Source organism: Roseomonas mucosa ATCC BAA-692 (assembly GCF_000622225.1).
Lineage (GTDB): Bacteria > Pseudomonadota > Alphaproteobacteria > Acetobacterales > Acetobacteraceae > Roseomonas > Roseomonas mucosa.
The window spans coordinates 1-110,799 of the sequence record NZ_JHWD01000010.1 but is presented as its reverse complement, the minus strand read 5'-3'; the positions used below and the strand labels follow the sequence as shown (position 1 = coordinate 110,799).

Genomic DNA, 110,799 nt, shown 5'->3' with positions numbered 1-110,799 from the left:
GCGCCGATCGTGACGGACTCGAAGCCCTTCTCGATGACGCAGTTGCCTTCGCAGAGCCGGTCCTGCGGGCAGACGCGGCCGCAGACCTCGGGGAAGGTGTTGGTGGCGGCGGAAACCTCGTAGGCCTCCTCCAGCCGGTTCTCCGCCGTCAGCTTCAGCCAGTCGGGGATGTTGTTGTTCAGCGGGCAGTGCACGGAACAGAAGGGCACGCCGCACTGGGAGCAGCGGCTGGATTGCTGCGAAGCGCGCTCCGGATCGAAATCCGCGTAGATCTCGCCGAAATCCCGACGCCGCTCGGCGGCATCGCGCTTTTCGGGCTGCCTTTGCTGCAGGCGCACGAACTGAAGCATGCGTTCGGCCATCGTTGATCCCTCTGCAAGCGGCCGGGCGTCGGACCGGATCATTAAAGGAGGTTTGGCAAGCCTATGGCACGCTCGTCGCGTCTGTGCGAGTGCAAAAAAGGCCAATAGGTCAGTCTATCTGACCCAATAATCTGGAATCTTTGTTGAAAGTAATTATTAATCTCTTTGAATGCTGGAAACTATGTCCGCTTCGGTCATTTCGCGGAAATCAGCCCTTCTGCCGGTGGCGCGAGAGGTAGGATGGCAGGATCGCTTCCAGCGGATGCGGTGCCACCCCGAGTTCCACCAGCCCCGGACAGTGTCCCGACACGATATTGTCGTGCCGCAGAAGCAACAACTGGTCCTCCGTCAATGGCGGGTTGGGCAGGTGGCCCAGGATCTTCGCCTGCAGCTTCGCGATCCCGGCCGGGATCTCCACCACGGGGCGGCGGCGGCCCAGCATCTCCAGCATCTGCTCCATCAGTGACTGGAAGCTGGCCACGCGCGGGCCGCCGAGCTCGTAGGTCTGTCCCGGCGCATCGGGCCGCGTCACCGCCGCTTCGACGGCCGCGGCCACGTCCCCGACATAGACGGGCTGGAACCGCGTCCGCGCGCCTACCAGCGGCAGGATGGGCAGCAGCCGGCTCATCGCGGCGAAGCGGTTGAAGAACGCGTCCTCCGCCCCGAAGACGATCGAGGGCCGCAGGATCGTCGCCCGCGGAAAGGCCGCCCGTACTGCCGCCTCCCCTTCCGCCTTGGAGCGGGCATAGGCGCTGGCGCTGTTGGGGTCCGCCCCGATGGCCGAGACCTGTACCAGCCGGGACACGCCCGCCGCCGCGCTCAGCCGCGCGATCCGCCCGGCCGCCTCCGCATGCACGCGCCGGAAATCCCCGGCCCGGCGTTCCGCCAGGATGCCGATCAGGTTCACCACCACCTCGGCACCCGTGACGGCGCGCGCCACGGCGGCATCGTCGGACAGCGGGACGGACAGGGGCACGACCTGCCCCACCCGGCCCTGCACCATCTGCCGCCGGGCACGGTCGGGATGCCGGCTGGGAATCCGCACCACATAGTCGAGTTGCGCCAGGCGCTGGACGACATGCCGCCCGATGAAACCCGCCCCGCCGAACACCGTGGCCACCCGTCGCGTCGTCATGCCGGCTCCTTCTTGTTTGCGTTCCTTAAGAGAGATGGAACGCCCCGGGCGGAGGCAAGGACGGGCTCCGCGCGGCAGGCTCCCGGGAGGGTGCCGAAAGCGTCCTTCCCCCGCTTGACGCCATGGTCACGGGACCGTAAGAGCGGCGCCACACCGCACCGAATTGCCCAGGTGGCGGAATTGGTAGACGCGCTGGCTTCAGGTGCCAGTGACCGCAAGGTTGTGAAGGTTCGAGTCCTTTCCTGGGCACCATGGTTGCTGACCCGCCGGATCGAAGATCCGGTTCCGGCGGGAGACTGAGAGGATCGAGGTCACCTGCCCAGGTGGCGGAATTGGTAGACGCGCTGGCTTCAGGTGCCAGTGACCGCAAGGTTGTGAAGGTTCGAGTCCTTTCCTGGGCACCACGTCTCCCGCCCGATCCAGCCCCCTCCCCCATGCCGCGGTGACGCCGCCCCAGCCCGTACGGTTCCGCTCGCCAGGGGCCGGCTCTTCCTCCAGGCTGCCGGACGAACGCGCCGGCCGGAATCCGACTGCCGCCGAGGCCCGCACCCATGGGAAACACCATCTTCATGTCCGACCGCCGGATCCACCTGCACCGGCACGACCTGCCGCCCGACCTCGACCTCGGGCCCGTGGTGGCGGTGGATACGGAGACGATGGGCCTCGACCCCCGGCGCGACCGCCTCTGCCTGGTGCAGCTCTCCGCCGGGGACGGCTCGGCCCATTGCGTGCAGATCGTTCCTGAAGCCCTGGGCGGCCGGGGCGGTGACTGCCCCAACCTGCGTGCCCTGCTGGCCGACCCGGCGCGAATCAAGCTGTTCCACTTCGCCCGCTTCGATGTCGCCATCCTCCAGGCCGCGCTGGGGGTGGAGGTCGCGCCGGTGCGCTGCACCAAGATCGCCTCCCGCCTCGTGCGCACCTTCACCGACCGCCACGGGCTCAAGGAACTGTGCCGGGAGCTGCTGGGGGTGGAGATCTCGAAGCAGCAGCAGTCCAGCGACTGGGGGGCGGCGGAACTCAGCACGGAGCAGTTGCAGTACGCTGCCTCGGATGTGCTGTACCTGCACGCCTTGTGGGCGCGGCTGGAGGCCCTGCTGATCCGTGAGGGGCGCCTGGACCTGGCGGAGGCCTGCTTCCGCTTTCTGCCCACCCGGGGGCGGCTGGACCTGATGGGCTATGCGGAGCCCGATATCTTCGCGCACTGAGGAGCGGGGTCCAGTCCGGCGGCGGCGACTGGCACGATTCTTGATGCGGAAAGTGACTCCGCGTTGACCGCTTGGCGCCGGGGCACCATAACGGGCCGGTGAACGCCTCTTTCCAAGATCCGGACCTCGCCGCGGGACGCCGCGTGCTGGAGATCGAGGCGGCGGGCCTTTCCGCCCTCGCCTCGTCGCTCGACCAACGTTTCCGCGATGCCGTCGCCCTGCTCGCCCGCACCACGGGCCGCGTGGTGGTGACGGGCATGGGCAAGTCCGGCCATGTCGGGCGCAAGATCGCCGCGACCTTCGCCTCCACCGGCACGCCCAGCCAGTTCGTGCATCCGGCCGAGGCCTCGCACGGGGATCTGGGCATGGTCGTGGCCGGGGATTCGGTGCTCGCCATCTCCAATGGCGGGGAAACCGCCGAGCTGTCCGACGTGCTGGCCCATAGCCGCCGCTTCGGCCTGCCGCTGATCGCCATCACAGGCCGGGCCGAAAGCACCCTGGCCCGGACCGCCGATGTCGCGCTGGTCCTCCCGCCGGTGCCGGAGGCCTGCCCGCTCGGCCTCGCCCCCACCACCTCCACCACGCTGCAGCTCGCCCTGGGCGACGCGCTCGCGGTGGCGCTGCTGGAACGGCGGGGCTTCACCGCCGCCGACTTCCGCGTCTTCCACCCCGGCGGCAAGCTGGGCGCCCAGCTTCGCCGGGTGCGGGAGGTGATGCACCCGGACATGCCCCTGGCCCCGCCCGGCCTGCCGATGCGCCAGGCGCTGGTGGACATGACCGCCAAGCGCTTCGGCTGCCTGGGCATTGTCGAGGATGGCCGCCTGGTCGGGATCATCACCGATGGCGACCTGCGCCGCGCCCTGGATGCCAAGGCGGAGGACGCCCATCCCGGCAGCCTGCTGGACCGCACCGCCGCCGAGGTGATGACCCGCGGCCCGCGCACCATCGGGCCGGATGCCCTGGCGGCCGAGGCGCTGCGGATCATGAACGAGCGCAGCATCACCAGCCTCTTCGTGGTGGAGCCGGACGGCCGCCCCGGCGGCATCCTGCACATCCACGACCTGCTGCGGCTGGGGGTCGCTTGAGCGGCGCCGCCGGCAAGCCCAAGCCCCCGCCGCCCGTCCCGGGGGGCGGGGAGCGGGAGGCTCACGACATGCTGCTGCCCTCCCGGGCCCGTCGCCACTACTCGCGCGGCGCCATGCTGCGCCGGCGCTGGTCGGTGCGGGCGGCGAAGTTCCTGCTGCCCCTCGGCGCGCTGTCGTTGCTGGCGGCCATCGCCCTGTGGCCGGAGATCGACCGCACCACCGACCAGGCGCGCCTGTCCTTCCGCCGCATCGCGCAGAACGCCGCCGACACGATCCGCGTGGTGCAGCCGCGCTACCAGGGCGTCGATTCGCAGAACCGGCCCTTCAACGTCACCGCCGCCGACGCCACCCAGACCGCGCAGGACGCGCCGATCATGCTGGAGAAGCCGCGCGCCGACCTGATGCTGAGCGGCGGCGGATGGGTGCTGCTCGAATCCGACAGCGGCCGCTACGACAAGGCCAAGGACCTTCTGGACCTCTGGGGGAACGTGACTCTCTGGAACGACAACGGCACGACCCTGAAGACCGAGGTCGCGCATATCCAGCTCAAGCTCGGCGAAGCCGCAGGAGACCGCCCCGTGGCGGCGCAGGGCTCCTTCGGCACGCTGACCGGCGACGGGTTCATCCTCAAGGACAAGGGGGCGGACATCACCTTCACCGGCAACACCCACGCCATGCTGGAGGGCAACCAGTGACCCCCCTGCCTCCCATCGCCGCACGGCGCCCGCGCCGGGTCGGCCTGCCGTCATCCCTCGCCCTCGCGGTCCTGCTCGGGGGCCTGGCTTCGCCTGGCGCCCGGGCGCAGCCGGTGGACATGACCAAGGGCGGCCCGGTCGAGGTCACCTCCACCAACGGCATCGAATGGCGGCAGGCGGAGCAGGTCGTCATCGCCACCGGCAATGCCAAGGCGGTGCGCGACGGCGTGACGCTCACGGCGGACCGGCTGGTCGCGCGCTACCGCAACCGCGCGGGACAGGCGAATGGCGACGGCGCCGCGCCCGCCCCGGCGGCGGAGCCCGGCGGCGACAGCCCGGCCTCCAACGGCGAGATCTGGCGGCTGGAAGCCGAGGGCAACGTCCATATCGAGACGGAGACCGACCACGCCCAGGGCGACCGCGGCGTCTATGACATGGACCAGGCGGTCATGGTCCTCACCGGCCGCAACCTGCGCCTGACCACGCCGGACGACACCATCACCGCCCGCGACAGCCTGGAATACTGGCCGCAGAAGCGCATGGCGGTGGCGCGCGGCGCGGCGAGCGTGGTGACCAGCGACAACCGCCGCATCGCCGCCGACACGCTGGTCGGCTATTTCCTGGAGCAGGCGCCCGCCGCCACTCCCGCCGCCGCCCCGGCCCGCGCCGCGCCGCAAGGGGGCAACCGGGGCGCCGCCCAGCCGCGCCGGGCACCGGGCGAGGGCTCGAAGCTCGACCGCGTGGAGGTCTTCGGCAATGTCGAGATCCGCACGGAACAGGAGGTCGTGCGCGGCGACCGTGGCGTGTACAGCCCCGTCACCGGCATCGCCCGCCTGCTCGGCAACGTCCGCATCACGCGCGGACAGAACCAGCTGAACGGGTCGGAAGCGATCGTGGACATGCGCAGCGGCCTCGCCCGCCTCGTTTCCGCGCCCGGTGCCCGGGTCCAGGGCCTTGTGGTGCCCCAGTCCGGCGACCAGCCGGGGGGGCAGGGGAACACCCAGGGCGGTGCCCAGCCCGGACAGCCGCAGGGACGTGGACGATGAGCGCGGCGCGGATGGACAACAGCGAGGGGTTGCGACTGGTGCCGGATCAGGGTGGGCTGGTCGCGAAGGGCCTGGGCAAGCGCTACAAGAAGCGCCCTGTGGTGCGCGGCGTCTCGATCAACCTCAAGCGTGGCGAGGCGGTGGGGCTGCTGGGGCCGAACGGCGCCGGCAAGACCACGACCTTCTACATGATGACCGGGCTGGTGCGGCCGGACGAGGGGCAGGTCTTCCTCGACGGCCATGACGTGACGCTGCTGCCGATGTACCGGCGGGCGCGGCTCGGCCTGGGCTACCTGCCGCAGGAGGCCTCGATCTTCCGCGGCCTGTCGGTGGAGGACAACATCCGCGCGGCGCTGGAGGTGGTGGAGCCCAAGCGCGACCGGCGCGAGGAGATGCTCGATGCGCTGCTGGCGGAATTCGGCATCTCCCACCTGCGCCGCGCCCCCGCGCTGGCGCTGTCGGGCGGCGAGCGGCGGCGTTGCGAGATCGCCCGCGCGCTGGCCACGCATCCCGACTACATCCTGTTGGACGAGCCGCTGGCCGGCATCGACCCGATCGCGGTGGGCGAGATCCGCGACCTCGTGAAGCACCTGAAGGATCGCGGGATCGGCGTGCTGATCACCGACCACAACGTGCGCGAGACGCTGGAGATCATCGACCGCGCCTACATCCTGCATGACGGGCAGGTGCTGATGGAAGGCAGCCCGCGCGACATCGTGGAGCATGAGGGCGTGCGCCGCGTCTATCTCGGAGAGCGCTTCAGCCTCTGATGAGCTTCTCCCTCGGCCCACGTCTGGACCTGCGGCACTCCCAGTCCCTGGTGATGACGCCGCAGCTTCGCCAGGCGATCAAGCTGCTGCAGTCCTCCAATCTCGAGGTCGTGGCCTTTGTCGAGGAGGAGCTGGAGCGTAACCCGCTGCTGGAGCGGGACGAGACGGAATCCGCGCCGGCGCCGGAACCCGAGGCGGCTGTGCCGCCGGTGGATTTCCCGTCCGCCACGGCGGATGTGCATATCGACCTGCACGACACGCAGAATCTCTACGAGGCCACGGAGTTGCCGGGGCCGGTGCGCGGCCAGGCGTCCGGCTTCGAGGATGACGAGCGCAGCATCGACGAGTTGGCGCGCGAACACCCGCGTTCGCTGCGGGAGGAGCTGGCGGAGCAGGCGCGGCTGACCTTCGGCGATGCGGCGGAGCGGTTGATCGCCGGGCAGCTCATCGCGCTGCTCGACCCTGCCGGGCGGATGCTGGCCGCCGACGCCGCCATCGCCGCGGCGATGGGCTGCGCCGAGGAGACGGTGGCCATGGTGCGCCGCCGCATGCAGCGCTTCGAGCCGGTCGGACTCTTCTGCCACAGCCTCGCGGAATGCCTCGCGGCGCAGCTCGCGGAGAAGAACCGGCTCGATCCCGCGATGCAGGCGCTGCTGGACAACCTGGAACTGCTGGCACGGCGCGACCTGGGCGCGCTGATCCGGGTCTGCGGCGTCGATGCCGCCGATCTCGCCGAGATGGTCGCGGAGATCCGCCGCCTCGATCCCAAGCCCGGTGCCGCCTATGACGACACCCCGGCCCCCACCCTGGTGCCGGATGTGCTGATGCGCCGCGCACCGGACGAAGGCTGGGTGCTGGAGCTGAATCCCGAGACCCTGCCACGCATCCTCGTCAACCGCGGCTTCCACGCCCAGGCCCATACCGCCGCCCGCAACAGGGAGGAACGCGCCTATCTGGCGGAGCGGCTGCAGAGCGCCAACTGGCTGGTGAAGTCGCTGGAGCAGCGGGCCAACACCATCCTGAAGGTCGCGGCCGAGATCGTGCGGCGGCAGGACGCCTTCTTCCGCCACGGCATCACGCATCTCCGCCCCCTGATCCTGCGCGACGTTGCGGAGGCGGTGGAGATGCACGAGAGCACAGTCTCCCGCGTCACCGCCAACAAGTACATCGCGACGCCGCGCGGCAGCTTCGAGCTGAAGTTCTTCTTCACCACCGCGATTGCCGGCACCGCCGGGGAAACCTTTTCGGCCGAGGCGATCCGCCACCGCATCCGCGGCATGATCGATGCGGAGCATCCGGAGGAGATCCTTTCCGATGACGCGATCGTGGACCGGCTGCGCGCGGAAGGGGTGGACATCGCCCGCAGAACCGTGGCCAAATACCGGGACGCGTTGCGCATACCCAGTTCGGTGCAACGCAAGCGGGAAAAGGCCGTCCCGGCCTTCTGAACGCGCCGGGACGGGTCCTCCTGCGACAAGCAGAGGAGGTTTGCTCCGAAATGCACATCATGGTTTCTGGGAAGCAGGTCGAAACCGGGGATGCCCTGAAGGTCCATGTGGCCGAGGGGCTGGAAGTCATCGCCCGCAAGTATTCGGACCGTGCCCTTGAGGCAAACGTCACCTTCAGCAAGGATCGCAGCTTCTTCGTCTGCGACATCAACCTCCATGCCGGCCGTGGCCTTTCCGTGCAGGCCGAGGGCGAGGGCACGGATGCCCATCGCGCCTTCCAGGACGCCGCCACCAAGATGGCCAAGCGTCTGCGCCGCCACCGCCGCCGCGTGAACGAACACGCGCGTTGCCAGGCGGCGGAGCGCAAGCCGGAACCCGGCGCCACGGATGCCGTCGCGCTCGTCTGAGCGCCAGACCACATCCGATAAAAACAATCACACAGAAAAGCGTTCAGGCGGGGCTTCTTCGGAAGCCCCTATTTTTGTGCGGCGCATCGCGTGATGCGAGTACAGCGGCCCACCATGAAGGCAAAGAAAAGGCGGAACGCCGGGGGCGCTCCGCCTTGGTGAGCCTTCGCCGGCCAGCGGCCGCCATCAAGAAGGGCGGCCCCATCGCCGCGCCACCTCATGGCAGCGGGAGCGTCTGGCGTTTCAGGTTCAGTGGACCAGGACCGGTTCCATCTCGTTCTGGATAATGGCGGCGATCGCGAGATCAGCGTTCGGGGCGGCGCCGATCGGCGTGCCGTCGGCGGAATGAATGGCCACCGCCTTCACCCCATCCACCACGACCGGGCGGATATAGGCGATCTGTTCGCGGCCGAAGCTGGCCCAGTCGGCGGGGGACAGGCCCTTCAGGACCGTGGTTTCGCGGGCTTCGCGAGATTCGTTCATGGCAACACTCCTGGGCGCTTCCCTGACTTTTCTGGCGAAGCGGCCCTCTGCTGGTGGCCTGATCTCCCAACGCGGGGGAACCGCGAGGGTTCAGCACATCGCTGCAGGCCTGTGTCGGACGCGTCCCGGTTCGGCGGGATCAGTCCTGGTCGGACGCCACAGGCCGCCCGGCGCCGTTGATGCGGATCGTCCTCACCCGGGTTTCCGGCTGGGGGCGGCGCAGATCGACGTGGAGCAACCCGTTGTCGAGCCAGGCGCCCTCGACCTCGATCCCTTCGGCCAGCACGAAGGCGCGCTGGAACTGCCGGGATGCGATGCCGCGATGGAGGAAGATGCGCCCCTCTCCCTCCTCCTTCTGGCGCCCCCGGATGACGAGCTGGTTGTCCTCCTGGGTGATCTGGAGATCCTCCATGGAGAAGCCGGCCACGGCCAGGGTGATCCGCAGCCTTTCGGCGGCGGTCTGCTCGATGTTGTAGGGGGGATAGCCCTCGGCGTTCTTCTGCACCCGGTCGAGCATCTGCTCGAGATGGTCGAAGCCGAGAAACAGCGGCGATCCGAAGACGGACGAACGGGACACGGTCTGGTGCCTCCTCGTGGATGAGCGAGACGCGCGGAGCCGGCCCGAAGCACCGGCCCGCGATGCACAATGTCGTGCGTCCGCTCCCCGCTTGCAAGGCGGGCCGCCCAGATCCTTGTCCCGCCTTGCCCGGCCCCGCCGGGGCGGACGCCGGGGAGACCTGCGGCCGGCGGACGTTGCGCCGCCGGCGCCGCATGGCTAGATGCCGGGCATCATGGCGAACGACGCCCCTCCCCTGCCCATCCTCCTGATCCCCGATCCCCGCCTGCGTGCCCGGACCCGCCCGGTCGGGCCGGTCGACGCCGGCAAGGTCCGTGACCTGTCCGACCGCATGCTCGATGCCATGTACAAGGCGCCGGGCATCGGCCTGGCGGCGCCGCAGGTTGGCGAGAGCCTGCGCCTGATCGTCGTGGACCTGCAGCCCGACGACACGCGCCAGCCCTATGTGATGGTGAATCCCGAGATCGTGGAGGCCAGCCGCGAGGTGGCACTGCGGGAGGAAGGCTGCCTGTCCATCCCGAACCAGTATGCCGAGGTGGAGCGCCCGGCAGTGGTGAAGGTCCGCTGGCAGGACCTGGAAGGGGCGCGGCGGGAGATCACCGCCGAGGGGCTGATGGCCGCCTGCCTGCAGCACGAGATCGACCACCTGAACGGCGTGCTCTTCATCGACCACCTCTCCCCCTTGAAGCGCAACATGCTGCTGCGGCGCTTCAACAAGGATCAGAAGAACAGGCAGCGCGAGGACTGAGCCCCATGGCCCCGCCGATGCGCCTCGCCTTCATGGGCAGCCCGGATTTCGCCGTGCCGGCCCTGCGCGCCCTGGTCGCGGCGGGCCATGAGGTGGCGGCGGTCTATGCCCAGCCGCCCCGCCCCGCCGGGCGCGGGCAGCGGGAGACCCCCTGCCCCGTCCACCGCGCGGCGCTGGAACTCGGCCTGCCGGTGCGGAACCCCGCCCGCCTGCGGCGCGACACGGCGGAGCACGAGACCTTCCGCGCGCTGGACCTCGATGCCGCCGTGGTCGCGGCCTATGGGCTGATCCTGCCGAAGCCGATCCTGGAGGCCCCGCGGCGCGGCTGCCTGAACATCCATGCCTCGCTGCTGCCGCGCTGGCGGGGCGCGGCGCCGATCCATGCCGCCGTGCTGGCGGGTGATGCGGAGACCGGCATCACCATCATGCAGATGGACGAAGGGCTGGACACCGGCGCCATGCTGCTGCGCGAGGCCACACCGATCGGCCCGCGCGATACCACCGCCGTGCTGCACGACCGGCTGGCGGAGATCGGGGCCCGGCTGGTGCTGCGGGCGCTGGCGGAGAACCCCGTCCCGGTGCCGCAGCCGGCAGAGGGCATGACCTATGCCCCGAAACTGGCCAAGGCCGATTCGCGGCTCGACTGGCGCGAGGATGCGGCGGCGCTGGACCGGCGGGTGCGGGCCATGACGCCCTGGCCCGGCACGCAGTTCGAGGCCGGGGGCGATGCGATCCGCGTGCTGGCGGCGGAACCCGCCGGCACCGCCGATGCAGCGCCCGGAACGGTGCTCGACACCCTGCCCCGCATTGCCTGCGGCGGCAGCACCGCGCTGCGCCTGCTGCGGCTCCAGCGCCCGGGCCGCGCGCCGATGGAGGCCGATGCCTTCCTGCGCGGCTATGCCCTGACGCCCGGCACGGTGCTGCCCCTTCCGCCGGACGCCTGAACCGTGCCGAACTACGCGCTTCGGGTGGAGTATGACGGCACCCCCTTCGCCGGCTGGCAGCGGCAGGACGGGCTGCCCAGCGTGCAGCAGGTGATCGAGGAGGCCGCCTTCTCCCTGAACGGCGGTGCGGCGGTCACGGCCCAGTGCGCCGGGCGCACCGATTCCGGCGTGCATGCCGAGGGGCAGGTCGTCAGCCTGCACCTCGCCGCCGATCTGGCGCCGGAGCGGCTGCGGGAGGCGATCAACTTCCATTCCCGCCCGCAGCCGGTGGCAGTGATCGCCGCGGCCCGGGTGGCGGAGGACTGGAACGCCCGCTTCTCCGCCCGGCACCGCGGCTACCGCTACCGCATCCTGAACCGCCCGGCGCGCCCGGCCCTGGACGAGAACCGCGTCTGGCATGTCCCCCGCCGCCTGGATGCGGAGGCAATGCACGCGGCGGCGCAGGCCCTGCTGGGGCGGCACGATTTCTCCGCCTTCCGGGCCAGCTCCTGCCAGGCGAAGGACGCGATCCGCACGCTGGACCGGCTGGACGTGATGCGGCAGGGGGACGAGATCCTCGTCGTGGCGGAAGCGCGATCCTTCCTGCACCACCAGATCCGCAACCTCGTCGGCACGCTCTACGAGGTCGGGATGGGCCGCCGCCCGGCGAACTGGCCCCGTGCCCTGCTGGAAGGCCGGGACCGCCGCAAGGCCGGGCAGACCGCCCCGCCCACCGGCCTCTGCTTCACCTTCGTCCGCTACGACCCCGAGCCGGACTGGCGCTGACGCCCTTTCCGGTCCGGGGGTCAGGCCGCCTGGGGCACCAGCGGCCCCAGTGCGTCGCGCAGCCAGGCATCCTCCGGCGCCTCGGCCAGACAGCGGGACACGAAGCGCCGCATCTCCTCGGTCTCCCCCATCCGGGCCAGGAGATGGGCATAGCCGGCCCGCACATGGTGGTCGGCGTTGCGGGCCAACGCCTCCTCCATGTGGCGCCGCGCCTGGGGGAGCTGCCCGAGTTGCTCGTGCAGCTTGCCGACGCGGGCCAGCAGCCCCCAGTTCTCCGGCTCCATGGCCAGGGCGGCGGTGGCGCAGTCCAGCGCCGCCCGGATCTCGCCCCGGCGCGAATGCACATGGCCGAGATGATCGACGCCGCGCCAGTCGCCCGGCGCCGCCTGCCGCATCCGCGCCGCCAGCGCCGCCGCCTCGTCGATTCGGTTGCCGTTCAACAGCTTCCAGAAGCGGCGGCTCATCACCGCGATGTCCTGGCCGAAGAACTCCGCCACCCGCGCCGCCTCGGCCGAGAGCCGGTCCCAGGGAAGCAGGCGCAGCAGCGCCGTCCAGACCTCCCGCACCACCGGCGCCATGGGGGCCTCGTCCAGCAGCGCCTCGATCGCGGCGCAGCTCGCCTGCTGGCCGGTGAGCGGCCCGCCCGCCTCGCTCAGCCGGGTCAGGTTGCGATGGAACTCCCCATCCTCCAGCCAGCCCGGCTCCGGCACCAGCGCGGCCAGGACGCGCATCAGCAGCAGCGCATAGGCATCCCGCTTCCGCCCCTGGGCCAGCAGCGCATCGGCGGCCACGGAGGCGGCGCCTTCCAGCACCGCCAGCGGCGGCTCGCGGTCCAGCAGGGCGCGGAGCCGTTCCAGCGCCGCTTCGGGCCGCGCCTCCAGGACCTCCTCCACCGCGCGCAGCAGCTCCGCCAGGGCCTGGCCCAGTTGCGGCCTGGGTTCGCTCCAGCCCCGTGCGTCCCAGTTGCCGCTTTCCAGCAGTTCGCGCAGCAGGGTGCGGTTGCGCGGCTGGTGCTGCTCCGCCCGTTCGCGCAGGCCCAGCGGCACGGGCACGGTTCGGATCTCCTTGCCCAGGGAGGCGAGGTGGTCGTGCAGCTGGGGATGGATGCCGTCCCAGCCGGAAACCCGCTCCAGCACCGCCCGGCCGAACAGGGCGGCGATGGCATCCGCCGTTTCGGAGGAGCAGACGATCAGCACGTCATGCGCGTGGTGCGGCGCCCAGCCCCCTGGCGGCAGGAAGATGGCGCCAGGCAGGGAGTCCGGCGGCGGCATCTGGCCGGGCTCCGGCGGCAGGACGTCCGGGCGGAACAGCACCACCGCGGAGAAGCGCCGTCCGCGCCGCTTCTCCTCCGCCCGCTTCAGCGCCACCGCCCGCCACAGCTTGTAGAGCATGCGCAGGCTGTTGTTGTCGCTGCGGCTGCCGGCGAAGTCGAGGTCGAGCGTCTCCTCCTCGGCATCCAGCACCAGATCCGGAAACCAGCTGCGCAGGCGCTCCGGATCGGCCTCGCCGGCCCCGGCCATGGCGCGCGGGGCGAAGTCGGGGAAGCTCTCGCTGAAGCGGTAGCCCAGGCGGCGCGGCAGCGCGAAGCCGGCCTCGCGCCCGAACATGCGGAAGAACTGCGAAAGATTGGTCGCCCCGCCCGTCTTGGTGCCGCGCCGCCGCCAGGTGCTGAGAAAGACCCGCGCCCCGCTCTCCGAGGCGATCCGGGCCGTTTCCGGCAGGGTCAGGTCCTCGTCCCGCAACTGGCCATAGATGCAGAAGGCGGTCCCTTCGGGCAGGCTGTCCGTCATACCGGCCGGAACCCGGATGCGGAATGGCAGGCATCCGTCAGCACCGTGGCATCGAGGACCATCCCACACGTCTCCCTGGAGATACGGGAGCAAATTAACAACCAGGGATAGTTAACGAAAGGTCCATCCCTTCTACCCAGGAGCGAAAACCCCGTGAGTGGAAGCGGGTCGTCAGTCCACCATGGCGACGGCCTGCACCGCCCCGGCCAGGAAGATGCTGATCGCCAGGTCCAGCGCCACGAAGGTCGCCGCCTGGAAGCCGTTCACGCCCAGCGCCTCCCGCGCCACGAACCATTCCAGCCACATCGCATAGCCGAAGGTGGCGATGCCCAGCCAGGTCGCCACCATGCCCGGCGGCACCGGCAGCAGCACCAGGAGCACGGCGTACTGGACGGTGTTCGCCCAGTTCCAGGCGGCGATGAAGCGCGGCCAGCGCGCCAGCAGCCCCGCCCGGGCCGCCAGCCAGTAGGAGGCCAGGGCATAGCCGGTCCAGGAGCAGACGAAGCCCGAGAGCTCGGCCACCAGGAAGCGCAGCGGGTCGGTGCCGACCTCGCCTTCCGCCCCGTTGACAAGGCGCAGCAGCACGAAGACCGGCAGGCAGAGGGCCGCCGCCCAGAAGGAGCGCGCCGCTCCTTCCGGCGACAGGCAGGCGAAGGCGATCCCTGCCGCCTTTCCCCGCGCCAGCAGGAAGGCGCCGCGCAGGCCCGCCACGATCTGCACCGCCAGGGCGGGCGGCGCGGCGGAGGGATGGTGGGGCGCGCTCAGCCGAGGCACTCCGCGATCACGGCGCCATAGAGCGCGGCCAGGGCGCGCAGTTCCCCGACCGGCGTGCATTCGTCCACCTTGTGCATGGTGGTCCCCACCGCGCCCAGCTCGGCCACCGGGCAGTAGCGGGTGATGAAGCGCGCATCCGAGGTGCCGCCGCCGGTGTCCAGCGCCGCCGCCTCGCCCGTCGCCCGCTCCACCGCGCGGCGCAGCGCCTCCACGAAAGGCCCCGGCCCGGTCAGGAAGGCCTCGCCGGAACAGGAGAAGCGCGCCTCGTGTTGCGGCGCCTCGGCCTCCAGCGCCTCCCGGATCCAGCGCTCCAGGCTGGCGGCGCCGTGCAGGTTGTTGAAGCGGATGTTCAGGGTGGCCTTCGCCTCGCCCGGCACGAGGTTGGTCGTCGGATTGCCCACGTCAAAGCTCGTAACCTGGATCGAGGAAGCCTCGAACCATTCCGTTCCCTCGTCCAGCGGCTGCGCCACCAGCCGGTTCAGCGCCCGCACCAGCCGGTGCACCGGATTGTCGCAGCGCGCCGGATAGGCGACATGGCCCTGCGTGCCCCGCACCGTCAGATAGGCGGTCAGGCTGCCCCGCCGCCCGATCTTGATCGTGTCGCCCAGCCGGACCCTGGAGGTCGGCTCGCCCACGAGGCACATGTCCGGCACCTGCCCGTTCGCCGCCATCCATTCCAGCACGCGCACCGTGCCGTCATGGGCATCGCCCTCCTCATCCCCGGTGATCAGGAAGGAGAGGCTGCCGCGCGGCTGCGGCGCATGGGCGGCGGCGAGCATGGCGGCCACCCCGCCCTTCATGTCCGTGGCCCCGCGGCCGTAGAGCACGCCCTCCACGATCTCCGCCGCGAAGGGATCGTGGCGCCAGCCCTCGCCGGGCGGCACCACGTCCACATGCCCGGCGAAGCAGAGATGCGGCCCCTCCCCGCCCCGCCGGGCGAAGAGGTTCTCCGTCTCGCCGAAGCGCAGGCGGGTGCAGCGGAAGCCCAGGGGCTCCAGGATGCCCTCCAGCACCGCCATCGCCCCGTCATCCGCCGGGGTGACGGAACGGCAGCGGATCAGCGCCTGCGCGATCGGCAGGGGGTCGGCGATGGCGGTCACGGCCCGGGCTCCGGTCAAGGGCGGCTCAATCGCGCAGCAGCTCGTTGATCGAGGTCTTCTCGCGCGTGCGGGCGTCCACCCGCTTCACGATTACGGCGCAGTAGAGCGATGGCCCCTGCGACCCGTCCGGCAGCGGCCTGCCGGGCAGGTTGCCGGGCACCACCACGGAATAGGCGGGCACACGGCCAACGAAGACCTCGCCCGTAGCGCGGTCGATGATCTTGGTGGAGGCGGAGAGGAACACGCCCATCGACAGCACCGAGCCGCGGCCGACGATCACGCCCTCGGCCACCTCGGAGCGGGCGCCGATGAAGCAGTCGTCCTCGACGATCACCGGATTGGCCTGCAGCGGCTCCAGCACGCCGCCGATGCCGACGCCGCCGGACAGGTGGCAGTTCTTCCCGATCTGGGCGCAGGAGCCGACCGTGGTCCAGGTATCGACCATGGTACCGGAATCGACATAGGCGCCGACATTCACGAAGGAGGGCATCAGCACCACGTTCGGCGCGATATAGGCCGGGCGGCGGGCCACGGCGCCCGGCACGGCGCGGAACCCGGCCTCGCGGAACTGGGTCTCGCTCCAGCCCTCCCACTTCAGCGGCACCTTGTCCCAGGCCCCGGCGCCTTCCTGCCGGCGGAAGGTGTTGTCCTCCAGCCGGAAGCTCAGCAGCACCGCCTGCTTCAGCCACTGGTGCACCGTCCACTCGCCATTGCCGGAGATGGAGGCGACGCGCTGCTTGCCGCTGTCCAGCAGGTCCAGCGCATCCGCCACCGCCTGGCGGTCGGCACCCTGGGTGGCGGGCGTCACTTCCGCGCGGCGCTCCCAGAGCGCCTCGATGGTCTTCTGCAGGCTGGACAGGTCCATGGTCGCGATGATCCCGATCGGTTTGGCGAATGCGTTCGGCGTGACCCTCTCGCGCGCACCGGCAGGCGTGTCAACGCGCCGCTTGCGATGGAGTCCGGCCCGCCGGGAAGCGAAGCGCCACAGGCCTTGTGTGAACGGCACCCCTGCCCGGCCGTCGCAGCCCCCGCTCCACATCCGGCCAGCGGACCGGAGCCGGTCGCCACGGCGTGAGGATCCGGGGCGAGCGGCGGAGCCTCTCGCCCCCGGGCCAGCCACGAGGCGGCCTCAGGCCCTCAGGGCCGGATCAGCGTCCCCGGCCCGGCATCGGTGAAGAGCTCGGCCAGCACCGCATGCGGTACCCGCCCGTCCAGGATCACGGCGCCCTCGACACCCAGCTCCACCGCCTGGATGCAGGTCTCGACCTTCGGGATCATCCCGCCCGAGATCATGCCGCTCGCGATCCCGGCCCGGACCTCGGCCACCGTCATTTCCGGGATCAGGCGCTTGTTCTCGTCCAGCACGCCCGGCACGTCGGTCAGCATCAGCAGCCGCGCCGCCTTCAGCGCCCCGGCCACCGCTCCGGCCACGGTGTCGGCGTTGATGTTCAAGGTCTGGCCCTTCGCATCCACTCCGACCGGTGCCACCACGGGCACGATATCGGCGCCGATCAGCAGCTCCAGGACGCGGGTATCGACCTTCTCCGGCTCGCCCACGAAGCCCAGGTCGAGCACCTTCGGCTCGCCGGTCTGCGGGTCCGTGACCGTCTTCAGCGTCTTGCGCGCAGTGATCAGGTTGCCGTCCTTGCCGCTGATGCCGACGGCGATGGCACCGGCCCGGGTGATCGCCTCGGCCACCTGCTTGTTCACCGATCCGGCCAGGACCATCTCGACGATGTCCACCGTCTTCTCGTCGGTGATGCGCAGGCCCTGGACGAACTCGGACTGTACGTTCAGCTGCTTCAGCATGGCGTTGATCTGCGGCCCGCCGCCATGCACCACCACCGGGTTGATGCCGACCTGCTCCAGCAGCGCGATGTCCTGGCCGAAGCGGAAGGCCGTCTCCTCCTCCCCCATAGCATGGCCACCGTACTTCACGACCACGACGGCGTCGTCGTAACGCTTCAGGAAAGGTAGCGCATCGGAAAGGAGCGCGATGTTGTCGCGCATGGTTTCGGTCATGGCATCGGCTCCGATGGATCGCGGCGGAAGGCGCCGTTCGCCTCTTGCGGGCACCGCAGCACAGGGTCAAGAGCGCCGCGGCCGGCCGGCTCCGGCTCCGGCTCCGGCTGGGAGCCATGGGCGGGGCTGGGCCGGATCGGAGGGCCTCTCGGGCGGCAAGGAGCGGGCGGGGTATGCACCCGGGCCGGTGGGGTAGGCCCGTGTACTCCCGCTCCTCGCCGCGCCGATCAGCCGGTGCGCGGGCGGGAAATCCGGCGCACCGGGGGGAAGCCACAGGAAGTGTCCGGCCGAAACAGGCCGATGCGGGGGGTGCTCTGCGTCACACCGGAAAGCGGTCGGAGATGAGCCGGCCCTCCGATGATGCGGCGCAAATCCGGCCTCGTGTCGACCGGGCAGCGGTCGGGCGTCGCGGCCTGGACGGCCGGGGCCAGCAAGGCAACACAGAGCGCAAGGACCACGCGTCTCACCAAACCCTCCCTGGGCATATCTGTCTTATGACGACGCCAGGATTCGGGAGAAGCACGCGCAGGTTGAACTGCGTCCATTATGCCGCACTGTGGCCGGCACGCCTCAGTTCGTGCCAGGGATCAGGGTGCCAGGGCCATGGAAGCGAGTTCCGCCCGCAGTTCGGGGATGCCCAGGCCCTTCTCACTGCTGGTGGTGATCACCAGCGGATGGGCCGCCGCCTGCTTGGCCACCAGGCGCTCCGCCTCCTGCTGACGCTTCGCCAACCGCGCCTGCGGCGTATCGTCGGCCTTGGTCAGCACGATCTGGAAGGGCACCGCCGCCTTTCCGAGCAGGTCCATCGCCGCCCGGTCCGAGTCCTTGGTCTCCACCCGCGCATCGAGGAGCAGGATGACCCGGCGCAGGGTCGTCCGGCCGCGCAGGTAGTCGAACATCAACCCCTGCCAGTCCTCCTTCACCGCCTTGGCCGCCTGGGCATAGCCATAGCCCGGCATGTCCACGAGGGTGAGCCGCGCCTGACCCGCCCCGCCCAGCTCGAAGAAGTTCAGCTGCTTGGTGCGCCCGGGGGTGTTGGACACGCGGGCCAGGGTCTTCTGGCCCGTCAGGGCGTTCACCAGCGAGGACTTGCCTACGTTGGAGCGGCCGCAGAAGGCCACCTCCGGCAGCCGCGCCTCCGGCAGCTGGTCCAGCCGCTGGGAGGCGAAGACGAAGCGGCAGGGCCGGGCGAAGAGCAGCCGCCCGGCCTCCAGCGCCGCGAGGCGCTCGGCCTCGCGCTCATCCGCCGGAGCGGCCGGGGCAGCGGCCTCCGGCTTGTGCTCCGGTGCCTCGCTCATGTCCGCACCAGCTTCTTCTGCTCGCGGCGCTCGGCACGCTCCTGCCGGGTGATCCAGGCCTGCTGGAGCACGGAGAGCGTGTTGTTCCAGCTCCAGTAGATCACCAGCCCGGCCGGGAAGCTCGCCAGCATGAAGGTGAAGATCACCGGCATCCAGGCGAAGAGCTTGGCCTGGATCGGATCGGGCGGCTGCGGGTTCAGCCGCTGCTGCGCCCACATGGTGAAGCCCATGATGATCGCCCAGACCGGCATGTGTAGCATGTGCGGCGGATCCCAGGGGATCAGCCCGAACAGCGTGAACAGGTTGGTCGGGTCGGGCGCCGAAAGGTCGCGGATCCAGCCGAAGAAGGGCGCATGCCGCATCTCGATGGTGACGAACAGGACCTTGTAGAGCGCGAAGAAGACCGGGATCTGGATCAGGATGGGCAGGCAGCCGGAGGCGGGGTTCACCTTCTCCGTCTTGTACAGGCCCATCATCTCCTGCTGCATCTTCGCCGGGTCGTCCTTGAACTTCTCCCGGATCTCGTTCATCCGCGGCGTCAGGGCGCGCATCCGCGCCATGGACTTGTAGGACTTGTTGGCCAGCGGGAAGAACAGCGCCTTCAGCGCCACCGTGAAGATCAGGATGGCGATGCCGAAATTGCCGACGATGTGATACAGCCAGTCCAGCGCGTAGAAGAACGGCTTGGTCAGGAAATAGAACCAGCCGAAATCCACAGCCTTGTCGAAATCGGTGATCCCGAGGTTGTCGCGATAGGCGTCGAGGGTGCGGACCTCCTTGGCGCCGGCGAAGACGCGCGTGCCGAAATCCGCCGTCGCGCCCGGCGCCACGCTCAGCGGCTGCGGCGCGGAGAAATCCACCTGCCAGCGGTCGCCCTCGGGGCCCGGCTGCTCCTGCGTGTGGCGGAAGGCGGCGCGGATGGTCTCCTGCGGCGTCATCGCGGTGACCGCGGCCAGCCAATACTTGTCGGTGAAGCCTGCCCAGCCGCCGGTGCTGTCCTCCTGGAAGGCAAGCCCCTGCGCCTTGTTCGCGGCATCCTTGGCGGCCGAGTACTTCAGCTCCTGCAGGTGCCCGCCGAGCACGCCGACGAAGCCCTCGTGCAGGATGTAGTAGTTCGCGAGCTGCGGCGTGTGCTCGCGCCGCACGCGGGTCCAGGGCAGGACCTGCACCGGCTCGGACCCGTTGTTGATCACCCGCTGCTGCGCGGTGAACATGAAGTTGTCGTCCACCGACAGCACGATCTCGAAGACCTGACCGGCGCCGTTGTCCCAGCGCAGGGTCACCGGATGCTGCGGCGTCAGCGGCGCCTTGTCCGCCACCGTCCAGTCGGTGTCGGGCCCCGGCACCGGCGTGCGGCCATCGGCGGCGCTCCAGCCCCACTGGGTGAAATAGGGCGCGACCTCTCCGCGCGGCGCGAACATGCGCACCAGCGGCGAATTCGGCGCGACCGTCTCGCGGTAGTTCTTCAGCACCAAGTCGTCGAGCCTGGCGCCACGCAGGTTGAGGCTGCCGCCCAGGCGCGGCGTCTCGATCGGCAGGTGCTCGGCCGCGACGCGCTCCGGCGGCTGGGCGCCCTGGGTCGGGGCCGGGGAGCCGATGCCGGGCGGCAGGGGCTCGGTCGGCGCCTGGCGTGCCTGCTGCTGGCTCTGCACCTGCTGCTGCACCGTGGGGCGGTTCCACAGCTCGAAGCCCAGCAGGATGGCGATCGAGATCGCGATCGCGACGAGCAGTCGCTTGTTGTCCATCGATTCAACCGTTCTCGCGGGCGGTGGATGCCCCAATGCGGGGCGATGCGGGCGGGACAGGGTCCCAGCCGCCCGGGTTCCAGGGGTGGCAGCGCAGGATTCGCCGGGCCGTCAGCCAGGTGCCGCGCGTGGCACCATGGCTGGCCAGGGCCTCGAGCGCATAGTCGCTGCAATGCGGGTGGAAGCGGCAGTGGCTGCCGATGATCGGGCGAAGCCCATAGCGATAGGCATGCACCGCGACGGTCAGGACGCCGGCGGCGGGGCTCATGCCCCCTGCCCCGGCGCGGTGCCGCCTTCCGCCGCGGCGGGACCCGGCGGGACGATGACGCCCGCCTGGCGAAGCGCGCCGCGCAGGTCGCCCAGCAGCGTGGACCAGTCGCGCGTCATCACCCCGTCGCGGGCGACGAGCACGAGGTCCCAGCCACGGGGCGCGCAGCCGGGCGGCGGGGCCGCGTGCAGCAGTTCGTGCGCCGCGGCGCGCAGCCGCCGCTTGGCGCGGTTGCGCACCACGGCGTTGCCGAGCTTCTTCGTTGCCGTGAAACCGACGCGAAGAGGCCCTTCCGTTTCCGGAAGAGCCTGCAGCAGCACACTGGGCCGTGCCGCGCGCTTACCCTTGCCGGCGACGCGAAGGAACTCGCGTCGCTGCTTCAGGCGCGGCAGGGCCATGGGATACGCGGAACCGCGCGCCGTCCGCTCAGGCGGACAGGCGCTTGCGGCCCTTGGAGCGGCGGTTGGCGACGACCCTGCGGCCGCCCACCGTCTCCATGCGGGCGCGGAAGCCGTGCCGGCGCTTCCGGACGAGCTTGGAGGGCTGATAGGTACGCTTCACGGGACGTGGCTCCGTTCGGAAAAAGTGGCTGGATCTGCCGGGACCGACCCCGTTTCGGGTTTCCCGGCCGTGCCCGTCTCCGTCCCCTCCCCCGAGGGCAGGGAGACAGGCACGACAGGCAACGCCGGCCCCGGTGCACAAGGCGCGGGTCCGGCGCGGTTGGCGCTGTATAGGGAGAGGGTAACGGACCCGTCAACCACTCAACACGCGGGATCGGCCCCGCATTCCCGCATCCCTGCCCCCGCTTCGCCGTTTCCGGCCCCTCCGGCCGCCGCCAATCCCGTCCCATCGTGCGATCCCCTCCTGACGCCGGGCCCGGCTGCGGCCATAAGGGGCGGCGCATGCCTGAGACCGACATCGCCGTGATCGGCGCCGGCTCCGCCGGTCTTTCCACCGCCACCCTCGCGACCCTGCTGGGCCGGCGCGTCACCCTCTTCGAGCGCGAGGAGCCCGGCGGGCGGCGGCTGCGGCAGCGCCTGCCGCTGGACGCGCTGCTGGCCGCCGCCCGCACTGCCCAGGCCCTGCGGCAAGGGGAGCGACTCGGGCTCCGCGCCGCGGACCTGGCCATCGACTGGGAAGGTGTCCGGGCACATCTCCGCCGCGCCACGGAAGCCCTGGAGCCCGAATCCTCGGAGGCCCGACTGCGCGGCATGGGGGTCGATCTCGTCACCGGCTCCTCGGCGCATTTCCTGGCCCCCGACTGCCTGGAGGCCGCCGGCCGCAGCTGGCGTTTCCGCCAGGCCGTGGTGGCGGCGGGCAGCGCGCCGCTGCTGCCCGCCATAGAGGGGCTGGCCGACACCCCCTATCTCGATGGGCAGAGCGGCCTCGACCTGGACACGCCGCCCGGGCACCTCCTGATCCTGGGCCATGGGGCGGAGGCACTGGAGCTGGCCCAGGCCCATCAGCGCCTGGGCTGCCTCGCCACCGTTGTCGCGGACGGCCCGCTCCTGCCGGGGCTGGAGCCGGAGATGGTGGAGCTGCTGCGCGAAGCGCTCCGGGCGGAGGGGATCACCCTGTGCGAAGGGCATCCGGCGGTGCGGGTGGAGCGCCATCCCGAAGGGCTGGAGCTGCTGCTGGAGGATGGCCGGCGGATCACCGGCACCCATCTGCTGCTGGCCACCCCGTCCCGGCCCCGGCTGGCACCGCTGGACCTCGCCGCCGCCGGCATCGCCACGACCGCGCACGGCATCGCCACCGGCCCTGGCCTGCGCGCCCGGGGCAACCGCAGGGTCTGGGCGGCCGGCAGCATCGCCGATGTCGCGGATTCCGGCGCGCATCCCGACAGGGCTGAGGAACACGCGGCGCTGCTGCTGCGCTCCCTGTTCCTCCGCATTCCCGGCCACCCCTCCACGCCCCCGCCCGCGCGGCTGGTCCGCACCGATCCCGAGCTGCTGCAGGTCGGCCTGACCGCCGCCGAGGCCGAGGCGGCCGGGCATGTCGTCCGGATGCAGCGGCGCGGCCTCACGGAGAGCGGCCGGCTGGTCGCCGAGGGCCGGACGGGCGGGCTGGTCCGGCTGGTGCTGGACCGGCGGGACAGGCTGCTCGGCGCCGCCGTGCTGGCGCCCGGCATCGCCGCGCCGCGCGAGCTCGCCGGGGCACTGGCGCTGCTGCTGGGCCGCCCGCTGCGCGACCTTGCCGCCCTGCCCCTGCCGCAGCCTTCCCTGGGGGGCAGCCTTCGCCTGGCGGCGCTGGACAGGCTTGCGCCGGCCCTGGACCGGCCCATGCTGCGGAAACTCGTATCCCTGCTCGGGCGTCTGCCCTGACGGTGCCGCCGCGCGGCCCGGCGCCCTGGCGGGATGGAACAAGGAGAGACTCCATGGAACGCAGCCTGGAGGGCCGCACGGCCCTGGTCACCGGCTCCACCAGCGGGATCGGGCGCGGCATCGCCCTCGCCTTCGCCCAGGCCGGGGCGAAGATCCTGCTGCACGGGCTGGGCGCGCCCGGCCAGGTGGACAAGGTCCGCGCCGAGCTGGCCGAGGTCACCGGCGGCGAGGTCGCCTATTCCGCCGCCGACCTGTCGGATGCGCGGGAGGTCCGCAAGATGTGCGCCCAGGCCGAGGAGGTGCTCGGCCATGTGGACATCCTGGTGAACAACGCGGGCATCCAGTTCACCAGCCCGGTGGAACAGTTCCCCGAGGAGAAGTGGGACCAGATCATCGCGATCAACCTCTCCTCCGCCTTTCACGCCACCGCCGCCCTGCTGCCGGGCATGAGGAAGGCGGGCTGGGGCCGCATCATCAACATCGCCTCCGCCCATGGGCTGGTCGGCTCGCCGAACAAGGTCGCCTATGTCGCCGCCAAGCACGGCATCGTCGGCATGACCAAGGTGGTGGCGCTGGAAACGGCGCGCGGCACCGGCGTCACCTGCAACGCCATCTGCCCCGGCTTCGTCCGCACCCCGCTGGCCGAGGCCCAGGTCGACCCGATCGCGAAGCGCGAGGGCGTGTCCGCCGAGGCGGCGCTGACCGAGCACCTGCTGCGCCCCATGGCGTCGCGTCGCTGGGTCGAGGTCGAGGAGGTGGCGCAAATGGCCCTCTATGTCTGCGGCCCGCATACCGATTCCCTGACCGGCGAGATCCTCGGCCTGGACGGCGGCTGGACCGCCGCCTGATGGAAGGCAGCATTCCCCCCGCCCTGCCGCCGGCCGGGCCTGGGCAGGAAGGGCGGGAGGGAACCGGGGCGAGGCGCGCGGTGAACCTCGCCCTTCAGGGTGGCGGCACGCATGGCGCCTTCACCTGGGGCGTGCTGGACCGGCTGCTGGAGGAGGAGTGGCTGGAGATCGCGGCCATTTCCGGCAGCAGCGCCGGGGCGATCAACGGCGCGCTGGTCACCCAGGGCCTGGCGGAAGGCGGACCCGTGCGGGCCAAGGCCCTGCTGGACCGCTTCTGGTGGGGGCTGGCGCAGCGGCTCTCCTTCAGCCCGCTGCGCAACACGCCGCTGGAGAAGGCCTTCTGGGGCTACGACCTCAGCTACAGCCTCGCCTGGCAGACCTTCGACACGCTGACCCGCGTCCTCTCGCCCTACCAGATGAACCCCACGCCACTCGACCTGAACCCGCTGCGCGACGCGCTGGCCGAGGTGCTGGACCCGATCCGCCTGCGCCGCGACCCGGCCGGGCCGAAGCTCTTCGTGTCCGCTACCAATGTCCGCACCGGCAAGGCGCGGGTCTTCGAGCGGCCGGAGATCGGCGTGGAGGCCCTGCTCGCCTCCGCCTGTCTGCCGCAGATCTTCAAGGCGGTGGAGATCGACGGCGAGGCCTTCTGGGATGGCGGCTTCCTGGGCAACCCGCCGCTCTGGCCGCTCTACGGACGCGGCTCGCCGCCCGACATCGTGCTGGTGCAGATCAACCCGCTGACCCGGCCGGACATTCCCTACACTGCCTCCGACATCATGACCCGGATGCAGGAGATCGGCTTCAACGCCTCGCTGATGTACGAGATGCGGGCCATCGCCTTCGTGCAGCGGCTGATCGGGAGCGGCACGCTGAACGACCCGCGCTATGGCCCGCTCTACATCCACATGATCGAGGACGAGGACCTGCTGCGGAACTTCGGCGTCTCCAGCAAGTACAATGGGGAGGGCGAGTTCCTGGCGGCGCTCAAGCGCCATGGGCGGGAAGCGGCGGAACGCTGGCTGCGCGACGGGACCGGCGCGCTGGGCCAGGCCAACGGGGTGGACCTGCGGGCGCGGTTCCTGTGACGCGGCACCGCGTCAGCCCCCTTCCCGCCGTCCCGGACTTCCTGGACACGGTGGCGGAGCGGATCTGGCGGGCCTGGTGGCAGGCGGAGGAGCCGGACCCCGGACCGATCGCGGCGCGGCTGCGGCCTGGCCTGCGCGGGGATGCCGTGCCCCAGGCCCTGGTGTCCCATCGGGGCGAAACCTATCTCGGCAATGTCCTGCTGATCGAGAGCGACCTCGACGAACGCCCGCCACTGACGCCCTGGCTGGCTGCGCTGTGGGTGGAGCCGGAGCAGCGTGGGCGGGGCGTCGCCACACAACTGCAGGAGGAAGGCGCGTGCCTCGCCGCGAGCCGTGGCTTCGCGGAAGCGCATCTCTGCGCCCGGCCGGCCCTGCGCGGCTTCTATGCCGGGCGCGGCTGGCACCTGGCGGAAACATCGGTGGGCGCGGAGGAGCTGGATGTCTTCCGGCGCCGCCTGCCGGGCGGGGCGTAGCGCCCCGGCCTAGCGCAGCCACAGGAGGCGGGCCGGCCGTCCCCGGGCCAGGAGGACCACCGCGTTCTGCCGGAAGCGGCGCCCCAGCACGGCCAGCCGGCGCGGATCGGCCAGGAGCAGGCGCTGCTCCTCCCGCCAGCGCCCCTCGCCGCTGCGCGCGGGCAGGCTGGGCAGGTGCCGGATGAGCCGTTCCAGGCGCTCCTGCCTCCGGCGGTTCCGGCCTTCCGGCAGGCGCCGGCCCAGCGGGTTCCAGGCCGTGACCAGCCCGCCCGCCAGGGCACAGGGATGCCCGCCGAGGCGGACGAGCAGCGCGTCCAGCCGGGGGCTGCGCCGGCCGATGCGGACCGGAACGCCGCCGGCCTCGTAGCGGGCGCGGCGATAGGCGGCGCGCAGCCGCGCCGGCACCGCTCCGCCGTTCACGACAGGTGCAGCAGCACGCCCTTGAGATAGGCGCTTTCCGGCAGGGCCGGATGCACCGGATGGTCCGGCCCTGCCCCGAAGATGCCGAGGATCCGCCCCTCCCTCCGGGCGCGCCCCAGCCCCTCCACCACCGCGTCGGTGAACTCGCCCGTGCCGACATGGTGGGAGCAGGAGGCGATGAAGAGGAAGCCCCCGGGCGCCACCAGCCGGGCGGAAAGCCGCGCCAGCCGGGCATAGGCCCGCAGCGCCGGCCCATGGTCCTTGCGCGTCTTGGCGAAGGCCGGGGGGTCGGACACCACGATGCCGAACTGCCGCCCCTCCGCCGCCAGCGCCTCCAGGCTTTCCATCGCCTCGCCCCGGCGATAGGCGACGCGGTCGGCGAGGCCGTTGCGCTCCGCCGTCTCGCGCGCCGTGGCCAGGGCGTGCTCGGAACGGTCGAGCAGCGTCACCTCGCTCGCCCCGGCCTTCGCCGCCTGCAGCCCGAAGCCGCCGGTATGGCAGAAGGCGTCCAGCACCGTCTGCCCGCGCGCCAGCGCCGCCACCCGGGCGCGGTTGTCCCGCTGGTCATAGAACCAGCCGGTCTTCTGGCCGCCCAGCGGGTCCACCGAGAAGGCGACGCCGCCTTCCTCCACGGTGGCGCGGGCATCCCCGCCAGCCAGGAGCCGGACCTCCTGCGGCAGCCCTTCCAGCCCGCGCACCGAGGCGTCGTTTCGCGCCACCACGGCGCGGAGCGGCAGCAGGTCGCGCAGCGCCGCGAGGATGTCCGGCGTGGCCAGCTCCATGCCGGCGGTGTTGGCCTGCAGCGCCAGCACGTCGCCATAGCGGTCGAGCACCAGCCCCGGCAGGCCATCGGCCTCGGCATGGGCGAGGCGGTAATAGGGCCCGTCGCGCAGCCGCTCGCGCAGCGCCAGCGCCGCGGCCAGCCTTTCGCGCCAGAAGCCGGGGCCGGCCGCCGCGTCGGGATCGCGGCTGAGGCGCCGGCCGGCGATCAGGGAATGCGGGTTGTACTGGTACAGGCCGAGGCGGCTGCCATCGTCGCCCTCCACCCGCACCAGCCCGCCGGGCACCAGCGCCTTGGTGGCCGCGCCGGTGGCGACCTCGTTGGAGAAGATCCAGGGATGCCCCGCCTTGGCCCGGCGCTCGCGGCCGGGCAGCAGGCGGATCGGGGGAATGTCGGAATTCGTCATGAAGGCGCGGACCATGCCGCCGGGCGCCGCCGCTGTCCATCTGCCAAAGGAGGCTGCCAAAAGGGTCGGCCGAAGGGGTCGGCCCCACGCCTCAGCGGTATTCCGAGATCTCCACCAGATTGTCGTCCGGATCGCGCAGATAGACCGAGCGGATCGGCCCCGTGGCCCCGGCGCGGTCCACCGGGCCGAGCTCGATCGCCAGCCCGCGCTCCTCCAGCAGAACGATCACCGCTTCCAGCGGCCGGTCGGCGATCAGGCAGAAATCCGCGCTGCCCGGCGTCGGGTTCGCGGCGCGCGGCAGGACCGGGGCCCCCGCCGCCTCGTGCAGGTTGAACTTCTGCCGCCCGAAGCAGAGCGCCACGCGCCCGCCGCCGAAGACCTCCTCCCGCATTCCCAGGCCGCGCACGTAGAAGTCCCGCGTCCGCGCGATGTCGCGCACCGTCAGCACCAGATGGTCCAGCCGGTCGATCATGTCCTCAACCTCATCCTGACATTTCCATCCGCCGCCGGCTCAGGGCGACCAGCGGACCTCGCGCATGCCTGGCAGGGCGGCGATCTCCTCCAGGAAGGAGGGAACCTGCCGGCGGCTGCCGTACCGCCCGCGCCAGCGCAGATTGTAGCGCCGCGAGCAGGTCCGGCCGTTCTCGCGATAGATGACCGCCTGCCGCAAGGTCTCGTAACCCAGCCCAGCGAAGCGGGTTTCCATGTCCAGGCTTCGCAGCACGGCGCTGTCGCCCACCAGCAGCAGCGTCGCGCCCTGGACATGCCACAGCCGCCGCTCGACCCATTTCAGTACCCAGAGCACCCCGAGGCCCAGCAGCGTTCCGGCGACCCCGAGGCCGATCTCCCCGGCCCCCAGGCAGAGCCCGGCCACCGTCACGAACCAGAGCGTCGCCGCGGTGGTGACGCCGGTCACGGTCCCGCCCTGGCGCAGGATCGCGCCGCCGCCGATGAAGCCCACCCCGGTCAGGATGCCGAGCGGCAGGCGCATCACGTCCATGCTGATCACGCCGTGGTCGGGGCGGCGGGTGGTGGTCATCAGGACATCGGCCAGCAGCATCGCCAGGGCCGCGGCCAGGCAGACCAGCAGGGTCGTGCGCAGCCCGGCGGCATGCCCCTTGGCCTCCCGGTTCATGCCGAAGGCGGCCCCGGCCAGCGCCGCCAGGAGCAGTCGGAGGGCGATGTCGGACCAGACGGGATCGGTGTGCATCGGTTTCTACGGAGCTCTCACGTCGCGGGCATTTCCGGGGCGGGGGCCTCAGCCGGCGTAGTCCGGCGCCTCGCGGCCCAGGATGCGGCGGATGCTGGCGAGGTGCAGGCGCGCGCTTTCCGGGTCGCCTTCCCGCATCCGCGCCGCCGCCTCTCGCGCCACCGGCTCGGGCACGATCTTCAGCGGCCTTCCGGTGGAAAGGGCCAGGCGCTGGGCCTCGGCGGCGCGCTCCAGGTAGTAGAGGTCGTCCCAGGCCTCGGCGATGGTCGGGCCGACCACCATCACCCCGTGGTTCTTGAGGAAGCCGATATCCGCCTCCCCCATCGCCGCCGCGATCCGGTCCCCTTCCCGCTCGTCGAGGGCGAGGCCGTTGTAGTCCTCGTCCACCGCGACGCGGCCGAAGAACTTCAGCGCCGTCTGCCCGGCGAAGAGCAGCGGCGGCCCTTCGGTCATCGACAGGGCGGTGGCGTTGGGCATGTGCGTGTGGAAGGCCGCCACGGCGCGGGGGTGGCGCATGTGCAGCCGGGCATGGATGTAGAAGGCGGTCGCCTCCGGCCTGCCCTCCCCGGCCAGCACGTTTCCCTGGAAGTCGCAGACCAGCAGGCGGGAGGCGGTGAGCTCCTCGAAGGCCCAGCCATAGGGGTTCACCAGCATCAGCCCGTCATGGCCCGGCACCAGGGCGGAGAAATGGTTGCAGATGCCTTCCTGCAGACCCAGCCGCGCCGCCATGCGGAAGCAGGCGGCGAGGTCGCGCCGCGCCTCCTGGATCGCTTCCGAATCGAGCGCGGCGTTGCGGAGGATGGCGGGCGCCGTGCCGCCGGTCTGGAATTCATGGGCCATGGCTGACCGGTCCCTGCCTTGATGTCGGCCGGAAGCCTCGCCCCGGCGGCGCCGGAGGGCAAGGCGCGGCTGGCCCCGGACCTCATCCGCTGACCAGCCGCGCGATGCCGAAAGCGGCGCCGGCCGCCACGGCGCCGATCACGGCCGTCTGCAAGGCACCCGCCAGGCGCGGCATTCCGGTGGCCCGCGCCCTGAGCCAGCCGAAGGCGAGAAGCGCCAACCCGGTCACCAGGCTGGATACCAGCAGCGCCCGCGGCGTGTCGTCCAGCAGCATGTAGGGGAGCAGCGGCACCATCCCGCCGGCCACGTAGGAGCCGCCGATGCGCAGCGCGGAGCGGGGCGCCTCGCCGGGCGTTGGGGCGCTCAGCTCCAGCTCGAAGCGCATCATGAAATCCACCCAGCGCTGCCGGTCGGCGCAGATCGCCTCGGTCGCGGCCTGCAGCGTGTCCCCCCGCAGCCCCTGGCGATGGAAGATCGCCGCCACTTCCCAGCGCTCCCGCGCCGGATAGTCCGCCGTCTCATCCCACTCCCGGCGATATTCGGAGGCGTAGCGGTCGGCCTCGCTGCGCGCCGCCAGATAGCCGCCCAGCCCCATGGCGATGCAGCCGGCCGCGAGTTCCGCCAGGCCGGCGGTCACGATCAGCGGATTGGCCGCCACCGCCCCGGACAGGCCCGCCGCCAGGGCGAAGGGCACCGTCAGCCCGTCCGCCGTGCCGATGACGAGGTCCCGCACCAGGGGCGAGGACGTGGCGTGCTGTTCCTGGTGCGGCGGGCCCGGGGGCATCGCCGGCAGGCCGGATTGGTCGAAAGCCAGGCTGTCCATGCCGCCGAAGCTGCCGCACCGGATCGGGCAAGGCGAGCCAATAAACATCTATCCCATTGAAATTCCCATGAACTCTGCGGATGCGACGCCTTTGCAGGGGTCTTGCCGCATCGCAATAAGCCGCTCAGGGTTGGCGGATCGGGCGCCCCCCTCTATGAACTCACGCTTCGGAGATCACGCCTTGGCCACGACCGAACCAGATTCCCAGGCGCCCGCGCCACCCAACCCCGCCCTCGCCGCCCAGGCAGCGATCCTGGCACAAGCGGCAACGCCGGTGCGCCGGATGGCCGATGCCATCCGGGTGCTGGCGATCGACGCCGTCGAGAAGGCGAAATCCGGCCATCCCGGCATGCCCATGGGCATGGCCGACGTGGCCACGGTCCTCTGGACCCGATTCCTCAAGAACGATGCCGACGACCCCCGCTGGGCGGACCGCGACCGGTTCATCCTCTCGGCCGGCCATGGCTCGATGCTGCTCTATGCGCTGCTGCACCTCACCGGGCAGGCGGGCATGGGCATCGAGGAGTTGCAGCGCTTCCGCCAGCTCCACTCCCCCGCCGCCGGCCACCCGGAATATGGCGAGCATCCCGGCATCGAGATGACCACCGGCCCGCTGGGCCAGGGCATCTCCACCGCCGTCGGCTTCGCCATGGCCGAGCGCCTGCTGGCCGCGCGCTTCGGCAAGTCGCTGGTGGACCACCGCACCTGGGTGATCGCCTCCGACGGCGACCTGCAGGAAGGCATCAGCCACGAGGCCTCCTCGCTGGCCGGGCACCTGAATCTCGCCAAGCTCTGCGTGCTGTGGGACGACAACCACATCTCGATCGACGGTGACACCGCCATCTCCTTCTCGGAGGACGTGCTGGCCCGCTACCGCGCCTATGGCTGGGCGACGCGGCGGATCAACGGCCACGACCACGAGGAGATCGCCTCGGCGCTCAGCTGGGCGCAGAAGTCGCGCAAGCCGGTGATCATCGCCTGCCGCACCATCATCGGCTTCTCGGCGCCGAAGAAGGCCGGCACCGCCGCCAGCCACGGCGCCGCGCTGGGTGCGGACGAGGCCGCGGCGGCGAAGTCGGCGCTGGGCTGGAACCACGGGCCCTTCGAGATCCCCGAGGGGATCAAGGGCGAGTGGGAGGCGGCCGGCCGGCGTGCCGGCGGCACCCGCCGGTCCTGGCTCAAGCGCCTGGCCAAGCACCCGCAGCGCGCCGAGTTCGAGCGCGCCATGTCGGGCCGCCTGCCGGACGACTGGGCGGAGACCTTCGGCGCCTACAAGGCCAAGGTCGCCGAGGACAAGCCGAAGATCGCCACCCGCATCGCCTCGCAGCGCGCGCTGGAGGTGCTGGTGCCGTCCATCGCCGAGATGATCGGCGGCTCGGCCGACCTGACGGGGTCCAACAACACCAACGTCAAGGGCATTCCCTCGGTCACGCCGGACAACTTCTCCGGCCGCTATATCCATTATGGCATCCGCGAGCACGGCATGGCCGCGGCGATGAACGGCCTGGCGCTGCATGGGGGGCTGATCCCCTATTCCGGCACCTTCCTGGTCTTCGCCGACTACCTGCGCCCCTCGCTGCGCCTTGCCGCGCTGATGAAGCAGCGGGTCGTGCATGTGCTGACGCATGACAGCATCGGCCTGGGCGAGGACGGGCCGACCCACCAGCCGGTGGAGACGCTGGCCTCGCTGCGCGCCATGCCCAACCTGTTTGTCTTCCGCCCGGCGGATGCGCTGGAGACGGCGGAGTGCTGGGAACTCGCCCTGCGCCGCGTCGACGGACCGAGCGTGCTGGCCCTGTCGCGCCAGAACCTTCCCGCCCTGCGCGGCGAGGCGGGCGAGAACCGCTGCGCCCGCGGCGGCTATGTCCTGGCGGAAGCCTCGGGCGAGCGGAAGGCGACCCTGGTGGCCACCGGTTCCGAGGTCCATATCGCCATGGCGGCACGCGAGGCGCTGGAGGCGGAGGGCATCCCCACCGCCGTCGTGTCGCTGCCCTGCTGGGAGATCTTCGCCCTGCAGGACGCGCAGCACCAGGACGCGGTGCTGGGCAAGGGGCTGCGCATCGGCATCGAGGCGGCGCTCGGCTTCGGCTGGGATCGCTGGACCGGCGCTGACGGAGTTTTCATCGGGATGCAGGGCTTCGGCGCTAGCGCGCCGGCGGAACACCTGTATCCCCATTTCGGCATCACGGCGGAGGCCATCGCGGCCACCGTCCGGAAGAAACTGTCGTAACTCAGAGAAAAAGGGGTTCGTCTCATGGCTGTTAAGGTCGCCATCAACGGCTTCGGCCGCATCGGGCGTCTCGTGCTGCGCGCCGCCTGCGAGAGCGGGCGCGACGATGTCGAGTTCGTCGCCATCAACGACCTCGGCTCCGTCGAGGCGAATGCCCACCTCTTCCGCTATGACAGCGTGCATGGCCGCTTCCCCGGCGAGGTGATCGTCGAGGGCGACAGCATCACCATCAAGGCCCATGGCAAGACCTGGGGCCCGATCAAGGTCTCGGCCGAGCGCGACCCGACCAAGCTGAAGTGGGACGGCGTGGACATCGCCGCCGAGTGCACCGGCATCTTCACGGCGCGCGAGAAGGCGCAGGTCCTGCTCGGCACCGGCGCCCGCAAGGTGCTGATCTCCGCCCCCGGCGAGGGCGCCGACAAGACCATCGTCTATGGCGTGAACCACAAGACGCTGACGGCCGAGGACAGGATCGTGTCCAACGCCTCCTGCACCACCAACTGCCTGGCGCCGATCGCCAAGGTGCTGCACGAGAAGTTTGGCATCCTGCGCGGCTACATGGTCACCATCCATGCCTATACGGGTGACCAGAACACGGTGGACACGCTGCACAAGGACCTGCACCGCGCGCGCGCGGCGGCGGTTTCGGCCATCCCGACCTCGACGGGCGCGGCGAAGGCCGTGGGCCTCGTGCTGCCGGAGCTGAAGGGCAAGCTGGACGGCACCGCCATCCGCATCCCGACGCCGAACGTCTCGCTGGTCAGCCTGGACTTCGTGCCGGGCAAGACCGAGGGGCTGACCAAGGAGGCGGTCAACGCCGCCCTGAAGGAGGCCTCGGAGGGCGAGCTGAAGGGCATCCTCGGCTACAACACCGCGCCGCTGGTCTCGGTGGACTTCAACCACGACCCGCATTCCTCCACCTTCGACGCGACGCAGACGCAGGTGGTCGATGGCGGGCTGGTGCGCGTGATGTCCTGGTACGACAACGAGTGGGGCTTCTCGAACCGCATGAGCGACACCGCCGCCTATCTCGGCAAGCTCTGAGACGGCCGGGCCGGGGGAGTTCGCTTCCCCGGCCTTTTTTCTTTACTGTTTTAGGATTTTAGTCCTTTATCCGCCTGGACGGATGGAGGACTTTGCCATGCCTGGCAAGAAGGTTCTGCTCAAGGTCTCGCCCCAGGGACAGGTGACGTTGCGGCGGGGAGTGCGCGAGGCGCTCGGGAACCCAAGGCACCTGGAATGCTGGATGGAGCAAGGAACGCTGCGGTTGCGGCCGGCGGTGTCGGCCACGCTGGGCGAGGCGGAGGCGATGTTCGGCAAGCAGGGGATCACCCGGGACGTGCTGGTGGAGGCGCTGCGGATTGTGCGGCGGCGGGGCACGGCAGGATGCTGATTTTATTCCTATAGCCGAGGTGGAGTGGGAAAGCAAGGCGCATCGTCGCCTGCCTCGGCGCGAACCGGGCGGTGCCCGGCCTCAGCGCCGGGCGCGGCGGCCCGCCGGGTGCTTGCCGCGGGTCCTGGCCCTCGGCTTGATCTTGGATCGGGGCTTGGCGGGGCGGGATCGGTTGGTCCGGGCTTTGAGGCGGCTGGGTTTGGGTGCGCCGGGTTTGACGGGACCGGACTTCGCGCCGGTCCTGGCGGCGGAGCCGGTACGCGCCGCGGCGACGACTCCGGTGGCGGGTTCGCCCTTCACCCCTGCCCCGGCTTTCGCTGCGCTGGCCTTCGCATCGGCCCTGGCTTCGGCCCGGGGCCCCGGATTCGGGGGGATCGGGGTGGCGCTGGGTTGTGCGGCGGCTCTGGTTTCGGCACGGCTTTCGGACCTCGTGCGGGTCGGGACGGCGGGGATGCCTTCGGAGCCGGCGTAGCGCTGCAGGCTCGCGCCCGCAGCGAGGTGCGGGTAGGCCTCGGCACCCTTGGGCCAGGTCTTCGCGAAGGCGGCGATCTCAGCCTGGTCGTGGGTGCGGATGGCCTGGACCAGGGCGGCGGCGGCCTGCGCGGGACGGAGGCGATCGCGGCGCAGCAGGTCCAGGTGCCATTCGCGGGCGCGCAGGGGGCACCAGTCGACCAGCGATTCCTGCAAGGCACGGCGCACCTCGGCCGGAAGTTGCTCATAGGCCTGGTAGGGATCGCCCTTGAGCCGGCTGCGGGGCTTCATGGCCGTGCTGTTGTCCATGCGCGGGCTTCTACCGGAGGCGGGCGCGGCGGGGAATCGCGGCTTTCATCGCCGGGGGCTCGGCACCCATGCGGTGCCGTTGGGGCGGGGTGCCGCGAGGCTCCATCCGTCCATGGGGGCCGTCGCTCCGGTGGGTGAAGCCGCCGGGCCTCCACGACCGTGGCGGTGCGTGCGGGGGCAGTCTCCGGAGCGCGCCCTCCGGCGCCGTGCGACGGGGGCGGCGCGGGATGGCGGTGCCGGGTGGGCAACTGGATCGGCTTCCGTGCCGATGCTAGAGAGGCGGCTGCTGTGTAAGTCAGACCTTTCCCCAGGATCAGGACCTTCCCATGCCAGCTTTCCGCACCCTCGACACGCTCGACCCCAAGGGCAAGCGTGTCCTGCTCCGGGCCGACCTGAACCTGCCGGTGCGGGACGGCAAGATCTCCGACATGACCCGGATCGACCGTCTCGTGCCGACGGTGAAGGAGCTGGCCGACAAGGGGGCGAAGGTGATCCTGTGCTCCCATTTCGACCGGCCCAAGGGCAAGGTCGTGCCGGAGATGTCGTTGAAGCCGATGGCCGACGCGCTGAGCAAGGCGCTGGGCAGGCCGGTGGCTTTCGCGGGTGACTGCGTGGGCCCCGAGGCCGAGGCGGCGGTGGCGAAGCTGTCGGATGGCGACGTGCTGCTGCTGGAGAACACACGCTTCCATGCCGGCGAGGAGAAGAACGATCCGGCGCTGGCGCAGGGGCTGGCGAAGATCGCGGATGTGTATGTGAACGATGCGTTTTCCGCCGCGCACCGCGCCCATGCCTCGACCGAGGGCGTGGCGAAGCTGCTGCCCTCCTATGCCGGGCGGCTGATGCAGGGCGAGCTGGAGGCGCTGGACGCGGCGCTGGGCAACCCGTCGCGGCCGGTGGTGGCGATCGTCGGCGGCTCCAAGGTGTCCACCAAGCTCGACCTGCTCGGCAACCTGTCGAAGAAGGTGGATGTGCTGGTGATCGGCGGCGCCATGGCGAACACCTTCCTGGCGGCGCAGGGTCATTCCATGGGCAAGTCGCTGCAGGAGGCGGAGATGCACGACACCGCCCGGCAGATCATGGAGGAGGCGGCGAAGACGGGCTGCGAGATCGTGCTGCCGGTGGATCTCGTGGTGGCGCCGCGCTTCGAGGCGAATGTGGCCACGCGGACGGTGCCGGTGGATGCGGTGCCGGATGACATGATGGCGCTGGATGTCGGCCCGAAGACGGTGGAGCTGATCGAGGACAAGCTGCGCTCCGCCTCCACCCTGGTGTGGAACGGGCCGCTGGGTGCCTTCGAGACGCCGCCCTTCGACACGGCCACCGTGGCCGTGGCGCAGACCGTGGCGGCGCTGGGCGCCTCGGCCGGGCTGAAGTCGATCGGCGGTGGCGGGGACACGGTCTCGGCGCTGCGCCATGCGGGGGTGATCGACCGCATGACCTATGTCTCCACCGCCGGCGGCGCCTTCCTGGAATGGCTGGAGGGCAAGACCCTGCCCGGCGTGAAGGCGCTGGAAGCGGCCTGAGCCGTCGCGGAGCGGGGGAACCGGTGGGGCCGGGGCGGGATGACCGCCCCGGCCTCTTTCGCTTTGTTTCCGGTCTCCCGCCTTCCGGCCCATGTTCGGTTATTGCGGGAATCCCGCCGCGTGTTACGGTCTCTTGCGAGACGCTCTTCATCCGCTATCCTGCGAAGCATTCGCATCTGGCCCCCGGCCCTCGTCATGGAGGGTCGGCCATGGCCTGAATGTTTCGTGCATCCGGTTTGCCGAGGGGGCGCTGCCGCGCCACCTGAGCCATGCCCGGATGCCAATACCGGGCGTGGGAGAGGGCAGGGTTGCGGTCCGGCATGGATCGAGGCCCGGTCCGGGGGGACTTTCCTTTCCCCGCTCCGGCTGGTGCGGTGCGTGCCGGGCAGGGCAAACTGTCCGGTGCGCGCCGCCCATGCCGGCCTCGGCTCCGCGGCCGCCCTTGCCGTCAGCCGCGTTCCCTCAGTAGCCGCGCCCGGGATCGACGCGGTTCGGCAGGGGGTTCCCCTTGCTTTCAGCCCGCAGGTTCTCGAACAGGATGTCCAGCGTGCGGTCGTTGTAGACCAGCGGGTCGTCCGCCGACATGTGGGGCGTCACGAACAGGCCCGGCGTGCGCCAGAGCCGGCTTTCCGGCGGCAGCGGCTCCGGCACCGCCACATCGGTCAGGCAGGCCGAAAGGTGGCCGCTTTCCAGCAGGTCGCAGACGGCATCCTGGTCCCAGACCAGGCCGCGCGCGATGTTGACCACCCCTGCCCCGCGCGGCAGCCGCGACAGGCGCTCCCGCGACAGGATGCCGCGCGTCCGTGGGGTGAGCGGGCAGGCCAGGACCAGCATGTCGCAGCGCGGCAGCACTGAATCGAGCGCCTCCTGCGGGAAGGTCTCGTCGCAGTCCGGATGGGGATCGCTGCCGTGGCGGATGCCCAGGACCCGCATGCCGAACTGCCGCGCCCGGCGGGCCGTGGCGCCGCCCAGCGCGCCCAGGCCCAGCACGCCCAGCGTGGCGCCGGCCAGGCTGGGGGCGAGGCGCGGCGCCCAGCGTCCCTCCCGCTGGCATTCCGCGAAGAAGGGGATGTGGTTGCGCAGCATCAGAAGGGCCATGATGGCGAACTCGCCCGCCTTGTCCCCATGGGTGCCGCGGTTGTTGAGCATCGCCACGCCCTCCGGCAGCCAGTCGAAGGGCGCCAGCCGGTCCACCCCGGCCGAGGTGAAGGACAGGATGCGCAGGCGCGGCGCGCGTTGCCGCAACGGCCCCGCGCGGAGGGGATCGCCGGGCAGTCCCGTCCAGGTCACCAGCACCTCGGCCTCGCGCAGCCCTTCCTCCAGGCCCCGGGGGTCTTCCGCCATGGTCATGGCGATGCCGGCCATGTCCGGGTGGCGCGCGATCGCCGCCGCCCACTGGGCCGGGGTGATGCGGAGGTCGGAGGCGGGGGGATTCTGGATGTGGAGGCGCATCGCCTCCGAATGCCAGGAAGCGCCGCGACGCGCCACCGGCCGGCGGCCGATCCGCGGGGCCCATCGCCGCCATTACGAGATATGATAACGCCCCGGATGGCGTGGTCCCCTCGCCCGGTCCAAGTCTGCGACCGGGTTTTCCCCGAGGAGACACGGCATGACCAAGGTTCTGGTCCTCTACTACTCGATGTACGGCCATATCGAGACCATGGCGCAGGCGGTGGCCGAGGGCGCGCGCGGCGCCGGGGCCGAGGTGACGGTCAAGCGCGTGGCCGAGATCATGGACCCGGCGGCCTTCGCCGCGGCCGGCGGCAAGGCGGACCAGGCGGCGCCCGTGGCCAGCCCGCAGGAACTGGCCGAGTACGATGCCATCATCGTCGGCAGCCCGACCCGCTATGGCCGGCTGACCTCGCAGATGGCGCAGTTCTGGGACCAGACCGGCGGCCTCTGGGCGAAGGGCGCGCTGATCGGCAAGGTCGGCTCCGCCTTCACCTCCACCGCCAGCCAGCATGGCGGGCAGGAGACGACGCTGATGGGCCTGCACACGATGCTGTTCCACCACGGGATGGTGCTGGTCGGCCTGCCCTATTCGGCGCAGGGGCTGGTGACGCTGGACGAGGTGAGCGGCGGCACGCCTTACGGCGCCTCCACCATCGCCGGCGGGCAGGGGCAGCGGCAGCCTTCCACGAACGAGCTGGAGCTCGCCCGCTTCCAGGGCGCGCATGTGGCGAAGATCGCCGCGAAGCTCGCGGGCTGAAGCAGGGGACCGGGGGCGGGCCTTGCCTGCCCCCGGCCGGCTGCCGCCTCAGGCGAAGCGGATCACCACCTTGCCGAGATGCGCCTGGCTCTCCAGGTGGCGATAGGCGGCCTGGGCTTCCTCGAAGGGGAAGACCCGGTCGATCACCGGCTGGATCCGGTGGAAGGCGACGGCGCGGTTCATCGCCTCGAACATCTCGCGCGAGCCGACGAAGACGCCACGCAGGTCGATGGCCTTCTGCATGACCGGCAGCGGGTCGATCTGCCCCCCGGTCAGCACGCCGATGAGGTGGACGGCCCCGCCCACGCGGCTCGCGGCGATGGATTTCGGCAGGGTCCCTGCCCCGCCGACCTCCACCACATGGTCCACGCCCCGCTTGCCGGTGAGCGCCCAGACCTCCTTCTCCCAGTCCGGGTGGGTGCGGTAGTTCACGCCCTCGGCGGCGCCCAGTTCCTTCGCCCGCGCCAGCTTCTCGTCGGAGGAGGAGGTCACGATCACCCGCGCCCCCGCGGCATGGGCGAGTTGCAGCGCGAAGATCGAGACGCCGCCCGTGCCCAGCAGCAGCACTGTCTGTTCCGGCCCGACCGGGCGCAGCGCGGTCAGAGCGTTCCAGGCCGTCACCCCGGCGCAGGGCAGGCAGGCGCCTTCCTCGAAGGACAGGTGTTCCGGCAGGTGGACCAGCCCCTCTTCCTCGAAGAGCACGTATTCGGCCAGCACCCCGTCGATGGAGCCGCCCAGGGCGGTGGCGCGGTAGGATTCGTCGGGCGGCCCGGCGATCCAGCCCTGCATGAAGATGCCGGCCACCCGGTCGCCTTCCTTCACCCGGGTCACGTCCGGCCCCACCGCCGCGACCTCGCCCGCCCCGTCGGACAACGGCACCAGCCCCGGCCGGACCTCCGCCTTGCCGTAGCGGCCGGTGGCCACCAGCAGGTCGCGGTAGTTCAGCGAGGCCGCCCGCATCCGCACCAGCACCTGCCGGCGGGCCGGGCGTGGCGTTTCCAGGGCGGTGAGGGTGAGGTCCTCGATCGCCCCGGCCTTGGGCAGATGATAGGCGCGCATCGTCGCGACTCCCCGTTCCATGCGGGGCCCGCCGGCCCGATTGCCGGGACCCCGCTCCGGAATGGGGGCCGGACGCCAGGGTTTCAACCCTGCACCGCCTTGCCCGCGCGTCAGCGGGCCGAGTCGTTGCGCCGTTCCGGGGGACAAGGCTTCACCTTTTCCCCCGGTGGCCGGCCACGAAGCGCGGCGCGGCCGGGAGGCGCCGCTGCCTGGGTCAGCCTTCCAGGGCCGGGGCGGCGTCCTGGACGTGCAGCGAGGCGGAGACCGTGCCGTTCCAGCTTTCCGCCCGCAGCGTGCCGCAGAGATGCAGCGGCAGGCCGCCGGAATTGAGCAGGAGGTGCGCCAGCGGGCCTTCCTTGGCGCGGAAGCAGACGGCCTTCAGGCGCCCTCCCCCCTCGCCTTCCAGGAAGGCGCGGACGGTGCCTCCCTCCCGCCCCACGCGGTCGGCGCGGACGATGCGGGCGCGGCGGATGGCGAAGACCGGCTCCTCGTTGCCGGGGCCGAAGGGCGCCAGCCGCCCGACCTCCGCCGCGAAGCCCGCCGTTGCCGCCTGGACGCTGATCGTGCCCTCCACCGACAGGTCCGCCGCGGCGGGCAGCGCGTTGGCATGGCCCAGACGCTCGTGGAGGAAGGCGCGCACCTCCTCGATCCGTCCCGCCTCGAAGGAGAAGCCGGCCGCCATGGCGTGGCCGCCGCCGGTCAGCATCAGGCCGGACTGCCGTGCCGCGATCACCGCCGCGCCGAGGTCCACCCCCGGCACCGAGCGGCCCGAGCCGCGCGCCAGCCCCTCGGCCAGCGAGGCCACGAGGGTCGGGCGGTTGAAGCGTTCCTTCACCCGCCCGGCCACGATGCCGACCACGCCGGGATGCCAGCCCTCGCCGCAGATCATCAGCACGGGGCTGCCAGCCTCGGCCTGCCGCTCCGCCTCGGCGAAGGCGCCGGTCAGCACGTCGGCCTCCACCTCCTGCCGCCGGCGGTTCACCTCGTCGAGCCGGGCGGCGATGGCGCGTGCCTCGACCGGGTCGTCCAGCAGCAGCAGGCGCAGCGCGAGGTCGGGCTCGCCGATCCGGCCGGAGGCGTTGATGCGCGGCCCGAGCACGAAGCCCAGCGTATGGGCGGTGGGGGCCTCCTTCACCGCCGCCATCTCCAGCAGCGCGGCGATCCCGGCATGTTCGCGCCGGGCCATGACCTTGAGGCCCTGCGCCACCAGGGCGCGATTCAGCCCCACCAGCGGCATCACGTCGCAGACCGTGGCCAGCGCCACCAGATCCAGCAGCGCCAGCAGGCGCGGCTCCGCCCGGTGGGCGAAGAAGCCGGTGCGGCGCAGCGTGCGCAGCAGCGCCACCGCGGCCAGGAAGCAGACGGCGGCGGCGCAGAGATGCCGCAGGCCGGAGGGGCAGTCGAGGCGGTTCGGGTTCACCACCGCCGCGACATCGGGCACCGGGCCCTCGGACTTGTGGTGATCGAGGACCACCACATCCGCCCGGCCGCGCGCCGCCTCCAGCGCCTCATGCGCCGCGATGCCGCAATCGACGCAGACAACCAGCGTCGCGCCCCGGTCGCAGAGCCCGGCGATGGCCGGCCCGTTGGGGCCGTAGCCTTCCCGGATGCGGTCGGGGACGTAATGCGTGACCTCGCAGCCCAGATCCCGCAGCACGCGCACGGTGAGCGCGCCGGCGCAGGCGCCGTCCACGTCGTAGTCGCCATAGACGGCCACATGCTCGCCCCGGCGCGCGGCATCGGCGAGCCGCGCCGCCGCCGTATCCATGTCCTTCAGGCAGGACGGGTCGGGCAGCAGCGCGCGCAGCGTCGGATCGAGGAAATCCGTCGCGGTGTCCGCGGTCACGCCGCGCCCGGCGAGCAGGCGGCCGACGATCTCGGGGAGTTCCAGCCGCTGCGCGATGGCGAGGCCCAGGCGCTCGTCGCCGCCGCGCCAGAGCCAGCGCCGGCCGGTGACGCTCTGCGCCACCCCCAGCACAGGCTCCGCCGCCACCGATGCGGTCAGCCCCTCAGGCCCCATTCCCTCAGGCAAAGAAGCTGCCGGGCTTGCGCTGGGAGTTGTGGTGGCCCTCGATGTAGCGGACCGTGCCGGTCTTGGAGCGCATGATGATGGAATGCGTCACCGCGCCGGTCTTGGTGCGGCGCACGCCGCGCAGGAAGGCACCGGAGGTCACGCCGGTCGCGGCGAACATCACGTCGCCCCTGGCCATGTCCTCCACCAGGAACTTCCGGTTCGGGTCGGTGATGCCCATCTCCTTGGCGCGGGCGATCTGCGCGTCGTCCTCGTAGAGCAGGCGGCCCTGCATCTGGCCGCCGGTGCAGCGCAATGCGGCGGCGGCCAGCACGCCCTCCGGCGCGCCGCCCGAGCCCATGTAGATGTCGATGCCCGAATCCTCCTGCGCGCAGGCCACCACGCCGGCCACGTCGCCATCCGGCAGCAGGGTGATGCGCGCCCCGGCGCGGCGGCAGGCCTCGATCAGCGGCTTGTGGCGGTCGCGGCCCAGGGTGCAGACCATCAGGTCGTTGATCGAGACCTTCTTGGCCTTGGCCAGCTCGCGCAGGTTCTCCTCGGGCGAGGCGTCGAGGTCCACCACCCCTTCCGGCAGGCCGGGGCCGATGGCGAGCTTGTCCATGTAGATGTCGGGCGCGTGCAGGAAGCCGCCCTTTTCCGCCACCGCCAGCGTGGCGATGGAGTTCGGCCCGCCGGTGGCGCAGATGTTGGTGCCTTCCAGCGGGTCCACGGCGATGTCCATCTCCGGCCCGCCGAGGCCCACCTTCTCGCCGATGTAGAGCATCGGCGCCTCGTCCATCTCGCCCTCGCCGATGACCACGGTGCCGGCGATGGCGACCGCATCGAAGGCGCGGCGCATGGCGTCCACCGCCGCGCCGTCGGCGGCGTTCTTGTCGCCCCGCCCGATCCAGGAGGAGCAGGCGAGCGCCGCCGCCTCGGTCACCCGGACCAGCTCCATGACCAGGTTGCGGTCCGCCTTCAGGGACATGCCGCTTTCGCTCATCGCTTCCCGCTCTCCTCAGAAACTCTCGATCCGGATCAGCGCCGGGGATTCCAGCACCGTCTCCAAAGCCTCGATCCGCGCGATGGCCTTGCGCATCGCGCGCTCCGACGAATCATGCGTGGTCAGCACCACGGGCACCGCCTCGCCCGGGGCGCGGCCGCGCTGCAGCATGGATTCCAGGCTGATGCCGGAATCGCGCAGCGCGCCGGTCACGTCGGCGATGACGCCGGGCCGGTCCACCACCATCAGCCGCAGGTAGTAGGCGCCGGTGCGCTCCTCCATCGGCAGGGAGGGCAGCGGCGCGAGGTCGTCCAGGCCGGCGCCCCAGACGGGCGTGTGCCGGTTGCGCGCGATGTCGATCAGGTCCGCCACCACGGCCGAGGCGGTCGGCCCGGCGCCCGCGCCGCGGCCTTCCAGCACCACGCGGCCGACGAAGTCGCCCTCCGCCACCACGGCGTTGAAGACGCCGTCCACGCGGGCCAGCGGGAAGGCGGCGGGGATCATGCAGGGATGCACCCGCGTCTCCACGCCCCGCTCGGTGCAGCGCGCCAGGCCCAGCAGCTTGATGCGGTAGCCGAGTTCCTCGGCCAGCTTGATGTCGAGCGCGGTGACGTTGCGGATGCCCTCGACATGCACGGCGGAGAAGTCCACCGGGCGGCCGAAGGCGAGCGCGGCCAGGATGGCGAGCTTGTGCGCCGCGTCCACGCCGTCGATGTCGAAGGAGGGGTCGGCCTCGGCATAGCCCAGCCGCTGGGCGTCGGCGAGCGCCTCGGCGAATTCCCGCCCGCGCTCGCGCATCTGCGTCAGGATGTAGTTGCAGGTGCCGTTCAGGATGCCGGTGACGCGCTGGAAGCGGTTGGCCGCCAGCCCCTCGCGCAGCGCCTTGATGACCGGGATGCCGCCGGCCACCGCCGCCTCGAAGGCCAGCGGCACGCCCCGCATCTCCGCCGAGCGGGCCAGCGCGGCGCCGTGCACGGCGAGCAGCGCCTTGTTCGCCGTCACCACCGGCTTGCCGGCGGCGAGCGCCGCCTCGACCGTGGCGCGGGCGGCGCCCTCGGAACCGCCGATCGCCTCGACCACCACGTCCACCGCCGGATCATGGGCGAGGGCGACGGGGTCGTCGTACCAGCGCAGCCCGTCCAGCGGGATGCCGCGGTCGCGCGAGCGGTCGCGCGCCGCCACGGCGGTCACGGCGATGGGGCGGCCGGCGCGGGCGGCGATCAGCTCGGCATTCGCGCGCAGGATCTGCAGGGTGCCCGCGCCGACGGTGCCGAGACCGGCCAGGGCGACGGAAAGGGGACGGGTCAAGCGCGCACGAGCTCCGCGGAAGTGTCGGTCGAGGGGCCGCCGTTATCGGCGGCCAGAAAGGAGCGGATGCCGCGCAGCGCCTGGCGGATGCGCTGCGCGTTCTCCACCGTGGCGATGCGGACATGGCCGTCGCCGTATTCGCCGAAGCCGATGCCGGGGGCGACGGCGACCTTGGCCCGGGCCAGCAGCAGCTTGGAGAACTCCACCGAGCCGAGATGGGCGAAGCGCTCCGGGATCGGCGCCCAGACGAACATCGAGCCCTCCGGCAGCGGCACGTCCCAGCCCGCCTGCCGCAGCCCCTTGACCAGCAGGTCGCGCCGGTCGCGGTACAGGGTCCGCATCTCGGCCACGCAGTCCTGCGGCCCGTTCAGCGCGGCGGTGGCGGCGACCTGGATCGGCGTGAAGGCGCCGTAGTCGAGATAGGACTTCACCCGCGTCAGCGCGGCGATCAGCTTGCGGTTGCCGGCGGCGAAGCCCATGCGCCAGCCGGGCATGTTGTAGGTCTTGCTCATGGAGGTGAACTCCACGGCCACGTCCCTGGCGCCCGGGACCTCCAGGATGGAGGGGGGGACCTTGTCGCCGAAGTACAGCTCGGCATAGGCGAGGTCGGAGAGCACGTAGAAGCCGTGCTTCCGCGCCATGGCCACGACCTCCCGGTAGAAGTCGAGATCGGCCAGCAGCGCCGTCGGGTTGGAGGGGAAGTTCACGATCAGCGCGGTGGGCGCGGGCACGGAATGGCGCACCGCGCGGTCGATGGCGCGCAGCATCTCCTCGTCCGGCGTGTGCGGGATGCTGCGCACCGAGGCGCCGGCGATGATGAAGCCGAACTGGTGGATCGGATAGGACGGGTTCGGCACCAGGATCGTGTCGCCGGGCGAGGTGATGGCCTGGGCGAGGTTCGCCAGCCCTTCCTTCGAGCCCAGCGTGGCCACGACCTCGGTTTCCGGGTCGAGCTGCACGTTGAAGCGGCGGGCGTAGTAGTTCGCCAGCGCCTTGCGCAGCCCGGGGATGCCCTTGGAGGCGGAATAGCGGTGGGTGCGCGGGTCCTGCACCGCCTCCACCAGCTTGGCCACGATATGCGGCGGCGTGGGGCTGTCGGGGTTGCCCATGCCGAGGTCCACGATGTCCTCCGCGGCGGCACGCGCCTTGGCCTTGGCGCCGTTCACCTCGGCAAAGACATAGGGGGGAAGGCGGCGGATGCGGTGGAAATCGTCACTCATGGGTGTAGCCCTTCGGGCCCTCGGTTCGTCGAAGCTTCCAGGGTAGCCCTCCTCGCGCCGCAGCGCGAGGCCATCGGGCAACGACCCTGCCGGGGAGCCGCCCCGTGCCCGGCGGGAGGGACCGGGGGGAGGCCACTCCGCACGGCGCCGGTCCGTTCAGGGGGTTCCCGGCTCAGGGGGTTCCCGGCTCAGGGAGTTCCCGGCTTCGGCGCGGCGGGCGGGGCCAGCAGGTCCGGCGCGGGCGGCGCCGGGGGGGCCGAGGGGGGCGCCAGCATCTCGGCCGGCGGCGCGGCGGGCGGGGCGCTGCCCGGATCGGGGGCGCCGGAGCGCAGCGCCGGGGTCGAGGCGCCGGGACCGATGGCCGGGGCCGAGGCCAGGCTCGGCGGCGGCGGCGGGCTGTGCGGCACCAGCTCCGCCCCCGGGGCGCGCGGCGGGTCGGGCACCGGCGCGTCCGGCGCGACGGGCTGCGCCGCCGCGGCCCGGTTGGTGGCGAGCGCGGTGGTCAGCTGTTCGCGCACCGAGGCCTCGCCCCGGGCGGGGCGGGGGGGGATGCGGGCCAGGTTGGGAAAGCCCTCCTCCAGCCCCGGCGGCGCCGCGCGCCCGTCCAGGCCGTTGCCGCGGATCTGGCGCACGAAGTCGAAGGGCCCCTCGCCCGGCGAGCCGACGCAGGCGCCCAGCGACAGCAGGCAGGCCAGCAGGCCCAGCGACCGCGGCAGGCGCGGCCGATGCCGCAGCGCCAAAAGCGGCGCGGCTGCTTGCCGCCCCTGCCCGCGCAACCTAGGTTTGATCGGCTTGTGGATCATCTGCACTTCCCGCCCGGCCGGGTTCCCGCGGGGCATTCCCACCGGTCCATACCCTTCGGACCGAGGTTTGCCGCAGAACCGGCGAAGCGTGAAGCCACCGGATGCCACAGGCCGGGAGAGCACCAGGAACACGCCGATGAGCCAGAGTGACAAGACGCCCGATCCTGGTTTCCGCCTGCCGGACCCCGCCCTGGTGAGCCGGACCATGGCCGATGTCGCGGAACGCAGCCAGCGCATCGTCGCCGATTTCATCCGGCGCCAGGGCGACACCGCGGAGAAGCTGGGCGGCCGCCCCGGCGGCATGCCGCAGGTGGAGGGCGGCACGCCGCTCGATCCCTTCAACCTCGGCGGCGCCTTCATGGAGATGGCCAGCCGGCTGATGGCCAACCCGGCCCGGCTGATGCAGGCCCAGATGGGCTTCTGGCAGGACTATCTCACCCTCTGGGGCAACACCGCCCGCCGCATGATGGGGGGCGAGGTCCAGCCGGTCATCTCCGAGGACAGCAAGGACAAGCGCTTCAAGGACGAGGCCTGGCGCGAGAACGAGGTCTTCGACTTCATCAAGCAGTCCTACCTGCTGTCCGCGCGGTACATGCAGAACGTGGTGCGGGGCACCGAGAGCGAGCTCGACCCCAAGAACGCCCAGAAGGTCGATTTCTACACGCGCCAGTTCGTGGATGCGATGAGCCCCACGAACTTCCTGATGACCAACCCGCAGGTGCTGCGCCGCACCGCCGAGACGGGCGGCGAGAACCTGCTGAAGGGGCTGACCAACCTCCTGACCGACCTGGAGCGCGGCAAGGGCAACCTGCGCATCAGCATGACCGATCGCAGCAAGTTCGCGATCGGCGAGAACATCGCGGTGACGCCGGGCAAGGTGGTGTACCGCAACGACCTGATGGAGCTGATCCAGTACAGCCCCACCACGGAGAAGGTGCTCAAGCGGCCGCTGCTGCTGCTGCCGCCCTGGATCAACAAGTTCTACATCCTCGACCTGCGGCCGAAGAACTCCCTGATCCGCTGGGCGGTGTCGCAGGGGCATACGGTCTTCGTCTGCTCCTGGGTCAATCCGGACGAGCAGCTCGCGGAGAAGGACTTCGAGGACTACATGAAGGAGGGCCCCTATGCCGCGCTGGACGCGATCCAGCAGGCGACGGGGGAGCGCAACGTCAATGCCATCGGCTACTGCCTCGGCGGCACGCTGCTGGCGGCGACGCTCGCGCACATGGCGGCGAAGCGCGACACGCGCATCAGGAGCGCCACCTTCTTCACCACCATGACGGACTTCGAGGAGGCGGGCGAGATCAGCGTCTTCATCGACGAGGTGCAGCTCAAGGCCGTCGAGCAGAAGATGGGCGAGCGCGGATTCCTCGCGGGCGGGGAGATGGCCAACACCTTCAACATGCTCCGCGCCAACGACCTGATCTGGAGCTTCGTGGTCCAGAACTACCTGCTGGGGCAGGAGCCCTTCCCCTTCGACCTGCTGTTCTGGAACGACGACAGCACGCGCATGCCGGCGAGGATGCACAGCTTCTACCTGCGCCGCATGTACCAGCAGAACGACCTGGTGAAGCCGGGGGGGATCACGCTGGACGGGGTGCCGATCGACCTGCGGAAGATCAAGATCCCCGTCTACCTGCTCTCGACGCGCGAGGACCATATCGCGCCCTGGAAGAGCACCTATCGCGCCACGCAGATCTATGGCGGGCCGATCCGCTTCGTGCTCGCCGCCTCGGGGCATATCGCAGGGGTGGTGAACCCGCCCGAGAGCGGCAAGTACAGCCACTGGACCAACGAGGCGCTGCCCGCCGATCCGGAGGAATGGCTGGAGGGTGCGACCGAGCTCGCCGGGTCCTGGTGGCCGGACTGGCAGCGCTGGGTCACGGGCCTCGACCACGCGCAGGTGCCCGCCCGGGAGCCGGGCGCCGGCAAGCTGCCGGCCCTGGCCGATGCGCCGGGCGAGTACGTGAAGGTGATGGCGCAGGACTGATCGCGGCGCCCGCCGCCGCCCCCTGGCCGGAGAACCCGGTTGGGGGCGGCGGTCAGAAGCCCGGTGTGGGGCGGTAGGAATCGTCCTCCAGCCCGCGCGTGCCGGTCAGCGAGGGATCGGCGGCGGGCTGCACCACCCAACCGTTCACCGAATCCAGCCGCGCCACCTCCTGCGCCAATGCGCCGAGGGCGATCTCGCTGTTCGGCAGGGGGCCCGGGTCGCGCAGCCGGGCGATCACCCGCTCCCCGCCGTTGCGGAAGCGGCGCTCGTCCTCCAGCAGCGCCTGGGCGCGCACCTCCTGCCCATCGGCCAGTTCCCGGGCGACCTGGGCCATGACCGAGGCCGCCTCCTGTCCCGTCACCTCCGGCTGGATGCCCAGGGCGTTCCGCACCTCGTCGCGGGCGGTGTAGACGACCTGCTTCACCCCCGGCGAGACCGGGTTCCAGCGCGGGTTGCTGGCGAGGTCCGTGCAGAGCCATTCCAGGATCGCCGCGGCCCGTGCCATCCGGTCCGGATGGCCGCGCAGCGCGGCGGCGCCGTTGCGGAAGGCCGCGTCGAGTTCCCGGATCGCCTGCCGCCCCTGGTCGGGGCCGGCCAGCAGGCCGGGCGGCGGCGGGATCGGCCGGCGCGGGGCGCGCAGTTCGGCGCAGGCGGCGAGCGGCAGCAGGGCCAGCAGCAGGAATCGTCGTTGCATAGACTGTCTTCCCATCCCCGGCGCGGCTCGGCAACCGCGCTCCCCGGGAGCCCGTCTCAGGAGCCGGGACCGCTGTCCAGGTCCTTCGCGGCGCGCAGCAGGGCGAGGTTGGCCTCCGGCAGGTCGGGCAGGCGACCGAGGCGCCGCAGCGTGTCCGGGGCGAAGACCGGCGGCGGCAGGGCGCGGCGCGCCGCTTCCTCGTCGCCCCGGGCCAGCGCCGCCGCCGCATCGGCCAGCCCGGCCATCACGACGGTTCCCGGCGCCCCGGGCTGGATGCCGAGCGCAGCGCGGAGGTTGTCGCGGGCCGCCTGCATCGCCGGGATGGTGATGGGGTTGCTGTGCGTGAAGGCCAGGTCGTGCGGCATCGCCGCCGCCAGCCATTCCAGCCGGATCGCGGCGATGGCGGCCTCTGCCGGCCGGCCCGCCACGATGCGCGTGTCGCGGAAGACCGGCATCGCGCCGTAGATCGCGGCGATGGCCGGGTCCTGCCCCGTCGCGGCGATGGGCGGCAGGGCGGGGGCGTTGGCTTCCGTGGCGCAGGCGGCGAGGCCGGCCAGCAGCAGGACCGGAAGGAGGCGGGCGCGTCTCATTCCAGGCTGCGGCGGTGCCGCCCGGCCAGCTCCACGTAGTGCGGGGCGGTGCGGGCGAAGAGCGCGAGATCCTCCTCCGTCCGCGGCCGGGCCATGCGCGCCGGGGAGCCGAGCCAGAGCTCGTTGCGGCGGATCACCTTGCCCGGCGCGAGCAGGCCGCCCGCGCCGAGCATCCCGCCGGTCTCGATCACCGCGCGGTCCAGCACCGTGGCGCCCATGCCGACGAAGGCGCCGTCCTCCAGCGTGCAGGCATGGATGATGCAGGCATGGCCGATGGTGACGTCGGCGCCGATCCGCGCCGGCTCCCCGGCGTTCAGGTGGACGATGGTGCCGTCCTGGACGTTGGAGCGGGCACCGACGGAGATCGCGGCGGTGTCGCCGCGCAGCACGCAGTGGTACCAGACGCTGGCCCCCTCCCCGATCTCCACGTCGCCGATCACCACGGCGGTGGGGGCGATCCAGGCGGTGGGGTGGATGCGGGGGAGCTTGCCCTCGAAAGGGAGGATGTTTCCCGTCGCGCTCATGCGGCCCGGCCCAGCCGTGCCTCGACATCGAGGCCCAGCATCAGCCCGAGATTCTGCACCGCCGCCCCCGAGGCGCCCTTGCCGAGATTGTCCAGCCGCGCCACCAGCACCGCCTGCCCCCGGGCATCGCTGCCGAAGACCCGCAGCTCCAGGCTGTTGGTGTCGTTCAGGGCCTCGGCCTCCAGCTTGCCGTTCGCCTCGGCAGGCAGCACGTGGACCCAGGGGGAATCCGCGTAGCGTGCCTCCAGCGCCGCGCGCAGGTCGGCGGGGGACGGCTTGCCCGGCAGCGTGTCGAGGTGCAGCGGGATGGAGACCAGCATGCCCTGCCGGAAATGCCCGACGCTCGGCACGAAGAGCGGCCGGCGCGTCAGGCCGGAATAGCGCTGCAGCTCGGCCACGTGCTTGTGCTCCAGCCCCAGGCCGTAGAGCTCGAAACTCGGCGCCTTGCCGGTCTCGTGCTCGGCGATCATCGCCTTGCCGCCGCCGGAATAGCCGGAGACGGCGTTCACCGTGACCGGGTAGTCCGCCGGGATGAGGCCGGCATCGACCAGCGGGCGCAGCAGCGCGATGCCGCCGGTGGGGTAGCAGCCGGGATTGCTCACGCGCGGGGCTCGGGCCACGGCGGCCGCCTGTTCCGGCGAGAGCTCGGGGAAGCCGTAGACCCAGTCCGGGTCCACCCGGTGGGCGGTGGAGGCGTCCAGGACCTTGGGCGCGTCCGCGCCGAGGGAAGCCGCCATGGCGGCGCTTTCCTTGGCGGCGTCGTCGGGCAGGCAGAGCACGACGGCGTCCACCTCGGCCATCAGGGCGCGCTTGGCCTCCGGGTCCTTGCGGCGCTCCGCCGGCAGGGAGCGCAGCGCGACGCCCGGCAGGTCCTGCAGGCGCTCGACGATCTGCAGCCCCGTGGTGCCGGACTCGCCGTCCACGAAGACGGACGGCAGGGAACCCTTGGCCATGCGGAGAACTCCTCTCGCTCTCGGATGCAGCACGGTGATGACGCAGCCACCGTGCCGGAACAACGGACAAGAACGTGAAAAAGGGCGGCCCCAGCGGGACCGCCCTTTTCCGGAACCGGACATGGCCCGGGCGCCGACCGGCGCCCGCCCCCGGTCAGCGCTTGCTGAACTGGAAGGAACGTCGGGCCTTGGCCTTGCCGTACTTCTTGCGCTCGACCACGCGCGGGTCGCGGGTCAGGAAGCCGGCCTTCTTGAGGATCGGGCGCAGGGCGGGCTCGTAGTGGGTGAGCGCGCGGCTGACGCCGAGGCGCACCGCGCCGGCCTGGCCGGACAGGCCGCCACCGACCACCGTGCAGATCACGTCGAACTGCTGGTAGCGGTCGGACACCAGGAAGGGCTGGGCGATCAGCATCCGCAGCACCGGGCGGGCGAAGTACTTCGCCTGCGCCTTGCCGTTGACCTCGACCACGCCCTTGCCGGGCTTCAGCCAGACGCGGGCGATGGCGTTCTTGCGGCGGCCGGTCGCATAGGCGCGGCCCTGGGCGTCACGCTTCGGCTCGCGGGTCACGGCGGCCGTGCTGCCCTCGGCGGCCGGGGTGCCGGCGACGAGGGTCTTGAGGTCGGCCAGCGAGTTGGTGGTCGTGGCGTTCGTGGACTGGGTATCGCTCACGGTCAGGCCACCTTGTTCTTGCGGTTCAGCGCCGCGATGTCGATCTTCGACGGCGTCTGACCGGCATGCGGGTGTTCGCCACCGGCATAGACATGGAGGTTGCGCATCTGCTGGCGGCCGAGCGGGCCGCGGGTGATCATGCGCTCCACGGCCTTCTCGATCACGCGCTCGGGGAAGCGCCCCTCGAGGCGCTCGCGCACCGTGCGGCCCTTGATGCCGCCGGCATAGCCGGTGTGCCAGTAGAACACGGACTGCTCGGCCTTGGCGCCGGTGACGCGGACCTTGTCGGCATTCACGATCACGACGTGATCGCCGCAATCGACATGCGGGGTGAAGATAGGCTTGTGCTTACCGCGGAGGCGATTGGCGACCAGGGCGGCGAGGCGGCCGAGCACAAGGCCCTCCGCGTCGATCAGCACCCAGTCCTTCTTGACCTCCGCCGGCTTGATCGAGCGGGTCTGCGTCGAGAGCATGGCGATCCAGATGGTTCAGTAGGAGTGGCGCGGCATATCGCCGCCCTGGCCCTGTAAGTCAAGCAGAATCAGGGTTTTTTCGTTGTGGTATTTTCATACCACAAACCCGGCGGCATTTCGTTACCACAAAATCCGCCCCCTTCCCGCTGCCGGAATGTGGGGCCGTGGCCATCTCCATGCGCGTGAAGCGCGCCCTCCTCCTGCTGCCGCCGCTTGCCCTGCTGGGGGCCGCGCTGGCGGGATTCCTGCGCCTGCCGCCGGCCTGGGACCCTTTCGCGCCGCTGGACCTGCGCGCGCCGCCCAACCTGCTGGGCCGGTTCAAGCTGGCGCAGATGAAGTGGCAGCCGGACCGCTGCTTCGCCGCCTTCGAGGCTGCCGGCATCCCCGTGCGCCGTGTGGCGGACCAGCCTTCCGGCGAGGGCTGCGAGATCCTGGAGGCGCTGCGGCTGGATTTCGGGCCGCCGATGTCCCCGGCGGCGCCCGTGGCGACCTGCGCGGTGGGTGCCTCCTGGGCCATCTATGTCAACGCCATCCTGCAACCCGCCGCGCGGGAGCATCTGGGGCAGGAGGTGGTGCGCATCCGGCAGCTCGGCACCTATGCCTGCCGCGCCGTGCGCGGCGGCCGGGGGGACGGGGCGAGGCGCAGCCAGCACGCCACCGCCAATGCCCTTGATGTGGCGGGCTTCGTGCTGGCAGACGGGCGCGAGGTGTCGCTGGCCCGCGACTGGGACGATCCCGGGCCGCGCGGCACCTTCCTGCACGCGGCGCGCGACGGCGCCTGCCGCGTCTTCGACGCCGTCCTGGGACCGGAGTACAACGCCTTGCACCGCGACCACTTCCACCTCGACCGCGGCCCCTGGCGGGCCTGCCGGTGAATGCCACGCTGCGTCCCGGAGATGGCCCGGTCACGGTGATCGGGGCTTCCGGCCGTTCCGGGGCCACGCTCTGCCGCTCCCTGGCCGGTGACGGCATCCCCTACGTCCCCGTGGTGCGCAGCGCGGAGCGCTGGGCCGCCACCGGCCTGCCGGGCACGCCGCGCATCGCGGACCTGCAGGATGCCGCCGCCCTCCGCACCGCCCTGGCGGGGGCCGGGCGCATCGTGTCCGGCGCCCATGCGCGGCACGCCGCCGCCATCCTGGACGCGGCGCCGGCGGAGGCGCGGATCGTGCTGATGGGCAGCACGCGCCGCTTCTCCCGCTGGGCGGATGCGCATGGCGACGGCGTGCGGGCCGGCGAGGCGGCGCTGCTGGCCAGCGGCCGGAACGGCGTGATCCTGCACCCCACCATGATCTATGGCGCCCAGGGGGAGGACAATGTGCAGCGCCTGGCCGCGCTGATGCGGCGCCTGCCCCTCGCCCCCCTGCCCGGCGGCGGGCGCGCCCTGGTGCAGCCGATCCACCAGGACGACGTGACCGCCAGCCTGCGCGCCGCCCTGGCGCGGGACTGGGAGGCGCCCAGGGCGCTGGTGATCGCCGGGCCGGAGGCGGTGCGCTATGCCGATTTCCTGCGCGCGGTGTGCCATGCCGCCGGGGTGCGGGTGCCGCCGGTGCTGCCCGTGCCGCTGGCGCCGCTGCTGGCGCTGTCCCCCCTCACCCGGCTGCTGCCGTTCCTGCCCACCGTGCGGGCGAGCGAGCTGCGGCGGCTGACGGAGGACAAGGGCTTCGACACCGGGCCGATGCGGGCGGAGCTGGGCGTCGTGCCGCGTTCGCTGGAGGCGGGGCTGGCGGGCACTTTCGGGCGGGGGTGAGGCGGTGATGCGCCCGGCGGCCGCTCTTGCCTCCACCCCGGACCGGCTCCAAACCATGGGGCGAAGACACAGAGCGAGGGCCGTCATGCCTGTCCTGAACCGGATCGCCGAATTCCACGACGAGATGACCGCTTGGCGGCAGGATTTCCACCGTCATCCGGAGCTGGCCTACGAGGAGGTCCGCACCTCCGGCATCGTGGCGGAGAAGCTGCGGGAGTTCGGCTGCGACGAGGTCGTCACCGGCATCGCGAAGACCGGCGTGGTCGGGGTGATCCGGGGGCAGGAGCCGGGCGACGGCATCGGCTTCCGCGCCGACATGGACGCGCTGCCGATCCTGGAGGAGACGGGGCTCGGCCATGCCTCCACCGTGCCGGGGAAGATGCATGCCTGCGGCCATGACGGGCACACCACCATGCTGCTGGGCGCCGCGAAGTACCTGGCGGAGACGCGCAACTTCGCCGGCACCGCCTATGTGATCTTCCAGCCGGCCGAGGAGAATTTCGGCGGCGGCGACGCGATGGTGAAGGAGGGGCTGTTCGAGCGTTTCCCCATGAAGCGCGTCTTCGGCATCCACAACTGGCCCAGCCTGCCCGCCGGGCAGTTCGCCTGGAAGGTCGGCCCGGTCATGGCCGCCGTTGCCAACATCACCATCACCGTCACCGGCAAGGGCGCGCATGGCGCCATGCCGCACAACGGCAACGACCCGATCGTGATCGCGGCGCAGATCGTTTCCGCGCTGCAATCCATCGTGGCGCGCAATGTCGAGCCGGTGGAGGCCGGCGTCGTGACCATCGCGCATATCACCGGCGGCCATACCTTCAACGTGATCCCGGAGGTGGTGCGGATGCAGGGCACCGCGCGCTGGTTCAAGCCGGAGATCGGCGACCTGCTGGAGCGCAAGGTGCGCGAGATCGCGGGCGGCATCGCGGCGGCCTTCGGCGCCAGCGCCGAGGTCGATTTCCAGCGCGCCTATCCGGCCACGGTGAACGAGGCGGAGAGCACCCGCCTCGCCGCACGGGCGGCGGCGGCCGTGGTGGGCGAGGGCCGGGTGATCGAGGTGGAGAAGCCGACCATGGGCGGCGAGGACTTCTCCTTCATGCTCAACGTGAAGGACGGGTCCTACCTGTTCCTCGGCGGCGGCCGGACGGGGCACGACCCGAATGTCCACCACCCGCTCTATGACTTCAACGACGAGATCCTGCCGGTGGGCGCGTCCTATTTCGCCACGCTGGCGGAACAGCTGCTGCCCCGCCGGGGGTGACGGTCCGGGGATGGCCCGCCCCGCCTCGCTTGCCTCGGGGCACGGGACGGGCCAGCCTGCCCGGATGCGCATGACCGCCTTCCGGCTTCCCCTCCTGGGCCTGATCCTCATGGCGACGGCGCTGGGCGGCTGCGTCCAGGTCGTGGCGCCCGATCCCTATGCCTATGGGGCGCCGGGCTCCGCGGCGGCGGCGGGTGCCGCGGCCGGTGCGGCCCTGGGGGCGGCGATCGATGCCTCGCGGCCGCCGCCGGCCTATGGCAGCTATCCGGCCCCGGCCGTGCCGCCCTATCCGGGGCGCGCCTACGCCTATTGAGCGTGGGCCCGGCGCCTCATCAGCCCCGGAATGCCGCCTCCAGCCGCGCCCAGCCCGCCTCGTCGCCCGGCAGGCCGAAGCGCAGCCAGGCCGCCGGATCGCGGAACTGCCGCACCAGGATGCCCGCCTGCCCCAGCCGCGCGAACCATTCGGGCGCGGCCTCGTGGGAGGCGAGGCGGAAGAGGCTGGTTCCGCCCAGGATGCGGAAGCCCGCCTGGGCCAGCAGCATGTCCAGCCGCAGCGCGTCCACGGCGCAGCGGCGCGCGGCTTCCATCAGCCAGTTCCGGTCCCGCAGCGCCGGGATGCCCACCGCCAGGGCGGGGCCGGACACCGCCCAGGGGCCCAGCGCCGCGCGCAGGCGGGCCGCCAGCGCGGGTTCGGCCAGGGCGAAGCCCAGGCGCAGCCCGGCCAGGCCGTAGCTCTTGCCGAAGGAGCGCAGCACCAGCAGGTCCGGCCTCGGCAGCAGCGGCGCCGCGTTGCGTTCCGGCCCTTCGAAATCGGCGAAGGATTCGTCCACCACCAGCAGCCGCACCCGGCCGGCCAGGCCGGCCAGCGCGTCCCGCCCGTGCCGGCGCCCGTCGGGGTTGTTGGGGTTGCACAGCACCGCCACCTCGTGCCCCGCCAGCGCCTCCAGGCTTTCCGCCACTGTCACCCGCGCCCCGGCCGCCTGCCAGGCCAGGGCGTGCTCGGCATAGGTCGGGCCGAGCACCGCGACGTCGCGCCAGGGAAGCAGGTTCGGCAGCAGGCTGATCAGGATCTGCGTGCCCGGCGCGGCGGCCACCATCTCCGGCGAGGCCGCGCCATAGGCGGCGGCCGCGATCGTCTGCAACTCCCACAGCGCCTCCGGCTCCGGCAGGCGCGTGAAGGCATCGGCCGGAAAGCGCGGCAGATGATAGGGCCGCGGGTTGATGCCCGTGGACAGGTCGAGGAAAGGCTCCGGCGCCCCCGGAAAGAGCAGCCGCGCCGCGGCCAGCCGGCCGCCATGTTCCGTCACGGCGCCTGACGCGCCATCGCGGGACATGCTAGCCCCTGCCGCATTCATCATCAGCAATCGTCTCGCCCTTGCCCACGCTGCTTGTTCTGGCCGGCGCCCTCGCGCTGGAAGCCGTCCTTGGCTACCCCGAAGCCCTGTTCCGCCGGATCCGGCATCCGGTGGTCTGGATGGGCGGCCTCATCGCATGGCTGGAACGCCGTCTGAATCGGGAAACCGGCACGAATAAGGCAAGGCGCCTCGCCGGCCTCCTCGCGCAGCTCCTTCTCCTGCTCGCCGCCGTGGTGCCCGCCGCGCTGTTGCAGGGCGTCCTGCTGCGGTATCTGCCCTTTTGGCCGGCGGTGATCCTGCTGGCGCTGCTCGCCGCCAGCCTGCCGGCGCAGCGCAGTCTGCACGATCACGTGCGCGCCGTGGCCCGGGCGCTGGAGGCGCGCGGACTGACGGGCGGGCGCGAGGCGGTGTCGCGAATCGTGGGCCGCGACCCGGCCGTGCTGGACGAGCCGGGCGTCGTGCGTGCCGCCATCGAGAGCCTGGCCGAGAATTTCTCCGACGGGGTGGTGGCGCCGGCCTTCTGGTGCGGGGTCGCCGGCCTGCCGGGCATCGCAGGGTACAAGGCCGCCAACACCGCCGACAGCATGATCGGCCACCGCACGCCCCGGTACACCGACTATGGCTGGGCCGCCGCACGCTTCGACGACCTGGTGAACCTGCCCGCCTCGCGCCTTTCGGCGCTGTGGATCATCCTCGCCGCGCTGCTGACGCCCGGCGCCAGCGCGGGCGGCGCCCTGCGCGCGGTGCGGCGCGACGCCCGGCACCACCGCTCCCCCAATGCGGGCTGGCCGGAGGCCGCCATGGCGGGGGCGCTGGGCCTGCGCCTCGCCGGGCCGCGCGTCTATGGCGGCGTGCGGGTGGAGGACCACTGGATGGGCGATGGCCGCGCGGAGGCCCGGCCGGCGGATCTGCGCCGCGCCCTGGAGCTCTACCGCGCGGCCTGTGGGGTGCAGTTCGCGGCGGTGCTGGCGCTGGCCGGGGCCGCCGCCATGGCGGGCTGAGGGGCCGCCGGCGCGGTCAGGCGGCGATTTCCCGCGCCTCGATCCCGTAGCGGAAATGCACGGGGTCCAGGCAGTCCGGCTGGCCGTTCGCGGTGAAGGCGCAGGGGTACATCAGGAAGGCGAAGTTCGGCTTCTGGTTGCCCATGGCGCCCGGCAGGATGATGTCCGTGGCGCTGTTGTAGCCGACCCAGTTCATCTCCCAGGAGCCGAAGAGGGTTTCGCGCAGGGCACGGATCCCGGCGCTGTCCGGGGCCAGCCTTTGCTCCAGCATGACCTTGCGCACATCGGCGGGATCGAGGGGGAACCAGCCGGCATCCTCCAGGAAGACCTCGGAGCGGCAGTGCTGCGCCCTGGAGACGTCGCCGCTGGCGCCCAGCGTCTGGAACTGGCGCGAGCCGGCGACGCGGACGCCGTACACGTCGCGGGCGGGGAAGCCCGCCGCCCGGGCGAGGCCGGTCATGAGCCCGTTGATATCGGCGCACTTGCCGCTCAGCCGGCCGCTTTCCAGCATGCCGCGGACATCGCCGAAGCCGCAGCCCGGCGTCTCGGGATCTCGGGTCGTGTGGTCCACCACCCAGTCGTAGATCGCCCGCAGCCGGGCTCGGGGCTCGTCCAGGCCGGCGGTGATGCGCTCGGCGGTGTCGCGCACGATGCCGTCCGTCTGCACGCTCTCGGTCGGCCGGGTCCAGAAGCGCCGCTCGGCCAGGGTGACCGGCACGGCCGGGTCATGGCCGTCGCGGTCGCGGGTGGCCACGCGCTGGACCAGCTCCGCGCTGCGCGGGCCCGCGGAACCCGCGTCCCAGCTCATCTTCAGCACCTCGGCGCCGTACTGCGCGTCCCGTACCACCCGCGCCTGCCCCGTGCCCTGGCAGCGGGTTTCGAGGACGGTCTGGTAGCCGCCGGCCGTCTGCGCCAGGGGCAGCCAGAGCTGCGCCGCGCCCGGGGCGTCCAGCAGGCTGACGCGGGTGACGATCTCGAACTGGCGCCAGCCCGGCATGGCCGCCAGCCGGGCCGGGGCCGCCGTCTCCGCCCGTGCCGTTCTGGGGCGCTGGGTGCCGGCCGCCAGGGTGGTGACGGTGGCGATGGTGGCGGCGGAAGCCAGGAAGTTGCGGCGGTTCATGGGTTTCATCCCTCCGGCCATGTCTGAAAGGCCATGCCTGTGGGAATCGTCTCCCGCGCCCCGGTCCGCCCGTCAACGCCGTGGCGATCAGAAGACCGCCAGCGCCCCCAGGGGGCCGGAGGTCATGCCCGCCCGGCGATCCGCAGCAGCGCCGCCACGTCCACATGCCGTTCCAGATGCGCCGCCAGCGCATCCAGCGCCGCATCGACCTCGGCCTCGTGCCGTCGCGGGGCGGCTGTGAGGCCCAGCCGGCCCAGCCAGGCCGCGCGCTGCGCGTCATCGCCGAACAGCCCGTGGACATAGGTGCCCGAGACCAGCCCATCCGCCGAGACGGCGCCGTCCAGCCGCCCATCCGCCAGCCGCAGCAGCGGGCGCGCCGCGTCCGGGCCCGCCGTGCGGCCCATGTGCATCTCGTAGCCGGTGAAGGGCGCCCCGTCCGCCAGGGTCGCGCCGCCGGCCGGGCACAGCCGCTTTTCCCGCGTCAGCACCGTCGCCACGTCGAGCAGGCCGAGCCCGTCCACGCCGCCGGGCGGCCCCTCGATGCCCTCCGGGTCCTCGATCCGCCGGCCGAGCATCTGGTAGCCGCCGCAGAGCCCCAGCACCCGCCCGCCGCGCCGATGGTGCGCCAGGATGTCGATGTCCCAGCCTTCCTCGCGCAGCACGGCGAGGTCGGCGATCGTGGCCTTGGAGCCGGGCAGGACCACGAGGGCGCAGTTCCCCGGCAGGGGCGTGCCCCGGCGCAGCAGCAGCAGCTCCACCCCGGGCTCGGCGGCCAGCGGGTCGAGGTCGTCGAAATTGCTGATGCAGGGCAGCACCGGCACGGCGATCCGCAGGGGGGCGCCGGGGTTGCGCGGGGCCGCCCCGAGGGCGGTGAACAGATCCTGCGCGTCCTCCGCCGGCAGGCGGCGCGCCGCATCGGTGAAGGGCACCAGCCCCAGCGGCGCCCAGCCGGTGCGTTCCGCGATCGCGTGCATCCCTTCCGCGAAGAGCGTCGGGTCGCCGCGCATCCGGTTCACCAGGAAGCCCCGGATCATCGCCGCATCCTCCGGCGGCAGCACGGCCTGCGTGCCCACGAGGCTGGCGATCACCCCGCCCCGGTCGATGTCGCCCACCAGCACGACCGGCGTGCCCGTGGCGCGGGCGAAGCCCATATTGGCGATGTCGCCCGCGCGCAGGTTGATCTCGGAGGCGCTGCCCGCCCCCTCCACCAGCACGAGGTCGGCTTCCGCCCTCAGCCGCGCGAAGCTGTCGAGGACATGGGGCATGAGGCGGGGCTTCATCGCCTGGTATTCGCGCGCCCGCGCCGTGGCGAGGACGCGGCCCTGCACCACCACCTGGGATCCGGTCTCGCTCTGCGGCTTGAGCAGCACGGGGTTCATGTGGACACTGGGCGCCACGCCCGCCGCCCGCGCCTGGAGGGCCTGGGCGCGGCCGATCTCGCCCCCATCCGCGGTGACGGCGGCGTTGTTGGACATGTTCTGCGGCTTGAAGGGCCGCACCCGCAGCCCGCGCCGCGCGAAGAGCCGCGCCAGCCCGGCGACGAGCAGCGACTTGCCCACCGAGGAGCCGGTGCCCTGGAACATCAGGGCCACCGGCATCAGAACTCGATCCCCTGCTGCGCCTTCACCCCCGCCGCGAAATGGTGCTTCACCAGCCCCATCTCGGTGACGAGGTCCGCCGCCTCGACCAGCGCGGGCGGGGCGTTGCGGCCGGTGGCGACGACGTGCAGGCCGGGGCGCCGCGCGCGCAGCGCCGCGACCACGGAATCCGTGTCCAGATAGTTGTAGCGCAGCGCGATGCAGAGCTCGTCCAGCACCAGCAAAGCGAGGTCCTGCCGCGCCATCAGCGCCAGGGCCTTCGCCCAGGCCGCCTCGGCCGCCGCCACGTCGCGGGCGCGGTCCTGCGTTTCCCAGGTGAAGCCCTCGCCCATGCTGTGCCATTCGACGAGCGGGCCGAAGCCCTCCAGCACATGGCGCTCGCCCGTGCTCCAGGCGCCCTTGATGAACTGCACCACGCCGCAGGGCCGCCCATGCCCGACCATGCGCAGCAGCAGGCCGAAGGCGGCGGTGGACTTGCCCTTGCCCGGGCCGGTGTTCACCAGCAGCAGGCCCTTCTCGATGGTCTTCGAGGCCACCTCGGCATCCTGCACCGCCTTGCGCTTCTCCATCTTCGCGCGGTGGCGGGCGGCCTCCTCGCCGTCCGCGCTCACTTCACCACCATGGGGATGCCGGCCACGGTGAAGACGACACGCTCCGCCCGCTCCGCCAGGCGCTGGTGCAGGATGCCCGCCGCGTCGCGGAAGCGCCGGGCCAGGGCGTTCTCCGGCACGATGCCGAGGCCGACCTCGTTGGAGACCAGCACCACCGGGGCGGAACGCTGCGCCAGCGCCGTTTCCAGCGCCACCGCCGCGGCCTCCAGGTCACGCTCGCCCAGGATCAGGTTGCTCAGCCAGAGCGTCAGGCAGTCCACCAGCACCGGGCGGTGCCGGGCGCGCAGCAGGGCGGCGGGCAGGTCCAGCGGCGCCTCCACCGTTTCCCATTCCGGGCCGCGCCGGCCGCGGTGCTCGGCGATGCGGGCGCGCATCTCCTCGTCGAAGGCCTGGGCCGTGGCGATGTAGAGCCAGGGCTTCGGCAGGGGACCGAGCAGCGTCTCCGCGTAGCGGCTCTTGCCGGAACGGGTGCCGCCCAGGACCAGGGTCAGCATCGGGGTGTCGGGAGGATCGGCAGCCATGGCTTTCCATTGACAGGGCCGGGCCGCGAAGACTACCCCCGCAGCCGATGGTCCCCCGCCGGCGGCGGATGCCTGTGGCGGGGGTGAAAAGGGAATGCGGTGAGGGCCATCCGGTCCGAATCCGCGGCTGCCCCCGCAACTGTGAGCGGAGAGCGGCCTGCCAAACCGCCACTGGCGTGCTGGCCTCGGGAACGGGGCGGCGTGCCGGGAAGGCCGGCAGGCCGCGCCTGATCCGCGAGCCAGGAGACCTGCCATCATCCCCGCCAGGCCTGTCCCGGCGGGATGGATCGTGACGCCGGGCGGGGTGCCCCGGCATCGGCGATGCGCCCCGGCTCTCTCGCCGGCGGCCATCGGTTCCCGGCTTCCCCGACCGGAGGGGGCCATGGGAGCGGTCGGCATCCCATGCGCGTGTCGATCCCTGGGGTGCCCCGTTTGGCCGAGCCTGTCCTGCTCCATGTCTGCATCACCTGCCGCGCCGGGCTGGACCTGCGCGAGGGCGAGGTGCCCGAGGGGCAGCGGCTGCACGACGCCGTGGCCGAGGCCCTGGCGGCGCGGCCGGACAGCCCGGTGCGGCTGCGCCCGGCCACCTGCATGGCCTCCTGCGAGCAGGGCTGCGCCGCCGCCCTCGCCGCGCCGGGCAAGTGGCAGTACCTGCTGGGCCGCCTCCTGCCGGAACAGGCGGGGGACCTGCTGGATTACGGCGCGCTGTTCGCCGCCTCGCGCACGGGGGTGGTCATGCCCTCGAAGCGCCCCGCCTCCCTGAAGAGCGTCGTGCTGGGCCGCGTGCCGCCCTTCGCCCTCGCCGAACCAACACAGACCGCACCGGAGACCGCCGCGTGAGCGCCACCGCCACCAAGATCCCCGCCACCATCGTCACCGGCTTCCTCGGCGCCGGGAAGACCACGCTGGTGCGCCACCTGATGGCCCATGCGCGCGGCCGCCGCATCGCCATCATCGTCAACGAGTTCGGCGCGCTGGGCATCGACGGCGAGACGCTGCGGAGCTGCGGCATCGAGGGCTGCGAGGAGGAGAACATCGTCGAGCTGGCCAATGGCTGCCTCTGCTGCACCGTGGCGGACGAGTTCCTGCCCACCATGCAGGCCCTGCTCGACCGGCCGAGCCCGCCCGAGCACATCCTGATCGAGACCTCCGGCCTCGCCTTGCCGAAGCCGCTGATCAAGGCCTTCAACTGGCCCGGCATCCGGTCCCGCGTCACGGTGGACGGGGTGGTGACGGTGGTGGACGGCCCCGCCGTGGCCGAGGGCCGCTTCGCCGAGGACCCGGAGGCGGTGGCCGCCCAGCGCGCGGCGGACCCGTCGCTGGACCACGACAACCCGCTGGCGGAGGTCTATGAGGATCAGCTCCTGGCCGCGGATCTGGTGGTGCTGAACAAGACCGACCTGCTGGACGAGGCCGCCACCGCGCGGCTGCGCGCCGGGATCGCGGGTGCCATCCCCCGCGCGGTGAAGGTCGTGCCCGCCCGCGACGGGAAGCTCGATCCCGCCATCCTGCTCGGCCTCGGCGCCGCCGCCGAGGACGACCTCGCCGCCCGCCCCTCGCACCACGATGCCGAGGATGGCGCGCACGAGCATGACGACTTCACCAGCTTCGCCCTGCCGCTGCCCGAGCTGGCCTCGCCCGAGGCACTGGTGGAGCGGCTGCGCGCGGTGGCGGAGGCGCATGACGTGCTGCGGATGAAGGGCTTCGCCGCCATTGCCGGCAAGCCGCTGCGCCTCGCCGTTCAGGGCGTCGGAACCCGATTCAGCCATCAGTTCGACCGGGCCTGGGCGCCGGGCGAGGCGCGCCAGGGGCAGCTCGTGGTGATCGGCCAGACCGGGCTGGACCGCGACGCCATCGCCGCCGCGCTGATGGTCTGAGGGGGCGGGCCGAGCCATGCACCTGCTGGTCCGCGAGACGCGCAGCCTGGACGAGGCGGATGCCGCCGTCGATCTCGGCCAGGCGCCCGCGGAGCTGGTGCTGCTTTCCTTCTCCGACGGCGATCTCGGCGCCGCCGCGACGGCCTGGGACGCGATGCCGGAGCCCCGGCCGGAGCTTCGCCTCGCCAGCCTGGGGCGGCTGCGCCATCCGCTCTCGGTCGATCTCTACCTGGAGAACACGCTGGCCGCGTCCCGCTGCGTGGTGGCGCGGCTGCTGGGCGGGCTCGACTACTGGCGCTATGGCGCCGAGGAGCTGGCCGCGCTGGCACGGCGGGAGGGGATCGCGCTCGCGCTGCTGCCCGGCGACGGGCGGGACGATGCGCGGCTGCGCGCCCTTTCCACCCTGCCGGATGCCGCCTGGCGCTGGCTCGACGCGGGTTTCGCCGCCGGCGGGCCGGGGAATGCCGGGGCGGCGCTACGCTTCATGGCGGCGCTGGCGCGTGATCCGAGGGCCGTCCCGCCCCCGCCGCCCGAGGCGCTTCCCGCCTGGGGCGAGCACGACCTCCCCGGGGATGCAGGCGGGGTGGAGGGGCCCATCGCCGCCATCACCTTCTACCGCTCGCATCTGCTGGCCGGGGACACCGCCCCGGTCGCCGCCCTGGCGGGGGCGCTGGCGGCGCGTGGCCTGCGGCCCCGGGCATTGTTTGCCGACAGCCTGAAATCCCCCGATACCGCGCAGGGCATCGCCGCCACGCTGCGCGGCTGGAAGCCGGCGGTGGTGCTGAACCTCACCGGCTTCTCCGCCCGGCGCGCCGACCGGGGAAACGGGGCCGGCTCGCCGCTGGATGCCGCCGGGGTGCCGGTGCTGCAACTGCTGCTGTCCTCCGCCCCGCGCGAGGTCTGGGCGGCCTCCACGCGCGGGCTGTCGCAGAGCGACCTCGCCATGCAGGTGGCGCTGCCGGAACTGGACGGGCGGCTGCTCACCACCGCCGTGGCGCACAAGGCGGAGGAGACCGCCCTCCCCGGCCTCGGCTTCGCGCGCATCCTGCTGCGCCCGGACCCCGGCGGCATCGCGCTGGCCGCCGACCGCGCCGCCGCCTGGGCTCGCCTCGCCGCCACGCCGCGGGCCGGGCGGCGGCTGGGCATCGTGCTGTCCGATTATCCTGGCGTCGGGGGGCAGGAGGGCCATGCGGTCGGGCTGGACAGCTTCGCCAGCCTCGAAGCCATGCTCGGCCTGTTGCGGGGGGAAGGCTACGACCTGCCTGAGCCGCCGGAGGCCGCGGTCCTGGCGGAGCGGCTCTGCCGCGCCGCGCCCGGGCCCATCCTGTCCCTCGACCGCTACCGGCGCCTCTTCGCCGCGCTGCCGGAAGCCTTCCGCGCCCGTGTCGGGGCGGCCTGGGGCGATCCGGAGGCGGACCCCGCCGTGGAGGATGGCGGCTTCCGCCTGCGGCACCTGCGCCTCGGCCCGCATCTCCTGGCCATCCAGCCCGACCGGGGCGATCCGGCGCGGCGCAAGGCGAGCTACCACGACCCCGACCTGCCGCCCCGGCACGGCTTCGTCGCCTTCCATCTCTGGCTGCGGGAGGAGGAGCGCATCCATGCGCTGCTCCATCTCGGCACGCATGGATCGCTGGAATGGCTGCCGGGCAAGGCGGCGGCCCTGTCGCCGGACTGCGCCCCGGTGGCGCTGGCGGGCGGGCTGCCGGTGATCTACCCCTTCATCGTCAACAATCCAGGGGAGGCGGCCGCCGCCAAGCGCCGCCTCGGCGCCGTCACCATCGGCCATCTCACCCCGCCGCTGCGCCCCGCCGGGCTGCACGAGGAAGGCGCGGTGCTGGAACGGCTGATCGACGAGTATGCCGCCGCCGACGGGCTCGACCGCCGCCGCACCGCCCTGCTCCGGCGCGAGATCCTGGACCGCGCCGAAGGCTGCGGGCTGCTCGCCGAGAGCGGCGTGGCGCGGGAGGCGCCCGAGGAGGAGGCGCTGGCCCGGCTCGACGCCTATCTCTGCGACGTGAAGGAGATGCAGATCCGCGACGGGCTGCATGTCTTCGGCCGGGACCCGGCGCCGGAACGCCGCGCGCTGCTGCTGGAGGCCCTGGCCCGCTCCTGCCCGGGGGTCGGCGCGGAGGCCCTGGCCGCGCGGCTCGACGCCTGCGCCCTGGCCGAGCGGGAGGCGCTGCTCGCCGCGCTGGACGGGCGTTTCGTCGCCCCGGGCCCTTCCGGCGCGCCCAGCCGGGGCCGCGCCGACGTGCTGCCCACCGGGCGCAACCTTTTCGCGCTGGACCCGCGCAGCGTGCCGACCCGTTCCGCCCTGGTGCTGGCGAAGAAGGCGGCGGCGGAGCTGCTGCGCCGGCACATGCAGGAACAGGGCGAGTTCCTGCGGCACCTGGTCATCGACCTCTGGGGCAGCGCCACGCTGCGCACCGGCGGCGAGGAACTGGCGCTGGCCCTGGTGCTGATGGGCGTGCGCCCGGCCTGGGACGCGGAATCCGGGCGTGCCAGCGGCATCGAGGTGCTGCCGCTGGCCCTGCTCGACCGCCCGCGGGTGGATGTGACGCTGCGGATCTCCGGCCTGTTCCGCGATGCCTTTCCGGCGCAGATCGCGATCTTCGACATGGCCGTGCGCGCCGTCGCGGCCCGGGAGGAGGAGGCGGAGTGGAACCCGCTCGCCGGAAGCGTGCGGGGCCTGTCCGGCCAGGAGCTGCGCCGTGCCACCGCGCGGATCTTCGGCGCCGCCCCGGGCGGTTACGGAGCCGGGACGGAGGACCTGCTGGCCCGTGGCGGCTGGGACGGAAAGGACGACCTCGCCCGTGCCTACCTTGCCGCTTCCGGCCATGCCTATGGCCAGGACCTCGACGGCAGGCCCGATGCGGAGGGATTCGCCGCCCGGCTCGCCGGGGCGGGTGCCTTCCTGCAGGTGCAGGATCATGCCGAGACCGACATCCTCGACAGTCCCGACCGCGCCGCCCATGCCGGGGGCTTCGCGGCGGCGGCCGGTGGGCTGGGTGCCAGCCCGCGCCTCTATCACGCCGATACCAGCCGCCCCGATGCGCCGAAGCTGCGCGCGCTGGAGGAGGAGATCGCCCGCGTGGTGCGGGGCCGGGCCGCCAACCCGCTCTGGATCGCCGGGCAGATGCGCCATGGGCGCCGTGGCGCCGCCGAGATCGCCCGCGCCGCCGAGGCGCTGCACGGCTTCGCCGCTACCCTTCCCGCGCGCTTCGACCGTCCGTTCGACCTGCTCTTCGAGCACACGCTGGGCGACGGGGCGGTGGACCGCTTCCTGCGCGACAGCAACCCCGAGGCGCGCGAGGCGCTGCGCCGCCGCTTCGCCGAGGCGCTGCGCCGCGGGCTGTGGCGCCCACGCCGCAACAGTGTCGCCGCGCTGCTGGAGGGGGCGTGACCCCGCCCCGAACCCGGGGCTGGTGCCCTTCCCTGCACGAGCCGATGCGCTCGGGCGATGGCTGGCTGGCCCGCGTCAAGCCGCGCCGTTCCACCCTGTCCGCCGGGGCGGCACGGCTGGTGGCGGAACTGGCCGGGCGGCACGGCAATGGCCGGATCGAGTTGACCAACCGGGGGAACCTCCAGCTTCGCGGCATCGCGGAGGCGGGCCTGCCGCCTCTGGCCGGGGCGCTGGTCGCGGCCGGGCTGGCCGAGGCCGATCCGGGGGTGGAGCGCCGCCGCAACCTGCTCTGCCCGCCGCTGCTGGGCCATGACCCGGCGCTGGACCCGCGCCTTTCCGCCCTGGCCGCGGCGCTGGAGGCTGTCCAGGCCGATCCGGCGCTGGAGGCGATCCCCGGCAAGATCGGCTTGGCCCTGGATGGCGGCGGCGCCCTGCCACCCGGCATGTCCCGGGCCGACATCCTGCTTCGCGCCGAGGGGGAGGCGCTGCGCCTCTGGCTCGACGGCGGAGCGGAAACGGCGCTCTGCCCCTGGGAGGAGGCGGCGCCTGCCGTGTCCCGCCTGCTGCGCCGCTTCGCCGGCGCGTGTGGATCGGCCGTGCCGCCGAAGCGGCTGCGCGATCTGGTGCGGCGGGATGGCGCCGCCGCGCTGCTGCGGGAGGTGGGCCTCGCGCCGCTTCCCGCCGTCCCCGCCCCGGCCGCCGCGGCGCGACCCGGCTTCCTGCCGCTTGGCCCGTCCGGGGAGGCCGGCGCCTTCCTGCTCGGCCTTCCCCTCGGCCATGTCGGCGCCGCCGGGCTGGCTGCCCTGGCCGGGCTCGCGGAACGGCATGGCGACGGCACGCTGCGCCTGACGCCCTGGCGGCTGCTCGCCATCCCCGGTGTCGCGGCCGGCGGGGCCCCGGCGCTGGCCGGAGCCATCGCGGCGGCGGGCGGCATCGCGCGGCACGAGGACCCCCTGCTCCGCATCCGCGCCTGCCCCGGCCTGCGCGGCTGCGCCAGCGCCAGCGTGGACACGGAGGCCGATGCCGCCGCCCTGGCCGGGTGGGGACTGCCGCGCACGGGCTTGCTGCACCTCTCCGGTTGCGCCAAAGGCTGTGCCCATCCCGGCCCCGCCGCCGTCACCCTTGTGGGCGAGGCGGGGTGCTACGGCCTGCGCCGCGACGGCACGGCGCGCGAGGCGCCGGAGCGCCGGGGACTCAGCATCGCCGAGGTGACAGACTGGCTCCTCGGCGCACAGGACAGGGCCGCCCGGGAAGCGGCCCAGGGGACAGGATGACCTACGACTACATCCGCGACGGCGCGGCGATCTACCGCCGGTCCTTCGCCACGATCCGGGCCGAGGCCGATCTTTCGGGGCTTTCGCCGGAGGAAGCCCGCGTCGCGGTGCGCGTCATCCATGCCTGCGGCATGGTGGAGGTCGTGCGCGCCCTCCGCTTCTCGCCCGGCTTCGCCAGCGCCGCCCGGAACGCGCTGCTTGCCGGCAGGCCCATCCTCTGCGATGCGAAGATGGTCGCGCATGGCATCACCCGCCCGCGCCTGCCCGCCGCGAACGAGGTGGTCTGCACCCTCGACGCGCCCGGCGTGCCGGAACTGGCGCGGGAGACGGGCAACACCCGCTCCGCCGCCGCGCTGCATCTCTGGGGGGACCGGCTGGAGGGCGCGCTGGTCGCCATCGGCAATGCGCCCACCGCGCTGTTCCACCTGCTGGAGCTGCTGGATGCCGGCGCGCCCCGCCCGGCGGCGGTGATCGGCCTGCCGGTGGGCTTCGTCGGCGCGGCGGAATCCAAGCAGGCCCTGGCCGCGCGGCACGACGTCCCCTGGATGATCGTGGAGGGGCGCCTGGGCGGCAGCGCCATGGCCGTTGCCGCCGTGAACGCCCTGGCGAGCGAGGCCGAGTAGCGTGACCGCCCTCCCTGCCGCTTCCGGCACGCTCTACACGCTGGGCCTCGGCCCCGGCGATCCGGAGCTGCTGACCCTCAAGGCCGCCCGCATCCTGCGCGGGGCGCCGGTCTTCGCGCATTTCGCCAAGCGCGGCCGCGACGGCCATGCCCGCACCATCGCCGCGCAGCATCTGCCGCCCGCGGCGGAGGAGCTGCGCTTCGAGTATCCCTATACCACCGAGATCCCGGTCGGGGACCCGCGCTATGCCGCCGGCATCGCGGGTTTCTACGAGGATTGCGCCGGCATCCTGGCCCATCGCCTGCGGGCCGGGCAGGATGTGGCCCTGCTCTGCGAGGGCGATCCCTTCTTCTACGGCTCCTCGATGTATCTCTTCGACCGGCTGCGCGGCGAGTTCCGGCAGGAGGTCGTGCCCGGCATCACCGCGATGGGCGGCTGCTGGGCCCGGACGCAGACGCCGGTCGTGCATGGCGACGACATCCTCACCGTCCTTCCCGGCACGCTGGACGGGGCGCGCATGGCGGAGCGGCTGCGCGGCACCGATGCGGCGGTGATCATGAAGGTCGGCCGCAACCTGCCGAAGATCCGCGCCGCGCTGGAGGAGGCGGGCCTCACCGCCCGCGCCCTCTATGTCGAGCGCGGCACCATGGCGGCGGAGCGGATCATCCCGCTCGCCGAGCGCGACGACGCGCCGGCGCCGTATTTCTCGCTGGTGCTGGTCCCGGGCCGGCAGCGGGTGCGATGAGCGGCTGGCTCCGCGTCATCGGCCTCGGGCCGGGCGCGCCGGACCTGCTGGCGCCCGAGGCGGCGGCGGCCCTGGACGGGGCGAGCGACCTGATCGGCTACGGTCCCTATGTCGCCCGCGTGCCGGAACGCCCTGGCCTCGCCCGCCATGCCACCGACAACCGGGTGGAGCTGGACCGCGCCCGCCATGCCCTGGCGCTGGCCGCCGGGGGGGCGCGCGTGGCCGTGGTTTCCGCCGGGGATGCGGGGGTCTTCGGCATGGCCAGCGCGGTGTTCGAGGCACTGGAGGCCGGGCCCATGGAATGGCGCGGGCTGGATGTCGCGGTGGTTCCCGGGATTTCCGCCATGTTCGCCGTGGCCGCCCGGGTCGGGGCGCCGCTGGGCCACGACTTCTGTGCCATCTCGCTGTCCGACAACCTCAAGCCCTGGGCGCTGGTGGAGCGCCGCCTGCGCCTCGCCGCCGAGGCGGGCTTCGCCATCGCGCTCTACAACCCGGTCTCCCGGGCGCGCGCCTGGCAGCTCGGGCAGGCGCTGGACCTGTTGCGCGACATGCTGCCCGGCACGGTGCCGGTGGTCTTCGCCACCGCGGCGACGCGGCCAGAGGAGCGCATCGACATCGTGTCGCTGGAGGACGCCGATCCCGGGCGCGCCGACATGCGGACCCTGGTGCTGGTCGGCAGCGCGGCCTCGCGGCTGGTCGAGCGGCCCGGGCGACGGCCCTGGCTCTACGCGCCGCGCAGCGCCTCATGACGGGCCAGGAGCCAGCGCAGGGCACCGTCGCTGTCCGTCGCGGTTTCGGCGGGGGGCAGCGGGGGGCGCGACACCATCACCACCGGGAGGCCGAGATCCCGCGCCGCCCCCAGCTTCGCCGCCGTCGCGAGGCCGCCGGAATTCTTGGTGACGATGGCCTCGATGCCGTGCTCGCGCAGCAGGCGGCGCTCGGCCTCCACGGTGAAGGGCCCGGCCCCCGGCAGGAAGGTGGCGCGCGGCGGCAGGCTGGCCGGGTCGGGCGGGTCGATGCTGCGGATCAGGTAGTGGTGCCAGGGCGCGGCGCGGAAGGGCGCCAGCTCCTTCTGTCCCACGGTCAGCAGCACGCGGCGCGGTGCCTCGCCCCATGCCCCACCGAGGGCGCGGGTGGCGGAATCCATGTCCGGCACCGGGGTCCAGCGGTCGCCCTCACCCGGCATCCAGGCCGGGCGCTCGATCCGCAGCAGCGGCACGCAAGCCAGCGCCGCCGCCTCCACCGCATGGCGCGACATCTGCGCCGCGAAGGGGTGGGTGGCGTCGATCAGCAGGTCCACCGCCTCGGCGCGCAGGAATGCCGCCAGCCCCGCCACGCCGCCGAAGCCGCCGCGGCGCACCGGCACGGGCTGCGGCCGGGGGGAGCGCGTGGCGCCGGCCAGCGACAGCACCGTGTCGAAGCGCTCGTCCCCCGCCAGCACGATGGCCAGCGCCGAGGCCTCGGTGCTGCCGCCCAGGAGCAGGATTCGCGTCGGCGAGAGGTCGTCCATGATGCGGTGGCTTAGCATCATCGGGCTCGGCGAGGACGGGGTGGAGGGGCTGTCCGCCGCCGCCCGCAGCCTGCTGTCCGGTGCCGCGCATGTCTTCGGCGGGCGGCGGCACCTGGCGCTGGCGGCGCCACTGGTCCGGGGCGAGGCGCATCCCTGGCGCAGCCCGCTCGCGGAAAGCTGGCCGGAGCTGATGGCGCTGCGCGGCCAGCCGGTCGCAGTGCTGGCCTCGGGCGATCCGTTCCTGTTCGGCGCCGGCGCCAGCCTGGCGCGGCTGGTTCCGCCGGAGGAGTTCCTGGCGCTGCCCGCGCCGTCCTCGCTCGCCCTGGCCTGCGCGCGGCTCGGCTGGGCGATGCAGGAGGTGGCGACGGTCTCGCTCTGCGGCCGTCCGCTGGAGATGTTGCGCCCGGCGCTGCAACCGGGCGCGCGGGTGCTGGTCCTGGCCGCCGATGCCGCCACGCCCGGAGCGGTCGCCGGCTTCTTGTGCCGGCATGGCTTCGGCTCAACGCGGATGCACCTGCTGGAAGCCCTGGGCGGACCGCGCGAGCGCCGGCGGAGCTTCCGCGCCGAGGACGGGCCGCCCGGGGCGATCGATCCGCTGAACCTGCTGGCGCTGGAGGTCGAGGCCGCGCCCGGCGCCCGCATCCTGCCGCTTGCCGGCGGGCTGCCGGACGGGTGTTTCGAGCATGACGGGCAGATCACCAAGCGCGAGATCCGCGCCGTCACCCTGTCCAGCCTCGCGCCGCGCCAGGGGGAGATGCTCTGGGATATCGGCGCCGGCTCGGGCTCCGTCGGCATCGAGTGGATGCTGCGCCATCCGGCCAACCGTGCCATCGGCTTCGAGCCCCGGCCCGAGCGGGCCGCCCGCGCCGCCCGCAATGCCGCGCTGCTGGGCGTCCCGGCGCTGCGGGTCGTGGAGGGTGGCGCCCCGGAGGCCCTGGCGGGCCAGCCGGTGCCGGATGCGGTCTTCGTCGGCGGCGGGGTGAGCCATCCGGGCCTGCTCGGCGCCGCCTGGGAGGCGCTGCGCCCCGGCGGGCGGATCGTCGCCAATGCCGTGACGCTGGAGGGCGAGTCCGCCCTCGCCGCCGCGCTCGGCCGGTGGGGCGGCACGCTGGCGCGGATCGGCGTCGAGCGGCTGGACCGGCTGGGGGGGATGCACGGCTTCCGCCCGGCCATGACCGTCACCCAGTGGGCGGCCGAGAAGCCATGAGGGAGGTCGTCGCCGGCATCGGCTGCCGCCCGCTCTGCGCGGCGCAGGAAATCGAGGCGCTGCTGCGCCGCGCCGAGGCCCTGGCCGGGTGCCGGGCCACGCGCCTCGCCGTTCCGGAGTTCCGCGCCGGGACGGCGGGGCCGCGCGAAGCCGCCGGGCGCCTCGGCCTGCCCATCCAGCCCGTTCCGCGCGTGGCGCTGGAAGCCGAGCAGCCCCGCTGCCCCACCCATTCCGCGGCCAGCCTGCGCGCGACGGGGCTGGCTTCCGTGGCCGAGGCCGCCGCGCTGGCCCTGGCGGGGCCGGGCGGGCGCCTGGTGCTGCCCCGCATCGCCTCCGCCAACGCCACCTGTGCCCTCGCGACAGGACCCGCATGACCGTCCATTTCATCGGCGCCGGCCCTGGCGCGCCCGACCTGCTGACCCTGCGCGGCCGCGACATCCTCGCCCGCTGCCCGGTCTGCCTTTATGCGGGCTCCATCGTCCCCGCCGCCATGCTGGAGCACTGCCCGCCCGGCGCCCGGCTGGTGGACACGGCGCCGATGAGCCTGGACGAGATCGAGCGCGAGTATGTCGCCGCCCACGAGGCGGGGCAGGACGTCGCCCGGCTGCATTCGGGCGACCTGTCGATCTACAGCGCCCTGGCCGAGCAGCTCCGCCGGCTGGAGGCGCGCGGCATCCCCTGTACGCTGACCCCCGGGGTGCCCGCCTTCGCCGCCGCCGCCGCCGCGCTGGGCCGGGAACTGACGGTGCCGGAGGTGGCGCAGAGCGTCGTGCTCACCCGCCTGTCCGGCCGCGCCTCCGCCATGCCGCCGGGCGAGACGCTGGAGGCTTTCGGAGCCACGGGCGCGACGCTGGCGATCCACCTGGCCGTCCATGCCATCGCGCGGATCGTGGAGACGCTCACCCCGCTCCATGGCCCGGAATGTCCCGTGGCGGTGGTGGTGCGGGCGAGCTGGCCGGACGAGCGCATCCTGCGCGGCACGCTCGCCACCATCGCCGCGCAGCTGGCCGAGTCCCCGGCGGAGCGTACCGCGCTGGTGCTGGTCGGCCCGGCCATCGCCGCCGAGGGGTTCCGGGAGAGCGCGCTCTACAGCCCCGACTACCGCCGCCGCTTCCGGGGCGGGGCTGGCCCTCAGGCCTCCACGGGGGCGGAAGGCGGCGAGACGTGACGGAAGGGCGCGCGGCCCAGCAGCCGTCCCTCGCGGTCGAAGACCACGAGTTCCAGCATCGAGGGCGCGCCGAGCAGCACATGCGCCGCCGTTTCCCAGGCCCGCAGCGCCACCGCCTCGCCCAGCGCGATCCCGGCCTCCGCCGCCAGGGCGAAGCCCTCGGCCACGGTGTTCGCCGCGGCGATGCGCGCCGCCACGGGTTCCGGCACGCCGCCTTCCCGCGCCAGGGCGGCCAGCGCGCCCAGATCGGCCGAGCCACGTTTGGAATGCAGGTCGAGGCGACCCTGGGCGAGCTTGGTCATCTTCGCCAGGCCGCCCGCCACGGTGACGCGCGGCACCGGATGCGCGCGCAGGTATTTCAGCATCCCGCCGGCGAAGTCGCCCATGTCGATCAGCGCCTGTTCCGGCAACCCGTGCAGGCGCTGGACGGCTTCCTCGGAGGTGCTGCCGGTGGCGCCGGCGACGTGGTCCAGCCCCATGGCCCGCGCCACGTCGATGCCGCGATGGATGGAGTGAATCCAGGCCGAGCAGGAATAGGGCACCACCACCCCGGTCGTGCCCAGGATGGAGATGCCGCCCAGGATGCCCAGGCGCGGGTTCAGCGTCCGCTGCGCCAGCGCCTCGCCGCCCGGGACGGAGATCTCCACCTCCAGGTCCGGCCCGGCGCCCAGTTCCGCCAGCGCCTCGGCGATCATGCGGCGCGGCACGGGGTTGATGGCGGGCTCGCCCACCGGCAGCGGCAGGCCCGGCCGCGTCACCGTGCCGACCCCTGGCCCGGCGCGGAAGCGCAGCCCGCTTCCCGCCTCTCCCCGCCGCACCGTGGCGCGCACCAGCGCCCCATGCGTCACGTCCGGATCGTCGCCCGCATCCTTGACCACGCCCGCCGAGGCCCAGCCCTCCCCCAGCCGCTGCTCCGCGAGCGCGAAGCCGGGTTCCTCCCCGCGCGGCAGGCGGATGGTCACGGGATCGGGGAAATGGCCGGTCAGCAGACCCGCGCAGGCCGCCTTCGCCGCCGCCGTGGCACAGGCCCCCGTGGTCCAGCCCCGGCGCAAGGGACGCTCCGTCTGCACGCCGCCCAGCATAGGCCCGGCGCCGGGGCCTGTCATGGCGGTGGGCCCTTCGTGGTTCGGGCCGGGGCCAGAGGGGCCCTGCCCCTCTGGACACCCCGCCAAGGGACGTTAGTCCCTTGGAACCCTGTGAGCGCTCCGCGAGGAGGGGGCCTCGACCGCCGTTGCGCCCATCGCGACCGGCGTCCTGTTCCCCCTCCTCGCGGAGCGCTCATGGCGGGGTCTCGGGGGCACACTGTGCCCCTGAGCGGAGGGTCCGGGAGGCAGCGCCTCCCGGTCCAACGGCCCGATCAAGAAGGCCAGACGCCATGAAGGGCCTGATCCTGGCGGCGCCGCGCTCGGGCTCGGGCAAGACGACGGTGGCGCTGGCGCTGCTGGCGGCGCTGCGGGCGCGGGGCGTGGCGGTGCGGGCGGCGAAGTCGGGGCCGGACTATATCGACCCGGCCTTCCACGAGGCGGTGACGGGGCGGCCCTCGCCCAACCTCGACAGCTGGGCCATGCCGGCGCCGGTGCTGCGCGCGATGGCGGCGGAGGCGGGGCGGGATGCGGATGTCCTGCTGGTGGAGGCCTCGATGGGGCTGTTCGACGGGCTGGCGCCCTCGCCGCTCAGCCCGCCGGGGCGGCGCGGCAGCGGCGGCGACCTGGCGGAGGCGCTGGGCCTGCCGGTGCTGCTGGTGCTGGATGTCTCGGGGCAGTCGCAATCGGCCGCCGCCGTGGCGCGGGGCTTCGCCCTGCACCGGCCGGGGGTGCGGGTGACGGGAGTGGTGCTGAACCGCGTCGCCAGTGCGCGCCACCGGGCGGGGGTGGAGGCGGAGATGGCGGAAACCGGGCTGCCGGTGCTGGGCGCCCTGATGCGGGAGGGTGCGATCGCCCTGCCGGAACGGCATCTCGGGCTCGTCCAGGCGCAGGAACTCGGGACGCTTCCGGCGCTGCTGGAACGGTTGCGGGAGGTGGGCGGGGCCCTGGACCTCGATGGCATCCTGGCGCTGGCCGGGCCGCTGCCCGACGGGGAGGTGGTGGATGGCCCGGGTCTTCCGCCTCCGGGGCAGCGCATCGCCCTGGCGCGGGATGCCGCCTTCTCCTTTGCCTATCCGCATCTGCTCGATGGCTGGCGGGCGGCGGGGGCGGAGATCCACCCCTTCTCCCCCTTGGCGGACGAGGCGCCGCCGGAGGGCTGCGACGCCTGCTGGCTGCCGGGGGGCTACCCGGAACTGCATGCCCCGGCATTGGCGGCCGCAACGCGCTTCCGCGAGGGGCTGCGCCGCTTCGCCGGGGCGCATCCGGTCCATGGCGAGTGCGGCGGCTTCATGGTGCTGGGCGAGGCGCTGCAGGATGCGGCGGGCGCATGGCATGGCATGGCCGGGCTGCTGGGCCACCGCACCAGCTTCGCGAAGCGCCGCATGAACCTCGGCTATCGCCGCGCCACGCTGCTGGCGGATGGGCCGCTCGGCCCCGCCGGGACGGTGCTGCGCGGCCATGAGTTCCACTATGCCACGGTGGCCGATCCTGGCGCCGACGCGCCTTTCGCGAGTCTCACCGACGGGCTCGGCCAGCCGCTGCCGCCCTCCGGGGCGTGGCGGGGCCGGGTCAGCGGCAGCTTCTTTCACGCCATCGCCCGCGACGACGGATGACATGACCGCCTTCACGACCCTCGACTCCCTCCATGCCGCCTGCCTGGACCTGCCCGGGGGCGACGAGGCCGCCGCCGGGGCGGTGGCCGCGCGCCAGGCCCGGCTCACCAAGCCGCCGGGCAGCCTGGGGCGGCTGGAGGAACTGGCCGCCTGGATGGCGCGCTGGCAGCGGCGCGCCATGCCCGGGCTGGAGCGCGTGGAGGTGCTGGTCTTCGCCGGCAACCACGGCGTGGTGGCGCGCGGCGTCTCGCCCTACCCGCCCTCGGTGACGGCGCAGATGGTGGCGAACTATGCCGCCGGGGGAGCCGCCATCAATCAGCTCGCCCGGCTGGCCGGGGCGGCGCTGCGCGTGGTGCCGCTGGCGCTCGACACCCCGACGGGGGATTTCACCGAGGGGCCGGCCATGGAGGAGGGGGATTTCCTCGCTGCCGTCTCGATGGGCCATGCCGCGCTGCGGCCGGACACGGAGCTGCTTTGCCTGGGCGAGATGGGCATCGGCAACACCACCGCCGCCGCCGCCCTCGCCGCCGCCCTGTTCGGCGGCGGCGGACATCGCTGGGCCGGGCGCGGCACGGGGGTGGACGATGCCGGCCTCGCCCGCAAGCGCGCGGCCGTGGACGCCGCCCTGGCGCGGCATCCGGAGGCGCGGCGGGACCCGCTGCAGGCCGCGCGTGCCCTGGGCGGGCGGGAGATGGCGGCCATGCTCGGAGCCGCCCTGGCCGCCCGGCAGCAGGGCGTGCCGGTGCTGCTCGACGGCTATGTCTGCCTCGCCGCCGTGGCGCCGCTGGCCCGCCTGTGCCCCGGTGGGCTGGACCATGCCCGGGCGGCGCACCGTTCCGCCGAAGCCGGCTGTGCCACGCTGCTCGCCGCTCTGGGCATGGAGCCGCTGCTCGATCTCGACCTGCGGCTGGGCGAGGCTTCGGGTGCCGCCCTGGCCGTGCCGCTGCTCCGCGCCGCGCTGGCCTGCCATGCGGGCATGGCCACCTTCGCCGAGGCCGGAGTGTCGGACCGCGAGGCGTGATCCGCCGCCTCGCCGGGCGGCTGCGGGACGACCTGGTGGGCGCCGCCATGGTGCTGACGCGCCTGCCGGTTGGCGCCCTGGCGCGGCGGGGCTGGACGGGCGGGTTGTCCGGCGGCGTCTGGGCCTATCCGCTGGTCGGCGCGCTGGCCGGGCTGCTGGGCGGCGCGGCGGGGGCGCTGGGGCTGTGGCTGGGGCTGCCGGGCGGGCTCGCGGCGGCCTGGGCGCTGGCGGCGCTGCTGCTGCTGACCGGGGCGCTGCACGAGGACGGGCTGGCCGACACCGCCGACGGCTTCGGGGGCGGGCGCGGCCGGGCGCGCAAGCTGGAGATCATGCGTGACAGCCGGATCGGCAGCTATGGCGTGCTGGCGCTGGCGCTGTCCCTCGGCATCCGGGGCCTCGCCCTGGCGGCGATGCCAAGGCCATGGGCGATGGTGGCGTCGCTCGTGGTCAGCGGGGCGCTGGGGCGGGGGGCGATCCTGGGTGTGCTCGCCCTGGCGCCGCCCGCGCGGCCGGACGGGCTGGCGGCACTGCTCGGGCGGCCAGGCGCCGGGCTGCTGGCGGGCGGACTGGCGCTAGCGGCGCTGCCTGCCCTGCTTCTGCTGCCCCTGCCGGTGGCGCTGGGTGGAATCCTGCTCACCGGCCTTTGCGCCCTGGGCATGGCGCGGCTGGCCTGCCGCCAGGTAGGCGGCCATACGGGGGATGTGCTGGGTGCCTGCGAACAACTGGCCGAGGCCGTGGTGCTGAGCCTGCTGGCGGCCAGCCTGGGCCACTGGGCGGGGCCTGGGTGACTTGCCGCCCGGCCCCCGGGGATGGGAGGCTGCGGCATGGCCGATCCGGGACAAGCCCACCCTTTCCAGGCGTTCCCGCGGCGCGGGCTGTTGCGCGCCCTGCCCGCCGCCGCGCTGGCTTCCGCGGCATGGCCCGCCGCCTCGCAGCCCTCCCCGGAGGGCGCGGCCTGGACCACCACCTGGACCACCACCTGGGCCGCCTCCGCCCAGGGACCCTATCCCGTGGGCTTCACCTCCGCCCAGCCGGAGCAGCGTTACAGCCTGCCCGACCCGGCCGGCGGGGCCCGCGACCAGAGCTTCCGCATGGTGCTGCGGCCAGGCTTCTGGGGGCCGCGCCTGCGGCTGCGCTTCTCCAACGCCTTCGGCACGCGGGCACTGGCGATCGGTGATGCCTGGGTGGGGCTGCAGGCCGGCGGCGCCGCGCTGCTGCCCGGCAGCAACCGGCCGCTGCGCTTCGGGGGCGAGGGGCGCATCTCGATCCCGCCCGGCGGCGAGGCCTGGTCCGATCCCGTCCCCCTGCCCTTCGCCGATCCGTCGCCTGTCCTGCTGGAAGGCCGGAAGCTGGCCGTGTCCTTTCATGTCCCCGGGGCGAGCGGGCCGATGACCTGGCACGCCACGGCGCTCCAGACCTCCTACCTCTCCGCGCCGGGAAGCGGGCCGCTGGGGGAGCGGGAGGACGAGGCGGGCTTCCCCTTCCCGACCACCTCCTGGTTCTTTCTCGACGCGGTGGACATGCAGGCCCCGCCCGGCCTGCCCATGGTGGTCGCCCTGGGCGATTCCATCACCGATGGCGTCGGCGCCACGCTGAATGGCGACGACCGTTGGCCGGACGCGCTGGCATGGCGCCTCCGCGCCGCCCATGGCGGGCCGGTGTCCGTGGTGAATGCGGGGATCAACGGCAACCGCATCCTGGGGCCGGAGGGCTACGGTCCCGCCTCCCCCTGGCCGGGCGGCCCACCCGCCCTGGAACGACTGGAGCGGGACGTGATCCGCCTGTCCGGCGTCCGCAGCGTGATCTGGGCGCTGGGGATCAACGACCTCGCCCGCGGCAACGGCGTGGTGCCCGGGACGGTGCTGGCGGGGATGCGGGAAGGCGCCCGGCGCCTGCGGGCCGGCATTCCCGGTGTGCGGCTGGTGGGCGCCACGCTCGTTTCGGCCCTGGCCAGCACCAACCCCGCGCATGGCGGCGCGGAGCAGGATGCGCGCCGGCGTGCGGTCAACGACGCCATCCGGCATTCCGGCCTGTTCGACGCGGTGGCGGATTTCGACCGCGCCACCCTCGACCCGGCCACGGGCGGGCTGCGGCCCGAGATGGTGCCGGGCAGCACCGTGGGGGGCGCGGGGGACGGGCTGCACCCGAACCGGATCGGCTATCTGGCCATGGCCGGGGCGGTGGACCTCGCCACCCTGTTGCCGCCGGGATGATTACGGGGGCGATGACCCTGGCCCGGGCGGCAGTTCCACCCGCACCACGCCGCCGAAGCCCGGCGCGGGGGCGAGCAGGTCCGGTGCCTCCCCCCGCAGCAGCGCGGGCAGCACCCGCATCGGCCCGCCATGGGTCACCAGCACGGCATCCCGGGCCGCATGGCGCAGCGCCTCGGCCAGGGCACCCAGCCGCGCCAGGAAATCGGCCATCCCCTCGCCGCCCGGGGGGATGAAGCCGGCGGGATCGGTGGCCCAGGCGTCCAGCGCCGCGCGGGGCACGGCATCCCAGGGCATGCCCTCCCAGTCGCCGAAGTCCAGCTCCCGCAGCCGCGGCTCCAGGCGCGGCGCCGGGCCGAGACGGCGCGCGAGGTCCCGGCAGCGCCGGGCCGGGCTGCTCAGCAGGGCGGGCCGGTGCAGCCAGGCGATGTCCCGGTGCAGGGCGGCGATCTCCACCGGCTCCGCTGGCCGCGCCGCGAGGTCGAGGCGGCCATAGCAGCGCCCCGCCCCCTCCGGCACGGGCAGGTGGCGGATGAGCAGGAGGCGCAGCGGTGCCCTACCCCCGGGCGGAAGGGCGCGGCCCGTCGCTTTCCATCAACATGCCGCGGATGATGTGCTTGAAGGGGGTCAGCCGGTTGCCCAGGCGCAGCGCCGCGTGGCGCGCGAGGCGCGCCGGGGCGCGCTCGTCCGTATAGAGCTTCGCCAGCAGGTTGGTCCCCGCATAGAGCGGCCAGCTCGCCCGGCGGTGCCGCGATTCATAGGCGGCCAGGGGCGCGTCCAGCGCCTCCGCCCGGGCGAGGTCCGCGCCGCGCGCCAGGGCGCCGCGCAGCTCCTCCGCCAGCGTGTGCGCACCGCGCAGGCCGAGGTTGAAGCCATGCGCCGTCACCGGGTGCATCCCCACCGCCGCGTCGCCGATCAGGGCGAAGCGCATCGCCACGAAGCGCCGGGCATAGGCGGTGACCAGCGGATAGGCGTGGCGGCTGCTGACCAGCCGCATCGCGCCGAGGCGGCGGCGGTAGCGCTCCGTCACCTCGGCCGAGAAGGCGCTGCCGTCCAGGGCCACCAGCCGCTCGATCTCCGGCCTGGGCAGGGTGATCACCGCGGAGGAGCAGCGGCCGTTCAGCGGCAGCATGGCGATGGTCTGGTCATGGCCGAACCATTCGGTCGCGACATGCCCGTGCTCGCCCTCGTGCTCCAGGCGGCAGACCAGCATGGACTTGCCGAAATCCGTCACGTCCGCCCCGATCCGCTGCGCCTTGCGGAGCGGCGAGAAGCGCGTGTCCGCCGCCACCACCAGCTTCGCGCCGATCTCCCGCCCGTCGGACAATGCCAGCCGGGCACCCTGGCGGGTGATCGTGGCGTTGGTGACGCTGGTGCCGGCCAGCAGCGTCAGCCCCGCCTGCCCCTGCACCGTGGCGAAGAGCGCGCGGCGGATCAGGTGGTTCGGGACGAGCTGGCCGAGCGCCGCCTCGGCCCGGTCGGACACGTCGAAATGCAGGGCATAGGGGGAGCCGCCGTTCAGCACCCGCGCCTCGCGCAGTGCCGAGGCGGCGCCGGAGGGCAGCCGGTCCCAGGCGCCCAGGGCGCGCAGCAGGTCCTGCGAGAGATGGGTGAGCGCGATCTCGCGCCCGTCGAAACCGGGGTCGGCCAGCCGCGCCTCGGCCTGCGTCTCGATCAGCGCCAGCGAAAGCCCGCTGCCGGCCATTTCCCGCGCGAAGGCAAGGCCCACCGGCCCGCCGCCCACGATCGCCATGTCGAACTGCATCTTACGCTCAACCCCCGGATCGCCGGATGCCCCTGTCCCGGCCGGAACAGCCCGGGGAGCATCCCGATGGATCAACGCCTGTGAAGGGGGGGAGAAGGGTGGGGCGACCTACGGGATTCGAACCCGTGACATCCAAGACCACAACCTGGCGCTCTACCGACTGAGCTAAGGCCGCCACACGGTGTGGCGCGGTGTAAGGCCCGCCCGTGGCGTCGTCAACGGGGGTCGCGCGCGAAGTTTGGCGCGTCCCCTACCGCCTTCCCTTCCCTCCGTCCTAGACCACCCGCGCCTTGCTGCCCGCTTGGCCGCCCGCTTGGCCGCCCGCCTGCTCGCGCCCGGCCTTCCAGGCCTCCAGCCGCGCCAGGGCCTCGTCCAGCACCTCCCGCCGCTTGCAGAAGGCGAAGCGGGCATAGTGGCTGGGTGCGTCCGGCCCGGCATAGAAGGCGCTGACGGGGATCGCCGTCACCCGCGCCGCCTCGGTGATGTGGCGGCAGAAGGCCACGTCGTCCCCGGCGAAGCCCAGCGGCCGGAAATCGGCGGTGATGAAGTAGGAGCCCATGGCGGGCAGCACGCCGAAGCCCAGCCGCTCCAGCCCCGCCGCGAGGTGATCGCGCCTGGCCTGGAGCCCGGCGGACAGCGCCTCGAAATAGCCGTCCTCCTTGCCCAGCCCCAGCGCCACCGCCCGCTGCAGGTTGGGCGGCGTGGTGAAGGTCAGGAGCTGGTGCGCCTTGGCCACGTTCGGCGCGACGGAGCGGTCGCAGGTGATGTAGCCCACCTTCCAGCCGGTCAGGCTGAAGGTCTTGCCGGCCGAGCCGATGCGCAGGCAGCGTTCGCGCATGCCGGGCAGCGTCATCAGCGGGATGTGCTTCCATCCGTCGAAGGTCAGGTGCTCGTAGACCTCGTCGCAGACCGCGTAGGCATCGTGGCGCTGCACCAGCTCGGCGATGAAGGCCAGCTCGGCGGCGGTGAAGACCTTGCCGGCGGGGTTCATCGGGCTGTTGAGCAGGATCGCCTTGGTCTTCGGGCCGAAGGCGGCGGCCAGTTCGGCGCGCGGCAGCTCCCATTTCGGAGGCGAGAGGCGCACCAGCTTCGGCACCGCGCCCAGCATCCGCACCACCGGCAGGTAGGTGTCGTAGAGCGGCTCGATCAGCACCACCTCGTCGCCCGGGTCGAGCAGCGCCATCAGGCAGGCGGTGATCGCCTCGGTGGCGCCGGAGGTCACCACCACCTCCGCCACCGGGTCGATCTCCATCCCATAGAAGCGGTGGTTCGCGGCGGCCACGGCCTCGCGCAGCTCGGGCACGCCGGTCAGCGGCGGGTACTGGTTGCGGTTGTCCAGCAGCGCATCCGCCGCGGCCCGCACCACATCGGCCGGCCCTTCCTCGTCCGGGAAGCCCTGGCCGAGGTTGATCGCCCCGTGCTGCGCCGCCAGCGCCGACATGACGGTGAAGACCGTGGTGCCGGTGGCCGAGAGCAGGGCGTTCTGCGGCCGGGCGGCCTTCGATTCGACGTTCTGGGGGCTGCCTGGAGGCTTCATCTCTGGGTGTGCTTCGTTTCCGATGGGAGACCCGGCGGGGCGCTCCCGATTCTCACGGAACCCGCCGCGGCGGACCCGGAAGCGGGCCCTGGCGCGGGGGTCTGGGGATGCGGCGGCCCGACTCCGGCGCAACGGTCCGGCCGGCGCCATGCCGGGTTTTCCGTGCGGGTTTCCAGGCCCGGGAGGATAATGGGACCCCCGCCACGGTGGCGCAACCATGTCTCCTGGTGGCATCTGCCGCCAAAACGGGCAGAATGCCGCCCGGAACGGCGCATCCCAGGGGCGTGAGCGGTGAAAACCGCCCGCCACGGCCATTGCCGGCGCGGCACGGGCCGTGCAACACCGGGTACGCCCGTGTCGCGGGCCAGCGCCGGCAGGACAAGGCCGGCGATCGCGAGGGGAAACGGCCCTCGCGCCGTCAGGTGGCGCGGGGAAACGGGACGGCGGAGCCGATGAAGAAGATCGAGGCCATCATCAAGCCCTTCAAGCTCGACGAGGTGAAGGACGCCCTCCATGAGATCGGGCTCCAGGGCCTGACGGTCGTGGAGGCCAAGGGCTTCGGGCGGCAGAAGGGCCATACGGAGCTCTATCGCGGCGCCGAATACGTGGTGGATTTCCTGCCCAAGGTGAAGATCGAGGTGATCTGCCCCGACGACCTGGCGGAACGCGCCATCGAGGCCATCACCACGGCCGCCCGCACCGGGCGGATCGGCGACGGCAAGATCTTCGTGTCCGACGTGCAGGAGGTGATCCGCATCCGGACCGGGGAACGCGGCGAGGACGCCGTCTGACACAGCGAGATTCCGGGCGACCGGCTCCGGGTTGGGTGTCCCGAGGGAACCCGCAGGGGCCGGCGGCCGGCGGAACGTGGGCCGGACGGCCCGCGAAGTGATTGCCACGTTCTAGGGAACAGGATCAGGACACGATGGCGAAGAAGCCCGCAGCAGCCCCGGGGGTCCCGGACGGCGTCTCCAAGGTCATGGACATGATCAAGGAGAATTCCGTCGAGTACGTGGACTTCCGCTTCACCGATCCGAAGGGCAAGTGGCAGCACACGGCCCAGCACGTCTCGACCGTCTCCGAAGAGGTCTTCACGGACGGCATCATGTTCGACGGCTCTTCGATCGCCGGCTGGAAGGCGATCAACGAGTCCGACATGATCCTGATGCCGGACACGGCCAATGCCTGCATGGACCCGTTCTCGGCCAAGCCGCAGCTGATCCTCTTCTGCGACATCATCGAGCCCTCGACCGGCCAGGCCTATGCCCGTGACCCGCGCGGCACCGCCAAGAAGGCCGAGGCCTATGTGGCGTCCTCCGGCATCGGCGACACCGTGCTGGTCGGCGCCGAGGCCGAGTTCTTCGTGTTCGACGACGTCAAGTTCGGCACCGGCGGCAACTTCGGCCACTACAAGCTCGAGAGCATCGAGGGCCCCGGGGCCAACATGAAGGACTACCCCGAGGGGAACATGGGCCACCGCCCGCTGGTGAAGGGCGGCTACTTCCCCGTCCCGCCGGTCGATAGCGAGATGGACCTGCGCGCCGAGATGCTCTCGACCATGATCGAGATGGGCCTGCCGGGCGAGAAGCACCACCACGAGGTGGCGCAGTCGCAGCACGAGCTGGGCACCCGCTTCGGCAAGCTGGTGACGATGGCCGACCAGATGCAGATCTACAAGTACTGCGTCCACAACGTCGCCCACAGCTACGGCAAGACCGCGACCTTCATGCCGAAGCCGATCTATGGCGACAACGGCTCGGGCATGCACACCCATCTTTCCATCTGGAAGGAAGGCAAGCCCATGTTCGCGGGCAACGGCTATGCCGACCTGTCGGAGATGTGCCTGTTCGCCATCGGTGGCATCATCAAGCACGCCAAGGCGATCAACGCCTTCACCAACCCGTCCACCAATTCCTACAAGCGCCTGATCCCGGGCTTCGAGGCCCCCGTGCTGCTCGCCTACTCGGCGCGCAACCGTTCCGCCTCCTGCCGCATCCCCTACACCACCAGCCCGAAGGCCAAGCGCGTCGAGGTCCGCTTCCCCGACCCGACCGCGAACCCCTACCTGTCCTTCGCGGCGCTCACCATGGCGGCGATGGACGGGATCAAGAACAAGATCCATCCGGGCGAGCCGATGGACAAGGACCTCTACGACCTGCCGCCGGAGGAGCTGAAGGATATCCCGACGGTGTGCGGCTCGCTGCGCGAGGCGCTGGAGAGCCTGGCGGCCGACCACGAGTTCCTGCTCGCGGGCGACGTCTTCTCCCGGGAGCAGATCGAGAGCTACATCGACCTGAAGTGGAACGAGGTCTACCGCTTCGAGCACGTGCCGCACCCGGTCGAGTTCGAGATGTACTACTCCGCCTGATCCACCGTTCCGGGCCGCCCACCGCGGGTGGCCCGGCCGGCGGAGCAGGGGTTTCGAAGGGCGCCGCGAGGCGCCCTTCGTGCTTTCCGCTCGCTTGTTCTTGTCGGAAGCCGGTCCCGCCCGCTCCTTGCGCCGTGGCCACGGACCTCTATTTTCGATCTTTCGTGAAACACTGTGCCGGAGGAAGCATCGTGACGCTGGAAACGGCCAATTGACCTCAGCGGACGTCCTGACGGCGTTGCGTGACGCCACAGCCACCCTGCACGCCCGTCTCGACGCCGGGATCGATCTGGACCGGCACCTGGCATCCTCGGCGGCCTATGCGCGCTTCCTTTCGGCCATGCTGGGCATCGTGGCGCCGCTGGAGGCGATGCTGGACCGCTTCGACTGGCAGGCCACCGGCCTCGCGCCCGACACAGCCCGCTGGCGCACGCCGCTGCTGCGGAACGACCTCCGCTTCCTGGGCCTGCCGTCCGCGGGGTTGGACGCCCTGCCCCTCGCCCCGTCCCCGCCCCCTCCCGCAACACGGGATGCCGCCTTCGGCGCTCTCTACGTGCTGGAAGGCTCCGCCCTCGGCGGACAGGTGATCCTGCGCCGGGCGGAGGCCGCGCTGGGCTTGGGTCCGGAACGCGGCGCATCCTTCCATGCCAGCCTGGGCCGGCCGGTCGGCGAGGGCTGGCGGCGCTTCCGCCAGGCGCTGGCGCTTCATTGCACCGATGCCGGGGGCGCCTGCGACGCGGCCCGCGACAGTTTCCACCGCCTGGAATCCTGGCTTTCCGCCACGGAGGCCCGGCACGAACCCGGCCGCGCCGCGCTGGCCGGGGCGCCGGCGTGACCCGGCCCCCGCCCTCCCTGCCGCTGCCCGACCTCCACGCCCTGCCCGGCCGCCCGGACACGAGCACCTGCGACCGCGAGCCGATCCATGTCCCGGCCTCCATCCAGCCCCACGGGCTGCTGCTGGTGCTGGACCCGGACACGCTGCGGGTCCTGCAGGCCACCGGGGACATGCAGCATCTCCTGGGCATCCCGCTGGATGCGGCGCTGGGCGAGGAGGCGGGCCGGTTCCTGCCGTCCGATGCCATCCAGGCGCTCTGCACCCCCGCTCCCGCCCCGCAGGAGCCCGGCCCGCCTCGCCTTCCCACGGGGGCCCGGCTGCTGAGCGGGGTGGAACTGCGCCCGGGCCGCTTCTTCGACCTTCAGGGCCGCGACAGCCCCGCCGGGATCATCGTGGAGATCGAGCCCCGGGGCGTGCCGGGCCCGGTGCGCCAGGACGACACTCTGGTCCTGGTCCAGGGCATGATCGCCAGCCTCCAGGGTGCCGCGACCGCCCGGCCGTACTGCGAGGCGGCGGCCGCGACGATCCGCGACATGACCGGCTTCGACCGCGTGATGGTGTACCGCTTCGAGCCCGACGACACGGGCTGCGTCGTGGCGGAAGCCAGGGCGGAGGGGACCGGCTCCTATCTCGGCCTGCACTTCCCCGCCTCGGATATCCCGAAGCAGGCCCGCGCCCTCTACCTGCGCAACTGGATGCGGCTGATCCCGGACGCGCACTATATCCCGGAACCGCTCATGCCGGCGCTCAGCCCGCGGACGGGCGAGGCGCTGGACATGTCCGACTGCTCGCTGCGCGCGGTCTCCCCGATCCATCTGCAGTATCTGCGGAACATGGGCGTACAGGCCTCCATGTCCCTGTCCATCCAGCAGGGCGGGCGGCTCTGGGGGCTCATCGCCTGCCACCACCGGACCGCCTGGCACCTGCCCGTCGCCCTGCGCGCGGCCTGCGAGATCTTCGCCCAGATGTTCTCGCTGCAGCTCGAAACGCTGGAGCAGCGGGAGGACCATGAGGACGCGCTGCGCATGCGCCGGGTGCACGAGCATCTGGAGCAGGTCATGGCGCAGGAGGAGGAACTCGGCGAGGGACTGATCCGGCAGCGGCCGAACCTGCTCGACTACCTGGAGGCGGGCGGCGTGGCGGTGATGGCCTCGGGGCGATATGCCACGGCCGGCCAGACCCCGACGCGGGAGCAGGTCAACGGCTTGGTGGAATGGCTGCGCGGCACCGTCGAGGAGCGGATCGTGGCGCTGGACCGCCTGCCGGAGCTCTATCCCCCGTCCCGGGAATTCGCCGATGTCGCCAGCGGCGTCCTCGCGCTCTCGGTGAGCCGCGCGCCCCAGGACTATATCCTCTGGTTCCGGCCGGAGATGGTGCGGACGCTCCACTGGGCGGGCAACCCGGACAAGCCGGTGGAACCGGGCGCCGGGCCCGGGCAGCTTTCGCCCCGCGCCTCCTTCGCCACCTGGACCGAGACGGTGCATGGCCGCGCCCGGCCCTGGCGGGCGGTGGAGATCGAGGCGGCGCAGGCGCTGCAGCTCAGCCTGCTGGAAGTGGTGCTGCGCCGGATCGAGGATGCCTCCGAGGAGCGCGGGCGCGCCCGGGCGCAGCAGGACCTGCTGATGGCGGAGCTGGACCACCGGGTGAAGAACACCCTGGCCAATATCCAGGCCCTGGTGCGCCACACCAAGAGCGGCGCCGGCAACCTGGAAGGCTTCGTCCACGACTTCGACCGGCGCATCCGCGCCATGGCGGTGGCGCACAGCCTGCTGACCAGCACGCGCTGGGAGGGGGCGGACCTGCGGGCCCTGGCGGAGGAGGAGCTTCGTCCCTATCGCAACGCCAGCGAGCAGCGCGTCACCGTCGCGGGGCCGGAGGTCCGGCTGAAGCCGAAGGCGGCGCTGGCGCTGAGCCTCGCCTTGCACGAGCTGGCGACGAATGCCGCGAAATACGGCGGGCTGTCGGTGCCGGAGGGACAGGTCGCCGTCACCTGGAGCATGGATGGCGAGCGCATCATCCTGCACTGGGTGGAAAGCGGCGGCCCGCCGGTGCAGCCGCCGCGCCGCCGCGGCTTCGGCTCGACCGTGGTGGAACGCGGCCTTTCCTATGAGCTCGGCGGCCAGGCGAAGCTCAACTTCGACCCGGCCGGGCTGCGCTGCGCGGTGACCATCCCGCTGAAGCAACTGGTGGAAAGCGCGCCCGCCTCGCCCACCGCCGCGCCGCGCCGGCCCGAACCGGCCCCGGGCACCATCGCCGGGCGCCGCATCCTGGTGGTGGAGGATGCCGCGCTGGTGGCCATGCAGGTGAGCCGCGCGCTGGAGGATGGGGGTGCCGTGGTTGTCGGCCCCGCCGCCGCGCTGGCCCAGGCGATCCGCCTCGCCGTTTCGGCACGGATCGATGCCGCGCTGCTGGATGTGGACCTCGATGGGGAAAGCGTCTTCCCCGTGGCCGATGTCCTGGCGGAGCGGGGGATTCCCTTCCTGTTCACCACCGGCTTCGACGCCGCCACCATCGTGCCCGAGCGGTTCCGGGGCACCACGGTGCTGGGCAAGCCCTATGGCACCGACGACATCCATCTCTGCATCGTCGCCCTGCTGCGCGACCGCCCACCGGCTGGCGAGCCAGTGGGCTAGAGCCGGGGGCTGAGCCGCCAGGACGGGTGGCGCGGCCCGTCGGCATCGCGCTTGCTTCCCCCCGTCTTCGCCGCCGTGGAAACATGGCGGATCACACCGAGGGGGAATCGGGACTGTGGAATCGTTTTTCCGCCTGCGCGAGCACGGCACCACACCGCGCACGGAGATCATGGCGGGCTTCGCCACCTTCCTGACGATGGTCTACATCGTCGTGGTCAATCCCAACATCATGGCCGCCGCCGGCATCGACCAGGGGGCCTCCTTCGTGGCCACCTGCCTTGCCGCCGCCATCGGCTCCGCATTGATGGGACTGCTGGCCAACTATCCCATCGCCCTGGCGCCGGGCATGGGGCTGAACGCCTATTTCGCCTTCGCCGTGGTGGGCGGCATGCACATCCCCTGGCAGGTGGCGCTGGGCGCCGTCTTCCTGTCGGGCCTCATCTTCCTCGCAGTCTCTGTGCTGCGGATCCGCGAATGGCTGATCAACACCATCCCGCTCTCGCTGAAGCTCGGCATCGCCGCCGGGATCGGCTTCTTCCTCGGCATCATCGGGCTGCAGGGCATGGGGCTCGTGGTGGCGAACCCGGCCACCATGGTCGGGCTGGGCCATGTGGCGGAACCGAAGGTGCTGCTCTCCTGCCTCGGCTTCCTGCTGATCGCCGGCCTGGTGGCCCGCAACGTGCCGGGCGGCATCATCATCGGCATCCTCGTCACCGCGCTGCTCGGCATCCCCTTCGGGCTGACCACCTTCCACGGCGTCGTGTCGCTGCCGCCCTCGCTGGCGCCGACCTTCCTGCAGCTCGACATCCCCGGCGCCATCGGCCTTGGCGTGGCGGGGATCGTCTTCACCTTCTTCATCGTGGACCTGCTGGACAACGCGGGCACGCTGATCGGCACCACGCACCGCGCCGGGCTGATGCGGCCGGACGGCTCCGTGCCGCGCCTCGGCCGCGCGCTGCTGGCCGACAGTGGCGGCGCCATCATCGGCTCCGTGCTCGGCACCTCGACCACCACCAGCTACATCGAGAGCGCGGCGGGCATCCAGGCCGGGGGCCGCACCGGCCTCACCGCCCTGACCGTGGCGGTGCTGTTCCTGCTGACGCTGTTCCTGGCGCCGCTCGCCACCTCCATCCCCGGCTATGCCACCGCGCCAGCGCTGGTCTTCGTCGCCTGCCTGATGGCGAAGTCGCTGCGCGACCTGGACTGGGAGGACCTCACCGACTACGCGCCGGCCATCATCACCGCGCTGTCCATGCCGCTCACCTTCTCCATCGCCTCCGGCATCGGCATCGGCTTCATCACCTATGCCGTCACCAAGGTGCTGGCCGGCAAGGCCGGGCAGGTGTCGGGCGCGGTCTGGCTGATCGCCCTGCTATCCGCGGTGAAGTTCGGGATGGGCGCGGGCTGAAACGCGGACGGGGCGGCCGGCGGGTGGCATCGCGCCACCGCCGGCCGCCCCGCCGATGGAAGCCGGGTCAGGCGGCGGTGGCTTCCGCCGCGTGGTTCGCGGATTCGATGGTCTCGCGCACCATCGGGTAGATTTCGGTGTTCCAGCGGCGCCCGTTGAAGACGCCGTAATGGCCGACGCCCTTCTGCACATGGTTGCGCTTCCGCTCCGCCGGCAGGCCGGAGCACAGGTCGAGCGCCGCCGCCGTCTGTCCCACGGAACAGATGTCGTCGCGCTCCGCCTCGATCGTCAGCACCGACATGTCCTGGATGAGGTCCGGCCGGACCAGGCGGCCGCCGACGGTGAGCTTGCCGAGCGGCAGGGCGTGGTCCTGGAACACGATCTTCACCGTCTCCAGGTAGAACTCCGCCGGCAGGTCCATCACCGCGAGATACTCGTCGTAGAACTTGCGGTGCGCCGCGGCCGCCTCCTCCTCGCCCGAGACGAGATGGCGGAACTGGTCGGCATAGGCCTTCACATGCCGGTCCATGTTCATGTTCAGGAAGGCGGTGAGCTGCAGCACGCCGGGATAGACGCGGCGCCCCGCCCCGGCGAAGCGCCAGGGGACGGTGGAGATCAGGTGCTGCTCGAACCAGGAGATGGGGCGGGAGGTCGCGAGCTCGTTCACGGAGGTCGGGTTGACGCGCGTGTCGATCGGCCCGGCCATCAGCGTCAGGCTGCGCGGCCGGGCGGGGTCGCGTTCCTCCGCCATCAGCGCGGCCGTGGCCAGCACCGGCACGGCCGGCTGGCAGACCGCCACCACATGCGCACCCGGTCCCATCGCCCGCAGGAAGCCGGCGATATGCGCCACGAAGCCGTCGAAGCCGAAGGAGCCCGCGCTGACGGGGACCTCGCGGGCATTGTGCCAGTCGGTGATATGCACGTCGTAGTCCGGCAGCATCGTCGCCGCCGTGCCACGCAACAGGGTGGCGAAGTGGCCGGACATGGGCGCCACCAGCAGGACCGGCGTCTGCTTCCGCTTCGTGTCCTTGCGGAAGCGCAGCAGGGTGCCGAAGGGCATGGCATGCACCGCTTCCTCGGTCACGGCGACGGTTTCGCCATCGACCTGGACCGAGGTGAAGCCGAAGGGCGGGCGCTCATGCGTCGTCCGGGCCGCGCCCAGGATGTCGAACATCGCCGCCCAGTGGCGCAGGGGGAAGACGCCCGGCATGGCCTCGTCGAACTGGCGGAGAAGCCGGCTGCTTCCGCGTGCGAAGCCCTGGAACGGCGCAAGGATATCCTGCTGCGCCTGATAGGCGTCATAGAACATGGTTCTGGCACTCTCCCTGCATTGCCGTGTCGTCAAGGACGGTCGCGGAACACGCTGCGGTTGCTTTTCTTGCCCGTGACTGTGATCCATCAAAGTGGACGAATGATGTACGCAATGAACGCACGCCGATATTGGGGGGATGCGTGGCGTGTATCAAAATATGGTACGCTCCCTGCCCCCGATGCAAGGGCTGGCATGGCAGCCCCATCGCCTCCATCATGGCTCGCCCCGCCCCTGCCCTTTCCTCCCCGGACCTTTCCCGCCTCACGGCGCGGGTCGCGCCACCCCGCCCGACGGGTTAAGCCGGTCTTCCGTCCAAGCCAGAAGCCGGTCCCCGAGTCCCATGCCGCTGCCAGCCGCCTTCCAGCCCCTGCGTCATCCGAACTTCCGGTTGCTGTGGACGGCGACGCTGTTCAGCAACATGGGCCTGTGGGTGCAGAACACGGGCGCCGGCTGGCTGATGACCATCCTGGACGGGCGCCCCGGCATGGTCGCCCTGGTGCAGACGGCGAGCCTGCTGCCCGTCTTCCTGCTGGCCATGCCGGCCGGGGCGCTGGCCGATATCCTCGACCGGCGGCGCTTCCTGATCGGGGCGCAGCTCTGGATGTGCTTTTCCGCCCTGCTGCTCTGCCTTCTGGCGGCTGTGGGGCTGATCGGCCCCTGGGGTTTGCTGGCGCTGACCTTCGCCCTGGGCATCGGCTCGGCCATCAACTTCCCGGCCTTTTCCGCCGTGACGCCGGAACTGGTGCCGCGTGCCGATCTGGCCCAAGCCATCGTGCTGAACGGCATCGGCTTCAACCTCGCCCGTGCCCTCGGCCCGGCGTTGGGCGGGCTGCTGATGGGCGTGGCGGGGCCGCAGGCGACCTTCGCCCTGAACGCCGCCTGCGTGCTGGTGCTGGTGGTGGCGCTGTTCCTGTGGCGGCGGCAGGCCCCGGCCGGGCGCCTGCCCAACGAGCACTTCCTGTCCGCCATGCGGACCGGCGTCCGCTTCGTGGTGGCGAGCCCGGCGCTGCGCGGCACCATCCTGCGCTCGCTGGTCACCTTCTTCGCCGGGGCGGCGATCTGGGGGCTGCTGCCGCTGCTGGTGCGGCGCCAGCTCGGCCTGGGGCCGGAGGCCTTCGGGCTGATGCTGGCGGCCATGGGCACCGGGGCGGTCTGCGCCGGCTTCCTGCTCCCGGCGCTGCGCAGCCGGATGAGCTTCTCCACCCTGGTGGTGCTGGGCACCGCCGCCATGGGCGTGGCGCTGGTGGTGCTGGGGCTGTCGCGCCACTGGCTGCCGGCCATCCTGGCCATGCTGGTCTATGGCGCCTGCTGGATCTCGGCGGCCAGCACCTTCGGCGCCTCGGCGCAGCTCTCGGCCCCATCCTGGGTGCGGGCGCGGGCGATGGGGCTCTATCAGGTGGCCACCTTCGGGGCGATGGCTGTGGGCTCCGTGCTGTCCGGCGCGGCGGGCGAGGCCTTCGGCATCCCCGCCACCCTGGCCGGCTTCGGCATCGGCGGCGCCCTCGGCGCCTGGGCGCTGCGGCGCCTGCCCATGGAGAACCCGCCGCCCCCGCCCCCGCCCGGCGCGGACATCCTGCACCCGGCGCCCGAGAGCCCCGATCCCGGCCTGGCGCCCGTCCTGGCGCGCGACGCGCTGCCGGTCATGGAGTCGGTCCGCTACCTCGTGCCCGAGGTGGACCGCGCCGAGTTCCTGGCTGCCATGCGCGAGGTCCGGGGCGTGCGGATGCGGGCCGGGGCGGTGAACTGGCGGCTCTATGAGGATGTCGCGCATCCGGAGCGCTTCGTGGAACTCTGGACCATGGAGTCGTGGACGGAGCACCTGCGGGAGGCCGGGCGCATGACCGATGCGGATGCCGCAATCCTGGCCCGCGCCGCCGCGCTGCACCGCGGCAGCGAGCCCGCCCTGGCGCAGCGCTTCCTCAGCCTGGAGCCCTGAAACCTTCATCCACGCCACGCGCTGGCGCGGTAGCGGAACGCCACGGCGTTCCGGATAAAGATCCACACGGACCACCTCAAGGAGTCGATTCCATGGCCAAGACTCAGAGCAAGGGTGACACGGGTTATTCGGGCACCCGCTGGCCGACCCGGAACAGCGTCGGCGAGAACGCCAAGAATGTCTCGCTCACCACGCTCCAGGCGCTGCTGACGGACTCGATCGATCTCTACAACGCCACCCGGCAGGCGCACTGGAACCTGAAGGGCACGAACTTCATCGGCCTGCACGAGATGCTGGAGAAGTTCTACAACGCTCTGAACGAGCAGTCCGATATGCTCGCCGAGCGCATGGTGCTGCTGGGCGGCGTGGCGAACGGCACGACGCAGAACCTTGCCAACACCACCCGCTTGCCGCCCTATCCGGCCGACCTGCTGGACAGCATCGGCCATGTGAAGGAGCTGGCGGACCGCTATGCCCAGGTCGGCAAGGCGCTGCGCGACGGCATCGACGAGACCGACGATGCGGGCGACGCCGATACGGCCGACCTGCTGACCGAGCTGTCCCGCGCCATCGACAAGAACCTGTGGATGCTGGAAGCCCACCTCCACGGCCACGGCACCTGATCCCGGCCGCCCGCCGGGGGCCTCCCCCCGGCGGCACGCGGCACCCGGATCGCGTTCCGGGATTCCCGAAGCCCCTCCCGCTGGTCTCTGGCCAGGGCGGAGGGGTTTTTCCTGTCCTTCCCTGTAACGGGCGGAAATCCGCCCATTCGTGTCCGCGAAACTTGCGGTTCCGGTCCGCACGGCCTATTTTCCCGGCGGGGGACCGGAACACAACATGAACGACTTGTTCGGCGGCCGCCCTCAGAAGGGGCCCGCAAACCAGAGCTATTCCGCGGCCGATATCGAGGTGCTGGAGGGGCTGGAGCCTGTCCGCAGGCGCCCGGGCATGTATATCGGCGGCACCGACGAGAACGCGCTGCACCACCTGGCGGCGGAGATTCTCGACAACTCCATGGACGAGGCGGTGGCCGGCCATGCCGACCGCATCGAGGTCACGCTGGAGCCCGGCAACCGGCTGACCGTCCGCGACAATGGCCGTGGCATCCCGGTCGATCCGCATCCGAAGTTCCCGAAGCTCTCGGCGCTGGAGGTGATCCTCACCACGCTGCATTCGGGCGGCAAGTTTTCTGGCAAGGCCTACGACACCTCGGGCGGCTTGCACGGCGTCGGCTCCTCGGTGGTGAACGCGCTGAGCGAGCGCATGGAGGTGGAGGTCGCCCGCGACCGCACCCTGTTCACCCAGGCCTATGAGCGCGGCAAGCCGGTCACGAAGCTGAAGAACGCCGGTCCGGTGCAGAACCGGCGGGGCACCACGATCCGGTTCACGCCGGACCAGGAGATCTTCGGCAAGCAGCTCTTCTCCCCCGCCCGCCTGTACCGGCTCTGCCGTTCCAAGGCCTATCTCTACAAGGGCGTGGAGATCCGCTGGTCCTGCGACCCGGAGCTGATCAGGGACGAGACCCCCGCCGCCGCCACGCTGCATTTCCCGGGCGGGCTGTCGGACTTCCTGGCCGCCGCCGTGGAGAACCGCGCCACGGTGGTCCCCGCCCCCTGGTCGGGCGAGGTCTCCTTTCCCGACGGCCAGGGCCGCGCGGAATGGGCGGTGACCTGGCTGGAGCAGGGGGACGGCTTCCTCAGCGCCTATGCCAACACCATCCCGACGCCGCTGGGCGGCACGCACGAGGCGGGGCTGCGCAACGCGCTGGTGAAGGGCCTGCGCGCCTATGGCGAGCTGAAGAAGGAGAAGCGGGCCGGCGGCGTCACCGCCGAGGACCTGTTCGGCGGGCTGGCCGGGATGCTCTCGGTCTTTGTCCGCGACCCGCAGTTCCAGGGCCAGACCAAGGACAAGCTGACCTCGCCGGAGGCGGCGAAGCTGGTCGAGGCCGGGCTGCGCGACCATTTCGACCACTGGCTGACCGGCGACACGCGCAACGCGGACAACCTCCTCGCCTGGGCGATCGAGCGGGCCGAGGAACGCCAGCGCCGCCGCGAGCAGAAGGACACGCCGCGCAAGTCGGCGACGCGCCGCCTGCGCCTGCCTGGCAAGCTGGCCGACTGCTCGCTGGAGAATGCCGCGGCGACCGAGCTGTTCCTGGTGGAGGGCGATTCGGCCGGCGGTTCCGCCAAGCAGGCCCGCGACCGCCAGACCCAGGCGGTGCTGCCCCTGCGCGGCAAGATCCTGAACGTCGCCTCGGCCTCCGCCGACAAGCTGCGCGGCAATCAGGAGCTGAAGGACCTGATCGAGGCGCTGGGCTGCGGCGCCGGCGAGCGCTTCGACATGAACCGCCTGCGCTATGGCCGCGTCGTCATCATGACGGATGCGGACGTGGACGGGGCGCATATCGCCGCGCTGCTGATGACCTTCTTCTACAAGGAGTTGCCGGAGCTGGTGCGCCAGGGCCGGGTCTTCCTGGCGCAGCCGCCGCTCTACCGCCTGCAATCCGGCGCCGTCTCGGTCTATGCCCGCGACGACGCGGACCTGGAGCGGGTGCGGAAGCGGAGCTTCAAGCCGAGCCAGAAGGTCGAGGTCAGCCGCTTCAAGGGCCTGGGCGAAATGCCGCCCATGTCGCTCAAGGAGACCACCATGGACCCGCGCAAGCGGACCCTGCTCAAGGTGGTCCTCCCCCCCGAGGAGCGCGCCCAGACCGCGGAACTGCTGGAGGCGCTGATGGGCCGCAAGCCGGAACTCCGCTTCCGCTTCATCCAGGAGAACGCCGCCAGGCTGGATGCCGAGGCGGTGGACGCCTGACGCATCCCCTTCCCGTGCGGCCTGCTCAGCCGAGCAGGCCGCGCAGGAGGAGATGGGCGCCGAGCAGCAGCAACCCACCGAAGAAGACCCGCCGGAAGACCGCCGGGCGCAGCCGCCCCTGCAGCCACTGGCCCAGCAGCATCCCCAGAAGGGCCGGCAGCAGCGCCAGGGCCGAGCCCGCCGCTCCCGCGCCGTCCAGCGCGCCGCCATCGGCCAGCACCGCCGCCAGCGCCAGGGTGGAAGTGGTGAAGGAAAGGCCGAGCGCCTGCATCAGAGCCAGGCGTTCGAGCGACAGGGCCTGGAGATAGGGCACCGCCGGCAGGACGAAGACACCGGTGGCGGCGGTGAGCAGCCCGGTGCAGAAGCCGGCGAGCGGGCCGAGCCATGCCTCCCACCGGGGCGGGACGGAGGGCAGGCGCAGCGGCGAGAGGCCGAACAGCGCATAGGCGACCAGCACGATCCCCAACGTCCCCTGCCCGATCCAGGCGGAGCCCCCTGTCAGCAGCCCGCGCCCGGACCAGCAGCCCAGCACGGTCGCCAGCAGCATCGGCCAGAGGCGGCGCAGCAGCCCCGGCAGGGCGCGCCCCGTCATCTGCCAGAAATTCGTCAGCAGCGAAGGCAGGATCACCAGCGTGGCGGCCTGGGCCGGGGCCATGAACAGGCTGAGCAGCCCCATTCCGACCGTGGGCAGGCCCAGCCCGGTCACACCCTTGGTGAATCCGGCCAGGAGGAAGACCGGCACCACGCCGGCAAGCAGGGAAAGGGAAAGGTCCATGGCGGGAGGCTGATCCGCGCGTCGCCTTCCCACAATGCGGGAATGCTTGAGGCAGGCTTCGTCCCAGGCGTAGGCAGGGGTCCATGCATTTCGACCTGACCGACCTGCGGCTCTTCGCGGCGATCGCCGAGACCGGCAGCATCACCGCGGGGGCGGAGCGGACCGGCCTGGCCCTGGCCTCGGCCAGTGCCCGCGTCCGGGGCATGGAGACGGCGCTCGGCGCGCCGCTGCTGGAACGCGGCCGGCGCGGCGTGCGCCCCACCCCGGCGGGCCAGACCCTGCTGCACCATGCGCGCCGCGTGCTGGAGGAGATGGAGCGGCTGCGGGGCGGGCTGCGCGACCATGCCCGGGGCGGCCTGCGCGGCCATGTCCGCCTGCTGTCCAACACCGCCGCCATCGAGGAGCACCTGCCCACGGCCCTGGCGGGCTGGCTGGCGGCCAATCCCGGCATCGACCTCGACCTGGAGGAACGCCCCAGCCAGGAGATCGCCGCCGCCATCGCCCAGGGCGTGGCGGAGGCGGGCATCCTGTCGGGGGAGGCGGGGACCGGAGGGCTGGAGGCCCATCCCTTCCGCACCGACCGGCTGGTGCTGCTGCTGCCGCAGGACCATGCGCTGGCAGGGCGATCCGCCCTGTGCTTCGCCGAGGTGCTGGGGGAGGATTTCGTCGGTCTGCCCGCCGCCAACGCCCTGTCGGCGCATCTGTCGCAGCAGGCGGCCCGTCTCGGCCGGGTGCCCCGCTTCCGGGTCCGGCTGCGCGCCGTCAACGCGCTCGCCCGCATGGTGGAGGCCGGGGTGGGCATCGCCGTGCTGCCGGAGGTCGTGGCGCGGCGCTGCCAGCGGGACATGGCGCTGGCGGTCACCCCGCTCGCCGATCCCTGGGCCCTGCGCCGGCTGGTGCTCTGCGTCCGGCGGCTGGATGCCCTGCCGGTCCATGCCCGGCGGCTGGTGGAGCACCTGATCGCCGGGGATCCGGCCGAGCCCCCCGCCCCGGGGGCGTGACGCCCCGGCGGTTCAGCCGCCGGCCAGCACCGTCACCTTCGGCCAGGTCGCGGCCAGCGCCTCGGCGGTGCTGAGGTTGGTCGCCATCGGCACGTCATGCACCGCCGCGATCCGCATCAGCGCCCGCACATCCGGCTCGTGCGGCTGCGCCCAGAGCGGGTCGATCAGGAAGATCAGCGCGTCCACCCGCTTCTCCGCGATGCGGGCGCCGATCTGGAGGTCGCCCCCCAGGGGGCCGCTCAGCACACGTTCCACCTTCAGCTCGGGGATGGCCTCCTTCAGCCTCTGGCCCGTGGTGCCGGTGGCCAGGATGCGGTGGCCGGAGAGCAGGGAGCGGTGCCGCTCCGCCCAGGCGATCAGCGCGTCCTTCTTGGTGTCATGCGCCACCAGGGCGAGGTCGAGGATGCTCATCGCCATGCGACTCCGATCGGGAACGGCCCGCATCATGCCGCAGCCCGGCGCCGGGCGTCAGCCCAGCAGCCAGTCCCGCATCAGCGCATTCACCACGGGCGGATTCTCCAGCGGCGGCAGGTGCCCGCTGCGCGGCACCCGGTGCAGGGCGGCGCCAGGAATGCCGGCCGCGATCTCCTCGGACAGGAAGGGCGGGGTCATGGCGTCCGCCTCCCCCACCGCCACCAGCACCGGCACCCTGATGGCGCCGAGGCCGGGACGGGAATCCGGGCGCCCCAGGATCGCCGTCTGCTGCCGCAGGAAACCCTCCCGCCCGACCGCCATCGCCATGTCGGTGACGAGCTGGCCCAGCTCGCCCCCGCCGCCTTCGTCCAGATGGTCGGGGTGCAGGATCTGCGGCATCAGGCGCGGCGTGACGCCCCGGAACCGGTCCGGCGCGCTGCCCCGGGTCAGCGACATCAGCCCGCGCCGTCGCCTTTCCTGCTCCGGCGCCTCCGCCCGCGCCGAGGTGTCGAAGAGGGCAAGGCGCAGCACGCGCTCCGGCGCCTGGCGCATGATCTCGAAGCACACGTAGCCGCCCATCGACAGGCCGGCGAGGGCGAAGCGTTCCGGCGCCGCGGCGAGCACCCGGGCGGCGATGGCCGCCATGCTGTCGTCGAGGCTGAGATCGGGCACCCGGCCTTCGGCGATACCGGCCAGCGCCGCCACCTGGTGGTGCCAGAGGCGGGCGTCGTTCAGCAGGCCGGGCAACAGGAGAAGGGGAATGCGCGTGCTCACGCCCCGGCGATAGGCGATGCCGGAATGCCCGTCCAGCGCCGAAAACCTTGCTTTCACGGGGCCATGCGCGCATATGCGGCGAAGCCTGGGCTGGGCGGGACCGTTTGCCGGTCCCTCGGCCTGTCCGCCACCGTGTTGGCGCGACACCCAAGCTGCAGAAGAGGATAGCCGCGGAAAGGCCGCGGCATAACATGCCTGGCGGTCCTCCGTCGGGCGCCGCAGGACCGATCAGATTTGAACGAGACGCGCAACGCTGCCGCGGCGGCGGACCACAGCGACAAGCCGGACGCCACCGGCCATGACCATGCCGGCCAGCCCGGCCCGATGATGCCCGACGGCACCACGCCGGAGCAGGAAGAGAGCACCCCCTTCGAGCCCGAGCGCCCCGGCGAGGGCAGCACCGAGGAAACGCCCGAGCAGTTCTACGAGAACGCCGTGGTGCCCAATCCGGATGTCCCGCCCGAGGGTGGCGCCACGCTGCCGGGCGAGACCGTGCCGGCGCGCGAGGGTGACGAGGTTCCGGGCGCTTCCGCCGCCGAGACCGGCCATTTCGCCGAGGAAGTGGCCGGGCCGCTGTCGGATGAGCCGGCCGCCGCCGCCGACGCCCCGGAAGCTGCCGCCCCCAAGGATGTCGCGCCGGAAGCCGAAACCGGGGCGCCAGCCGAATCCGGCCAGCCCGCGGCCGCGCCCGCCGCGGAGCCGGAAGAGCCCCTGCCGCCCTTCTCGGATCTCGGCCTGAGCGAGCCCCTTCTCCAGGGCATCGCCGAGGCCGGCTACGTCACCCCGACGCCGATCCAGGCCCAGGCCATTCCCGTGGTGCTGATGGGCCGCGACGTGCTCGGCGTGGCCCAGACCGGCACCGGCAAGACGGCCTCCTTCGTCCTGCCGATGATGGACATCCTGTCCGGCTCGCGCGCCAAGGCCCGCATGCCGCGCTCGCTGATCCTGGAGCCGACGCGCGAGCTGGCGCTCCAGGTCGCCGAGAACTTCGTGAAGTACGGCAAGCACCTGAAGCTGAACCACGCGCTGCTGATCGGCGGCGAGAGCATGGACGAGCAGAAGGCCATCCTGAACCAGGGCGTGGACGTGCTGATCGCCACGCCGGGCCGGCTGCTGGACCTGTTCGACCGTGGCCGCATCCTGCTCGCCGACTGCAAGATCCTCGTCATCGACGAGGCCGACCGGATGCTGGACATGGGCTTCATCCCCGATGTCGAGCGCATCGTCGGCATGCTTCCCCCCCTGCGCCAGACGCTGTTCTTCTCCGCCACCATGGCGCCGGAGATCCGCAAGCTCGCCGACGCCTTCCTGAGCAACCCGAAGGAGATCAAGGTTTCCCGCGCGGCCTCGGTGGCGACCACCATCGTCGCCGGCGTGGTGTTCTGCCGCACGATGGAGAAGCGCGAGGCGCTGCGCCGCCTGATCCGGCGGGAGCAGGTGAAGAACGCGCTGATCTTCTGCAACCGCAAGCGCGACGTGGACATCCTCTACAAGTCGCTCAAGAAGCACGGCTTCTCGGTCGGCTCCCTGCACGGGGACATGGACCAGTCCGCCCGCTTCGCCACGCTGAACAGCTTCAAGGCGGATGAGCTGCAGCTCCTCGTCTGCTCCGACGTGGCGGCGCGCGGCATCGACATCGGCGGGCTGTCGCATGTCTTCAACTTCGACGTGCCCTTCCATTCCGAGGACTATGTCCACCGCATCGGCCGCACCGGCCGCGCGGGCCGCGAGGGCCATGCCTATACCCTCGCCACGCCGGACGACGCCAAGCTGCTCCAGGCGGTGGAGAAGCTGACCGGCAACCCCATCCCCCGCATCGAGATCGACGGCGTCGATCCCGTCTCCGAGGAGGAGATGGAAGCCGCCGCCCGCAGCCCGCGCGGCGGACGCGGCCGGCGCGAGGAACCCGCCTCCCGCACCCGCTCCGTCCGCCCCGCCCCGGGCCGCCGGGAGGAAGGGCGCGCACCCCGTGAGGAGAAGGCCCCGCGCGAGGAGCGCGCCCCCCGGGAGGCCCGCCCGCCCCGCGAGGAGCGTGCGCCCCGCGAGGACCGGGCGCCCCGCGAGGACCGGGCCCCGCGCGCCGAGCGTCCGCGCCGCGAGACGGCACCGGAGGCGGCGCCCACCCGCCGCGAGAGCGCGGAGGCGGATCGCGAGAGCCGCTATGGCAACCGTGGCCGCCACGAGGACCGCTACCCCTCCCGCCGCGACCGCGACGACCTGGGCCCGCCGGTGCTGGGCTTCGGCGACAACGTGCCGGCCTTCATGCTGATCCCCATCCCCCGCCCACGCCGGGTGGAGGAAGCCGCGTCGCCGGAATCCGAGGCGGCCTGATCCCACGGCGCCGGTGCGCTCCCTGCCCCGTCCCGGGGGCATGGAGGCCCGGCGCCGCGTCTTCCGGAAGGGGCCTCCCTTGGGCGGTGACATCCTCGATATCGAGCGGACCATCCAGCTCGCGATCGCGCCCGCCTTCCCGCTGAGCGGCATCATGGCGGTGCCCAACATCCTGGCGACACGGCTTTCGCGGCCATCGTGCTGATGGGCTGGCTCACCACCCTGCATCTGGACGAAGCGTGAGCACGATCGAACTCGACATCACCGGCATGGGCTCGGGCGGGGACGGCGTCGCCACCCTGCCGGATGGGCAGGCCGCCTTCCTGCCCTTCACCCTGCCGGGCGAACGGGTCCTCGCCCGCATCGCAGGCAAGCGCGGCGAGGCCGTGCTGGCCGGGGCCGAGGCGGTCCTGCGCCCCAGCCCGGAGCGCGCCGTCCCGCCCTGCCGGTACTTCGGCACCTGCGGCGGCTGCGCCCTGCAGCATTGGGACGGCACGGCCTATCGCGCCTGGAAGGCCTCGCGGCTGGCCGAGGCGCTGGCCCGTGCCGGCTTTGCCGACACGCCCGTCGCCCCGCTCGCTCCCTGCCCGGCCGCGACGCGCCGCCGCGCCGACCTCGCCATCCGCCAGGGTGCGGACGGCATCCGCATCGGCTTCCACGAGCGTGCCGGCGCGCAGGTGGTGGACATGCGGGAATGCCACGTGCTCGACCCCGCAATCCTGGCGCTGCTGGAGCCGTTGCGCGGCCTCTTCGCCCGGCTGCGCGGCTTCCGGCGGGAAGCCTCGGCCCTGGTCAACCTGCTCGACACCGGGCCGGACCTGTTGCTGCGCACCGATGCGCCCCTGACCGCACAGGACCGGCAGGCCCTGGCCGCCTTCGGCGAGTCCCATGGCATCCCCCGCATCGCCTGGGCCCGCGACAAGGGCGCGCCGGAGATCGCGGCGCAGAGCGGCGGCGTCTCGCTGATGCTCGATGGTGTGGCGGTGCCCCCGGCGCCCGGCGCCTTCCTCCAGGCGACGCCGGAAGGCGAGGCCGCGATCGTCGCGGCCGTGCTGGCGGCCCTGCCGCGCAGGCTGCCCGCCAAGGCCCGGATCGCGGATCTCTACGCAGGGGTGGGCACGCTGTCCCTTCCCCTGGCCCGCCATGCCCGGGTGGACGCTTTCGAGGGCGAGGCCGAGGCGGTCGCGGCGCTCGCCGCCGGCGCCAACAAGGCCATGCGCCGTGTCCAGGCGAAGCGCCGCGACCTCGCCCGGCAGCCGCTGCTGCCGGCCGAGCTCGCCGCCTATGCCGCCGTGGTGCTGGACCCGCCCTATGCCGGCGCCGCCGAGCAGATCGGCATCATCGCCCGGAGCCGGGTCGAGCGGGTGATCTACGTCTCCTGCAACCCCGTCGCCCTGGCGCGCGACGCGGCGCTGCTGAAGCGCGGCGGCTGGCACGCCGTTTCCGCCGTGCCGGTGGACCAGTTCCTCTGGTCGCCGCACCTCGAATCGGTGGTGGCATTCGCCCGGGGCTGAGGGCATTTTGGCAGGCTGACCCCCGAGGTCCCCGCTCTCACCTCCAATTTCCCGGATTCCAATCCAAGTTGCACGCCGACCCTACCCCCCTCCACACGGACACGGAGCAGACCCTCCCCGCCAGCCACTTTCCCCTCGGCCAGGCCGCCACCGGCTTCGCGGCGCTGATCGCCGTGCTCGCCTGGCTCGGGCTCGGGCTGCAGTTCATATCGCTGCTGGAGCGGACGCAGTCCGTCGTCACGGCGCTCTGGGTCCTGCTCGGCTATTTCACCATCACCACCAACCTCGTGGTGGCCACGGTCTTCAGCGGCATCGCCCTGCGCCGCCCCGGCTTCGCCGCGCCCGGCCTGGTCGGGGGCACGACGCTGGCGATCATGCTGGTGGGCGTGGTCTATGCGCTGCTGCTGCGCGGCCATGTGCCGGTGCTGGACGACGATCTCGCGCGCACCGCCAACATGCTGATGCATGACGCCATTCCGGCCCTGGTGCCGCTCTTCTGGCTGCTGTTCATGCCCAAGGGGCGGCTGCGCGGGCACGATCCGCTGATCTGGGCGATCTACCCGCTGGTCTATCTCGCCTATGCCCTGCTGCGGGGCGAGCTCGGCGGCCGATACGCCTATCCCTTCATCGACGTGGCGACGATCGGCTGGGCACGGACCGGGCTCAACACACTGGTCATCTCGGCCGGCTTCCTGGCCGTCGCCTTCGCCCTGGTGCGGCTGGATACGCGCCTCGCCCCCGCCGGGAGGGATGCCGAGGCGGAGGATGAAGTGGCGGTCTGACAGCCGCCCCGGTCAGACGTGGAAGCTCTCGCCGCAGCCGCAGCGGCCCTTCTCGTTCGGATTCACGAAGGTGAAGCCGGCGGACATGGTCTTCACCTCGTAGTCCATGGTGGTGCCGATCAGGAACAGCGTCGCCTTGCGGTCCACCAGGATGGTGATGCCCTTGTCCGTCACCACCTCGTCGCCCGGCCCGGGCTCGTCCACCCAGTTCAGGTCATAGGCCATGCCGGAGCAGCCCTTGGTCTTCACCGCGATCCGCAGGTACTTGCCGTTCTCGCCGCTCTCGTAGAGGCGGCGCAGCCGCTCGGCGGCGGCGTCGGACAGCGACATCAGCGGCGGCAGGGACCGCTTCGGCCTGGACGTGGTCTCGGTCGTCGTGCTCATGGGGGGACAACCTCTCTCAATACATGTTCAGGGCGAGGCGGGCATCCTCGCTCATCCGCGACGGGTCCCAGGGCGGGTCCCAGACGACCTCGACCTCCACATCGCTCACATTCGGCACGGTGCGGACCGCTTCCTCGACCATCGTGGGCAGTTCCTGCGCCGAGGGGCAGGAAGGCGTGGTCAGCGTCATCTCGACCTTGACCGTGCCGTCCTCGCCGATCTCCACCGCGTAGATCAGCCCCATCTCGTAGATGTCGACGGGGATCTCCGGGTCGAAGACCGTCTTCAGCGCGTTCAGCACGGCGTCTTCCTGCACGCCCTCGGGCGCGGCCGGCGGCACCTCGCCATCGGGAGTCCAGACGCCATGGGAACCGGTGGCCGGCTGCGGCGCGGCGGAACCGGCATTCTCCTCCGTCACGGGGGATTCCTTGGCGGGCGTGTCACTCACTCGACGCCTCCTTCGCGCCCTCCAGGGCGGCATTCAGCGTGTGCCAGGCGAGCGTCGCGCATTTCACGCGGCTCGGATACTCGGCGACACCGCCCAGAACCTGGAGACGCTCCATCTCCTCGGCAAGGTCGGCGCCACAATCGGGGCAGGTGCCTGTCATCGCCAGTTCGCGGAACTTCGTGCCCAGCTCCTTCGCCTCGGCGGCGCTCTTGCCGCGCACCGTTTCCGTCATCAGCGAGGCACTGGCCATGGAGATGGCGCAGCCCTTGCCCTGGAAGGCGGCGTCGGCGATGTGGCCGTCCCCGTCCAGCTTGACCCAGAGCTCCATCCGGTCGCCGCAGAGCGGGTTGTCGCCCCGCGCGTGGCGGTCGGCATCCTCCAGCCGGCGGAAGTTCCGCGGCTTGCGCCCGTGGTCCAGGATGACCTCCTGGTAGAGGTCGCGAAGATCGTCGAACATCAGTGCACTCCCCGGCCCCGCAGGGCAGAGCGGCCGGGCCCGGGACAGCCTGCCCCGGAACCGGGCCTCACGCGAAGAACTCCCGGGCCTTGGTCACGGCCTCGGCGAGATAATCCACCTCCTCATGCGTCGTGTAGAGGCCGAAGGAGGCGCGGCAGGTGCTCTCCACCCCGAAGCGGGCGTGCAGCGGTTCCGCGCAATGCCGCCCGGAGCGCACGCAGATCCCGGCCCGGTCCAGCAGCGTCGCGAGGTCGTGCGAATGGGCATTGTCCAGGGAGAAGGCGAAGACCCCGCCCCGGTCCTGCGCCCGGCCCAGCAGGGTCACGCCGTCGATATTCCCCAGACGCTTCATCGCATGGTCCACCAGGGAGCGCTCATGGGCCTCGATCGCCTCCATGCCGATCGCCTCGACATAGTCGATGGCGGCGTGCAGCCCGATCGCCTCGATGATCGGCGGCGTGCCGGCCTCGAAGCGCAGCGGCGGCCCGGCGAAGAGCGAGCGCTCCAGCGTCACCTCGGTGATCATGTCGCCGCCGCCCAGGAAGGGCGGCATCTGCTCCAGCACCTCCATCCGGCCGTAGAGGATGCCCAGCCCGGTGGGGCCGTAGAGCTTGTGCGCGGTGAAGACGTAGAAGTCGCAGCCCAGCGCCTGCACGTCCACCTTGCGGTGAACCGCGCCCTGCGAGCCGTCGAACATCACCCGCGCACCATGGGCATGGGCAAGGTCCACGATCCGCCGCGCCGGCACCACCGTGCCCAGCACGTTGGACATATGGGCGATGGAGACCAGCCCGACCTTCCCGTCGGCGAGCTTCGCCTCCAGGTCGGCCATGTCCAGCTCGCCCGCATCGGTGACGCGGCAGATGCGCAGCTCCACCCCATGCGCGTCCCGCAGCATCTGCCAGGGGACGAGGTTGGCGTGGTGCTCCATCTCGCTCACCAGCACCGCCTGCCCCGGCTTCAGCACGCCGCGCCCGAAGGAATGGGCGACGAGGTTGATGGCCTGGGTGGAGCCGGTACCGGTCAGCACGATCTCGCGCTCGTCGGCGGCGTTCAGGAAGCGCGCCGCGGCGCGGCGGGCGGCCTCGTAGGCCTCGGTCGCCTGCTCGCTGAGGTGATAGGCGCCGCGATGCACATTGGCATAGGCGGTCTCCATCATCTCCTTCATCGCCTCGATCACGGCGCGCGGCTTCTGGGCCGAGGCGCCGCTGTCGAGGAAGACCAGCGGCTTGCCGCGATGCGTGGTGGAAAGGATCGGGAAATCCTTCCGCACCCGCGCCACGTCGAAACCGGCGGAAGCAACCGAACCGTCCATGGCCTTTACGCCGCCTCCCCCTCGCCCGGCGTGCCGATGCCGTGGCGCGTCCACCAGATGGCGATCGCCTCCTCCAGCGCGGCCTTCGCCGTCTCGGAGGACACGATCTCGATCGCCTCCTCCAGGAAGGCGCGGACCAGCATCGCCCGCGCCGCATCGGCCGGGATGCCGCGGGAGCGCATGTAGAAGAGCTGCTCCTCGTCCAGCGCGCCGACCGTGGCGCCGTGCGAGCACTTCACGTCGTCGGCATAGATCTCCAGCTGCGGCTTGCTGTCCATCTCCGCCTGCTCGGACAGAAGCAGCGCCTGGTTCATCTGGTAGCCGTCGGTCTTCTGCGCCGCCTGCCGCACCAGGATCTTGCCCTGGAACACGCCGCGCGAACGCCCGGCCAGCACGGTCTTCACCGTCTGGCGGCTGGGGCAGTCCGGCGCCGCATGGTCGATGGCGGTGGTGATGTCCGCCACCTGCCCATCGGCCGCGAGCTGTGCGCCGTTCAGGTGCGCCTCCGCCCTCGGCCCGTCCAGCCGCAGCCGGATCTCGGACCGCGCCACGCGCCCGCCGGCGTTCAGCGCGAAGCCGTCATAGACCCCGCGCGCCGCGACATGGACGTTGACATGGGCGAGGTGGAAGGCATCCACCGGCTCGCGCTGGGCACGGACATGCACGATGCGCGCGTCCTCCGCCACGGCGATGTCGAAGACCGGGTTGTGGAGGTGCTGGCTGCCCTCCGGCCCCATCGCCGTTTCCAGCAGCATCAGCGAGGCACCGCGCGCCAGGCGGATGACGTGGCGCGGGTGATAGGCCATGGCCACCGGGCCGGTCGCCACGGTCAGCAGCTCCAGCTCCCCGCCCCCGGCACCTTCCGGCAGGTCGAGGAACAGGCCGTCCTCGAAGAGCATGGCGTTCAGCGCCTCGGCCGGGCGCAGCGCGTCCACCTCGCCCAGCAGTCCGGCGGCCGCCACCAGATGCTCGCTCAGCGGGGCCGCGTAGGGCGGCAGCTCCGACAGCTCGGGCTGGAAGCGGCCGTCCAGGAAGACGGCGCGGTATTCGCAGCGCTTCGCCGGCAGGGGGGGGCCGCTTTCCACCGAAAGCAGCGGCTCGCGGAACTCCGCCCGGCTGACCGCGGTGATGTCCGTGTAGCGCCAGGCCTCGACGCGGCGCGTCGGCAGGCCGGTGGTGCGCAGGATCTCCGCCGCCGCCTCGCGCAGCGCGTGGATGGCGGGGATGTTGCGGCCCGGCAGGCGGTCACGCAGCCCCTCGTAGCGGGCGAGGAAGCTGGTGCCGCCGGGCGTGTTGGCGGGGAGCGCGGTCACGCGGCCTCCTCGATCACCGTGGCATAGCCCTCGGCTTCCAGGCGATGCGCCAGCTCCGGCCCGCCGGAGGCGATGATCCGGCCATTGGCCAGCACATGCACCCGGTCCGGCACGATGTAGTCCAGCAGCCGCTGGTAGTGGGTGATCACCAGCGCCGAGAAATCCGGCCCGCGCTGGGCGTTCACGCCCTCGGCCACGATCTTCAGCGCGTCGATATCCAGGCCGGAATCCGTCTCGTCCAGGATGGCGAGCTTCGGCTGCAGCAGGGCCATCTGCAGCACCTCGTTGCGCTTCTTCTCGCCGCCGGAGAAGCCGACATTGACGCCGCGCTTCAGCATGTCCTCGGGCATGGACAGCTTCTTCATCCGGTCCCGCGCCAGCTTCAGGAACTGCATCGCGTCCAGCTCGCTCTCGCCGCGCGAGCGGCGCAGCGCGTTCAGCGCGGTGCGGAGGAAATTGGCATTGCCCACGCCGGGCAGCTCCACCGGGTACTGGAAGGCCAGGAACAGCCCCGCCGCGGCGCGCTCCTCAGGCTCCATCTCCAGGATGTCCTGTCCCTCGAACGCCGCCGTGCCGCTCGTCACCTCGTATCCCTCGCGCCCCGAGAGCACATAGGACAGGGTGGACTTGCCCGAACCGTTCGGGCCCATGATGGCATGCACCTCGCCCGTCGGCACCTCCAGGTCGATCCCGCGCAGGATCTCCTTGCCGTCGATCTCGGCCCGCAGCCCTTCAATCTTCAACATCGCTCTTATCCCATCCGGCGCCGGCGCGGCACACGCAGGTGCGCCACGGCCGGGCCTGTTCCTCTCTTGCCCCGAACGGGCGGATGCCTCAGCCCACCGAGCCTTCGAGGCTGATCGCCAGCAGCTTCTGCGCCTCGACGGCGAATTCCATCGGCAGCTCCTTCAGCACCTCGCGGCAGAAGCCGTTCACGATGAGGCCCACCGCCTCCTCCTGGTTCAGCCCGCGCTGGCGGCAGTAGAAGAGCTGGTCCTCGGCGATGCGCGAGGTCGTCGCCTCGTGCTCCACCTTGGCCGAGATGCAGCGGTTCTCGATATACGGCACGGTGTGCGCGCCGCACTGGTCGCCGATCAGCAGGCTGTCGCACTGCGTGAAGTTGCGGGCGTTCTTCGCCTTCGGGCTGATCTTCACCAGGCCGCGATAGGTGTTCTGCCCCTGCCCGGCGCTGATGCCCTTGCTCACGATGGTGGACTTCGTGTTGGCGCCCAGATGGATCATCTTGGTGCCGGTATCGGCCTGCTGCCAGTTGTTGGTGATGGCGACCGAGTAGAACTCGCCCACGCTGTCGTCGCCCTGCAGGATGCAGGACGGGTACTTCCAGGTGATGGCCGAGCCCGTCTCCACCTGCGTCCAGCTCACCTTGGAGCGCTTGCCGCGGCAGGCGGCCCGCTTGGTGACGAAGTTGTAGATGCCGCCCTTGCCGTTCTCGTCGCCCGGATACCAGTTCTGCACCGTGGAGTACTTGATGGTGGCGTCGTCATGCGCCACCAGCTCCACCACCGCGGCATGGAGCTGGTTCTCGTCGCGCTGCGGCGCCGTGCAGCCCTCCAGGTAGGAGACCGTCGCGCCCTCGTCGGCGATGATCAGGGTCCGCTCGAACTGGCCCGTGCTCTTGGCGTTGATGCGGAAATAGGTGGACAGGTCCATCGGGCAGCGCACGCCCTTGGGGATGTAGACGAAGGACCCGTCGGTGAAGACCGCCGAGTTCAGCGCCGCGAAGAAGTTGTCCCCCGCCGGCACCACCGTCCCCAGGTACTGCCGCACCAGCTCCGGATGCTCGCGCACCGCCTCGGAGATGGAGCAGAAGATGATCCCGTCCTTCTCCAGCCGCGCCTTGTAGGTGGTGGCCACGGACACGCTGTCGAAGACCGCGTCCACCGCCACCGGCACGCGCCCGTCGTCCCGCTCCGCATCGGCCGGCATCTCGCCCGCGCCCTCGACGCCCGCCAGGATCGCCTGCTCCTTCAGCGGGATGCCCAGCTTGGCATAGGTCTTCAGCAGCTCCGGATCGACCTCGTCCAGCGACTTCGGCGCGGCCTTCTGCTTCGGCGCGGCGTAGTAGTAGGCGTCCTGGTAGTCGATCGGCGGGTACTTCACCGCGGGCCAGCGCGGCTCCTCCATCTTCTTCCAGGCGGCGAAGGCCTTGAGGCGCCAGTCGAGCAGCCATTCCGGCTCACCCTTCCGGGCGGAAATGAAGCGGACGATATCCTCGTTCAGCCCCTTGGGGGCCATGTCCATCTCGATATCCGTCTCGAAGCCCCACTTGTAGGTGGAGTGGGTGACGGACTGGACAGCGTCGATCGTCTCGGAGACGGCGGGCATCTCGTTGTCCTCGCTCTTTCAGCTACTGCGCGGCGGCGGGCACCGGCAAAGCGGCGCGGCCATGCGATTGACAGGGATTGGCCGTCAGGTCGGCCAGGGACACCGAAGCCAGGGCGTCGCGGATCGCGTCGTTCACCGGGTTCCAGCGCCCACGCACGGGGCAGAGCGCCTCGGCGTCGCAACTGTTGACGGAGGCGTCCACGCAGGCGGTCAGCGCGATCGGCCCATCCATGGCGACCACCACCTCGGCCAGGGAGATACGTGACAGGGGCCGTGCCAGGCGGTACCCACCGCGCGAGCCGCGCACCCCTTCCACGAGGCCCGCATGGCCCAGGGTCTTGAGTACCTTGGACACCGTCGGCTCGCCCAGGCCGGTGCCGGCGGCGAGCTCCGGGGCCGTGCGCAACCCGCCCTCCTGGCCCAGCCGGGCCAGCACGGCGATGGCGTAATCCGTCAGTTTCGACAACCGCAGCACGGCAGGACCTCCGGCAGGGAGCGGAATACTGGACCTCTGGGGTCCGGTATGGCCCAGATGCGAGCCGGACTGCCGTTTGTCAAGCACGCGCAATGGTTTGAGAGACGTTCGCAATTCGCCGGACGGCCGGAAAGGACCCGCCATGCGCGCCCGACGCCGCATTTCCTTCCCGCCATGCCGGTGCCAAGCTGGACCCATGATCGTCCAGGACAGAACCGGCCCCGAACGCAACAAGGCCGCCGCCGCGCGCCCCGCCGATGCCGCCTCCCTCATCCTCTGGCGGCAGTCCCGGCAGGGGGTGGAAGTACTGATGGGCCTGCGCAGCCGTGCCCACCGCTTCATGCCCGGCGTGCTGGTCTTCCCGGGCGGCAGGCTGGACCCGGCGGACCGGCGAACCCCCGCCCTCACCCCCCTCGCCGCCCCGACCCGGCAGGCCCTGGAACGCCGCGCCACGCCCCGCACCGCCCATGGCCTGGCCATCGCCGCGGCGCGGGAACTGCGGGAGGAAACCGGCCTCCTCCTGGGCGAGGCCACGCCGGACGGCACGCTGCGCCCGGACCTCGCACCGCTCGGCTATCTCTGCCGGGCCGTCACGCCCCCCACCATGCCGATCCGCTTCAACGCGCGCTTCCTGCTCGCCCCCGCCGAGGCGGTGCGCGGCAGTCTCGCCGGCTCCGGTGAGCTGGAGGAGCTCGGCTGGTATCCGGTGGAAGGCAGCCCCGGCCATGCCCTGGCCCCCATCACCGCCTGCGTGCTGCGGGAGTTCCGCGCCCTCCTCGCCCTGCCGCCCGGGGCACGGGACGACCGGCCGCTCTTCCGCTTCGCCGGCTTCGACAACCGGCTGCCGGAACGCACCGGGTCCAGGCGGTGATCATCGCGGAATAGGATTTTATTCTTGCAACCCTGAATTGCATCCGGTAACCTCCCCGTGAGAAAGATGGAGGCCCGGAATGCCGGTGATCACGGAGAAAGAGCTGCGCGCCGCCATGCGTGACCCGCGCTACACCCAGTCTGGCCACCCCGAGAGCCGCGCCTTCCGCACCTGGGTCGGCGAGGGCTGGCGCCAGATCGTCGCCGCCAACGAGGCAGGCCGGGGCGACGGGCGGCGCAGCCAGGTTCGGGTCCGCCCTACCAGCGCCAGCGCAACGGCCATGCCGAACAGGTCAGCGGCTACACCCAGTCCCGCGCCTCCGGCCGGGGCGAGGCGGCCCATGCCCCCAGCCCCGCCAACGATCCCCAACCCGCCGCCCCGGCAGCGCCCGCCAACGGCAACCAGCCGGAAAAGCGGGTGGTGATCTTCGTGGGCGGGGCGGGGGATAAGAGCGCCTAACAGAACCGCCTAATCTGGCCGAGGCAGACGAGGGCGCAGGCGAGTGTGGTGAAGGCGAGGTGGATGTCGGCGCGGCGCTCGTAGCGGATGGTCAGGCGTCGGTAGCGGGCGAGCCAGGCGAAGGTACGCTCCACCACCCAGCGGTGTCGTCCGAGGCGGGCGCTGCTCTCGATGCCACGGCGTGCGATGCGCGGGGTGATGCCACGGGCGCGGCACTCCCGGCGGCAGCGACGGTGGTCGTAGGCCTTATCGGCGTGGAGTTTGCCCGGCCT

The 110,799-nt window shown here is 72.2% G+C and carries 110 protein-coding genes, 3 tRNA genes and 1 riboswitch (1 of these 114 only partly in view); of the genes, 55 read left to right on the top strand and 58 right to left on the bottom strand.

From position 1 onward, the window contains the following. Both BT98_RS0112415 and BT98_RS0112410 read right to left on the bottom strand, forming a co-directional pair. Positions 1 to 362, bottom strand: the 5' portion of a protein-coding gene (locus BT98_RS0112415) for an NAD(P)-dependent oxidoreductase (RefSeq protein ID WP_019461426.1). Its footprint begins 1,078 nt before the window's first position; 362 of the gene's 1,440 nt are visible here — the first part of the coding sequence; the start codon lies at positions 360 to 362; the stop codon falls past the left edge of the window. A gap of 208 nt (positions 363 to 570) precedes the next feature. Next, positions 571 to 1,497 carry a complex I NDUFA9 subunit family protein gene (locus BT98_RS0112410; RefSeq protein ID WP_019461425.1) on the bottom strand — a complete coding sequence of 309 codons (927 nt, stop codon included), beginning with the start codon at positions 1,495 to 1,497 and terminating at the stop codon, positions 571 to 573. 165 nt (positions 1,498 to 1,662) lie between these two features. Between BT98_RS0112410 and BT98_RS0112405 the strand changes: the two genes are divergently transcribed. From BT98_RS0112405 to hpf, 9 genes are all read left to right on the top strand, one after another. Then, a tRNA-Leu gene (locus tag BT98_RS0112405) sits at positions 1,663 to 1,749 on the top strand. A 65-nt stretch (positions 1,750 to 1,814) separates the two neighbouring features. Beyond that, positions 1,815 to 1,901, top strand: a tRNA-Leu gene (locus tag BT98_RS0112400). 147 nt (positions 1,902 to 2,048) lie between these two features. Further along, complete coding sequence (locus BT98_RS0112395; RefSeq protein ID WP_019461424.1) at positions 2,049 to 2,702, top strand: ribonuclease D; 654 nt, start codon at positions 2,049 to 2,051, stop codon at positions 2,700 to 2,702. A gap of 98 nt (positions 2,703 to 2,800) precedes the next feature. Next, positions 2,801 to 3,787 carry a KpsF/GutQ family sugar-phosphate isomerase gene (locus tag BT98_RS0112390; protein ID WP_026033247.1) on the top strand — a complete coding sequence of 329 codons (987 nt, stop codon included), beginning with the start codon at positions 2,801 to 2,803 and terminating at the stop codon, positions 3,785 to 3,787. 68 nt (positions 3,788 to 3,855) lie between these two features. Then, complete coding sequence (lptC, locus tag BT98_RS0112385) at positions 3,856 to 4,482, top strand: LPS export ABC transporter periplasmic protein LptC (protein WP_019461422.1); 627 nt, start codon at positions 3,856 to 3,858, stop codon at positions 4,480 to 4,482. Beyond that, on the top strand, positions 4,479 to 5,528 hold the full coding sequence (locus tag BT98_RS0112380; RefSeq protein WP_019461421.1) for an LptA/OstA family protein: 1,050 nt from the start codon (positions 4,479 to 4,481) through the stop codon (positions 5,526 to 5,528). Before lptC ends, BT98_RS0112380 begins: the two co-directional genes overlap by 4 nt. Continuing rightward, positions 5,525 to 6,298 carry an LPS export ABC transporter ATP-binding protein gene (gene lptB / locus BT98_RS0112375; protein ID WP_019461420.1) on the top strand — a complete coding sequence of 258 codons (774 nt, stop codon included), beginning with the start codon at positions 5,525 to 5,527 and terminating at the stop codon, positions 6,296 to 6,298. The genes BT98_RS0112380 and lptB overlap by 4 nt, the downstream gene beginning before the upstream one ends. Then, complete coding sequence (gene rpoN / locus BT98_RS0112370; protein ID WP_019461419.1) at positions 6,298 to 7,746, top strand: RNA polymerase factor sigma-54; 1,449 nt, start codon at positions 6,298 to 6,300, stop codon at positions 7,744 to 7,746. The genes lptB and rpoN overlap by 1 nt, the downstream gene beginning before the upstream one ends. 59 nt (positions 7,747 to 7,805) lie before the next feature. After that, positions 7,806 to 8,153, top strand: coding sequence for a ribosome hibernation-promoting factor, HPF/YfiA family (gene hpf, locus BT98_RS24235; RefSeq protein WP_237719376.1), 348 nt, complete (start codon positions 7,806 to 7,808; stop codon positions 8,151 to 8,153). Positions 8,154 to 8,402: 249 nt separating this feature from the next. Here the strand turns inward: hpf and BT98_RS0112360 are convergent, their stop codons facing one another. Together BT98_RS0112360 and BT98_RS0112355 are read right to left on the bottom strand one after the other, a co-directional pair. Continuing rightward, entirely contained in the window at positions 8,403 to 8,636 is a 234-nt protein-coding gene (locus tag BT98_RS0112360) for a DUF1150 family protein (protein ID WP_019461417.1), read from the bottom strand. A gap of 139 nt (positions 8,637 to 8,775) precedes the next feature. Further along, positions 8,776 to 9,213: an Hsp20 family protein gene (locus BT98_RS0112355; RefSeq protein ID WP_019461416.1), complete on the bottom strand. Its 438-nt coding sequence runs from the start codon at positions 9,211 to 9,213 to the stop codon at positions 8,776 to 8,778. Positions 9,214 to 9,427: 214 nt separating this feature from the next. Here BT98_RS0112355 and def point away from each other — a divergent pair, with 214 nt between their 5' ends. From def to truA, 3 genes are read left to right on the top strand one after another with little or no spacing between them, the layout of a single operon-like run. Continuing rightward, positions 9,428 to 9,961: a peptide deformylase gene (gene def, locus BT98_RS0112350; protein ID WP_237719375.1), complete on the top strand. Its 534-nt coding sequence runs from the start codon at positions 9,428 to 9,430 to the stop codon at positions 9,959 to 9,961. A gap of 17 nt (positions 9,962 to 9,978) precedes the next feature. After that, the gene (gene fmt / locus BT98_RS27800) at positions 9,979 to 10,905 is read left to right on the top strand and encodes a methionyl-tRNA formyltransferase (protein WP_026033246.1); all 927 of its coding nucleotides are present in this window, start codon (positions 9,979 to 9,981) and stop codon (positions 10,903 to 10,905) included. Between the two features lie 3 nt (positions 10,906 to 10,908). Then, the gene (gene truA, locus BT98_RS27795; protein WP_019461413.1) at positions 10,909 to 11,670 is read left to right on the top strand and encodes a tRNA pseudouridine(38-40) synthase TruA; all 762 of its coding nucleotides are present in this window, start codon (positions 10,909 to 10,911) and stop codon (positions 11,668 to 11,670) included. A 20-nt stretch (positions 11,671 to 11,690) separates the two neighbouring features. Here the strand turns inward: truA and BT98_RS0112335 are convergent, their stop codons facing one another. From BT98_RS0112335 to rpmH, 10 genes are all read right to left on the bottom strand, one after another. Next, positions 11,691 to 13,460: a hypothetical protein gene (locus tag BT98_RS0112335; RefSeq protein ID WP_019461412.1), complete on the bottom strand. Its 1,770-nt coding sequence runs from the start codon at positions 13,458 to 13,460 to the stop codon at positions 11,691 to 11,693. Between the two features lie 171 nt (positions 13,461 to 13,631). After that, entirely contained in the window at positions 13,632 to 14,234 is a 603-nt protein-coding gene (locus BT98_RS0112330) for a hypothetical protein (protein ID WP_019461411.1), read from the bottom strand. After that, positions 14,222 to 15,334: a succinyl-diaminopimelate desuccinylase gene (dapE, locus tag BT98_RS0112325; RefSeq protein ID WP_019461410.1), complete on the bottom strand. Its 1,113-nt coding sequence runs from the start codon at positions 15,332 to 15,334 to the stop codon at positions 14,222 to 14,224. Before dapE ends, BT98_RS0112330 begins: the two co-directional genes overlap by 13 nt. 25 nt (positions 15,335 to 15,359) lie before the next feature. Next, on the bottom strand, positions 15,360 to 16,199 hold the full coding sequence (dapD, locus tag BT98_RS0112320; RefSeq protein ID WP_019461409.1) for a 2,3,4,5-tetrahydropyridine-2,6-dicarboxylate N-succinyltransferase: 840 nt from the start codon (positions 16,197 to 16,199) through the stop codon (positions 15,360 to 15,362). A gap of 272 nt (positions 16,200 to 16,471) precedes the next feature. Then, positions 16,472 to 17,356, bottom strand: a complete 885-nt coding sequence (gene argB / locus BT98_RS0112315) for an acetylglutamate kinase (protein WP_019461408.1) — start codon at positions 17,354 to 17,356, stop codon at positions 16,472 to 16,474. A 587-nt stretch (positions 17,357 to 17,943) separates the two neighbouring features. Beyond that, positions 17,944 to 18,654 carry a ribosome biogenesis GTP-binding protein YihA/YsxC gene (gene yihA, locus BT98_RS0112310; protein WP_019461407.1) on the bottom strand — a complete coding sequence of 237 codons (711 nt, stop codon included), beginning with the start codon at positions 18,652 to 18,654 and terminating at the stop codon, positions 17,944 to 17,946. Further along, positions 18,651 to 20,399, bottom strand: coding sequence for a membrane protein insertase YidC (yidC, locus tag BT98_RS0112305; protein WP_019461406.1), 1,749 nt, complete (start codon positions 20,397 to 20,399; stop codon positions 18,651 to 18,653). Before yidC ends, yihA begins: the two co-directional genes overlap by 4 nt. Before the next feature lie 4 nt (positions 20,400 to 20,403). Further along, complete coding sequence (gene yidD / locus BT98_RS24230; protein WP_019461405.1) at positions 20,404 to 20,667, bottom strand: membrane protein insertion efficiency factor YidD; 264 nt, start codon at positions 20,665 to 20,667, stop codon at positions 20,404 to 20,406. Then, entirely contained in the window at positions 20,664 to 21,065 is a 402-nt protein-coding gene (gene rnpA / locus BT98_RS24225) for a ribonuclease P protein component (protein ID WP_019461404.1), read from the bottom strand. The genes yidD and rnpA overlap by 4 nt, the downstream gene beginning before the upstream one ends. A gap of 28 nt (positions 21,066 to 21,093) precedes the next feature. Beyond that, positions 21,094 to 21,228 carry a 50S ribosomal protein L34 gene (rpmH, locus tag BT98_RS0112290; RefSeq protein WP_019461403.1) on the bottom strand — a complete coding sequence of 45 codons (135 nt, stop codon included), beginning with the start codon at positions 21,226 to 21,228 and terminating at the stop codon, positions 21,094 to 21,096. A 341-nt stretch (positions 21,229 to 21,569) separates the two neighbouring features. On the opposite strand from rpmH, the gene BT98_RS0112285 reads away from it, so the two are divergent. From BT98_RS0112285 to BT98_RS0112270, 4 genes are read left to right on the top strand one after another with little or no spacing between them, the layout of a single operon-like run. Next, complete coding sequence (locus BT98_RS0112285; protein WP_027297229.1) at positions 21,570 to 22,991, top strand: FAD-dependent oxidoreductase; 1,422 nt, start codon at positions 21,570 to 21,572, stop codon at positions 22,989 to 22,991. Between the two features lie 53 nt (positions 22,992 to 23,044). Continuing rightward, entirely contained in the window at positions 23,045 to 23,839 is a 795-nt protein-coding gene (locus BT98_RS0112280) for a 3-hydroxybutyrate dehydrogenase (protein ID WP_019462619.1), read from the top strand. Then, positions 23,839 to 24,927, top strand: a complete 1,089-nt coding sequence (locus BT98_RS0112275; RefSeq protein WP_081798585.1) for a patatin-like phospholipase family protein — start codon at positions 23,839 to 23,841, stop codon at positions 24,925 to 24,927. The genes BT98_RS0112280 and BT98_RS0112275 overlap by 1 nt, the downstream gene beginning before the upstream one ends. After that, positions 24,924 to 25,400, top strand: coding sequence for a GNAT family N-acetyltransferase (locus tag BT98_RS0112270; RefSeq protein WP_019462617.1), 477 nt, complete (start codon positions 24,924 to 24,926; stop codon positions 25,398 to 25,400). The genes BT98_RS0112275 and BT98_RS0112270 overlap by 4 nt, the downstream gene beginning before the upstream one ends. A gap of 9 nt (positions 25,401 to 25,409) precedes the next feature. Here BT98_RS0112270 and BT98_RS0112265 read toward each other — a convergent pair whose 3' ends face one another. From BT98_RS0112265 to BT98_RS0112240, 6 genes are all read right to left on the bottom strand, one after another. Next, the gene (locus tag BT98_RS0112265; protein ID WP_037250676.1) at positions 25,410 to 25,820 is read right to left on the bottom strand and encodes a DUF3293 domain-containing protein; all 411 of its coding nucleotides are present in this window, start codon (positions 25,818 to 25,820) and stop codon (positions 25,410 to 25,412) included. Further along, positions 25,817 to 27,007, bottom strand: a complete 1,191-nt coding sequence (locus tag BT98_RS0112260) for a class I SAM-dependent rRNA methyltransferase (protein ID WP_026033466.1) — start codon at positions 27,005 to 27,007, stop codon at positions 25,817 to 25,819. Before BT98_RS0112260 ends, BT98_RS0112265 begins: the two co-directional genes overlap by 4 nt. Before the next feature lie 91 nt (positions 27,008 to 27,098). Then, positions 27,099 to 27,479, bottom strand: a complete 381-nt coding sequence (locus tag BT98_RS0112255) for a VOC family protein (RefSeq protein ID WP_019462614.1) — start codon at positions 27,477 to 27,479, stop codon at positions 27,099 to 27,101. Positions 27,480 to 27,518: 39 nt separating this feature from the next. Then, positions 27,519 to 28,217 carry an MgtC/SapB family protein gene (locus BT98_RS0112250; protein ID WP_019462613.1) on the bottom strand — a complete coding sequence of 233 codons (699 nt, stop codon included), beginning with the start codon at positions 28,215 to 28,217 and terminating at the stop codon, positions 27,519 to 27,521. Between the two features lie 48 nt (positions 28,218 to 28,265). Beyond that, complete coding sequence (locus BT98_RS0112245; protein ID WP_019462612.1) at positions 28,266 to 29,057, bottom strand: aldolase; 792 nt, start codon at positions 29,055 to 29,057, stop codon at positions 28,266 to 28,268. An 82-nt stretch (positions 29,058 to 29,139) separates the two neighbouring features. Further along, the gene (locus BT98_RS0112240) at positions 29,140 to 29,880 is read right to left on the bottom strand and encodes a VIT1/CCC1 transporter family protein (RefSeq protein ID WP_019462611.1); all 741 of its coding nucleotides are present in this window, start codon (positions 29,878 to 29,880) and stop codon (positions 29,140 to 29,142) included. A gap of 154 nt (positions 29,881 to 30,034) precedes the next feature. Between BT98_RS0112240 and tkt the strand changes: the two genes are divergently transcribed. The 3 genes from tkt (at position 30,035) to BT98_RS0112225 (ending at position 33,503) form a co-directional block, all read left to right on the top strand. Further along, complete coding sequence (gene tkt / locus BT98_RS0112235; protein WP_081798584.1) at positions 30,035 to 32,110, top strand: transketolase; 2,076 nt, start codon at positions 30,035 to 30,037, stop codon at positions 32,108 to 32,110. A 24-nt stretch (positions 32,111 to 32,134) separates the two neighbouring features. Continuing rightward, entirely contained in the window at positions 32,135 to 33,154 is a 1,020-nt protein-coding gene (gene gap, locus BT98_RS0112230; protein ID WP_019462609.1) for a type I glyceraldehyde-3-phosphate dehydrogenase, read from the top strand. A gap of 97 nt (positions 33,155 to 33,251) precedes the next feature. After that, entirely contained in the window at positions 33,252 to 33,503 is a 252-nt protein-coding gene (locus BT98_RS0112225; protein WP_147292479.1) for a hypothetical protein, read from the top strand. 81 nt (positions 33,504 to 33,584) lie between these two features. On the opposite strand, the gene BT98_RS0112220 is transcribed toward BT98_RS0112225, so the two are convergent. After that, complete coding sequence (locus BT98_RS0112220) at positions 33,585 to 34,283, bottom strand: DUF6525 family protein (RefSeq protein ID WP_019462607.1); 699 nt, start codon at positions 34,281 to 34,283, stop codon at positions 33,585 to 33,587. Between the two features lie 326 nt (positions 34,284 to 34,609). On the opposite strand from BT98_RS0112220, the gene BT98_RS0112215 reads away from it, so the two are divergent. Further along, positions 34,610 to 35,806, top strand: a complete 1,197-nt coding sequence (locus BT98_RS0112215; protein ID WP_019462606.1) for a phosphoglycerate kinase — start codon at positions 34,610 to 34,612, stop codon at positions 35,804 to 35,806. 462 nt (positions 35,807 to 36,268) lie between these two features. On the opposite strand, the gene BT98_RS0112210 is transcribed toward BT98_RS0112215, so the two are convergent. Next, positions 36,269 to 37,258: an NAD(P)-dependent oxidoreductase gene (locus tag BT98_RS0112210; protein ID WP_037250733.1), complete on the bottom strand. Its 990-nt coding sequence runs from the start codon at positions 37,256 to 37,258 to the stop codon at positions 36,269 to 36,271. A gap of 157 nt (positions 37,259 to 37,415) precedes the next feature. Here BT98_RS0112210 and wrbA point away from each other — a divergent pair, with 157 nt between their 5' ends. Beyond that, complete coding sequence (gene wrbA, locus BT98_RS0112205) at positions 37,416 to 38,015, top strand: NAD(P)H:quinone oxidoreductase (RefSeq protein WP_019462604.1); 600 nt, start codon at positions 37,416 to 37,418, stop codon at positions 38,013 to 38,015. 48 nt (positions 38,016 to 38,063) lie between these two features. Here wrbA and BT98_RS0112200 read toward each other — a convergent pair whose 3' ends face one another. The 6 genes from BT98_RS0112200 to BT98_RS26150 form a co-directional block, all read right to left on the bottom strand. After that, the gene (locus tag BT98_RS0112200) at positions 38,064 to 39,074 is read right to left on the bottom strand and encodes a zinc-dependent alcohol dehydrogenase family protein (RefSeq protein WP_019462603.1); all 1,011 of its coding nucleotides are present in this window, start codon (positions 39,072 to 39,074) and stop codon (positions 38,064 to 38,066) included. Positions 39,075 to 39,288: 214 nt separating this feature from the next. Continuing rightward, positions 39,289 to 41,094, bottom strand: coding sequence for a single-stranded-DNA-specific exonuclease RecJ (recJ, locus tag BT98_RS0112195; protein ID WP_019462602.1), 1,806 nt, complete (start codon positions 41,092 to 41,094; stop codon positions 39,289 to 39,291). Between the two features lie 4 nt (positions 41,095 to 41,098). Further along, complete coding sequence (gene glpX / locus BT98_RS0112190) at positions 41,099 to 42,088, bottom strand: class II fructose-bisphosphatase (protein ID WP_019462601.1); 990 nt, start codon at positions 42,086 to 42,088, stop codon at positions 41,099 to 41,101. Positions 42,089 to 42,103: 15 nt separating this feature from the next. Beyond that, entirely contained in the window at positions 42,104 to 43,396 is a 1,293-nt protein-coding gene (locus BT98_RS0112185; RefSeq protein WP_019462600.1) for a homoserine dehydrogenase, read from the bottom strand. Beyond that, complete coding sequence (locus BT98_RS0112180) at positions 43,393 to 44,616, bottom strand: LL-diaminopimelate aminotransferase (RefSeq protein WP_019462599.1); 1,224 nt, start codon at positions 44,614 to 44,616, stop codon at positions 43,393 to 43,395. Before BT98_RS0112180 ends, BT98_RS0112185 begins: the two co-directional genes overlap by 4 nt. Positions 44,617 to 44,804: 188 nt before the next feature. Continuing rightward, the gene (locus BT98_RS26150; RefSeq protein ID WP_147292478.1) at positions 44,805 to 45,419 is read right to left on the bottom strand and encodes a hypothetical protein; all 615 of its coding nucleotides are present in this window, start codon (positions 45,417 to 45,419) and stop codon (positions 44,805 to 44,807) included. A gap of 136 nt (positions 45,420 to 45,555) precedes the next feature. On the opposite strand from BT98_RS26150, the gene BT98_RS0112170 reads away from it, so the two are divergent. Continuing rightward, a complete protein-coding gene (locus BT98_RS0112170) occupies positions 45,556 to 47,409 on the top strand; it encodes a PHA/PHB synthase family protein (RefSeq protein ID WP_019462598.1) in 1,854 nt (617 codons plus the stop codon). Between the two features lie 52 nt (positions 47,410 to 47,461). Here the strand turns inward: BT98_RS0112170 and BT98_RS0112165 are convergent, their stop codons facing one another. The 6 genes from BT98_RS0112165 to rplM form a co-directional block, all read right to left on the bottom strand. After that, positions 47,462 to 48,103 carry a hypothetical protein gene (locus BT98_RS0112165; RefSeq protein WP_019462597.1) on the bottom strand — a complete coding sequence of 214 codons (642 nt, stop codon included), beginning with the start codon at positions 48,101 to 48,103 and terminating at the stop codon, positions 47,462 to 47,464. A 56-nt stretch (positions 48,104 to 48,159) separates the two neighbouring features. Then, complete coding sequence (locus BT98_RS0112160; protein WP_019462596.1) at positions 48,160 to 48,693, bottom strand: hypothetical protein; 534 nt, start codon at positions 48,691 to 48,693, stop codon at positions 48,160 to 48,162. After that, positions 48,690 to 49,217, bottom strand: coding sequence for a gamma carbonic anhydrase family protein (locus tag BT98_RS0112155; protein ID WP_019462595.1), 528 nt, complete (start codon positions 49,215 to 49,217; stop codon positions 48,690 to 48,692). The genes BT98_RS0112160 and BT98_RS0112155 overlap by 4 nt, the downstream gene beginning before the upstream one ends. Beyond that, a complete protein-coding gene (gene argC / locus BT98_RS0112150; protein ID WP_019462594.1) occupies positions 49,214 to 50,170 on the bottom strand; it encodes an N-acetyl-gamma-glutamyl-phosphate reductase in 957 nt (318 codons plus the stop codon). Before argC ends, BT98_RS0112155 begins: the two co-directional genes overlap by 4 nt. A gap of 154 nt (positions 50,171 to 50,324) precedes the next feature. Further along, a complete protein-coding gene (rpsI, locus tag BT98_RS24215; RefSeq protein WP_019462593.1) occupies positions 50,325 to 50,840 on the bottom strand; it encodes a 30S ribosomal protein S9 in 516 nt (171 codons plus the stop codon). Between the two features lie 2 nt (positions 50,841 to 50,842). Then, complete coding sequence (gene rplM / locus BT98_RS0112140; protein ID WP_019462592.1) at positions 50,843 to 51,313, bottom strand: 50S ribosomal protein L13; 471 nt, start codon at positions 51,311 to 51,313, stop codon at positions 50,843 to 50,845. Between the two features lie 164 nt (positions 51,314 to 51,477). Here rplM and BT98_RS0112135 point away from each other — a divergent pair, with 164 nt between their 5' ends. From BT98_RS0112135 to BT98_RS0112120, 4 genes are all read left to right on the top strand, one after another. Continuing rightward, positions 51,478 to 52,188: an extensin-like domain-containing protein gene (locus tag BT98_RS0112135; protein ID WP_019462591.1), complete on the top strand. Its 711-nt coding sequence runs from the start codon at positions 51,478 to 51,480 to the stop codon at positions 52,186 to 52,188. Continuing rightward, positions 52,185 to 53,060 carry an SDR family oxidoreductase gene (locus BT98_RS0112130; protein ID WP_019462590.1) on the top strand — a complete coding sequence of 292 codons (876 nt, stop codon included), beginning with the start codon at positions 52,185 to 52,187 and terminating at the stop codon, positions 53,058 to 53,060. The genes BT98_RS0112135 and BT98_RS0112130 overlap by 4 nt, the downstream gene beginning before the upstream one ends. Positions 53,061 to 53,145: 85 nt before the next feature. Then, on the top strand, positions 53,146 to 54,321 hold the full coding sequence (locus BT98_RS0112125; RefSeq protein WP_019462589.1) for a M20 aminoacylase family protein: 1,176 nt from the start codon (positions 53,146 to 53,148) through the stop codon (positions 54,319 to 54,321). Positions 54,322 to 54,391: 70 nt separating this feature from the next. Further along, positions 54,392 to 54,634 (top strand): hypothetical protein, encoded by a 243-nt coding sequence (locus tag BT98_RS0112120; protein WP_019462588.1) that lies wholly within the window; start codon positions 54,392 to 54,394, stop codon positions 54,632 to 54,634. Positions 54,635 to 54,653: 19 nt separating this feature from the next. Here BT98_RS0112120 and cobD read toward each other — a convergent pair whose 3' ends face one another. Continuing rightward, positions 54,654 to 55,655 (bottom strand): threonine-phosphate decarboxylase CobD, encoded by a 1,002-nt coding sequence (gene cobD, locus BT98_RS0112115; protein WP_019462587.1) that lies wholly within the window; start codon positions 55,653 to 55,655, stop codon positions 54,654 to 54,656. Between the two features lie 41 nt (positions 55,656 to 55,696). Here cobD and cbiB point away from each other — a divergent pair, with 41 nt between their 5' ends. After that, on the top strand, positions 55,697 to 56,677 hold the full coding sequence (cbiB, locus tag BT98_RS0112110; RefSeq protein WP_019462586.1) for an adenosylcobinamide-phosphate synthase CbiB: 981 nt from the start codon (positions 55,697 to 55,699) through the stop codon (positions 56,675 to 56,677). Between the two features lie 16 nt (positions 56,678 to 56,693). Here cbiB and BT98_RS0112105 read toward each other — a convergent pair whose 3' ends face one another. The 4 genes from BT98_RS0112105 to cobU all read right to left on the bottom strand — a co-directional run bounded on the left by BT98_RS0112105 (position 56,694) and on the right by cobU (position 60,527). After that, the gene (locus BT98_RS0112105) at positions 56,694 to 57,797 is read right to left on the bottom strand and encodes a transglutaminase-like domain-containing protein (RefSeq protein WP_019462585.1); all 1,104 of its coding nucleotides are present in this window, start codon (positions 57,795 to 57,797) and stop codon (positions 56,694 to 56,696) included. 122 nt (positions 57,798 to 57,919) lie between these two features. Continuing rightward, positions 57,920 to 59,395 carry a cobyric acid synthase gene (locus BT98_RS0112100; protein ID WP_019462584.1) on the bottom strand — a complete coding sequence of 492 codons (1,476 nt, stop codon included), beginning with the start codon at positions 59,393 to 59,395 and terminating at the stop codon, positions 57,920 to 57,922. Beyond that, positions 59,395 to 60,006: a cob(I)yrinic acid a,c-diamide adenosyltransferase gene (cobO, locus tag BT98_RS0112095; RefSeq protein WP_019462583.1), complete on the bottom strand. Its 612-nt coding sequence runs from the start codon at positions 60,004 to 60,006 to the stop codon at positions 59,395 to 59,397. The genes BT98_RS0112100 and cobO overlap by 1 nt, the downstream gene beginning before the upstream one ends. After that, complete coding sequence (cobU, locus tag BT98_RS0112090; RefSeq protein ID WP_019462582.1) at positions 60,003 to 60,527, bottom strand: bifunctional adenosylcobinamide kinase/adenosylcobinamide-phosphate guanylyltransferase; 525 nt, start codon at positions 60,525 to 60,527, stop codon at positions 60,003 to 60,005. Before cobU ends, cobO begins: the two co-directional genes overlap by 4 nt. A 31-nt stretch (positions 60,528 to 60,558) precedes the next feature. Further along, a riboswitch (cobalamin riboswitch) is annotated at positions 60,559 to 60,797 on the top strand. A 132-nt stretch (positions 60,798 to 60,929) separates the two neighbouring features. On the opposite strand from cobU, the gene BT98_RS0112085 reads away from it, so the two are divergent. The 7 genes from BT98_RS0112085 to cobJ are packed head-to-tail and all read left to right on the top strand — an operon-like array spanning position 60,930 to position 69,198. After that, positions 60,930 to 61,367 (top strand): DUF1636 family protein, encoded by a 438-nt coding sequence (locus tag BT98_RS0112085; protein ID WP_019462581.1) that lies wholly within the window; start codon positions 60,930 to 60,932, stop codon positions 61,365 to 61,367. Further along, positions 61,364 to 62,404, top strand: coding sequence for a cobalamin biosynthesis protein CobW (cobW, locus tag BT98_RS0112080; protein WP_019462580.1), 1,041 nt, complete (start codon positions 61,364 to 61,366; stop codon positions 62,402 to 62,404). Before BT98_RS0112085 ends, cobW begins: the two co-directional genes overlap by 4 nt. A 16-nt stretch (positions 62,405 to 62,420) precedes the next feature. Next, on the top strand, positions 62,421 to 65,807 hold the full coding sequence (gene cobN / locus BT98_RS0112075; RefSeq protein WP_019462579.1) for a cobaltochelatase subunit CobN: 3,387 nt from the start codon (positions 62,421 to 62,423) through the stop codon (positions 65,805 to 65,807). Further along, positions 65,804 to 67,081, top strand: a complete 1,278-nt coding sequence (gene cobG, locus BT98_RS24210) for a precorrin-3B synthase (RefSeq protein ID WP_147292477.1) — start codon at positions 65,804 to 65,806, stop codon at positions 67,079 to 67,081. The genes cobN and cobG overlap by 4 nt, the downstream gene beginning before the upstream one ends. Then, positions 67,078 to 67,704 (top strand): precorrin-8X methylmutase, encoded by a 627-nt coding sequence (locus BT98_RS0112065; RefSeq protein WP_019462577.1) that lies wholly within the window; start codon positions 67,078 to 67,080, stop codon positions 67,702 to 67,704. Before cobG ends, BT98_RS0112065 begins: the two co-directional genes overlap by 4 nt. Before the next feature lies 1 nt (position 67,705). After that, entirely contained in the window at positions 67,706 to 68,449 is a 744-nt protein-coding gene (locus BT98_RS0112060; RefSeq protein WP_019462576.1) for a precorrin-2 C(20)-methyltransferase, read from the top strand. Continuing rightward, positions 68,446 to 69,198, top strand: coding sequence for a precorrin-3B C(17)-methyltransferase (gene cobJ / locus BT98_RS0112055; protein ID WP_019462575.1), 753 nt, complete (start codon positions 68,446 to 68,448; stop codon positions 69,196 to 69,198). The genes BT98_RS0112060 and cobJ overlap by 4 nt, the downstream gene beginning before the upstream one ends. Here cobJ and BT98_RS0112050 read toward each other — a convergent pair. Further along, positions 69,174 to 69,977, bottom strand: a complete 804-nt coding sequence (locus tag BT98_RS0112050; protein WP_244881537.1) for a cobalt-precorrin-6A reductase — start codon at positions 69,975 to 69,977, stop codon at positions 69,174 to 69,176. The genes cobJ and BT98_RS0112050 overlap by 25 nt on opposite strands. Here BT98_RS0112050 and BT98_RS0112045 point away from each other — a divergent pair. Genes BT98_RS0112045 through cobM form a run of 3 tightly spaced genes read left to right on the top strand, consistent with a single transcriptional unit; the run spans position 69,958 to position 72,334 of the window. After that, the gene (locus BT98_RS0112045; RefSeq protein ID WP_019462573.1) at positions 69,958 to 71,166 is read left to right on the top strand and encodes a bifunctional cobalt-precorrin-7 (C(5))-methyltransferase/cobalt-precorrin-6B (C(15))-methyltransferase; all 1,209 of its coding nucleotides are present in this window, start codon (positions 69,958 to 69,960) and stop codon (positions 71,164 to 71,166) included. The genes BT98_RS0112050 and BT98_RS0112045 overlap by 20 nt on opposite strands. Continuing rightward, the gene (locus BT98_RS0112040) at positions 71,163 to 71,540 is read left to right on the top strand and encodes a cobalamin biosynthesis protein (protein WP_019462572.1); all 378 of its coding nucleotides are present in this window, start codon (positions 71,163 to 71,165) and stop codon (positions 71,538 to 71,540) included. The genes BT98_RS0112045 and BT98_RS0112040 overlap by 4 nt, the downstream gene beginning before the upstream one ends. Further along, complete coding sequence (cobM, locus tag BT98_RS0112035) at positions 71,537 to 72,334, top strand: precorrin-4 C(11)-methyltransferase (protein WP_019462571.1); 798 nt, start codon at positions 71,537 to 71,539, stop codon at positions 72,332 to 72,334. The genes BT98_RS0112040 and cobM overlap by 4 nt, the downstream gene beginning before the upstream one ends. Here cobM and BT98_RS24205 read toward each other — a convergent pair. Next, the gene (locus BT98_RS24205; RefSeq protein ID WP_051004980.1) at positions 72,298 to 73,440 is read right to left on the bottom strand and encodes a cobalt-precorrin-5B (C(1))-methyltransferase; all 1,143 of its coding nucleotides are present in this window, start codon (positions 73,438 to 73,440) and stop codon (positions 72,298 to 72,300) included. The genes cobM and BT98_RS24205 overlap by 37 nt on opposite strands. A 269-nt stretch (positions 73,441 to 73,709) precedes the next feature. On the opposite strand from BT98_RS24205, the gene BT98_RS0112025 reads away from it, so the two are divergent. From BT98_RS0112025 to BT98_RS0112010, 4 genes are read left to right on the top strand one after another with little or no spacing between them, the layout of a single operon-like run. After that, on the top strand, positions 73,710 to 75,032 hold the full coding sequence (locus BT98_RS0112025; RefSeq protein WP_019462720.1) for a cobyrinate a,c-diamide synthase: 1,323 nt from the start codon (positions 73,710 to 73,712) through the stop codon (positions 75,030 to 75,032). 1 nt (position 75,033) lies between these two features. After that, entirely contained in the window at positions 75,034 to 76,053 is a 1,020-nt protein-coding gene (gene cobT, locus BT98_RS0112020) for a nicotinate-nucleotide--dimethylbenzimidazole phosphoribosyltransferase (RefSeq protein WP_019462719.1), read from the top strand. After that, on the top strand, positions 76,050 to 76,841 hold the full coding sequence (locus BT98_RS0112015; RefSeq protein ID WP_019462718.1) for an adenosylcobinamide-GDP ribazoletransferase: 792 nt from the start codon (positions 76,050 to 76,052) through the stop codon (positions 76,839 to 76,841). The genes cobT and BT98_RS0112015 overlap by 4 nt, the downstream gene beginning before the upstream one ends. A gap of 36 nt (positions 76,842 to 76,877) precedes the next feature. Continuing rightward, entirely contained in the window at positions 76,878 to 78,266 is a 1,389-nt protein-coding gene (locus tag BT98_RS0112010; RefSeq protein WP_019462717.1) for a GDSL-type esterase/lipase family protein, read from the top strand. On the opposite strand, the gene BT98_RS24200 is transcribed toward BT98_RS0112010, so the two are convergent. The 4 genes from BT98_RS24200 to BT98_RS0111990 all read right to left on the bottom strand — a co-directional run bounded on the left by BT98_RS24200 (position 78,267) and on the right by BT98_RS0111990 (position 81,565). Beyond that, complete coding sequence (locus BT98_RS24200; protein WP_255346371.1) at positions 78,267 to 78,797, bottom strand: histidine phosphatase family protein; 531 nt, start codon at positions 78,795 to 78,797, stop codon at positions 78,267 to 78,269. A 22-nt stretch (positions 78,798 to 78,819) separates the two neighbouring features. Further along, positions 78,820 to 80,028 carry a 5-demethoxyubiquinol-8 5-hydroxylase UbiM gene (ubiM, locus tag BT98_RS0112000; RefSeq protein WP_019462715.1) on the bottom strand — a complete coding sequence of 403 codons (1,209 nt, stop codon included), beginning with the start codon at positions 80,026 to 80,028 and terminating at the stop codon, positions 78,820 to 78,822. A 99-nt stretch (positions 80,029 to 80,127) separates the two neighbouring features. After that, a tRNA-His gene (locus BT98_RS0111995) sits at positions 80,128 to 80,203 on the bottom strand. Positions 80,204 to 80,302: 99 nt separating this feature from the next. After that, positions 80,303 to 81,565 (bottom strand): aminotransferase, encoded by a 1,263-nt coding sequence (locus tag BT98_RS0111990; protein WP_019462714.1) that lies wholly within the window; start codon positions 81,563 to 81,565, stop codon positions 80,303 to 80,305. Positions 81,566 to 82,017: 452 nt separating this feature from the next. On the opposite strand from BT98_RS0111990, the gene BT98_RS0111985 reads away from it, so the two are divergent. From BT98_RS0111985 to BT98_RS0111965, 5 genes are all read left to right on the top strand, one after another. Next, a complete protein-coding gene (locus BT98_RS0111985) occupies positions 82,018 to 82,356 on the top strand; it encodes a P-II family nitrogen regulator (protein WP_019462713.1) in 339 nt (112 codons plus the stop codon). Positions 82,357 to 82,490: 134 nt separating this feature from the next. Continuing rightward, positions 82,491 to 83,933, top strand: coding sequence for a type I glutamate--ammonia ligase (gene glnA / locus BT98_RS0111980; protein WP_019462712.1), 1,443 nt, complete (start codon positions 82,491 to 82,493; stop codon positions 83,931 to 83,933). Positions 83,934 to 84,144: 211 nt separating this feature from the next. Beyond that, on the top strand, positions 84,145 to 84,768 hold the full coding sequence (locus tag BT98_RS27285) for a biliverdin-producing heme oxygenase (RefSeq protein WP_019462711.1): 624 nt from the start codon (positions 84,145 to 84,147) through the stop codon (positions 84,766 to 84,768). Continuing rightward, complete coding sequence (locus BT98_RS0111970; RefSeq protein WP_051544279.1) at positions 84,765 to 87,401, top strand: HWE histidine kinase domain-containing protein; 2,637 nt, start codon at positions 84,765 to 84,767, stop codon at positions 87,399 to 87,401. The genes BT98_RS27285 and BT98_RS0111970 overlap by 4 nt, the downstream gene beginning before the upstream one ends. A 115-nt stretch (positions 87,402 to 87,516) precedes the next feature. Continuing rightward, on the top strand, positions 87,517 to 88,809 hold the full coding sequence (locus BT98_RS0111965) for an NCS2 family permease (RefSeq protein ID WP_019462709.1): 1,293 nt from the start codon (positions 87,517 to 87,519) through the stop codon (positions 88,807 to 88,809). A gap of 67 nt (positions 88,810 to 88,876) precedes the next feature. Here BT98_RS0111965 and BT98_RS0111960 read toward each other — a convergent pair whose 3' ends face one another. Then, positions 88,877 to 90,118, bottom strand: a complete 1,242-nt coding sequence (locus tag BT98_RS0111960; protein WP_019462708.1) for a polyhydroxyalkanoate depolymerase — start codon at positions 90,116 to 90,118, stop codon at positions 88,877 to 88,879. A gap of 343 nt (positions 90,119 to 90,461) precedes the next feature. Between BT98_RS0111960 and BT98_RS0111955 the strand changes: the two genes are divergently transcribed. From BT98_RS0111955 to parE, 3 genes are all read left to right on the top strand, one after another. Further along, the gene (locus BT98_RS0111955; RefSeq protein WP_019462707.1) at positions 90,462 to 92,057 is read left to right on the top strand and encodes an MFS transporter; all 1,596 of its coding nucleotides are present in this window, start codon (positions 90,462 to 90,464) and stop codon (positions 92,055 to 92,057) included. A 92-nt stretch (positions 92,058 to 92,149) separates the two neighbouring features. Beyond that, on the top strand, positions 92,150 to 92,680 hold the full coding sequence (gene dps / locus BT98_RS0111950; protein ID WP_019462706.1) for a DNA starvation/stationary phase protection protein Dps: 531 nt from the start codon (positions 92,150 to 92,152) through the stop codon (positions 92,678 to 92,680). 214 nt (positions 92,681 to 92,894) lie between these two features. Continuing rightward, on the top strand, positions 92,895 to 94,868 hold the full coding sequence (gene parE / locus BT98_RS0111945) for a DNA topoisomerase IV subunit B (RefSeq protein ID WP_019462705.1): 1,974 nt from the start codon (positions 92,895 to 92,897) through the stop codon (positions 94,866 to 94,868). 25 nt (positions 94,869 to 94,893) lie between these two features. Here parE and BT98_RS0111940 read toward each other — a convergent pair whose 3' ends face one another. After that, a complete protein-coding gene (locus BT98_RS0111940; protein ID WP_019462704.1) occupies positions 94,894 to 95,643 on the bottom strand; it encodes a sulfite exporter TauE/SafE family protein in 750 nt (249 codons plus the stop codon). Between the two features lie 83 nt (positions 95,644 to 95,726). Between BT98_RS0111940 and BT98_RS0111935 the strand changes: the two genes are divergently transcribed. Continuing rightward, positions 95,727 to 96,644: a LysR family transcriptional regulator gene (locus BT98_RS0111935; RefSeq protein ID WP_019462703.1), complete on the top strand. Its 918-nt coding sequence runs from the start codon at positions 95,727 to 95,729 to the stop codon at positions 96,642 to 96,644. A 12-nt stretch (positions 96,645 to 96,656) separates the two neighbouring features. Here BT98_RS0111935 and BT98_RS0111930 read toward each other — a convergent pair whose 3' ends face one another. Together BT98_RS0111930 and BT98_RS0111925 are read right to left on the bottom strand one after the other, a co-directional pair. Then, positions 96,657 to 97,055 carry a methylglyoxal synthase gene (locus tag BT98_RS0111930; protein ID WP_037250698.1) on the bottom strand — a complete coding sequence of 133 codons (399 nt, stop codon included), beginning with the start codon at positions 97,053 to 97,055 and terminating at the stop codon, positions 96,657 to 96,659. Between the two features lie 57 nt (positions 97,056 to 97,112). Further along, positions 97,113 to 97,889, bottom strand: a complete 777-nt coding sequence (locus BT98_RS0111925) for an alpha/beta fold hydrolase (protein ID WP_019462701.1) — start codon at positions 97,887 to 97,889, stop codon at positions 97,113 to 97,115. A 177-nt stretch (positions 97,890 to 98,066) separates the two neighbouring features. Here BT98_RS0111925 and BT98_RS0111920 point away from each other — a divergent pair, with 177 nt between their 5' ends. The 4 genes from BT98_RS0111920 (at position 98,067) to BT98_RS0111905 (ending at position 102,459) form a co-directional block, all read left to right on the top strand. Beyond that, the gene (locus tag BT98_RS0111920) at positions 98,067 to 100,163 is read left to right on the top strand and encodes a DEAD/DEAH box helicase (protein WP_019462700.1); all 2,097 of its coding nucleotides are present in this window, start codon (positions 98,067 to 98,069) and stop codon (positions 100,161 to 100,163) included. Between the two features lie 79 nt (positions 100,164 to 100,242). Then, positions 100,243 to 100,368 carry a hypothetical protein gene (locus tag BT98_RS28420; RefSeq protein ID WP_019462699.1) on the top strand — a complete coding sequence of 42 codons (126 nt, stop codon included), beginning with the start codon at positions 100,243 to 100,245 and terminating at the stop codon, positions 100,366 to 100,368. Between the two features lie 34 nt (positions 100,369 to 100,402). Next, complete coding sequence (locus tag BT98_RS0111910; RefSeq protein WP_019462698.1) at positions 100,403 to 101,677, top strand: class I SAM-dependent RNA methyltransferase; 1,275 nt, start codon at positions 100,403 to 100,405, stop codon at positions 101,675 to 101,677. 68 nt (positions 101,678 to 101,745) lie between these two features. Continuing rightward, positions 101,746 to 102,459, top strand: coding sequence for a Pr6Pr family membrane protein (locus BT98_RS0111905; protein ID WP_019462697.1), 714 nt, complete (start codon positions 101,746 to 101,748; stop codon positions 102,457 to 102,459). A gap of 12 nt (positions 102,460 to 102,471) precedes the next feature. On the opposite strand, the gene BT98_RS0111900 is transcribed toward BT98_RS0111905, so the two are convergent. The 8 genes from BT98_RS0111900 to BT98_RS0111865 form a co-directional block, all read right to left on the bottom strand. After that, complete coding sequence (locus BT98_RS0111900; RefSeq protein ID WP_019462696.1) at positions 102,472 to 102,843, bottom strand: HesB/IscA family protein; 372 nt, start codon at positions 102,841 to 102,843, stop codon at positions 102,472 to 102,474. Between the two features lie 16 nt (positions 102,844 to 102,859). Further along, the gene (locus BT98_RS0111895; RefSeq protein WP_019462695.1) at positions 102,860 to 103,261 is read right to left on the bottom strand and encodes an SUF system Fe-S cluster assembly protein; all 402 of its coding nucleotides are present in this window, start codon (positions 103,259 to 103,261) and stop codon (positions 102,860 to 102,862) included. 22 nt (positions 103,262 to 103,283) lie between these two features. Continuing rightward, entirely contained in the window at positions 103,284 to 103,748 is a 465-nt protein-coding gene (gene sufU, locus BT98_RS0111890; protein WP_019462694.1) for a Fe-S cluster assembly sulfur transfer protein SufU, read from the bottom strand. Between the two features lie 67 nt (positions 103,749 to 103,815). Further along, the gene (locus BT98_RS0111885; protein ID WP_019462693.1) at positions 103,816 to 105,063 is read right to left on the bottom strand and encodes an aminotransferase class V-fold PLP-dependent enzyme; all 1,248 of its coding nucleotides are present in this window, start codon (positions 105,061 to 105,063) and stop codon (positions 103,816 to 103,818) included. Between the two features lie 5 nt (positions 105,064 to 105,068). After that, positions 105,069 to 106,376, bottom strand: a complete 1,308-nt coding sequence (gene sufD, locus BT98_RS0111880) for a Fe-S cluster assembly protein SufD (RefSeq protein WP_019462692.1) — start codon at positions 106,374 to 106,376, stop codon at positions 105,069 to 105,071. Further along, positions 106,373 to 107,122: a Fe-S cluster assembly ATPase SufC gene (gene sufC, locus BT98_RS0111875; RefSeq protein WP_019462691.1), complete on the bottom strand. Its 750-nt coding sequence runs from the start codon at positions 107,120 to 107,122 to the stop codon at positions 106,373 to 106,375. Before sufC ends, sufD begins: the two co-directional genes overlap by 4 nt. An 88-nt stretch (positions 107,123 to 107,210) precedes the next feature. Then, positions 107,211 to 108,722 carry a Fe-S cluster assembly protein SufB gene (gene sufB / locus BT98_RS0111870; protein ID WP_027297225.1) on the bottom strand — a complete coding sequence of 504 codons (1,512 nt, stop codon included), beginning with the start codon at positions 108,720 to 108,722 and terminating at the stop codon, positions 107,211 to 107,213. Positions 108,723 to 108,744: 22 nt separating this feature from the next. Continuing rightward, positions 108,745 to 109,197: an SUF system Fe-S cluster assembly regulator gene (locus tag BT98_RS0111865; protein WP_026033487.1), complete on the bottom strand. Its 453-nt coding sequence runs from the start codon at positions 109,195 to 109,197 to the stop codon at positions 108,745 to 108,747. Between the two features lie 196 nt (positions 109,198 to 109,393). On the opposite strand from BT98_RS0111865, the gene BT98_RS26140 reads away from it, so the two are divergent. Then, positions 109,394 to 110,068, top strand: a complete 675-nt coding sequence (locus BT98_RS26140) for an NUDIX hydrolase (protein ID WP_019462688.1) — start codon at positions 109,394 to 109,396, stop codon at positions 110,066 to 110,068. Between the two features lie 455 nt (positions 110,069 to 110,523). Here the strand turns inward: BT98_RS26140 and BT98_RS0111855 are convergent. Beyond that, positions 110,524 to 110,799: transposase (locus tag BT98_RS0111855; protein WP_027297224.1), on the bottom strand; the 276-nt coding region annotated here is incomplete at its 5' end.

Bases quoted from the DNA above. Each gene is read 5' to 3' on its own strand.
- BT98_RS0112410 (WP_019461425.1), bottom strand. From the start codon at position 1,497: ATGACGACGCGACGGGTGGCCACGGTGTTCGGCGGGGCGGGTTTCATC.
- BT98_RS0112395 (WP_019461424.1), top strand. From the start codon at position 2,049: ATGGGAAACACCATCTTCATGTCCGACCGCCGGATCCACCTGCACCGG.
- lptC (WP_019461422.1), top strand. From the start codon at position 3,856: ATGCTGCTGCCCTCCCGGGCCCGTCGCCACTACTCGCGCGGCGCCATG.
- lptB (WP_019461420.1), top strand. From the start codon at position 5,525: ATGAGCGCGGCGCGGATGGACAACAGCGAGGGGTTGCGACTGGTGCCG.
- rpoN (WP_019461419.1), top strand. From the start codon at position 6,298: ATGAGCTTCTCCCTCGGCCCACGTCTGGACCTGCGGCACTCCCAGTCC.
- hpf (WP_237719376.1), top strand. From the start codon at position 7,806: ATGGTTTCTGGGAAGCAGGTCGAAACCGGGGATGCCCTGAAGGTCCAT.
- BT98_RS0112360 (WP_019461417.1), bottom strand. From the start codon at position 8,636: ATGAACGAATCTCGCGAAGCCCGCGAAACCACGGTCCTGAAGGGCCTG.
- def (WP_237719375.1), top strand. From the start codon at position 9,428: ATGGCGAACGACGCCCCTCCCCTGCCCATCCTCCTGATCCCCGATCCC.
- fmt (WP_026033246.1), top strand. From the start codon at position 9,979: ATGCGCCTCGCCTTCATGGGCAGCCCGGATTTCGCCGTGCCGGCCCTG.
- BT98_RS0112335 (WP_019461412.1), bottom strand. From the start codon at position 13,460: ATGACGGACAGCCTGCCCGAAGGGACCGCCTTCTGCATCTATGGCCAG.
- dapD (WP_019461409.1), bottom strand. From the start codon at position 16,199: ATGGACCTGTCCAGCCTGCAGAAGACCATCGAGGCGCTCTGGGAGCGC.
- argB (WP_019461408.1), bottom strand. From the start codon at position 17,356: ATGACCGAAACCATGCGCGACAACATCGCGCTCCTTTCCGATGCGCTA.
- yihA (WP_019461407.1), bottom strand. From the start codon at position 18,654: ATGAGCGAGGCACCGGAGCACAAGCCGGAGGCCGCTGCCCCGGCCGCT.
- yidC (WP_019461406.1), bottom strand. From the start codon at position 20,399: ATGGACAACAAGCGACTGCTCGTCGCGATCGCGATCTCGATCGCCATC.
- yidD (WP_019461405.1), bottom strand. From the start codon at position 20,667: ATGAGCCCCGCCGCCGGCGTCCTGACCGTCGCGGTGCATGCCTATCGC.
- rnpA (WP_019461404.1), bottom strand. From the start codon at position 21,065: ATGGCCCTGCCGCGCCTGAAGCAGCGACGCGAGTTCCTTCGCGTCGCC.
- BT98_RS0112285 (WP_027297229.1), top strand. From the start codon at position 21,570: ATGCCTGAGACCGACATCGCCGTGATCGGCGCCGGCTCCGCCGGTCTT.
- BT98_RS0112280 (WP_019462619.1), top strand. From the start codon at position 23,045: ATGGAACGCAGCCTGGAGGGCCGCACGGCCCTGGTCACCGGCTCCACC.
- BT98_RS0112275 (WP_081798585.1), top strand. From the start codon at position 23,839: ATGGAAGGCAGCATTCCCCCCGCCCTGCCGCCGGCCGGGCCTGGGCAG.
- BT98_RS0112260 (WP_026033466.1), bottom strand. From the start codon at position 27,007: ATGACGAATTCCGACATTCCCCCGATCCGCCTGCTGCCCGGCCGCGAG.
- BT98_RS0112255 (WP_019462614.1), bottom strand. From the start codon at position 27,479: ATGATCGACCGGCTGGACCATCTGGTGCTGACGGTGCGCGACATCGCG.
- BT98_RS0112250 (WP_019462613.1), bottom strand. From the start codon at position 28,217: ATGCACACCGATCCCGTCTGGTCCGACATCGCCCTCCGACTGCTCCTG.
- BT98_RS0112245 (WP_019462612.1), bottom strand. From the start codon at position 29,057: ATGGCCCATGAATTCCAGACCGGCGGCACGGCGCCCGCCATCCTCCGC.
- BT98_RS0112240 (WP_019462611.1), bottom strand. From the start codon at position 29,880: ATGGACAGCCTGGCTTTCGACCAATCCGGCCTGCCGGCGATGCCCCCG.
- tkt (WP_081798584.1), top strand. From the start codon at position 30,035: ATGAACTCACGCTTCGGAGATCACGCCTTGGCCACGACCGAACCAGAT.
- gap (WP_019462609.1), top strand. From the start codon at position 32,135: ATGGCTGTTAAGGTCGCCATCAACGGCTTCGGCCGCATCGGGCGTCTC.
- BT98_RS0112225 (WP_147292479.1), top strand. From the start codon at position 33,252: ATGCCTGGCAAGAAGGTTCTGCTCAAGGTCTCGCCCCAGGGACAGGTG.
- BT98_RS0112220 (WP_019462607.1), bottom strand. From the start codon at position 34,283: ATGGACAACAGCACGGCCATGAAGCCCCGCAGCCGGCTCAAGGGCGAT.
- BT98_RS0112215 (WP_019462606.1), top strand. From the start codon at position 34,610: ATGCCAGCTTTCCGCACCCTCGACACGCTCGACCCCAAGGGCAAGCGT.
- BT98_RS0112210 (WP_037250733.1), bottom strand. From the start codon at position 37,258: ATGCGCCTCCACATCCAGAATCCCCCCGCCTCCGACCTCCGCATCACC.
- wrbA (WP_019462604.1), top strand. From the start codon at position 37,416: ATGACCAAGGTTCTGGTCCTCTACTACTCGATGTACGGCCATATCGAG.
- BT98_RS0112200 (WP_019462603.1), bottom strand. From the start codon at position 39,074: ATGCGCGCCTATCATCTGCCCAAGGCCGGGGCGATCGAGGACCTCACC.
- recJ (WP_019462602.1), bottom strand. From the start codon at position 41,094: ATGGGGCCTGAGGGGCTGACCGCATCGGTGGCGGCGGAGCCTGTGCTG.
- glpX (WP_019462601.1), bottom strand. From the start codon at position 42,088: ATGAGCGAAAGCGGCATGTCCCTGAAGGCGGACCGCAACCTGGTCATG.
- BT98_RS0112180 (WP_019462599.1), bottom strand. From the start codon at position 44,616: ATGAGTGACGATTTCCACCGCATCCGCCGCCTTCCCCCCTATGTCTTT.
- BT98_RS26150 (WP_147292478.1), bottom strand. From the start codon at position 45,419: ATGATCCACAAGCCGATCAAACCTAGGTTGCGCGGGCAGGGGCGGCAA.
- BT98_RS0112170 (WP_019462598.1), top strand. From the start codon at position 45,556: ATGAGCCAGAGTGACAAGACGCCCGATCCTGGTTTCCGCCTGCCGGAC.
- BT98_RS0112165 (WP_019462597.1), bottom strand. From the start codon at position 48,103: ATGCAACGACGATTCCTGCTGCTGGCCCTGCTGCCGCTCGCCGCCTGC.
- BT98_RS0112160 (WP_019462596.1), bottom strand. From the start codon at position 48,693: ATGAGACGCGCCCGCCTCCTTCCGGTCCTGCTGCTGGCCGGCCTCGCC.
- BT98_RS0112155 (WP_019462595.1), bottom strand. From the start codon at position 49,217: ATGAGCGCGACGGGAAACATCCTCCCTTTCGAGGGCAAGCTCCCCCGC.
- argC (WP_019462594.1), bottom strand. From the start codon at position 50,170: ATGGCCAAGGGTTCCCTGCCGTCCGTCTTCGTGGACGGCGAGTCCGGC.
- rplM (WP_019462592.1), bottom strand. From the start codon at position 51,313: ATGCTCTCGACGCAGACCCGCTCGATCAAGCCGGCGGAGGTCAAGAAG.
- BT98_RS0112125 (WP_019462589.1), top strand. From the start codon at position 53,146: ATGCCTGTCCTGAACCGGATCGCCGAATTCCACGACGAGATGACCGCT.
- BT98_RS0112120 (WP_019462588.1), top strand. From the start codon at position 54,392: ATGACCGCCTTCCGGCTTCCCCTCCTGGGCCTGATCCTCATGGCGACG.
- cobD (WP_019462587.1), bottom strand. From the start codon at position 55,655: ATGTCCCGCGATGGCGCGTCAGGCGCCGTGACGGAACATGGCGGCCGG.
- BT98_RS0112105 (WP_019462585.1), bottom strand. From the start codon at position 57,797: ATGAACCGCCGCAACTTCCTGGCTTCCGCCGCCACCATCGCCACCGTC.
- BT98_RS0112100 (WP_019462584.1), bottom strand. From the start codon at position 59,395: ATGCCGGTGGCCCTGATGTTCCAGGGCACCGGCTCCTCGGTGGGCAAG.
- cobU (WP_019462582.1), bottom strand. From the start codon at position 60,527: ATGGCTGCCGATCCTCCCGACACCCCGATGCTGACCCTGGTCCTGGGC.
- BT98_RS0112085 (WP_019462581.1), top strand. From the start codon at position 60,930: ATGCGCGTGTCGATCCCTGGGGTGCCCCGTTTGGCCGAGCCTGTCCTG.
- cobN (WP_019462579.1), top strand. From the start codon at position 62,421: ATGCACCTGCTGGTCCGCGAGACGCGCAGCCTGGACGAGGCGGATGCC.
- BT98_RS0112065 (WP_019462577.1), top strand. From the start codon at position 67,078: ATGACCTACGACTACATCCGCGACGGCGCGGCGATCTACCGCCGGTCC.
- cobJ (WP_019462575.1), top strand. From the start codon at position 68,446: ATGAGCGGCTGGCTCCGCGTCATCGGCCTCGGGCCGGGCGCGCCGGAC.
- BT98_RS0112045 (WP_019462573.1), top strand. From the start codon at position 69,958: ATGATGCGGTGGCTTAGCATCATCGGGCTCGGCGAGGACGGGGTGGAG.
- BT98_RS0112050 (WP_244881537.1), bottom strand. From the start codon at position 69,977: ATGCTAAGCCACCGCATCATGGACGACCTCTCGCCGACGCGAATCCTG.
- BT98_RS0112040 (WP_019462572.1), top strand. From the start codon at position 71,163: ATGAGGGAGGTCGTCGCCGGCATCGGCTGCCGCCCGCTCTGCGCGGCG.
- cobM (WP_019462571.1), top strand. From the start codon at position 71,537: ATGACCGTCCATTTCATCGGCGCCGGCCCTGGCGCGCCCGACCTGCTG.
- BT98_RS24205 (WP_051004980.1), bottom strand. From the start codon at position 73,440: ATGACAGGCCCCGGCGCCGGGCCTATGCTGGGCGGCGTGCAGACGGAG.
- BT98_RS0112025 (WP_019462720.1), top strand. From the start codon at position 73,710: ATGAAGGGCCTGATCCTGGCGGCGCCGCGCTCGGGCTCGGGCAAGACG.
- cobT (WP_019462719.1), top strand. From the start codon at position 75,034: ATGACCGCCTTCACGACCCTCGACTCCCTCCATGCCGCCTGCCTGGAC.
- BT98_RS0112010 (WP_019462717.1), top strand. From the start codon at position 76,878: ATGGCCGATCCGGGACAAGCCCACCCTTTCCAGGCGTTCCCGCGGCGC.
- ubiM (WP_019462715.1), bottom strand. From the start codon at position 80,028: ATGCAGTTCGACATGGCGATCGTGGGCGGCGGGCCGGTGGGCCTTGCC.
- BT98_RS0111990 (WP_019462714.1), bottom strand. From the start codon at position 81,565: ATGAAGCCTCCAGGCAGCCCCCAGAACGTCGAATCGAAGGCCGCCCGG.
- BT98_RS0111985 (WP_019462713.1), top strand. From the start codon at position 82,018: ATGAAGAAGATCGAGGCCATCATCAAGCCCTTCAAGCTCGACGAGGTG.
- glnA (WP_019462712.1), top strand. From the start codon at position 82,491: ATGGCGAAGAAGCCCGCAGCAGCCCCGGGGGTCCCGGACGGCGTCTCC.
- BT98_RS0111960 (WP_019462708.1), bottom strand. From the start codon at position 90,118: ATGTTCTATGACGCCTATCAGGCGCAGCAGGATATCCTTGCGCCGTTC.
- BT98_RS0111955 (WP_019462707.1), top strand. From the start codon at position 90,462: ATGCCGCTGCCAGCCGCCTTCCAGCCCCTGCGTCATCCGAACTTCCGG.
- dps (WP_019462706.1), top strand. From the start codon at position 92,150: ATGGCCAAGACTCAGAGCAAGGGTGACACGGGTTATTCGGGCACCCGC.
- parE (WP_019462705.1), top strand. From the start codon at position 92,895: ATGAACGACTTGTTCGGCGGCCGCCCTCAGAAGGGGCCCGCAAACCAG.
- BT98_RS0111940 (WP_019462704.1), bottom strand. From the start codon at position 95,643: ATGGACCTTTCCCTTTCCCTGCTTGCCGGCGTGGTGCCGGTCTTCCTC.
- BT98_RS0111935 (WP_019462703.1), top strand. From the start codon at position 95,727: ATGCATTTCGACCTGACCGACCTGCGGCTCTTCGCGGCGATCGCCGAG.
- BT98_RS0111930 (WP_037250698.1), bottom strand. From the start codon at position 97,055: ATGAGCATCCTCGACCTCGCCCTGGTGGCGCATGACACCAAGAAGGAC.
- BT98_RS0111900 (WP_019462696.1), bottom strand. From the start codon at position 102,843: ATGAGCACGACGACCGAGACCACGTCCAGGCCGAAGCGGTCCCTGCCG.
- sufU (WP_019462694.1), bottom strand. From the start codon at position 103,748: ATGTTCGACGATCTTCGCGACCTCTACCAGGAGGTCATCCTGGACCAC.
- BT98_RS0111885 (WP_019462693.1), bottom strand. From the start codon at position 105,063: ATGGACGGTTCGGTTGCTTCCGCCGGTTTCGACGTGGCGCGGGTGCGG.
- sufC (WP_019462691.1), bottom strand. From the start codon at position 107,122: ATGTTGAAGATTGAAGGGCTGCGGGCCGAGATCGACGGCAAGGAGATC.
- sufB (WP_027297225.1), bottom strand. From the start codon at position 108,722: ATGCCCGCCGTCTCCGAGACGATCGACGCTGTCCAGTCCGTCACCCAC.
- BT98_RS26140 (WP_019462688.1), top strand. From the start codon at position 109,394: ATGATCGTCCAGGACAGAACCGGCCCCGAACGCAACAAGGCCGCCGCC.